This window comes from Erwinia sp. HR93 (genome assembly GCF_034555055.1).
Classification (GTDB): Bacteria; Pseudomonadota; Gammaproteobacteria; order Enterobacterales; family Enterobacteriaceae; genus Apirhabdus; species Apirhabdus apintestini.
Genome location: NZ_JAXUDP010000001.1, coordinates 1,375,483 through 1,490,825, shown reverse-complemented (window position 1 = coordinate 1,490,825; position 115,343 = coordinate 1,375,483). Strand labels below are relative to the sequence as shown.

The window sequence follows — 115,343 nt, the reverse complement described above, 5'->3', positions numbered from 1 at the left end:
TGAATATCACGCTAGGCCTGCCCTTCATTCGTACATCGGTTGACCACGGCACGGCGCTGGAACTGGCCGGCCGTGGCGTCGCCGATGTCGGCAGTTTCATTACGGCGCTTAATCTCGCCACCAAAATGATTGTTAATAGGCAATGAATAATCGAGTCCATCAGGGGCACCTGGCCCGCAAACGCTTCGGGCAAAACTTTCTCAACGATGCCTTCGTTATCGACAGTATCGTCAGCGCCATTCATCCCCAAAAAGGCGACGCCATGGTGGAAATTGGCCCGGGTCTTGGCGCCCTCACCGAGCCCGTCGGCGAGCGGCTGGATAAACTCACCGTTATCGAACTCGACCGCGATCTGGCTGCGCGTTTAAAAACCCACCCGTTCCTTGGCCCTAAACTCACGATTTATCAGCAAGATGCCATGACCATGGACTTTAGCGAACTGTCTCGTGAGCTTGGGCAGCCGCTGCGGGTGTTTGGCAATCTGCCGTATAACATTTCAACGCCGCTGATGTTTCACCTGTTTAGCTATACTAATGCTATTCAGGACATGCACTTTATGTTGCAAAAAGAGGTGGTCAATCGTCTGGTTGCAGGGCCGAACAGTAAAGCCTATGGCCGTTTAAGCGTTATGGCGCAATACTATTGCCAGATTATTCCGGTGCTGGAAGTGCCTCCCTCCGCGTTTACACCAGCGCCGAAAGTTGATTCGGCCGTCGTGCGTTTGGTTCCGCATGCTACGCTGCCGCATCCGGTTAAGGCGCTGCGGATATTGAGCCGGCTAACAACCGAAGCCTTCAATCAGCGGCGTAAAACTATCCGCAATAGCCTCGGCAACGCGTTCAGCGTTGAGGTGCTTAATAAACTGAATATCGATCCTACGCTGCGCGCTGAAAACCTTTCCGTTGCGCAATACTGTGAGATGGCCAACTACTTAGCTGACAATCCGCCGACACAGGAGAGCTGAAGAAATGATTAATTCGCCCCGCGTTTGCGTACAGGTGCAAAGCGCCTATATTGAGTCGCAGTCCCTCCCGGATGAGGAACGTTACGTCTTCGCATATACAGTCACCATCCGCAATCTGGGGCGTCAATCCGTTCAACTGCTCTCCCGTTACTGGTTAATTACCAACGGCAACGGCCGCGAAACCGAAGTTCAGGGCGAAGGCGTTGTCGGCGAGCAGCCGCACATTGAGCCCGGCGGCGAATACCAATATACCAGCGGCGCGATTATCGAAACGGCACTGGGAACCATGCAAGGCCGCTATGAAATGATTGATGAAACCGGGCGCACATTCAGCGTTGCTATTCCGGTTTTCCGCCTGGCCGTTCCCTCTCAAATTCACTGATTATTATGGCAACTTATCTCATTGGTGACGTTCACGGCTGCTTTGATGAACTGACGGCACTTTTAAAACAGGTCTCTTTTACGCCAGGGCAGGACACGCTGTGGCTGACCGGCGACTTAGTCGCGCGCGGCCCCGGCTCTCTGGATGTCCTGCGCTACGTGCGCGGCCTGGGCGACGCCGCGCGCATTGTTCTGGGCAATCACGATTTGCATCTACTCGCCGTCTATGCCGGCATCAGCCGTAATAAACCGAAAGATCGCGTTTCCGCCCTGCTCGATGCGCCCGATGCCGATACGCTGCTTAACTGGCTGCGGCGCCAGCCTTTGCTTCAGGTCGATGAAGAGAAAAAGCTCGTTATGGCCCATGCGGGCATCACACCGCAGTGGGATATCGATACGGCCATAGCCTGCGCGCGCGACGTTGAATCCGTTCTTGCAAGCGACAGCTATCCGCTGTTTCTTGATGCGATGTACGGCGATATGCCTAACCACTGGGATCCCCATTTAACCGGGCTGGCACGCTTGCGATTTACCACTAACGCGCTAACGCGAATGCGCTACTGCTTCCCGAACGGACAGCTAGAAATGTACTGCAAAGATACGCCGGAAAATGCCCCCGCGCCGCTTAAACCCTGGTTTGCGATTCCCGGGCCGGTATCTAACGCCTATAGCATCGCCTTCGGACACTGGGCTTCACTGGAAGGGAAAGGCACGCCGGAAGGAATATACGCACTGGATACGGGCTGCTGCTGGGGCGGGGTGCTAAGCTGCCTGCGCTGGGAAGATAAAACCTGGTTCACCCAAGTTTCCCTGCGTCACAATGAAGGCAGCGACAGCGCAATCGCCTCCTGAGGCGCCGCTCTGGCTCTGGTATCAATACCTGCCCCGCATTCGGCTGTTGCGCGCCAGCGGGGCAATCAAGCGCTTATTGGCGATATCGCCGCTGGATGAAACCGCGCCAGGCGCAACAGTATTCAGTATTCAGTATTCAGTATTCAGTATTCAGTATTCAGTATTCAGTATTCAGTATTCAGTATTCAGTATTCAGTATTCAGTATTCAGTATTCAGTATTCAGTATTCAGTATTATTTTGATATTCAGGCACGTAACCCTCTGAAATACCGCACGGTGCCTGAATGCGCGGGTTAATCCCGCCGCTCCAAAATTTCAAAGCAGTAACCGTGAGAGTTATTTTCATCAGGCTCATGAAACTCGCTAAAAACTGACTGCCAGGCGTCCGGCTGATAGTCAGGAAAATGAGTGTCACCTTCGATTTCCGCATCAATGTGTGTCAAATAGATACGCTGCGCCAGCGGCAAAAACTGGCGATAAATATTGCCACCGCCAATCACCATAATCTCCTCTGCGTTTTCACAGGCGGCAATGGCTTCGTCCGGCGATTTAACCCAGATAACGCGCTCGTCCTCACCCGGGTGGCGGCTTAATACAATATTTCGGCGCCCGGGCAGCGGGCGGCCTATCGATTCCCACGTCAGGCGCCCCATTATCACGGGTTTATGTAGCGTATTACGCTTAAACCAGGCGAGATCCGCAGGCAGGCTCCAGGGCATGGTATTGTCCATTCCAATCACGTTACCCGCCGCCATCGCGGCAATCAGACTGATCATACGTCGCACCTTTGCATGAGAAAATTCGCGGACACTATACGTAAAGCGGCGCTATCCGTCGACTCCTGCAAAACTCTCCTGATTAAGTTAGCTCCGCTTTGCGGGCGCTAAATATCAATAACCCGCGTCGTGCGCTTTTCCTTATGTCGAAAAAACACGCTTGCGGCGGGAAAGCCCTAAAAAAGCGCCGTCCGGCGCTTTTAGCTGTGAAAATGGCTGGGTTAACCGGTGGTGCAAACGGCTTAATACCGCATTCAGGCGCCGGTATTATCAGGATCGTCGCGGCTATCGCCGCTGTGCACGCCTTCTTCCGTACCCTGCCAGCCGTGGCGCTGGATTTGATTAAGCCGGGTGCGCTCCTCGCTAATCAGCTCCGTCAGCATAGTACTGGTCCGGCGATATACCGCGGCGCGGGAAGCGGTATCAGTCGCACCAGCAACCATCTCCTCAACCATTATCTGGTTAAAACGACGAAAATGATCGGCGCGTTCACGTGCTTCATAACGTCCAAGCCCCAGCAATTCCAGCGCCTGGCGCCCTATTTGCAGGGCACTCTCGAAGGTTTCTCGTTCTGGATGAGCAATCCCCGCCTGGCGAAGCTGGACGTAATGTTCCACATCCCGGGCGCGGGCGACGATTTGCAAATGGGGGAAATGTTCTTGCACCTGCTCCGTTAGCGCCATACTGGCCTGCGGGGAATCGATGGCATTAATCAGGATATCCGCCTTTTCTGCCCCAGCAGACGCCAGTAAGTCGATGCGCGTGGCGTCGCCGTAAAAAACCTTCATCCCAAACTTTCGCAGCGTTTCAATATGGTCGGGATCGTGGTCTAAAACCACCATTTTTACCCCGCTGGAAAGCAATAAACGGCCGGCGATTTGCCCAAACCGACCAAAGCCGGCAATAATAACGCGCGGCTGATCCTCATCGATTTCATCGGCTTCACGCGTTTGCTGCGAATTATTTTTCTCAAGTCGCGACAGTAATACCAGCAATAGCGGCGTCGCCGCCATTGAAAGCGCGACCGAGAGAGTCAGCGCCTTTGCCCAACCGTCATCCAGCACGCGCGCCGTTTGCGCTGCGCCAAAGATGACAAAAGCGAACTCGCTTCCCTGCCCCAGCAGGGCGGCAAAATTTTTCCACTGTCGGCGCGGTACTCTAAGCGGCCGGGCAATAAGCCACAGCATTAGCGCTTTTAGCAGCAAGAAACCCACCAGCAGAATAATCACGCGCAGAGGGTTATCTATCAGCGTGCCAAAATCGATAGACATCCCAACTCCGATAAAAAATAGCCCTAAGAGCAAGCCTTTAAAGGGCTCAATATCGCTCTCCAGCGCGTGCCGGTACTCTGAGCTGGCCAGTAATACGCCGGCCAGAAACGCGCCCATCGCCATCGACAGGCCGGCTTCTTCCAGCAATAGCCCAAAACCAAAGATCAGAAATAGCGCCACGGCGCTGAATACTTCCCGCAATCCTGAGCGCGCGACAAAGCGCAGCAGCGGGCGCGTGACGTAACGCCCGAGGATTATTACCAGCGCCAGTGCGCCGACGACTTTAAGCGCAGAGAGCGCAAACGCGCCCAGCGTCGTGGTCGCACCGCTACTGGCCAGCAGCGGTATCATCGCCACCAGCGGAATAGCGGCAATATCCTGAAACAGCAATACGGCAAACGCGCTGCGCCCCATTGGCGAGAGCGTTAAATTGCGTTCATTCATCGCCTGCATGGCAATCGCCGTGGACGATAGCGCCAGCGTCAGGCCAATTAGTACCGCCACCGGAACGCTCAACCCCAGTAGCGCGCAAAAAATACCTAGCGCCAGCCCACAGCCTGCCATTTGCAGCACGCCGCCACCAAATACCGAAGCGCGTAGCATCCAGAGCCGTTTTGGGTCCAGTTCCAGGCCAATAACAAATAGCATCAGCACCACGCCGATTTCAGCGAAGTGTAAAATGGCCTGCGCATCCGTTACAAGCCGCAGCCCCCAGGGGCCAATCACACAACCGGCAATGAGGTAGCCTAATACCGATCCCAGCCCGAGGCGTACCGCAATCGGCACTATCAGTGCCGCAGCGCCTAAATAAATTAGCGCCTGAATCAAACTATGACTATCCACGCTGTGTCTCCTGCCAGTCTCGTAACCGCTGTTGGTAGGCTGACGCCCGACGCGTCAGCGTCTCATCATCACACACAAAAGCGTTGTGGATGACGAAAGGCGGCAGCCAGTACATTCCACAATAGAGTGCCGTTGCCTGTAACGGCTGCGCCAACGTATCGAAACCTGGACGATCGCCCAGCGTGAAGTGGTGCTCGCCACCGCCCGTCGTTACGGCCCACATCAGGCTTTTTTTCTGTAACGCTGCTCCCCCTTTGCCATACGCCCAGCCGTGCGATAGCACTTTGTCTATCCAAAGCTTCAGGAGAGGCGGTACGCCGTACCACTGCATTGGGTGCTGCCAGATAACCAGGTCGGCGCGCGTTAACGCGGCCTGCTCAGCGGCAATATCGATATCAAAATCAGGATAAAGTTGATAAAGCGACCGAACTTCCACGCCGGGTAGCGTCATCGCCTGTTCAATCATGCACCTATTGGCGTGAGAATGATGCGGATAGGGATGAGCATAAATAATTAAAATCATGGGTTAGCCTGTTTTCACTACTCTGTTGTTATCAATCGCACAGCTTCAGCGAGTGTCATCAGTGTAGGCGGTGAACCAACGAGTTAACAGGTAAGAGAGAAAACAGGCGTACATTCAGAGGAATTAAAATGGGCAGCGAGGCAGCGAGGCAGCGAGGCAGCGAGGCAGCGAGGCAGCGAGGCAGCGAGGCAGCGAGGCAGCGAGGCAGCGAGGCAGCGAGGCAGCGAGGCAGCGAGGCAGCGAGGCAGCGAGGCAGGAAAGCCTGACCGCTGCCCCGGCGTAAGCAAGGATTAGTTGTCGAGTTCACTCATCGACTTCAGGCGATCGCGATTAATTTGTTCCGTTTGTCCGGTAGCTGCATTTTTGTAAGAGACCAGCCCGGTATCGTTATCTACCTGCGGCTTACCGTCGGTGACAATCGTTTTACCGTCGGTGGTTTCCAGCGTCTGGTTTGAAGAGCATCCTGCAATAAAAAGAAAAGCCGCTGCGGTCATTGAGGCGGTGAATAGTCGAGTTAAGCGCATATCTGATTCCTGTTTTCATTTCAGTATCAATTACCTTCCCCATAACTATAGTCAGATATTTATCAGTCTGCGCACAGCGGGGGGGAAATACAGAGCACTCCTGGCGCTGCATCGCAAAGTGTGCGCTGATTGCCGCGGCCCGCTATTTGTGACATTCGGGTCGTAAAACAGGCCGAATGAATTAAGCCGTGTATTTCGGAAAGGCGCTGGCAGCGCTTCAGCGCCAGCGGAATGAAGTACAGGCAGGCCTTTATTGTTCTCGATTAACTTTCCCCCGCCCTAAAGCCCGAGCGTAGAAAAAATGTCAGCGCACGCCGCGTTGCGGCACCCAGCACCCAGCACCCAGCACCCAGCACCCAGCATCCAGCATCCAGCATCCAGCATCCAGCATCCAGCCTCCAGCATCCAGCCTCCAGCCTCCAGCCTCCAGCCTCCAGCCTCCAGAATCCAGCCTCCAGCCTCCAGCCTCCAGAATCCAGCCTCCAGCCTCCAGCCTCCAGCCTCCAGAATCCAGCCTCCAGCCTCCAGAATCCAGAATCCAGCCTCCAGCCTCCAGAATCCAGAATCCAGAATCCAGAATCCAGAATCCAGAATCCAGAATCCAGAATCCAGAATCCAGAATCCAGAGTCCAGAGTCCAGAGTCCAGAAAAAGGTACCGTACTATCACACATATAATAAAGGGCGCATTCGCTGCGCCCTTTATAAATTACCCGGCTTGATTCACTATCCGCCGGCGCGGTTATCCACACCATGCGTGGATAATCCACCGCATTGATTACGCCAGCAACTGCGCATGCATCTCCTGTACCGAGATCACTTGCTCAGTGGCATCCGCGCTTAGCGCCATCGCTGTTGCAAACCCGCCGTTAAGCGTGGTGTCGTAATGGACCTTGTATTGCAGCGCGCTGCGGCGAATTAGCTTCGAATCTTCAATAGCCTGACGTCCGGCGGTGGTGTTGATGATATACGTATATTCGCCGTTTTTAATACGGTCCTGAATATGCGGGCGTCCTTCATGCACTTTGTTGACCAGCCGCGGGTTAATTCCTGCCTCGCCCAGCGCAATAGCGGTGCCGTGCGTGGCATCCAGCTCAAAACCCTGTTTAAGCAGGCGCGCTGCCAGGTCGACGACGCGGGCTTTATCTTCTTCCTTCACCGAAAGCAGCGCGCGCCCGGTTTTTTGCATTGTGGAGTGACTCCCTAGCTGCGCCTTAGCAAACGCTTCGGCAAAAGTACGCCCCACGCCCATAACTTCACCCGTAGAACGCATTTCCGGCCCCAGCAGCGGATCGACTCCCGGGAATTTGTTAAACGGCAGCACCACTTCTTTTACGGAATAGTAAGGCGGGATGACTTCGCGCACCTGCCCTTGTTGCACAAGCGTTTTACCCGCCATCACCCGCGCGGCAACTTTGGCCAGCGGCACGCCGGTCGCTTTAGAGACAAACGGTACGGTGCGCGCGGCGCGGGGATTCACCTCAATCAGATAAACTTCGCTGTCTTTCACGGCAAATTGCACATTCATCAAACCGCGCACTTGCAACTCTAACGCCAGTTTTTGCACCTGGCGGCGCATTTCATTCTGAATATCCTGATTTAAGGTATAGGCAGGCAGTGAACAGGCGGAATCGCCGGAGTGCACCCCCGCCTGCTCAATATGTTCCATGATACCGCCGATGAGTACCGTTTTTCCGTCGCATACGGCGTCAACGTCGACTTCAACCGCATCATCTAAAAAACGGTCCAGCAGCACCGGAGCGTCGTTAGAGACGCTGACCGCCGTCTGGAAATAGCGCCGTAGGTCCGCTTCATCATAAACGATTTCCATCGCCCGCCCGCCCAGCACATAAGAGGGGCGCACCACCAGCGGATAACCGATTTCCTGCGCTTTATCCACCGCCTGCTCAAGGGCTGTCACGGTCGCATTTGCAGGCTGTTTCAGTTTCAGGCGATCGACCGCCAATTGAAAACGCTCGCGATCTTCCGCACGGTCAATGGCATCCGGGCTGGTGCCGATAACCGGAACCCCGGCGGCTTCCAGCGCGCGCGCCAGTTTCAGCGGCGTTTGGCCACCGTATTGCACAATAACCCCCGTCGGCTGCTCAATGCGCACAATTTCAAGCACATCTTCCAGGGTGACTGGCTCAAAGTAGAGCCTGTCGGAGGTATCATAATCGGTAGAAACCGTCTCTGGGTTGCAGTTCACCATAATGGTTTCGTAGCCGTCTTCACGCAGCGCCAGCGACGCGTGTACGCAGCAGTAATCAAACTCGATGCCCTGCCCGATACGGTTTGGACCGCCGCCGAGTACTATAATCTTTTCCCGGTCGTGGTTCGGGTTCGCCTCGCACTCATCCTCATAGGTGGAGTACATATAGGCAGTATCGGTAGCAAATTCAGCGGCGCAGGTATCCACGCGTTTATATACCGGATGCAGGGCGTATTGCTCGCGCAGCCGCCGCACTTCACCTTCGCGTACGCCGGCGAGTTTCGCCAGGCGCGCGTCGGCAAATCCTTTGCGCTTAAGCTGGCGCAGAAACTCGCAATCCAGCCCGGTAATACCCACTTCCGCGACACGCTCTTCGAGCCTGACCAGTTCCTCAATTTGCACCAGGAACCAGCGGTCAATATTGGTCAGATTGAAGATGCCATCGACGGAAAGCCCGGCGCGAAAGGCATCAGCCACGTACCAAATGCGCTCAGCGCCCGCGTCTTTCAACTCACGACGGATTTTAGTCAGCGCCTCCGGGTCATCCAGGCTAACTTTCGGGTCGAACCCCGTGGCGCCGACTTCTAGCCCGCGCAGCGCCTTTTGCATCGACTCCTGCAGCGTGCGTCCAATCGCCATGACTTCCCCAACGGATTTCATCTGCGTAGTTAGTCGATCGTTCGCACCGGCGAATTTTTCAAAGTTAAAGCGGGGGATTTTAGTGACTACATAGTCGATGGACGGCTCAAATGACGCCGGCGTTCGCCCGCCGGTAATATCGTTCATCAACTCATCCAGCGTATAGCCGACCGCCAGCCTGGCGGCGATTTTGGCGATAGGGAAACCGGTGGCTTTCGACGCCAGCGCCGAAGAGCGAGAAACGCGCGGGTTCATTTCGATAACGATCAGCCGCCCGTTTTTCGGGTTTACGGCAAACTGTACGTTAGAGCCACCGGTTTCCACGCCGATTTCGCGCAATACCGCCATCGAGGCGTTACGCATGATTTGGTATTCTTTGTCCGTCAGCGTCTGCGCCGGTGCGACGGTAATGGAATCACCGGTGTGGATACCCATCGCATCAAAATTTTCGATGGCGCACACAATGATGCAGTTATCATTTTTGTCGCGCACCACCTCCATTTCGTACTCTTTCCAGCCAATAAGAGATTCATCGATCAGCAACTCATTGGTAGGCGACAGATCCAACCCGCGCTCGCAAATTTCTTCAAATTCTTCACGGTTATAGGCGATACCGCCGCCCGTGCCGCCCATAGTGAACGACGGGCGGATAATACACGGAAACCCTACGCTCTGAGCCACTTCCAGCGCTTCTTCCATAGTATGCGCAATGCCGGAACGCGCCGTTTCCAGGCCAATCTTTTTCATTGCTACGTCAAAACGACGGCGATCCTCGGCTTTGTCTATCGCATCCGCCGTCGCGCCAATCATGGTAACGCCAAACTCGGCCAGGATGCCTCTGCGCTCTAGCTCTAGCGCACAGTTGAGCGCAGTCTGCCCTCCCATCGTTGGTAAAACCGCATCCGGGCGCTCTTTTTCAATGATGTTGCGCACCACTTGCCAGTGGATCGGCTCGATATAAGTCGCATCCGCCATTTCCGGGTCAGTCATGATGGTCGCCGGGTTAGAATTGACAAGTATGACGCGGTAGCCCTCTTCGCGCAGCGCCTTACACGCCTGCGCGCCGGAGTAGTCAAATTCACAGGCCTGGCCGATAACAATCGGGCCAGCGCCGAGGATCAAAATACTTTTTATATCAGTACGTTTTGGCATGGATCTCTCTTCTCCGGAGAACCTGTCTGTACCAACTGCAGGCAAAATGCAGGCGAAAGGCGCGTAGTCAATAACGGCTAAAATCGTACGTTCGACGCGCGGCCTCGCTCAGCAATTAACCACAGTGAAACATAAGCAGGCCCTGATTATTTAGCGGTCTTACGGTATTGCTCAATGAGTTTGATAAAATATGCGAACAGCGGCGCAGCATCGTGCGGGCCAGGGCTGGCTTCCGGATGCCCCTGAAAACTAAAGGCCGGTTTATCCGTGCGATGAATACCCTGCAGCGTACCGTCAAATAAGGAAACGTGGGTTACACGCAGGCTGGGCGGCAGTGAGGCTGCGTCTACGGCAAACCCGTGATTCTGAGCGGTGATCATGACCTGATTATTTTCAAGGTTTTTAACCGGGTGATTACCGCCGTGATGACCAAATTTCATTTTGACGGTTTTAGCACCGCTGGCGAGCGCCAGCAGTTGATGCCCCAGGCAGATGCCAAAAATAGGGATGGACGTTTCCAGAAAGCGGCGGATCGCCGCTACCGCATACTCACATGGCTCAGGATCGCCGGGGCCATTAGAGAGGAAAATGCCATCCGGCGCCATAGCTAACACCTCTTCCGCCGGCGTTTGTGCGGGTACCACCGTTAACCGGCAACCCCGGTCCACCAGCATGCGCAGAATATTTCGCTTAGCGCCGAAGTCGTAAGCCACCACGTGGTATGGCAAATCCTGTTCCGATGCGGCTTCCGGCAAACCGCCCTGCAGCGTCCAGCTTCCCTGGGTCCAGGTATACGCCTCACGAGTGGTGACTTCTTTAGCGAGATCCATATCTTTCAGCCCGGGGAAGGCCTGCGCTTTTTCCAGCGCCAGGGTAGCATCCAGATTATCGCCTGCCAGAATGCAGCCGCTTAAAGCGCCCTTTTCACGCAGTAAACGCGTGAGCTTACGGGTATCAATGTCCGAAATGGCGACAATATTATGGCGTTTTAAATATTCGCTCAGCGTTTCCTGGCTACGATAGTTGCTGGCGATTATCGGTAAATCTCGAATAATCAGCCCCTGAGCATGAACGGCGCCCGACTCTTCATCTGAACTATTAGTACCTACATTGCCGATGTGTGGATAGGTAAGTGTGACAAGCTGACGTGAATAAGAGGGATCAGTGAGAATTTCTTGATATCCGGTCATGGAAGTATTGAAAACGACTTCGCCGATGGCCGCTCCCGCTGCGCCAATTGACCGACCGTGAAATTGAGTTCCGTCCTCCAGAACCAATAGCGCTGACTTAATCAAACTGCCCTCCAGAGAATAAACAATCAGTTTATTTGCATACTAATTCATACATTATGGATGAATCAACGCATAACCGCCAGGCTGGCGAATTTTTGACAAACGGCGGCATTCTAGAGACAAGTCTGGGTAAAGTCCAGATAATCGCGAAGATAATTGAAACTTTTAGATATCAGAACGGGTTTTTATTTTAAACCCCATAAAATCCATAATAACAAGAGGGGAAAAAGCCATTATTAGGCGAGAAAATTTAAAAAACCAGAGTAACATGATTTTAAAAGTGGACCAAATGGTCAAAATTATCTTTATGGATGTATATCTCACTAAAAAACATATTTTTCATCCATCTAGATAACGCATCTTAAGAAAGCCAACAAAAATAAAAAATGGGTGATAAAACACCCATAAAACATAACCATATATTTTTTAATAATTATAATTCATGCAGTGAAAGCACATCTTTCATATCATAAAGACCACTTTTTACTGATGATAGCCATTTAGCCGCCCTAACGGCTCCATTTGCAAAGGTCATACGACTCGATGCCTTGTGAGTAATTTCAATGCGTTCGCCTATATCAGCAAACATGGCCGTATGTTCGCCAACGATATCGCCCGCACGCACCGTTGCAAAGCCAATGGTGCCGGGCTTACGTTCGCCGGTATGCCCCTCGCGGGTATAAACCGCGCAGTCGCGTAGATTTTTATCAAGAGCTGCCGCAATCGCCTCTCCCATTGCCAGCGCCGTGCCGGAGGGGGCATCTACTTTATGTCGGTGGTGGGCTTCAATGATCTCAATGTCCGTATAGTGCCCCATAACCTGCGCCGTCTTTTCGAGCAGTTTGAGTAGCACATTCACGCCAACGCTGAAATTTGCGGCAAATACGATGGGAATGTCGGCGGCGGCTTCGCCGATCGTCAGTTTGCCCGCATCATCAAACCCCGTGGTGCCAATTACCATCCCTTTGCCTTGTTCATGGCAAAAAGCCAGATGGTTTAGCGTGCCCTCCGGGCGGGTAAAATCAATCAGGACATCAAATTTTTCGGCTACGGTATCCAGGCTGGCCTCAACGTTCACGCCGGTGTTACCTATACCGGCCAGTTCTCCAGCGTCACATCCCAGTAACGAAGATCCGTCACGTTCCAGCGCAGCGCCCAGCGTTATTCCCTCTGCCTGAGCGACGGCCTGAATTAATTGGCGCCCCATACGGCCGCCAGCGCCAGCGATTGCTACGCGGATCGGTGCATCATGCATATCTTTATTCTCTTCAATTATCATTACGAATCTCGTCTCAGAGTACCCAGGCTGCGATATCATCGCCACCCCCAGGCACCAGAGATAAGTATTTACGATGGAATAAACCGGGATATTAGTAAAAGAATTTACGGCTCAATAGCGCCGGTGCCCGCTCGGTATCGCCTTTTTCATGCGCTCTGGCCCGTAGCCTACCCGCATAGCTCTTTTCCCCAGCCAAAAGACAACACATATCATTCGGCCTGGGCGATTAAAAACGGCTATGAACGTCCTTAGAGGCGTGTCAAAACGCTTAAGGTGGAGTCGCTGTCGGCCCCGGGCGCTTTACATCCCAGGATAAGAAGGCAGCACCCAAAGTAAAAAGCCGCTTTCATAGAAGGCGGCTTTGCCCCCCTAAAAGGGGGCTTACTGCCCTTCCACACCGGGCTGGATTTGCCTTTCTTGTTCCCCTGCCGGATGGCCGGCGGCTGCGACCTCATGAAGCGGTGCGTGAATATGAAAAGACACTGCTGGACGAGTTGAATTTGCTGCGTGAGGCTGAAAATGCAATTTTCGCGACCTTGTCCTAGTACCGCACTTTCCGTCGGTATTTCTTCGTTTGCCCCCGCCGGGTCCACAAAATATCCTCTTTGCCAGATGGGATTCCCCCCTGGCTTGTGCTTCCTGAGATAAGGATTCTTCGCAAACGGCCTAATGGCCGTTCGCCCTTTCACTAATCCCATTAGCTCCGGGACACGCAAACCCGCCGGCGTTCTCACTACCAGAGGAACATGAGCAATCCGTACATTTAACGCCACGGCCGTGCATTTCTTCATGCTGCAGTAAAGGTAAATACCACGGTAAAGCGCTTTACCGGGATTGCCGTTGAGGATTTTGTATCCGTGCTTCGGGGTCGATACGGGATGATACTGACAGCGACAGAATACGTGGCAGGCGGATTGCCGTCTGCTCATGCTATTGACTCCCTGATTTGCGGGTAACAAATCGGGGCAGTATTTAGCATGCGCATGCCACGGGCAAAGCCCCACATAAACGATCGCCGCCTCCCCGGGAGGGGGTTTAATATTGACAATATAAATGCCGGGAGATTGGCCACCCGGCATATGAACCTCATGAATAATGCGAATTCAGGCAGTGAGTACACCTGAATGCTTTGTGCGGCGGTTAGCGAACTTCCCGAACGTCAAGTCGAAGCTCCCTGGGGACTTCAAAAACAATATTTTCTTCCCGCCCGGTAAGTTCCCGCACCGATACACCGCCAAGCGACTTCAGCCTGGTCAGTACATTTTGCACCAGAACATCAGGCGCGGAAGCGCCTGCGGTTACTCCAACGCAGTGTGCGCCTTTGAGCCATTCGGCCTGTATATCCGTCGCATCGTCAATCAGCCAGGCGGTTTTCCCCATCCGGCGCGCCAGCTCAGCCAGGCGGTTAGAATTTGACGAATTTTTAGAACCGACCACCAGCACAATATCCGCTTCTTCAGCCAGTGCGCGTACCGCTTCCTGGCGATTCGTAGTGGCATAACAAATATCGTCTTTGCGCGGTCCTATAATTTTCGGGAAACGCTGGCGCAAAGCATCAATAATCTCAGAGGTATCATCTACCGACAGGGTGGTTTGGGTCATAAACGACAGGTTGCTTTCGTTTTTCACCCTCAGCGTCCACACATCCTCTGGTGATTCAACCAAATACATGCCCCCTTCCGGGTTGCTGTATTGCCCCATCGTGCCTTCCACTTCCGGATGCCCCGCATGGCCGATTAATATCGACTCCTCGCCGCGGCGGCTGGCGCGCGCGACCTCCATATGCACTTTGGTCACCAGCGGGCAAGTGGCATCGAAAATTGTCAGGTCGCGATCTTTCGCCTCATTGCGTACAGCCTGAGACACACCGTGCGCCGAAAAAATCAGGATTGCGCCGTCCGGCACTTCCGCAATTTCTTCAATGAAGATAGCGCCCCGCTCGCGCAGGCTATCGACCACATAGCGGTTATGCACAACCTCATGCCGCACATAAATAGGCGCGCCGTATATAGCCAGCGCGTTTTCAACAATGCTGATAGCCCGATCGACCCCGGCGCAAAATCCCCGGGGGTTAGCCAGCAGAATCTGCATTTACTGCCTCCAGCGCCGGACTAATATCCAGCACTTCAATATCAAAATGGATAGTCTGCCCGGCCAGCGGATGATTGAAGTCCACGGTAATGGAGTCTCCCCTCACTTCGCGAATAATACCGGGCATTTCGCTGCCATCCATTGCAGTAAAGAGCATAATGGCGCCGGGTTCAGGTTCACCGGCCTGAACAAAATCGCGGCGCGAGAAATACTGAATAAGATCCGGGCTAACGGTGCCATAGGCATCTTCCGGCTGGAGCGTGAACGCCACGCGCGCGCCGGTTTTTAGCCCCAGTAGATGCTGCTCCAGCCCTTCAGATAAGCTGCCATCGCCGAGACGAAACAGCGCAGGTTTAGCGGACACACGCGTCGATTCGGCCACAGAGCCATCGTCAAGCTTTAGCGTAAAGTGCACCAACACCCCGCTATTACTCTGTACAGAAGCCGTCATTCGTTCCCCTTTTGCTTCGCGGTTTTCGCCGAAGGAGAGAAAAAGCTCTCCAGCACGATAAGCACGGCGCCAATACAGATACCTGCATCAGCAATATTAAAGGTCGCGAAGTGCCAGTCTCCGATATAAAAATCAATCATATCGACGACAAAGCCGTGAACCATACGGTCAAACAGATTGCCGAGCGCGCCGCCGATAATCAGCGCATAAGCGCTATTCACCACGTACTGCTGCGCCCGGTTACGGTACAATAAAATCAGCAATATGACGGCGATGCCGACGGCAATACCGGCGAAGAACCAGCGCTGCCAGCCGCCTTTATCCGCCAGGAAGCTAAACGCCGCCCCGGGGTTATGCGCATAGTGCAGGTTAATAAATGGAATCAACGGGCGCGTTTCAAACAGTTGAAAATTGCTCATAACCCACTGTTTGACGCCCAGATCAACAATCAGGACAAGGAGCGCCAGCCACAGCCAGCGCAATCCGGTCGATAATATCGGTTTACTCATCAGGCAAACTTACGCGTTTCGCCGTTACCGGCGACGTTACTGACACAGCGACCGCAGAGATCTGCGTGTTCCGCCACCTTGCCCACATCGCGAGTATAGTGCCAGCAGCGTGGGCACTTCTCTCCGTCAGCTTTGTGCAGTGCGACTTTCAGCCCCTTGAGCAGCTCACTCTGTTGGGCATCCGCGCTGGCAGCCGCATAATCAGCGACCTGCGCCTGTGAGGTCAACAGGACAAATCGCAGTTCTTCGCCAAGCGCCGTGAGTTTCGCCGCCAGACTCGGTTCTGCATAAAGCGTTACCGCCACCTCCAGCGAGCCGCCAACCGTTTTATCCGCCCGCGCCTGTTCGATGACTTTATTGACTTCACTGCGCACTTTCAGCAGCTCACTCCAGTAAGCATCATTCATGGTTTCGTTATCGGCAAGCCCAAACAGGCCATCGTACCATTCACCGGTAAATACGTATTTCTCGCGCGAGCCTGGCAGATAGCCCCAAACTTCATCTGCCGTAAACGACAGGATGGGCGCCATCCAGCGCACCAGCGCCTCAGCGATGTGATAAAGCGCGGTCTGGCAGCTACGGCGCGCAACGCTATCGGCTTTGGCCGTGTACTGCCTGTCTTTAATGATATCCAGGTAGAACGATCCCATTTCAACCGAGCAGAAACGCATGAGCCGCTGCACAACCTCATGGAAATCATAAGATTCATAGGCTTTCAGGATGTCTTCCTGTGCGGCTTTAGCGCAGCCTACGGCCCAGCGATCCAGCACTACCATGTCTTCCGGCGCGACGCAGTCTGTTTCCGGGTTAAAACCGTTCAGGTTCGCCAGTAAAAAACGCGCCGTGTTGCGGATGCGACGATAGCTGTCAGCCGCGCGCTTCAGGATTTCATCGGATACCGCCATTTCGCCGGTATAATCGGTAGATGCCACCCACAGACGCAGGATATCCGCGCCCAGCTTGTTCATCACGTCCTGCGGACTCACGGTATTGCCGATAGATTTGGACATTTTGCGTCCCTGGCCGTCTACCGTAAAGCCGTGCGTTAATACCTGGCGGTAAGGCGCTTTGTTTTTTATCGCCGTTGAAATCATCAGTGAGGACATAAACCAGCCGCGATGCTGATCGGAGCCTTCGAGATAGAGATCCGCCCCGTGCCCGCCAAATTCCGGGCGCACGTCCACCACTGACGCGTTTGTCGAGCCGGAGTCAAACCAAACGTCCAGCGTATCCGGCACTTTTTCGTAGTCGGCCACCTCTTCACCCATAATGTCGCTGAGAGACAGATCCCACCATGCCTGAATGCCGTCCTGCTCTACGCGTTTTGCCACCGCTTCCATCAGTTCCTGGGTACGCGGGTGCAACTCGCCGGTTTCTTTGTGTACGCACAGCGACATTGGGACCCCCCAAGTACGCTGGCGAGAGATACACCAGTCGGGGCGATTAGCAACCATTGACTCAATGCGCGCCTGGCCCCAGTCGGGGATCCACTGAACGCCTTTAATTTCTTGTAAAGATTGTGCACGTAGTCCTTTCTGATCCATGCTGATGAACCACTGCGGCGTCGCGCGAAAAATAATCGGCGTTTTATGGCGCCAGCAGCACGGGTAGCTATGCTGCAACTTCTCTACGTGTAATAGCGCGCCTGTTTCTCGCAGCATATCAATAACGATGTCGTTAGCTTTAAACACGTTAACGCCATCGAGTCGGGGAAACGTTCCGGGTAAATAAGCGCCGTCCGGACCAACCGGATTCGCGATTTCCAGCCCGTACTTCCTGCCAATTACATAGTCATCCGGGCCGTGGCCTGGTGCGGTATGTACTGCACCAGTACCCGCATCCAACGTCACGTGCTCACCGAGAATGGCGGGAACATCAAACGACATAAATGGATGCGCAAAACGCATCAGCTCAAGGTTCGCGCCTGTCTGCGTGCCCAGCAGCGTAAACGCGGTAATTCCCGCGCGCTGCATTACACTCTCGACCAAGTCTTTTGCGAGAATAAACGCCTGCCCATCAACCTGGACCAGCGCATATTCGAACTCTGGATGCAGTGAGATAGCCCGGTTTGCCGGCAGCGTCCACGGTGTGGTAGTCCAGATAACCAACGATATCGGCCCCTGAACGTCTTTTACACCGAATTTGGCCTTAATCGCATCCTGGTCGACCGCTTTAAAGGCAACGTCGATGGAAGGTGAAATTTTATCGTAGTACTCCACTTCGGCTTCAGCCAGCGCAGAGCGGCAATCTACACACCAGTGCACCGGCTTGGCGCCTTTATGGAGATGCCCATTGCCAATGATTTTACTCAGCGCACGAATGATATTCGCTTCGGTAGTAAAATCCATCGTCAGATAAGGCTTATCCCATTCGCCCAGAACGCCGAGACGAATAAAGTCTTTACGCTGGCCCTCAATCTGCTCCGCCGCGTATTCACGGCAGGCTTTACGAAATTCTGCGGGTGAGACCTTCTCGCCAGGCTTGCCGATAAGCTGTTCGACTTTAAGCTCGATAGGCAAACCGTGGCAATCCCAGCCAGGAATATACGGTGAGTCGAAACCGGAGAGTCCTTTCGACTTAACAATAATGTCTTTTAGAATCTTATTAACCGAGTGACCGATATGAATGCTGCCGTTCGCATAGGGAGGGCCATCGTGCAAGATAAAGGTTTTTTTGCCCTTCTTCGCTTCACGAATAGCGCTGTATAGCGCGTCATCATTCCAGCGAGCCAGCATTCCCGGTTCGCGCTTTGCAAGATCGCCGCGCATTGGGAACCCTGTTTCTGGCAAATTCAGGGTGGATTTATAATCACTCATCAGATTCTCGGTTCCGTATTTCGGTTTGGTTAAAGCCCGGTCAAATTATAGAAGCCGGCGGCGCCTGCTGCAGCCGTCGGAATCAGGCGGTCAATGTTGGCCCGAAAAAATCCCGGGCGGTCGCGACATCTTGCGCGATTTGCGTTTTAAGCGCGTCCAGCGAGGAAAACCTCTGCTCGCTGCGTATCTTTTTTCGCATAACGACGTCAATATGACGCCCATATAAATCCATCGTCACATCCAGTAAATGGACTTCCAACTGTTGCCGCAGACCAGAAACGGTTGGGCGCGTGCCGATATTAGCGACGCCCGGCAATGGTTCTGGCCCCAGCCCGCGCACTTCAACGGCATAGACACCGTTTACGGGCGATACCTGGCGACGCAGCGGGAGGTTCGCGGTTGGAAAACCGATGGTGCGGCCCAGCGCATCGCCGTGTACGACCCGCCCCTGGATAGCAAAAGGGTGCCCTAATAGCGTTTCTGCCAACCCCAGATCGTCCTGCGCCAGCGCCTGGCGTACCATAGTGCTGCTAATTCGCACCCCACTTTCACAAAATGTTCGCGCGCTGGTCACCGTGAAACCGTACTGCCCGCTGGCTTTCTGTAATAACAGGAAATCGCCTTCGCGACCAGCGCCGAAACGGAAATCATCACCCACGGCTAAAAACCGGACGCCAAGGCGCTCTACCAGCAGTTCAAATACAAATTCTTGCGCAGATAAAGCGGCAAAGCGCCGGTCAAAGCGTACACACAAAACATAATCCACGCCGCATTCTGCCAGGTAGTGCAGTTTTTCACGCAAACGCGTTAAACGCGCCGGCGCATTCTCGCCGGCAAAAAGTTCAAGCGGCTGCGGCTCAAAAATCATTACTATCACCGGTAGATTCAGGCAGCGTCCCTCTTCCACCAAACCTTTCAATAGCGCCTGATGGCCGCGATGTACGCCGTCGAAATTACCGATAGTCAACACGCAGCCGTGATGGCTGGCGTTAAGATTGTGTATGCCGCGTATCAGCTTCATGACTGGCTCTGAACAGTGGAGATCTGCGGATTATACCTTGTACAGCCGGTAAAATTAACCCGCGATTATGCCCGTTTATCACAAAGCAGGCAGCATAATTGCCAAGAGATGCACAGCATTTCGCCTGTGGGAACATAAGGATGTAATTTTGTCGCTGAAAGACTGTATTCACACGCCACAAACTGATAGAATCCTGCGCCATCAATACGTAACCGGTGCCGCAAATATTAACGGCGCTTATTTGCACAAATCCATTGACAAGAAAAGGCTAAACGGGCATATTCCTCGGCCTTTGAATTGTCCACATATGATTATTTGGGAGTTGGACCTTGGCTAATATCAAATCAGCTAAGAAACGCGCCGTACAGTCTGAGAAGCGCCGCAAGCATAACGCTAGCCGTCGCTCCATGATGCGTACCTATATCAAAAAGGTATACGCGGCAGTTGCAGCGGGCGATAAAGACGCTGCACAGAAAGCATTTAATGAGATGCAACCAATTGTGGACCGCCAGGCCAGCAAAGGTCTGATCCACAAAAACAAAGCTGCACGCCATAAGGCTAACCTGGCCGCGCAGATCGGTAAAATGGCTTAACGGTTACCGATTGCAGCTTGATAAAAAAACCGGCCTCAGGCCGGTTTTTTTATTGTTATTTAGCGAGATCGGGTTGTAACTTTGAACCTATTCGTTGGCAGATATAGTCAGTAAACGCGATTAAACAGCCCGTGAAGCATATAAGCCCCCTCTATCCCGCATTATCAGAACACAGTTATTCTTCTGCACATTCGTGCACCTCATTTCTAATACCTCTCGCGCTAAAGTATCGACAATGACATACTGCATCAGGATTAAACGCGGTCAAATAAATCTACGCCATTAAAATTTATAAGAGCCACGACCACAGGCAGCAAGCCTGCTGATAACCCGCTCCCCGATATATCAATGCTTTTCAGATGGAGTAACAAAATGCTATCTGCAAAAAGAGTGAATCTCAGATTGGCTCCTAATGCATGAGCAGAAAACCATAGCCAGCCTTGCCAGAAAAAATGGCCGGCGATGCTCGTAAACATTTATTATCCTGCCCCTGGGCGCGGTGTTCAGCTCCCATTAAAAAGCCCCTGCGCGCATAAACTGTACGCCGGGGCTTTTTCAATCGTTGATAACCTACAGGCTTAGCGCGTTAGATCGTCAAAGAATTTCTTCACGCCATCAAAGAAACTTTTTGAGCGCGGGCTGTTTTTCTCGCCGGTCGGCCCGCCAAAACTCTCCTGCAAATCGCGCAGCAGCTGTTTTTGCTTATCGTTCAGGCCTACCGGTGTTTCCACAACTACGCGACAAAGCAAATCACCCTGCGCACCGCCGCGAACCGATTTCACCCCTTTTCCACGCATGCGGAACAGTTTTCCGGTTTGCGTTTCACTGGGCACTTTAAGTTTTACGCGCCCGTCCAGCGTCGGAACTTCAATTTCCCCCCCGAGTGCTGCCATGGCAAAATTAATTGGCACCTCGCAGTACAGGTTGTTCCCTTCTCGCTCAAAAATAGGGTGCTGTTTAACCTGAACCTGAACATACAGATCGCCCGCCGGCGCCCCGTGTTCACCGGCTTCACCTTCACCAGAAAGACGGATACGGTCGCCGGTGTCAACGCCTGCCGGAATTTTCACGGACAGGGTTTTCGATTTTTCTACGCGACCGTGCCCATGGCATTTAGTACATGGGTCTTTGATAAGCGTACCGCGCCCCTGACAGTGTGGGCAGGTTTGCTGCACGGCAAAAAAGCCCTGACGCATCTGTACCTGACCTGAGCCGTGACAGGTAGGACAAGTTTGCGGTTGCGTTCCCGCTTTTGCGCCGCTGCCGTGACACACATCGCACTCTTCAAGCGTAGGGATTCGGATCTCTTTTGATACACCGCGCACCGCTTCTTCAAGCGTCAGCTCCATGTTATAGCGCAAATCCGCGCCGCGAGCTGCGCGCTGCCGCCCGCGCCCACCGCCAAAAATGTCGCCAAACACATCACCGAAAATGTCGCTGAAATCCGCGCCGCCGTTGAATCCGCCGCCAAAACCACCGCCGCCCATGCCACCTTGTTCAAAGGCAGCGTGGCCATACTGATCGTAAGCCGCACGTTTTTGCGCGTCGGTCAGAATTTCATAGGCTTCTTTGACTTCTTTAAATTTTGTCTCAGCTTCTTTATCACCGGGATTACGATCCGGGTGATATTTCATCGCCAGCTTTTTATAGGCGCGTTTAATTTCGCGCTCGTCCGCCGTTTTCGAAATACCCAGGACTTCGTAAAAATCTCTTTTTGCCATTCGCTTATTCTGCCTTTGAGGCTGTTTTCCAGGATTCTCCCACAGCTAACGCCGCGGTATCACAGCTTTCGGGCGGCGCCTTATGCTCACCGTAATAGAAGCCACCTGGAAAAACAGGCTCTGATATAGATACACGGGCGTTGAGTTACCCCGACGCCCGTGCTGGTTAGCGCGAATAGCTGTAGCTGCACCGCTACAGCTATTACATTCACCCCATCGGGCGATTATTTTTTATCTTTAACTTCTTCAAACTCTGCGTCGACAACATCATCGTCTTTCGCGCTGTCTGCAGAAGCATCGGCACCGCCGGCCTGCTGCTGAGCATGCTGCTGTTGAGCGATTTCCATCAATTTTGCGGAAACCTGAACCAGCGCCTGCATTTTAGCGTCGATATCCGCTTTATCTTCACCTTTTAGCGCGGTTTCCAGATCGCTCAGCGCAGACTCAATTGCGGTTTTATCATCGGCAGCAAGCTGATCGCCAGCCTCTTCAACCTGCTTGCGAGTGCTGTGAACCAGATGATCGGCCTGGTTACGCGTTTGCACCAGCTCTTCGAACTTGCGGTCAGACTCAGCGTTCGCTTCAGCGTCGTTCACCATCTTCTGAATTTCTTCTTCATTCAGGCCAGAAGAAGCTTTAATAGTGATTTTCTGTTCTTTACCGCTGTTTTTATCCTTCGCCGATACGTGCAAAATACCATCAGCATCGATATCAAAAGTCACTTCGATTTGTGGCATACCGCGCGGAGCCGGGTTAATACCATCGAGATTAAACTGCCCCAGCGATTTGTTATCCGACGCGCGCTTACGCTCACCCTGCAGCACATGGATGGTCACAGCAGACTGGTTATCTTCCGCCGTTGAGAACACCTGGCTATGCTTGGTCGGGATCGTGGTGTTCTTGTTAATCAGCGCCGTCATAACGCCGCCCATGGTTTCGATACCTAATGACAGCGGAGTAACATCCAGTAGCAGCACGTCTTTTACTTCGCCGGTTAACACGCCGCCCTGAACAGCTGCACCTACCGCAACGGCTTCATCCGGGTTCACGTCTTTACGCGGCTCTTTACCAAAGAACTCAGCGACTTTCTTTTGTACCATCGGCATACGCGTCTGGCCGCCGACCAGAATAACATCGTTGATATCAGAAACGGACAGACCCGCATCCTGTAATGCGACTTTCAGCGGTTCGATAGAGCGATTCACTAAATCTTCTACCAGGCTTTCCAGTTTCGCACGCGTCACTTTGATGTTCATGTGCTTAGGACCGGTTGCGTCTGCGGTGATGTACGGCAGGTTAACGTCGGTCTGCTGCGCAGAAGAAAGTTCGATTTTCGCTTTTTCCGCTGCTTCTTTCAGGCGCTGCATTGCCAGCGGATCGTTACGCAGATCGATGCCCTGATCTTTTTTGAACTCATCCACCAGGTAGTTGATCAGACGGGTATCGAAGTCCTCACCGCCCAGATGCGTATCGCCGTTGGTCGCCAATACTTCAAAAGTTTTTTCGCCATCTACTTCATCGATTTCGATGATTGAGATATCGAACGTACCGCCACCAAGGTCATAAACTGCGATAGTCCGGTTGCCAGTTTCTTTATCCAGACCGTAAGCCAGCGCAGCCGCCGTCGGTTCGTTGATAATACGCTTCACTTCCAGGCCCGCGATGCGACCGGCATCTTTCGTTGCCTGGCGCTGCGCATCATTAAAGTAAGCCGGTACGGTAATAACCGCTTCGGTAACCGGCTCACCCAGATAATCTTCCGCTGTTTTCTTCATTTTTTTCAGTACTTCAGCAGAGATCTGCGGCGGTGCCATTTTCTGGCCTTTCACATCCAGCCAGGCATCACCGTTATCAGCGGCAATGATTTTATAAGGCATAATAGACACGTCGCGCTGCACTTCTTCATCCTGAAAGCGACGGCCAATCAGGCGTTTAATAGCAAACAGGGTATTCTGCGGGTTAGTTACAGCCTGACGTTTAGCCGGCTGACCTACCAGGGTTTCACCATCCTGCGTATAGGCAATGATCGAAGGCGTAGTACGATCGCCCTCTGCGTTTTCAAGAACGCGCGCCTGAGTGCCATCCATAATTGCAATACAAGAGTTGGTTGTACCCAGGTCGATACCAATTATTTTACCCATCTAAACGTCTCCACTAAAAATTCGGTCATATGTGGTTGTGAACCTGTAATAAGGGCAAATCATCGCTTTTCAACTGCCCACGTTCTTTTTTTCAGGTTAACAACGGCGGTTGACTACAAGATGGGGTCACCCGACCCACCATCAAGGGGGAAAATAAAAAAAATTTTAAATTTTCCCCTGCATAGATCATAGACGCCACTCAGAACGCTGACTATGATGCCGCGCCCCGCACGGGTAATTCTCGTCGGCGGGAAAAATTTCACTATTCAATTCACGATGAGAACTGAAGAATTATGGGCAACACGACGTTGGCTAATCCGGCTCCGCTGGGCTTAATGGGTTTTGGTATGACCACCATTCTGCTCAATTTGCATAATATCGGTCTTTTTCCAATGGACGGCATTATTCTGGCGATGGGTATTTTTTATGGTGGTCTGGCACAAATTTTTGCCGGCTTACTGGAATATAAAAAAGGCAATACCTTCGGGCTGACGGCCTTCACCTCTTATGGCGCGTTTTGGCTCACGCTGGTGGCTATTTTGCTGATGCCAAAGGTGGGTCTGGCGGATGCGGCTAACGGGCACTTTTTGGGTGTTTATCTTGGGCTGTGGGGCGTTTTCACACTATTTATGTTCTTCGGCACCTTAACCAGCGCCCGGGCACTGCAATTCGTATTTTTGAGCCTGACAATACTGTTCGCTTTACTGGCAGTAGGCCATTTAACCGACAGTGAAAATATCGTCCACATTGCGGGATGGGTCGGCATTGTTTGCGGTGCCAGCGCGGTGTATCTGGCGATGGGTGAAGTGCTTAACGCACAGTTTGGCCGTACGGTTCTTCCTATCGGCGACAAACAGTAATTCACCGTTGTTTTTCAAAATAACGTCATGGCGAGTATCCATGATACCCGCCATTTTTATCGCTATTACCCTAAGCGGTTTGACATATTTTCCTGTGACTGCGGCTTTACCCAGCGTGGGCCAGCGTAATATGCCTTCGCCGTCTCACAGATAATCGCGCGCGTTATTCCTATTTAACCGGCCATATTTTGCGTTAACAACCTTATCAAACGATTGTGATTGATGCGCTTAGCGCTGGCACCGAATGCCCGGTTCCCATTAAACACTGCGATAGCGGGTGCCTTTCACACAGCACCAGCGTCCCGGCGCGCGCTTTTTGGGCGAAACGCAGCAATGACGTCAGCATTAGTTTCAATATATGGGCCTTCCAAAAGCTGAATACAGTAGGGAACGCTGGCAAAAATGCCGGCGACCGCAACGCTGCCATCCGCATTTTTTACCCCCTCCAGAGTTTCCTGAATCGCTTTCGGCTGGCCCGGCAGGTTAAGAATTAGCGCCTGCTTGCGTATCACACCCACCTGGCGCGAAAGAATCGCCGTTGGCACGAAATGCAGGCTTACCTGCCGCATTTGTTCGCCGAAGCCGGGCATTTCTCGTTCAGCAACCGCAAGCGTCGCATCCGGCGTGACGTCTCGGCGCGCCGGCCCGGTTCCCCCGGTCGTCAAGACTAAATGGCATCCCATTTCATCAACCAGTTCGCACAGGGTTTGCTCGATAATCGCGCGCTCATCCGGAATTAAGCGCGTTTGCACTTCAAAAGGCGTGGACAATGCCCGCGCCAGCCAATTCTCAAGCGCGGGTAATCCCTGGTCCTGGTAAACGCCACCGGACGCGCGGTCAGAAACGGAAACCAGACCAATTCGTAGCGTGTGCATCATTAATTTACTCAGTTAGTCAACATAGCGGGAATCATACAGACAGAAGGAGAGAGCAAACAGGCAAAATCCACATAAAAAAACGCGGCCAGGCTTGCCGACCGCGCTACGTTTGACGTAATTACAGTAAATCGCCGACCATTTTTTCCAGTTTTTCCTGGTCGATAGCAAATTTACGGATCCCTTCAGCCAGTTTATCGACCGCCATCGGATCCTGATTGTGTTCCCACAGAAACTCTGACTCACTTAAGCGCGCCGGACGCGCTTTCACTTCTCCGTTAAAGGCCAGTTTGCGCTCAACGACGCCCTCAGATTCAGCCAGTTCTTTCAGCAATGGCGGCGCAATGGTCAAGCGGTCACAGCCGGCCAGCGCCAGTATCTCGCCGACATTACGGAAACTTGCGCCCATAACGACTGTTTCATAGCCATGCTGTTTGTAATAGTTATAGATATCCGTTACAGAAACCACGCCCGGATCGTCTTCCGCCGAGTACTCTTTTTTATCCGTATTGGCTTTATACCAGTCCAGAATACGCCCGACGAAAGGCGAAATCAAAAACACACCCGCTTCCGCGCAGGCGCGCGCCTGTGCAAATGAAAACAGCAGCGTCAAGTTACAGTTAATGCCTTCTTTTTCGAGCTGCTCCGCCGCGCGGATTCCCTGCCAGGTTGAAGCCAGCTTAATAAGAATACGATCGTTACTGATACCCGCATCGTTATACATTTTAATCAGCCGCTTTGCCTTCGCCACGCTAGCCTCAGTATTGTATGAAAGGCGCGCATCGACTTCAGTTGAAATCCTTCCAGGTATCAACTTTAAAATTTCCAGGCCGATATTTACCGCAAGTCTGTCTGTGGCATCCACCACCTGCTGGTCGCGTGCGCTACTTTGGGCGCGTGACCAGGTAATCGCGTCATCAATCAGTTTTCGATATTCAGGAATCTGGGCCGCGTTGAGAATAAGAGAAGGGTTCGTGGTCGCGTCTTGCGGCTGATAAAGTTTCATCGCCGCGATATCCCCGGTATCGGCAACCACCGTGGTGAGCTGGCGCAGGGAAGTTAATTTATCCGTCATGATAGTTTTCTCGCTTGAAACTTCTTGTTAGAGAGTTGTAATCAGTGTCGTTTGATAATATCACGCCGCCCCTAAGGTGCAACCGTAAGCCTTATGAGAGGCACCCTGTGTTAAACTCTACGCACAAATCTCTTCGCATGGGAAAAGGATGACCCAACCTGAACGATGGCATGGGGCCGCGCCAGGAGCCGAATGAGGGAGAGCAATGCTTAATTTTCTGTTTTTTATAAATGACTTGTTGTGGGGTTCAGTTCTGATATATCTGATAGCCGGCGTCGGCATCTGGTTTACCTGGCGAACCAGATACATTCAGTTCCGCTATATCCGCAAAATAAAAGTCTGCTTCATGAAAACCCCGCAGCAATATGCAACTGGATTAACCTCTTTTCAGGCTCTGTGCATCGGTCTTGCTGCGCGCATCGGCAGCAGCAATCTTTCCGGTACAGCGCTGGCGATAGTCACCGGCGGCCCTGGTGCGGTTTTTTGGATGTGGGTCAGCGGATTGCTGGGAATGGGCATCTCTTTTGCCGAGTGCTCTCTGGCCCAACTTTATAAACGCAGGGATGATACCGGCGGCTTCTACGGCGGCCCTGCCTGGTATATAGAGCACGGGCTGGGTATGCGCTGGATGGGCGGCTTATTCGCCGTACTACTGATTATGGGCTTCGGGCTGTTCTTTAATATGCTACAGGCTGACGCTATTACCCGCGCGCTTAACCACTCTTTTAAAGGCGAGCTACCCGTTACAGCCATCGCCGCTGCGCTTTTTATTTTAACTACGTTGACTATTCGCCGTGGCGTACTGGGCATTGCGCGCATTCTGCAGTGGCTGGTGCCATTTATGCTTTTGATTTGGGTAATCCCGGGGCTGGGATTGCTGCTTTGGCATGTAGAGTCCCTGCCCGGCATCGCCGCACTTATTATACGCAGCGCGTTCGGCTGGCACGAAGTCGCCGCCGGCGTCATGGGTTATACCTTAAGCCAGGCGCTCTCAGGCGGGTTCCAGCACGGGCTTTTTTCTAGCGAAGCGGGTATGGGCTCTGCGCCAAACATTGCGGGTGCCGCCAGTTCCTGGCCGCGGCATCCCGCAGTGCAGGGTATCGTACAAATGTTCGGTATTTTTATCGATATTATAATTGTGGGCTCAATTACCGCCGGCGTTGTCTTACTCACAGATAATCTGGACGGTTTTATCACACAAACCGATGGCATTTTGGTGATACAAACCATGATTGATTCGCTGGTCGGTGGCTGGGGCGATCGATTAATTACGCTACTGATTATTCTGGTGGCATTCACTACCATTATCGCCAATGCGGTCTATGCAGAAAATAATTTGAGTTATCTGATGCGGCCAACGCCGGCGCATCGCCTGACGCTGCGCCTGGCTATATTAGCCATGGTGGTGCTCGGCTGTTTTGTTCACAATCCCGTGCTGTGGCAGTGCGCTAATATTCTTATGGCCCTGCTGGCTATCACTAATCTGACGGCAATTTTACTGCTTTCCCCAGTGGTAAAAATCATTGCAGCGGATTACATTCGCCAGTGCAGCCTGGGCATTCGCCCGCTATTTATCCCTTCGCGCTATCCGGACATGCGTGAACAGCTAGAGCCTGGCGTGTGGGAAAAAGCGCCTGCCTCCCGTCTGTCCAACAATGACAGCGATTGACGGTAAGTAGCAAATGTTTTGCTAAAGTAGGCCTTACTCTGTATTCAGGAAAAGGAAGAAGAGATGCTCATTCTGATATCCCCTGCGAAAACGCTGGATTATCAATCCCCCCTTGCTACGCAGCGTTACACCCAGCCTGCCCTGCTGGATCAAGCTCAAACGCTAATTAAAACGGCGCGTAAGCTGTCCGATGCGCAAATCGCCTCCCTAATGAGCATCAGCGATAAACTCGCTTCATTAAACGCCACGCGTTTTCACGACTGGCAGCCCAACTTCACGCCTGAAAACGCGCGCCAGGCAATCCTTGCGTTTAAGGGCGATGTGTATACGGGTTTACAAGCGGAAACCTTTAGCGACGAGGATTTTAGTTTCGCGCAGGCCCATTTGCGAATGCTTTCCGGCCTGTACGGCGTGCTACGCCCGCTGGATTTAATGCAGCCCTATCGTCTGGAAATGGGGACCAAACTGGAAAATCCTTGCGGTAAAAATCTGTATGAGTTTTGGGGCGATACTATTGCAAAAACGCTAAATGACGCGCTCGCCGGTCAGGGCGACGATATAGTGATTAACCTGGCCTCGGATGAATATTTTAAAGCGGTTGACCTAAAAACACTGCGCGCGCGCGTTATTAAGCCCGTGTTCCTCGATGAGAAAAATGGCGTCTATAAAGTCATTAGTTTCTATGCGAAAAAAGCGCGCGGTCTCATGAGCCGCTTTATTATCGAAAATCGCCTGACCAACGCCGAACAATTGCAGCGCTTTGATAGCGAAGGCTACCGCTATGACGCCGCCGCCTCTGATGACAATACGCTGGTATTTAAACGCGCCGAACATCACCGCTAGCGAATAAACCGCCCGCAGATTAAATGCCACCCTGGGGTTTACAGCGGTGAAATCAGGGTGATAGCTGCTGGGCGGTCCGTTAGCGCCGGGCGGTTTAGATAAAGTAAGCCTACATTCGCGTTTGTCTCATCGCACCCTGTGATGCCGCGGGGAGCAGCATTCAATCTAATTAAACAGGCAGGCCATGATTTATTTCCCACGGCCTAAAGCGATGCGCCGTAACAACCCGATAGAAGGAAATTACGGCGTTTCTCATAACAGTGAGCTGCGCCGTTTTTTCCGCCGTATCTATGCATAACGCTCAGCGCTTCCGGCTCAGCAGGCCGGTTATTCTCGCGCTGATCCTACACTGCCTGCGCCATCATCAGGCGGCGCAGCGCCGAAAAATTAGCGGGTAAAGTATGTGACAGCAGCGGCATATCTGCGCGCTCAGCCAGCGCGAAGGGTAACGGCAATGCCTGGCCCAAAACCTCTTCTACGCTTTCTTTAAATTTCGCCGGATGCGCGGTCCCTAAAAACAGACCAAATTCGCCGGGCTGCAAATTATCACGTAAAGCGCGCCAGGCGATGGCGGCATGGGGTTCAGAAATATAGCCAAGATCGCGCAGTTCGCGCAGCGTGTCTTTTACCGTAGTATCATCAACGGCCTGGTAAGCGAGATCGCTCAGGCGCCAGGTTTTGCGGCGAAAGAGTTCTTCAATACGAGGCCAGTTATTGGGCTGACTGACGTCCATTGCGTTAGACAGAGTGGCCACCGTAGCTTGCGGCGCCCATTCCCCGCAGGCCAGGTAGCGCGGCACCGTATCATTAACGTTGGTTGCGGCGATAAAGCGCTTAATCGGCAGCCCCATTGCCTTAGCCAGCAGCCCGGCGGTGAGATTACCAAAATTACCGCTTGGCACCGACACGACCAACTGGTTACGCGCATCCTGAGGCAACTGCGCCACGGCCTCAAAGTAATAACAGATTTGCGCCAGCAGCCGGCTAATATTGATAGAGTTTGCCGAATTCAGCCCCAAAGACAGTTTAAGCTCTTCGTCATCAAATGCCTGCTTGACCAGCGCCTGGCAGTCATCAAAATCGCCGTCAATGGCAATGGTTTCAATGTTATCGCCCAGAGTACAAAAAAGTTTTTCCTGTAGCGGGCTAATTTTCCCCTGGGGGTACAAAACTATTACGCGAACATTGTTTAGCCCATAGAACGCGTGTGCAACGGCCGCGCCGGTATCGCCGGAGGTCGCCGTCAAAATCGTCACGCGCTTATCGCCGCTAATATGCCCCAGCATTTGCGCCATAAAGCGCCCGCCAAAATCTTTAAACGCCAGCGTCGGGCCGTGAAACAGTTCCAGACAGGCGGTATCGGGCGTTACATTAACCACCGGGGCGGGAAAAGTGAATGCGCTACGAATACGCTCTTCCAGTAGCTCTGCGGGGATCTCATCGCCGATAAACGCCGCCAGAATTTTGCTGCTGCGGCTGGCAAAATCCATACGTAGCAGAGAATCCATATCCGATAGCTCTAATTCAGGCAGACAGTGAGGAAAAAACAGCCCCTGTTGCGATCCCAGCCCTTGCGCCACCGCCTGCGCAAAGCTTACCTGCTCATTATGATCTTTTAAGTTGTACAGTTTCATGTATTACCTCACCACCCTTGCGCCCGCCGTATCCAGCCGACAAATATGAATAAAGCCTTCATCATTTTGTAAATAACGCAGGCTTAACCAGTCGGCAACGCGCTGCGCGCGCTCCCGGTCGTCACACACAGCAAATAACGTTGGCCCCGAGCCTGATATTCCACAGGCCAGCGCGCCCAGTTCCATGGCAGCCTGGCGAGCCGTATCAAACCCTGGCAGCAGCGCGGTGCGATACGGCTCGGCAATCACATCGCGCATTAGCGTCGCGGCCAGGCCCGGCTGATGGGTATGACAGGCATGAATAAACCCAGCCAGATAGCGTCCGTGGCGAATAATATCCTGCCGACTGTAGCGTTCAGGAAGGATAGCCCTGGCCTGGGCGGTGGATACCGCAATGCCCGGATAGGCCATAACCCAAAACCATTCATCAAACCCTGGCACCGGCTGGCTAATAATTCCCTGTTCTTCCAGCATAAGCTGCATTCCCCCCAGAAAACAGGGCGCAACGTTATCGTAATGCACGCTCCCGGAAATGCGGCCTTCCAGTTCGCCCATCAGCGCCAGAAGCCGGGCGTCATCCAGCGGTCGCTGGAAAAATTCGTTAAGCGCCATCAGCGCTGCAACCACCGAGCAGGCGCTCGATCCCAGCCCCGAGCCCACCGGCATATTTTTCTCAAGCGTTATCGCAACCGGCCGAACCTCTCCCATAATTTCACAAAAACGGATCCAGCATTGATAAACAATATTGTCATGCGGATTGGTCGGCAGTTTCGCGACAAAACGACCTGTGCTCTTCAGGCTAAACTCTGCCGCTGCTTCTACCGTCACACAGTCTCCCAATAGCGAGCCATCCACGGGCGATACCGCAGCCCCGAGAACATCAAAGCCTACGCTTACATTCCCAATAGATGCCGGCGCATAAACAGTCACCATAATTAGTCTCCTGAATTCCATGACAGCGTGCGCAGTAAATCGGCAAATACGCCGGCTGCGGTAACATCGTTACCCGCCCCGTAACCGCGTAGCACAAGCGGGAGCGGCTGATAGTAGTGGCTGTAAAACGCCAGCGCGTTCTCACCGTTTTTCACCTTGTAAAGCGGATCGTCGCCGTCCACGGCGTCGATACGCACGCGGCATTTCCCGGCCTCATCAATCTGCCCAACGTATCGCAGAACTTTCCCGCAATCGCGCGCTTTAGCACATCGCGTCGCAAATGTGGCATCAAGTTCGGGCAAACGCGCCATAAAACTATCCACATCGCCGCGGCTATTGAACTCTGCTGGCAGGATTGGCTCTACGGTAATATCTTTTAGTTCCAGATGGTTACCAATTTCGCGGGCCAGAATCAGCAGCTTACGCGCAACATCCATGCCAGAGAGGTCGTCACGCGGGTCCGGCTCGGTATAGCCAAGCTCGCGCGCTGAACGCGTCGCTTCAGAAAGCGTCATTCCTTCATCCAGCTTACCGAAAATATAGGATAGAGAGCCGGAAAGTATCCCGGAGAAGCGGCGCAGCTCGTCGCCGGCGTTAAGAAGATTTTGCAAATTCTCAATCACCGGCAGCCCTGCCCCTACGTTCGTGTCGTAGAGAAACTTACGCCGGGAGCCGCTGGCCGCCGCGCGCAGTTGGTGGTAGTAATCCATCGACGACGTATTTGCCTTTTTATTCGGCGTCACGACGTGAAAGCCTTCACGCAGGAAGTCGGCGTACTGGTCCGCAACCGCCTGACTAGAGGTGCAGTCTACAATCACCGGGTTTAGCAAATGGTATTCTTTGACCAAACGGATAAGCCGCCCGAGGTTGAATGGCGCATCGGCTTCTGCCAGCGCCGGACGCCAGGCGCTCAGATCCAATCCGTGGACATCGGTCAACAGCGCTCGGGAATTCGCAACGCCGCACACGCGCAGATCGATACGCTTTTTCTTCAGCCAGCTTTGCTGGCGCTTAATCTGCTCCAGCAGCGCGGTTCCCACGCCCCCCACGCCGATGACGAAGACTTCCAGCACCTGGTCTGTGTTAAATAATATTTGATGCGCGACGCGCACGCCGGTGATCGCATCGTCGTTACTAACGACAGCGGAAATAGAGCGCTCAGACGACCCCTGTGCGATGGCAACGATATTGATATTGGCACGCGCTAACGCGGAAAAGAATTTGGCGGAGATGCCGCGCCGGGTGCGCATTCCATCGCCGACAACAGAAATAATGGCCAGCCGTTCATCAATCGATAAAGGCTCCAGCAGCCCGGCGTTCAATTCCAGCGCAAACGCCTCTTCCAACGCGCTGCGCGCGCGCGCACAATCGCTTTGCGGCACGCAAAAACTGATGCTGTATTCAGAAGAAGACTGTGTAATCAAAACCACGGAAATTCCGCGCTGAGACATAGTCGCAAAAACGCGGGCCGCCATGCCGACCATGCCTTTCATTCCCGGCCCGGACACGCTGAACATCGCCATATTGTTCAAATTAGAAATGCCTTTTACCGGCATCTCATCGTCATGATTTTGCGCACCGATCCGCGTGCCTGGCGCCTGAGGATTGCCGGTATTTTTAATCAGACAGGGAATTTGAAACTGCGCAATAGGGGCGATTGTGCGCGGGTGCAGAACTTTCGCACCAAAGTACGACAGTTCCATCGCTTCCTGGTAAGACATGCTTTTCAGCAGATGCGCATCCGGCACCTGGCGTGGATCACAGGTGTATACACCGTCCACATCCGTCCAGATTTCACAGCATTCCGCGCGCAGACAGGCTGCCAGAATAGCCGCTGAATAATCGGAACCGTTACGCCCCAAAGCAACTAACTCTCCGCGATCGTTGCCTGCGGTAAACCCCGCCATTAGCGTAAGCGCATCGGTGGGAATGCGGCTGGCGGCAATACGCCGCGTGGATTCAGTAATATCAACGGATGACTCCAGGTAACCGCCGCGTGCAAGCAGTTTTTCCACCGGATCGATAACAAAAACGCTACGCCCCCGGGCCTGCAGAAGACCAGCCATAATCGCTACTGAGAGTTTCTCGCCCCGACAAATAATACCGGCGTTGACGTTATCCGGACACTGGGCAAGGAGCTGAATACCGTGCAGCAGGTGTTTAATTTGTGCAAACTCCTGCCCCAACCGCTCTTCAAGCTGAGTTAGCGGAAAGCCAGACTGCGCCTGTGCAAGCCCCTGCAGTAAATCTGTAAAGATTTGTGCGGCGTCGTTGAGATTCGGGAGTACATCCTGACCAGCGATGGTTTTCTCAATCATCGCGACCAGGTGATTGGTTATTTTTGCCGGTGCAGACAGTACTGTTGCAACTGCGCCGCGCTGAGCGTGCTGCTCGATAATATCAGCGACATTTAAAAAACGCTGCGCGTTAGCAACCGACGTCCCCCCAAATTTCAGCACTCGCATAAATTGTTACCCCGTTGATTTTTAGCCAAAAAAAAGCCCGCACCTGATTGGGTGCGGGCTTTTTTCGTATTTCCTGTACGCGTCAGCCCGCCCCGTTACCGGTGGTAATGGTTGTAGTGGTAATTGTGGTGAGCGAACCGCAGCGCAATGTCATTTTGTTTTATTCCTGATATCTGTCGTAACGCTTATATTGGTTAAAGTATTGCGTGTGGTAAGTCAATGAATTTTTCCAAAAGCCCTTAAATCGACGGTGTTTTTCAATGAGTAATCACCAGCGTTATCAACATTATTAAACCCGTCTTACGGGAAATATCTTTAGAATTGATAAGCAAAAATATCTTTCTCGCTATTTTACTCCGCAATTTTTTTCTCGATGTCATGTAGTAAACGATGCAACATCGCAACATCGCGCTGTTCCAGTAACCCAAGCCTTTGCTGGATCCAGTCCGACATTTTTTCGTCATTCACCACTCCCAGATACCCCAAAAGTGCAATGCTTCGCGCTCGCAGCGCGCGAAGTTGCCCGTCATGCGCCGATGCAGAGTCCTTTTGGTTCTCTATCATTAGTGAGGAAAGTTGGTAGCAATACACCATTACCGCCTGACCAAGGTTAAGCGACGGATAATCCGCTATCATCGGCACGCCGGTAAGAACATCAGCCAGCGCCAATTCTTCATTGGTTAATCCGGAATCCTCACGGCCAAATACCAGCGCAGCGGTTGTTAACCAGCGGCTTTTTTCCGCCAGTAGGGGCAGCAGCTCATCCGGGGTTGCATAATAGTGGTATTTAGCCCGGCTACGCGCCGTCGTTGCGACAGTAAAATCAACGTCATGCAGCGCGGAGGTTAAATCAGAATAATACTGCGCATTCTCAATAATCTCTGAAGAACCATGGGCAACATAACGCGCGGCAGGCTGTAAATGCGCCTCACTATCAACAACGCGCAATACAGAAAATCCCATTGTTTTCATTGCCCTTGCCGCCGCACCCACATTTTCCGGGCGAGCCGGGCCTACTAAAACAATCACTAAACGCATTTTCTTGTTCCCGATTAGTTTTTAATTGCGCGAGGTAATCATTTCTCTTTATAGCTTTTTCGTGCAATTAATTTACATTAAAGCAACAAAGTGACTTCAGGCATCGCATGTCGATTACATAAGAATTTTTTATATAAAATAATGTTAAATATCTATATATAACAGTTAATAACATTAAAACTTATGTTTTTAATAGGGATTTCAAATGACGTGAAATTTATTAAGTATGCCTTTAAGTTATTGATTACCAGAAACAACTCTTGTAAAAAAGAACAAACTGTGAACAAAATAACCTATTAATCATGAAGATTTCATCACTCTGTTAACGTGCTACAATTGAAATTGATATATGTCAACGAAGCGTAGTTTTATTGGGTGCCAGAAACCTCCTGACCTGTTATGTTGCTGTTAAAATGGTTAGGATATCAGCCGTTTTTGACACCGTCGGGTCTTGAGGGATATAGAACCCACGACCAAGCTAATGATGTTGTTGACGTTGATGGAAGTGCATCAAGAACGCAATTACGTACTTTAGTCACGTTTTCGCCGGGCATGTTAATTCGTAGTATGCACCAGGCAGGTCAGGGACTTCTGTACTCCTGTTTCGATTTAGTTGGCAATTTTAGGTAGCAAACATGCAGACCCCTCATATTCTTATCGTTGAAGACGAGTTGGTAACACGCAACACGTTGAAAAGTATCTTCGAGGCGGAAGGTTACGATGTATTCGAAGCGACTGATGGCGCCGAAATGCATCAAATACTTTCCGATAATGATATCAACCTGGTAATTATGGATATTAACCTGCCAGGTAAAAACGGCCTGCTGCTGGCGCGAGAATTGCGCGAACAGGCGAGCGTCGCGTTAATGTTTTTAACCGGCCGCGACAACGAAGTCGACAAAATTTTAGGTCTTGAAATCGGCGCAGACGATTACATCACTAAACCGTTTAACCCACGGGAACTAACCATCCGCGCCCGTAATTTATTGTCGCGCACAATGAATTTAGGTGCGATTGGGGAAGAGCGCCGCAGCGTTGAAAGCTATAAATTCAACGGCTGGGAACTGGATATTAATAGCCGCTCTCTGATTAGCCCTAACGGTGAACAGTACAAGCTCCCGCGCAGCGAGTTCCGTGCAATGCTGCATTTTTGTGAGAATCCCGGGAAGATACAGTCCCGCGCCGAGCTGCTGAAGAAAATGACCGGCCGCGAACTTAAGCCCCACGATCGTACCGTGGATGTCACTATCCGCCGTATTCGTAAACATTTTGAATCGGTACCTGATACGCCAGAAATTATCGCTACCATTCACGGTGAAGGCTATCGCTTCTGCGGAGACCTGCAGGAGTAATACCTCCTCAGCGAATGGTCAACCCCAGCGCCGGGCAAGATGTATTGCCCGGCGTTTTTGTCTTTACATCTTTAAAAAGCTCACTTTTACACGGGAGCGCTCCACGGTGACCAACGCTGCAGCGTGCCCGGCGCTGCTCATTAGGCAATTTTTATTCGACATACCGTTTCACCAACAAAAACGCCACTCTCGTACGTATAAAAATGCATTCTTACAGGCGGATAGTTTTTTTATTATTAAGATCTTTTCTCACTTATTCACCGCGCCGCTTCGCCTAAGCGCGCGACGAGCTTGTAAACAACAGCTATCCAACAAAGCTCTCGGCGACGCGCGCCGCTGCGCCGAGAGGTGAATTTTGTACGCTATCGGCGATGTTGCCGTCTCCTCTTTATTCCACCGATATGATTTATTTCCATGGCCTTATCGGTACGGCGCTTAAAGCATTTTTAGGCGAGCCATCGACAACTTTATCTGAATAACTCATATAAACTAGCGAATTACGCTTCACGTCATAAAAACGCACTACCTGTAGTTTCTTAAATACCAGAGAAGTGCGTTTTTTGAATACAACATCGCCCTGCCGTTCGCCCTTTTTTATCTTCTCATCTAAAACAATGGGGCCTACCTGCTGGCAGGAAATCGCGGCATCTGCCGTATCCTCAGCTAATCCTAATCCGCCTTTAATTCCTCCCGTTTTAGCGCGGCTGATATAACAGGTTACATTATTTACTTCAGGATCATCGAAAGCCTCTACCACTATTTTATGATCCGGCCCAAATATCTTAAATACTGTATCTACAGAGCCTATTTGCTCAGCTTCAGCTTGATTCATAAATAATACCAATACTGAGAAAAACATTAATTTTTTATTTTTCATAAGCTTACCAATTATAGATAATAGTTTATGTGATTATTTATCACGTCCTGAAAAAATGTCTAATATCACGTTATTAAAACTTTCAGAGATTAATAAGGATATTTAAGCACAGGATGTTAAAAAAAACTCTGAATGATTAGCCAGTAAATAATGATATTATCCGCAGCCTTTAGTGCAGAGACCTTCGCTCGTCAGGATGAGGACAAAATATGGATCAGGCTGGGATCATTCGCGATCTGCTAATTTGGCTGGAAAGCCATCTCGACCACCCCCTTTCTCTCGACCACGTAGCAGCAAAAGCCGGCTATTCTAAATGGCATTTACAGCGCATGTTTAAGGAAGTCACAGGGCACGCTATCGGCGCCTATATACGCGCGCGTCGATTATCAAAATCAGCGGTCGCGCTAAGATTAACCGCGCGCCCAATCCTCGACATCGCATTACAGTACCGCTTCGATTCACAGCAGACCTTTACCCGGGCGTTTAAAAAGCAATTTGCTCAAACGCCCGCGCTGTATCGCCGCTCTCCAGACTGGCACGCATTTGGGATGCGCCCGCCTATTAGGCTCGGGGCATTTAATCCGCCGGTACCGCAGTTTGTCACTCTGCCGGAGATGAAATTAATAGGTACCACTCAAAGTTACAGTTGCACACTGGAGCAAGTCAGCCAGTTTCGTAGTGAAATGCGCATACAGTTTTGGCGTCATTTTCTGAACAGTGCACCTGTCATCCCGCCGGTGCTGTATGGTCTTCACGTTGCGCGCGCCAACGTGGAAAAAGACGACGAGCAAGAAGTGCTATACACAACCGCGCTGCCACCCGAGCTGGCTAACGGCAATCTGCCGGACGCGCATCCGGTCTACCTGGAAGGCGGCGAATACGTCCAGTTTAATTATGAAGGGCCCGCTGACGGGATTCAGAAATTTATCCTAATGGTCTATGGTACCTGCATGCCAACGCTAGAGCTTACTCGCCGTCAGGGCCAGGATATTGAGCGTTTTATCCCGTCCACAAAGAAAATCTTAAACAGCCGCCCCAAGATCTGCGCTGTGAATATTTGATTCCGGTACGGCGTTAGCGCTGCAACTCATCCAACGCGGGAGCATCCAGATGCGATATGTCTCCCGCGGTTTCCACCACCCAGCCCGGTGCTAGCCAGGGGCTTTCCTGATAATCCACCCGCGACAAAGAGCAGTTGCGTAACCGCAGCCGACGCTCGGCATGAGCGGGTAATCCCAGAATTGTACTCACCAGACAGCCCAGAGCCATCCCGTGGCTGACTAATAACGGCCGGCTATGTTGCGGCAATGCCAGACAACTATTCAGAGCATCATGCATGCGCTCGCTCATCTCACGCATTGATTCCCCATCGGGAATTCGCCCGTCTGGGGTACCGTCAACCAGGCGTCGCCGCCAGGATTCCTCTTCCGCGGTTAGCGTATCAATACGTCGCCGCTCCAGCATCCCCATATTTAATTCTCGCAGGCGTGGGTCCAGCGTGACGCTGCAATCACACATTTCAGCGATTAATTCAGCGGTGCGCCGAGTACGGCCTAAATCGCTGGTGATAATATGCGTTATCCCCAGTAAACGCGCCCGCTGCGCTACCTGCCTCGCCTGCGCTTCTCCCATCTGCGTCAGCGGACTGTCAGATTGTCCCTGGATACGTCGCTGCGCGTTCCATTCCGTTTCTCCGTGGCGGACGAGATATACCTGTAACATAGCTTTACCCGTATACTGCTTTTCACAATTTAACAACAGAGTTCCATATATTATGAATCATGTCATCTGCGCGACGCACAATCCGGCAAAAACGCAGGCTATTCGTGAGGCTTTTGAGCAGATTTTTGGCCGCAAAAGCTGTCGGCTAGAAGCCGTTAGCGTCGAAAGCGGCGTGCCGGAACAGCCAATGGGAGATGAAGAAACGCGCAACGGCGCGCTAATTCGCGTCGCTAACGCAAAAAAACTACATCCCAACGCCGACTATTGGGTCGCCATCGAGGCCGGGATTGATAAGGACAGTACCTTCAGCTGGGTAATTATCGATAACGGCCAATGGCGCGGAGAAGCCCGCTCAGCCACGCTGCCTCTACCAAAATTGATTTTGGAACGCGTTCAGCAGGGAGAGTCACTGGGGGATGTGATGTCAGCCTGGAGCGGAATTGATGAAATAGGCCGCAAAGAAGGCGCTATTGGTATTTTTACCGCCGGGCACCTGTCGCGTAGCAGCGTGTATTCTCAGGCGCTCATCCTGGCCCTCAGCCCGTTCCACAATGATATTTATACGCGTTCCTGATTCAGCAAAACCTGTTCCAGCCAGGCCCGCAGCTCTGGCGGCGCTGATTTCAGACTATTAGAGCCGCGGGTAATCGTGGCAATCCCCGCCCCTAGCTCATTCTTCAGTTCACGCTGGCTCATTTTGCCGCGCAGCAGCTCTTCGACAATCCTTACCCGAGTACCCAGCGCGTCGCGCTCGTCCGGAGTAAGCATTAACGCCAGAAGCGGTAAATGAAGCTGCCGCTCATAGGCCGCCTGCAGCAGCGCCACAAAGCGCAGCCACTCCTCATCACTCTGTTCGCCAGAAAATGGAGATAATACAGTCATGTTATGCCGCCATACTATTAAACGAGTACGGCAGCATAGCATAACCGACGGGGATCAGTAACGGCTGTGCCACTCTGCATCCGTTAACAGCGCCGGGTGCCCCTTCCCCATAAAGTGGCGGTAGTAGGCATCGTAGGCCAGCACATTTTTTACATAGCCGCGCGTTTCCGAAAACGGAATACTTTCGATAAATGCCACTGAATCTAACCGACCCCCGCTGCTTCCCAGCCAGCGCCTGACGCGCCCCGGCCCCGCATTATACGCAGCAGATGCCAAAATGCGGTTTTGGCCAAACTGCTGATACACCGAATCCAGGTAGCGCGTCCCGATATTAATATTCATATCGGGATCTAAAAGCTGCTGTGCACTGCTATAGCCTGATACCCCAAATTTTGACACCGTATGCGCGGCGGTCGCCGGCATTATCTGCATTAACCCGGTCGCGCCAACCGGAGAGCGCACTTTGGGATTCCACGCGCTCTCCTGGCGTGAAATAGCCATTGCATAGCTGGCGTCAATCGATTTGTCACGGGTATAGCGATCGAAATAAGACTGATACGCCAGCGGGAAGCGCTCTTTCAAATGATCCCATAATTTGCCGGCAATGGTCGCCTGCACGCTAAGATCCCACCAGTCTTGCTCAAACGCGTAGCGCGCCAGGCCAGCCTGTTCCGATTTTGAACGACTGGACACCAGGTTTGCCCACTCACCGCGGGCGGTATTGTCCAGCCCCCAATACATTAACTCGCGAACCCGAGCCATTTCCGGCCCATTGGTCAGCGTCGAATTAACCTGCGGTGCATTTTCCACCTTCAGCGTGTAATCCTCCCCCAGGCGCTGCGCTGCTACCATCGGATAAAAGCCGCGTTTACCCACCAGGCTCTGGAGTAGAGTTTTTGCCTCATCTTCGCGGCCACGCTCCAGCAGGAGATCCGCCTGCCAGTATTTCCACTCTTCTTTTTCTTTGGCTTCCATCGGCAAGCGAGCAAGCCAGGTATTTAATCCTTTGCGATCGCCAGCGCCCAGCGCCATGCGCACGCGCCTTTCCAGCAAAGATGTCTCTCCTGAACGCATAATCGCGTCATCGCGCCAGTCGGCCTGCGCTGACGTAATATCATTTCCCATTAACCGCCATGCGACTATATCGCGCAGCGCCTGAATTTGCGCCTCAGATAGCTGCTGCTCCTGAGCCAGCGCCGGGATCATCAGACGCGCATTTTCAGCGTCCTGCCTTGCAACGCTTGCAAACGCCTGCTCGGCTAACTGACGCGTAAACGGGGTAGCGCCTACGCTGCGGGCAAACGTCAATACGCTGTTCGGATCGTTCGCCAGCGCCGCCACCGCGCTGGCTATCGTGCGATAATCATCCGGCATTTCTGACGCCAGCCTCGATGCCAGCGCGGTATTTCCCGCCTTCATCGCCAGCCGAATACGCTCAAGATACTCCTCCGGCGTCTGGGTTCCTGAAGCACGCCAGGCCGAGAACAGCCGCCCGCAGGCGGACGGAAGATTTTTTCCGCTCTGCCAGAGTTCACGCGCGCCCTGCCAGGCCGACTGCGCCTGACCGGTATTCCAGCGCGCATAGTAATAATTACATTTAGCTTCAATTGATGCCGGCACCTGTGGGCTAAACGCCAGCAGGCCGCGCCAATCTTCCCGGCGCGCCAGTTCATTGACAAAGCGCGATGTCAGGCTGCGCGATAGCGGCAGCGTCGGATTAGCGCGCACGAACTGCGTCACCACAATCGCCGGCTCATTTTTGAGATCGTCGGTAATCTGTCGATACTGCAAATAAGGATAAAGCGGATAATCACGCAGGCCAGGCATAAGCTGCGCCACCACATCCATTTGTTTACTGTCCCACGCCTGTTTAATTTGCGCATACCGCGCACGCTGTGCTTCCAGCGAATCGGCTCGCGCCGACTGGCTTATAACCAGCGCGGCGATACCAAGCGCAAGGGCGCGCCAGACGGTCCGTTTGGCTTTTCCCACAAGAAGTCCTCACGTTATAACTAAAAGATGTCCCACACGGCGTCATGCCGTTCGTTACGCATGCCATTCATGCTAACCAAGCCATGCCGGTTATGCCACGTTCATGTCACATTTTTCCGCCATCGCGGGCCGAGCGGCGAAAAAAACGCACGTTAGGCACACAGCCCGGTAAGTATTACGAGACACTATCGGCTGGGCTTAAGACGCGAAAAAGGCTAAACTTCGCCACTGAATGACCCCATTTACCATGATAAAAGAGGCGAAGTCGCAACGTGGCTCAATTCGTTTATACCATGCATCGTGTCGGCAAAGTGGTGCCGCCTAAACGCCATATCCTAAAGAATATCTCGCTGAGTTTTTTCCCCGGCGCCAAAATTGGCGTACTGGGTCTTAACGGCGCTGGTAAATCCACCCTGCTGCGCATCATGGCCGGAATTGATACCGACATTGAAGGCGAAGCCCGCGCTCAGCCCGGTATTAAAATCGGCTATTTGCCGCAGGAACCGCAGCTTAACCCCGAGCACACCGTTCGGGAATCTATCGAAGAATCCGTTTCTGAGGTTGTAGGCGCCCTGAAGCGCCTGGATGAAGTCTACGCACTGTACGCCGATGCGGACGCTGATTTTGACAAGCTGGCTGCAGAACAGGGCAAGCTGGAAGAAATTATTCAGGCGCACGACGGCCACAATCTTAATATCCAGCTTGAGCGCGCGGCCGACGCGCTGCGGTTACCGGACTGGGATGCCAAAATCGCCAATCTCTCCGGCGGTGAACGCCGTCGCGTCGCTCTGTGCCGCCTGCTGCTGGAAAAACCGGACATGCTGCTGCTTGACGAACCGACCAACCACCTGGACGCCGAATCCGTCGCCTGGCTGGAACGCTTCCTGCACGACTTCGAAGGTACCGTGGTAGCGATTACCCACGATCGCTACTTCCTCGATAATGTCGCCGGCTGGATTTTGGAACTGGACCGCGGCGAGGGGATCCCATGGGAAGGCAATTACTCTTCCTGGCTTGAGCAGAAGGATCAGCGCCTGGCTCAGGAAGCGTCTCAGGAAGCCGCGCGCCGCAAATCCATTGAGAAAGAGCTGGAATGGGTGCGCCAGGGAGCCAAAGGCCGCCAGTCCAAAGGGAAAGCGCGCCTGGCCCGTTTCGAAGAGCTGAATAGTACGGAATATCAGAAACGTAACGAGACCAATGAGCTGTTTATTCCGCCTGGACCGCGCCTTGGTGATAAAGTCGTGGAAGTCAGTAATCTATGTAAATCCTATGGTGACCGGCAGTTGATTGACAATCTGTCATTCTCGGTGCCCAAAGGCGCCATCGTCGGTATTATTGGGCCTAACGGCGCCGGTAAATCTACCCTATTCCGCATGCTTTCGGGGCAGGAACAGCCGGACAGTGGAACGATTGAACTGGGCGAAACCGTGAAACTGGCCTCCGTAGATCAGTTCCGCGATGCGATGGATAACGGCAAAACGGTATGGGAAGAAGTTTCCGGCGGTCTGGATATTATGCGTATCGGCACCACCGAAATGCCGAGCCGCGCGTATGTCGGGCGCTTTAACTTCAAAGGCACTGACCAGGGCAAGCGCGTCGGTGAGCTATCCGGCGGCGAGCGCGGGCGCCTGCATCTGGCAAAGCTACTTCAGGTGGGCGGCAACATGCTGCTGCTCGATGAACCGACTAACGATCTGGACATTGAAACCCTGCGCGCGCTGGAAAACGCCCTGTTAGAGTTCCCAGGCTGCGCGATGGTCATCTCGCATGACCGCTGGTTCCTGGACCGTATCGCTACCCATATTCTGGATTATCAGGATGAAGGGAAAGTAGAGTTCTTTGAAGGCAACTTCACCGAGTACGAAGAGTATAAAAAGCGGACGCTTGGCGCTGAGGCACTTGAGCCTAAACGCATTAAATACAAACGTATCACTAAGTAAACGCTAATTAACGCTTCCTCCTAAGCCAGCCTGGCAGGCTGGCTTTTTTATTGCCAACTGAAAAGCACGTCCTATGGGCGTGGTCATCAACAGGTTTTGGTTTTGGTTTTGGTTTTGGTTTTGGTTTTGGTTTTGGTTTTGGTTTTGGCTCTGCCTTGTTGTTTTGGGATTTAAATCTCACAAGACTGGCAGCGACTTTTTTTAAAGAATTTGGTATGCCCCTCTGGGGCATCAAAGCAATGCCGCCTTCTATGAAGGCAGATTTTTACTTCTGAATTAACGCAATGCTGCCACACGGGAAAATGGCTGCCTGATTCAGTGTAATTTGAACACAAAGATAAATTTAGCCCCTGCCGCTGGCGCGATTGCTGAAGCAAGAAGGCCAATATCCAGTGTACAGAATTCAGGACCACAGGCTATACGTGAGAACGTTGGGGCTGCCTGAGGCCAAAATGGCGAATAAAATAGTCACCGCCCCCCCTCTCAACGTTAAAACTAATAGTTAAGCGCAGATACAATAAACGCATCGCTAATAAAATTTTCAACGCTCACCTTGAGCGCCCCAAAATTAAGGAGGGATGACTTATTTCCAGTTAGAAGCTACGTCCTGTATACAGTGAGCGCGGTATTATTTTTTTTGGCTTCACATTGTTTAAATTTAACCGATTCGCAGTAAATAACTTTACGGATTCCAGGATACGCCTAATGGGGAGATTAATACTGTCTTTTATGAAAACTTATTTCTACTAATCTCACAGATTGATTAGAGTTTATCCTGATCAGAAGCTCCGCATTTAAACTATGCCTGGCAAGTTAGCAGTGTCCACCTGCTTACCGCTACGACATACAAATACAGGCCTATTTCAGGTAAATGATGTTTGCAGGCATTTACATCCGTATTCTGGTGTTTTCCATCACGTGTAGCTAGTTCCCAGCTAATTAAATAATTCGGCACATCAAAAAACGACAGAATCATTTATTTCCCATTAGCTCCGATGCTCATAATCTATACTTACATCAAATATAATAAAGAGTATTCGTGATGATACTTATTATTAGATTATTTACCGGAAATGATACACCTTTATTCTATACGCCCCTATTTTTATCAGCATCACAGGCCAGCTCAATTATCAATTGATATAAAAATGAGTCACCGTCGCTATCCTTCCAAATAAACATTCTATTTAATCATTCCATGAATGGCATGAAGAAAAAAGCGTAGCCATTTACTATAGAAAATAATTAATATTTTTTACTACACCCTCTTATATAAGATTAAGAAAAAGGAGAAATAGAAAAATAACATCTCAATTTAGATAGTGAACGTTAAACCTCTACCTAACCCACCTGCACTTATCCATTCGCAGGCAATTTACATAGTAATAGGTCTACAACATGAAAAAGTCACCACTTTATTAACATGTCTGAGTATGATGCTGGTCTCATCTTCTACGCTCGCCCAAAGCGATATCAAACCAAGCGGCAAGCATATCATCAACGGTACACCCGCCAGCCCCGGAGAATTCCCTCAATTTGTCGCCTTTAGCGACGGCGGAGATTATAAAGGCCATATTTGCGGCGGTGTTCTCATCACTCCACGCTGGGCGCTGACGGCCGCACACTGCACCACCCGTTTCGATATCCACAAAACCAAGGTGATGGTGGCACTTGAAAGCTATTCTCCACTGGTAGTTAAAGACCAGGTTTCCATTGAAAAATTTATCCCGGAACCCAGGTTTGATATCTCAAACGCGAAGATCAGCGGTATGTATGATATCGCACTGGTGAAGCTATCCCGTGATGCCAAAGGCGGCCAGCTAGCCAACATCGACGGCGTAACGGACAATAATGGTCCCGATCCCTCCTTAAAAGATATCCCACTAACCGCTATTGGTTTCGGGCTTACTGAAAATAATGACCGACCGTATATTCTCTATAAAGTGCAGGAATCTGTATACCCGGATGAAGATTGTATTAATGTACCGCCGGGATATCCGAAAACAAACTACAATCCGGCTATGAATATTTGTGCCGGCTACGGCGTCGCGGGCGGCGATTCCGGCGGTCCGCTGTTTGCCGAAGCTAACGGTAAAAAATATGTTGTCGGTCTGGTTTCTCGCAGTCTAATAAAACCAGCAGAAGAATTTACGCGCGTGCGCTATTACGCCAATTGGTTAAAAGAGACGATGGAAAAAGAGTAATAACTCCACTCTTCCTTGTGTTTGATATCACGCCCCGCTTTAACGGGGCGTTGTATATTAACCCGCGCGCTTTTCATCCCGGCTCTCGGTTATTAGGCACACGCAGCGATATTCTTTGCACCCTTAGCTATTAATATTTTCGTTTATGGTTACGGAGCCTATCCCATAATTTCTTCCAAATCCTTATAAAAAAGATACTTATAATTCACATACCCTTTTTGTATATCGCTAACGCTTGCCTGCTGATAACCCAAACAGGGGTATACGCCAAGCCAGTTATCCTCAAGCATTAGCGGCAGCCACGTCATATCGACAGAGTGTAACTGCTCGCCCGTGCTTTCCAGCCGGGCTATACACTGCGCCATATTTTTAATTAATGTCGGATAATAGTGCTGCCTGACCATATACGCACAGGCGCAGGTTGCGCTACGAATTCTCATTATTGACGCCTGCTGTGAAAAAGGCGCGAAATCAGAATTGCCAGCACCGGGCTGGACTCGGAAATAATTCGCCGCCAAAAATGTCACATCCCACTGCAGCCGGCAGAGCTGGCTAAAAATATAATTCAGCCGAATTTTATCCGTAATGGCGTGGGGAAATGCCATATCGTCTTCGAGTATTAACACCGCGCCCCACTTTTCATCGCGCGCCATCTCCAGCACGGCCAAATGAGATTTTGCGCAGCCCACAAACCCACAATCGCTTTCAACCGCCGCAAAGCGCTGTACTTTATTCTGTGGCACATTCAGCGCGCTAAGCTGAGCGCGTATACTCTCGTTCCTGTCCTGCCGTCTATCAAGATTGATATAGACGATTTTGTCTACCAGCGACCAATCCACCGGTCCACTTCCCCGCTGCCATTCCATACCGCTCCCTTCCCCTGAATTATCACCCTGATTAACGGACGCTATGATAATCAGGATATTTCTCCAGGGGTAGAATGCCCTTCTGCGAGGCGCGTTCTGCGCAGAGGGGCAAAAAGATGGCTGGCTACAGTATTTATTCGACCGCGGGATATGTTATTTTTATCAATTAATACAAATAGTTAACCAATTTCAATGATACTCAACGCGCCCCCCACCATAAAAATATCGAGGCTTTATGGCATTCGCTGCGCAGTCTTAAGCACCCAAAAGCATGATTAAATCAGACTGTCGGCCACGGGATTCGGAGCAGCGGCCCACGTTTAGCACCTCAGTTTTACCGGGGTTGGCGCTCATAGGATTTACGTCGCGGTGCAGTACACTGACACTGAGCGCGCGCACGCTATTCGATTCACAGCGGATCGCCCATTAGCTGCTTCACCAGCTCAACGCAGCGCAGAAAACGCGCGTCATAATCGGCCTCGCCTACGTATTCATAACCAATGCCGTTCTCTTCCAGCATGGAGACCAGAAGCTGCTGAAAAGATTTGCGCGCGGCACCGCTGCCGAGGCTTCGCAGCCCGTCAGCCACCCACGGCGTATTATTCTCCAGCAAAATGACCAGGTCGAACCGATACTTGTCGATCATGGCCTGCACAAAAGGATGCTCCCGGCCTTCATACTGGCGACAAAATGCCTGAGTGGTCACGAAATCAGTATCGATAAACGCCACTTTATTGGCGTACTTAACTGCGAAATCAATATATTGCGCATGCCCGAGCGCAATTTTGTCGTAATCTGAGTACTGGAGCGCCATCTCATCGCCGCCCAAGTGTGAAAAAACGTAGTCGCGGCCGTATTCCCAGGCGCTGGTCGTATTGAAAATATTGGCAAGCTTATTCACCAGCGTTGATTTACCGCTGGACTCACCGCCCAGAATCGCCACCGTGCGCACGAAAAACGGCTTCACCTCCGTTGGGATATATTCCCAATAACGGAATGGATTCGCGCGTATTTGCCCGCCGCTGATATTCATAAACGTACGCTGAGGGTCGACTAACACCGCAGGAATACCCAGGTAGACGGGAAACTGAGGCGCATCCGTGGCCTCCGAGGTATAGACTCGGTCGGGATGAATATTCTTTTCATCCATAAATGTGCGAATGCCTTCACTCCAGACATCCCATCCGTGCGGATACGGCTCCATATCCTCTTCATTGAATGCATGAATGCGGATATTTTTCTGATATTTAAACGTCTGGAGTAGCCAGCGCAGCCTGTCGCTGACGGTAGGCTGCTGCGACATCGCGCTGGCCTCAAATAGCGCCTTATCCCGCGTATCGTCATAGCCCATGATAATGTGCAGCTCATCCACCTGGCTGCAGGCGCGCTGGACGAGATAAATATGTCCGGTGTGGAGGGGATAAAATTTACCAAAGACTACGCCAACGCTTTTTTGCCGCAGCGGGTATTCCAGCCCGAGAAAGCCGTGCAATGCTTCCAGTTTACGCGCGCCCGGGCTTTGAATATGTCCGTTTAGTAGCTGGCTAAGGTAGCCTTTGGTCATGCCGCTGGCTTGTGCCACCTGCTGTAATGTGCACCCTTTCTGGCGAATCGCCGCTTTCAGATAATCAAATGTCGCCACGATAAACTCCACAAACGCACAGATATACTGCCGCAGCCTGGCCGTCAGGATATCGAGTTATCACAGTCCCGTTTAAACGGCATCATCAGAGCAACAGGGCGGCGGAGATTTATAAATCATCGAACACGCTTAACGCATCTGACAGTTTTTTCACGCCGAATATCTGCATTCCCTCCGGCGGCTTCTTCGGCATATTGGCATGCGGCACGATGGCACGGCGAAAACCGTGCCTTGCGGCTTCGGCAATACGCTCTTGCCCGCTGGGCACCGGGCGAATCTCTCCTGCCAGACCCACCTCACCGAAAACCACTAAATCCTGGGGCAGCGGCCGGTCGCGCAGACTGGAAACCATGGCCAGCAATAGCGCCAGATCGGCGCTGGTTTCCATAATTTTAACCCCGCCGACCACATTAACGAAGACATCCTGATCGGCCATTTGCAGGCCGCCGTGGCGATGCAGCACCGCCAGCAGTATCGCCAGCCGGTTCTGCTCCAGCCCCACGGCGACGCGGCGCGGATTCGCCATCATGGACTGATCCACCAGCGCCTGAATCTCAAGCAATAGCGGACGCGTCCCTTCCCATACCACCATCACGGAACTGCCGGGCGTTAACTCATCGCTACGGCTCAGAAAGATAGCCGAGGGATTGCTCACTTCGCGCATCCCCTGCTCTGTCATAGCAAATACGCCCAATTCATTCACCGCACCAAAGCGATTTTTATGGCTGCGCAGCGTGCGAAATCGCGAATCCGCATCGCCATCCAGCAATACCGAGCAATCGATACAGTGCTCCAGCACTTTCGGCCCGGCCAGCGAGCCATCTTTCGTAACGTGGCCGACCATCACGATAGCCACATCGCGGGTTTTCGCAAAGCGTGTTAAATAAGCGGCAGTTTCACGCACCTGCGCTACGCTCCCGGGTGAAGACTGGATATCCGCCATATGCATCACCTGGATAGAGTCAATTACCATCAGCTTTGGCGCTTCCTGCTCGGCGATCAGGCAGATTTGCTCGATACTGGTTTCCGACAGCATATTTAGATTATCCGTCGGCAGCCCCAGCCGATGCGCGCGCATCGCGACCTGCTGCAGCGACTCCTCACCGGTGACATACAGCGTTTTCATCTGCTCCGAGAGTTTACACAGCGTCTGCAGCAATAGCGTCGACTTCCCGGCGCCGGGGTTCCCGCCAATCAGGATAGCGCTACCGGGCACCACGCCGCCGCCTAAAACGCGATCGAACTCTTTAAACCCGGTAGAAAAGCGCGGCAGCGCCTCCAGGCTAATTTCAGAAAGTTTCTGAACCTTACTAATTCCCGCGCTGCCGGCATACCCGGAAAGGCGCTCATTGCGCGCCGCCTGCGGCGAGGCCGCCAGGCGCACTTCCGTAATTGTATTCCAGGCATGGCAGGCGCTACACTGCCCCTGCCAGCGCGGATAATCCGCACCGCATTCATTACAGACAAATGCGCGTTTCGCCGCTTTCGCCACCCTGAGACCTCACTTACCTTATTCCTGATTCAAACTGCCCGACAGGATGCAAAACACGCCCATCAGGTCGGCATGCCGAATAGTGACTTTCGCCCGCTCGTTTACTTTCGGCTTAGCATGCCAGGCAACGCCCAGCGCGGCGCGCTTCAGCATCAGCAGATCATTCGCGCCGTCGCCTATTGCCACGGTCTGCTCAGGCGCAATATCAAACTGTTCGGCCAGCCCCAGCAGCGTTTTCGCCTTATAGCGCGCATCCACAATAGGACCGACCACTTTCCCCGTTAACCGCCCTTTCACAACTTCAAGCTCATTGGCGACCGCCGCGCAGAGGTGCAACTTATCACGCAGATAATCGGAAAAGAAGGTAAAGCCGCCGGAGGCGATAGCCACTTTCCAGCCCAAAGACTCTAGTTTCAGCACCAGCGAAATTAACCCGGGGGATAGCGGCAGGTTTTCACGCACCTTGTGCAAAATATCCGCATCTGCGCCTTTCAGCGTCGCTACGCGCTCGCGCAGACTGGCGGAAAAATCCAGCTCGCCGCGCATCGCCCGTTCCGTAACGGCAGCAACCGCGTCACCGCATCCGGCAAGCCTGGCGATTTCATCAATACATTCGATCTGGATAGCCGTGGAGTCCATATCCATCACCAGCAGCCCCGGCGTGCGTAAATGCGGGATATTGCCCAGCGGCGCGACGTCTAGCATGCGCCAACCGCGTTGCTCGCAGCGTCAGCGACCCCGCCAGGCGAATGACCTGATAATCATCCACGCACCAGGCGCTGACGATAACCATCGCCGCCCCCAGCTTGCGCTGAAAGCGCGTCAGGCGGGCTTTATCCAGCTCGCGCCCGTATAATAGCCAGCCGGTGCGACCGGCGCTGTAATCGAGAGGCATAACTTCATCGCCGCTGAGCGACAGCGGCAGCCCAGGCCAAAGCGATACGTCGTTGGGTAAATCGCACCAGGTCAAACTATTTGGCATTACAGCTCCTGTAAAAAATTAGCGGGCCGGTACAAAACACCGCATGAGGCTACCCTGCCGGTAAGGCTTCTGGCAACATGCAGGCTGTAAAATTTTAACGGGTGAAATATGGGCAGGACCAAACTCAAATTTCGGCTACATCGCTCTGTCATTGTACTGATTTGTCTGGCGCTACTGGTAGCGTTAATGCAAGGCGCCTCCTGGTTTAGTCAAAGCTACCAGCGTTCGCGTAATTTGCAGATGGAGGAGCTGGCACAAACCCTGGCACGCCAGGTAGCCTATGCGCTGGTGCCGCTCATGAAAAGCGAAACGCCGGATGAAAAACATATTCTGAGGCAGCTAAAACTGTTAACCACCGAGAGCCGCGTACTTGACGCCGCCGTTTATGATGAAAACGGCGCCCGCATAACGCACGCCGGCGAGAGCGTCGATGTGCGCGACAGACTGGCGCTGGACGGCAAAAAAGCCGGCAGTTATTTTAACCGACAGGTTATCCATGAGATCCCAGGTAAAAGCGGGCCGCTGGGCTATTTACGCCTAACGCTGGATACGCATACGCTACCAACCGAAGCGCGACAGGTCGATAATACAACAAATATTCTGCGCCTAATGCTGCTGCTGGCGCTGGCCATTGGCATCGTGATTACCCGCACTTTGCTGCAGGGCAGGCGGACTCGCTGGCAGCAGTCGCCTTTTCTGCTGACTGCCAGCCGCTCTCTTCCTGAAGAGCCGCCGGAACAACAGCCACCGGAAAAATAGCGCCAACGATTTGCGCCACGGTAGCCGCCTATCGCCCGGCCATTTTTCGGTACTGTCGCACCCGGGCGGCCATGACTAACTAAAGGCCTGACTCGCAGACGTGGTTTTATCTGCGCACAGGATAGTTAACCCCCGACGGTGGGGCATTTCCGAAACAGCAGCGTCATTAAATCCTGCCAGGATCCGCCCTTCTCTGACTCGTGCCTTCTTTTCTCATGCTGCTCGCAAGGAGAGGCGGGGCCTGTGCAAAAATGGCAACTCCACCCCCTTTTGTTTCTGCCGGTACAAAGGGAATACAATTTGACTCGCCAGAATTTATATTCGTGCGCATAACAGCGAATTTTCTATCTGAGGTGGCAAAAAGCCTTTCATATAATAGTCCTTGTCCCTTTTGAGTAGCTATGGGTTGGCGCTTTATCTGAAGTTGCTTTTCTGTTTAGGGGAAGTATCCACTGAATAGGGGCAGGAATTATTCTTTTAACGGTTCCGTCCTGAACTAAGGCTGAAAACCTCTGCTAGACATTCCGATGCTAGCCATGCATACCCGTCAGAATCTCCGTATGCGTTTCTGATGGGTTTTTACTAGGTAAGCTGTAATTTAGGCCGGAGTACGTTCTGGCGGTGCTGATAACGGATGTTACGTTAAATCGGCTGGGATCCCTTTATGATGGTGACCGCCGCTGTCCGTTCTTCCTGTAACATATCGCGGTATTTAGGGAAATTTTGGTTAAGTTCCGCAAGGTGTATGATGGACACTCTTTAACCATTTTATTCATGAGGGATTATGACAACGGGATTCTTTTTGTATCACTTGGACAAAACCACCTGCGGCGGGCGCATTCTGTCGGGCGCGGAGGATGAGACCTATGAAATCGGCGGTATTGAGCGCCAGCAGGTCAGGGAGGGCGACCCGGTGACCTGCGGGAAGCATCCCGGACGATTCCGGGTTTGTGGTGGCATGGGCGACACCTATGAAGTTGGTGGCGTGATGAGAGAGTGGGCGGGTTCACTCGACAGCTATAGTTCCTGTCCATGTCGGGCGAAGTTTATCCCATTCGTTGAGACGCATACCTACGAAAGTAACTGTAACGCCGGACGAGTGGCTGAAAGGGAGCAGGCAGTCAAAAGAACGAATCCTCCGACTTATCAGACAGGTGAAAAAACTAAATCAGGTTTTGTGCCTGATTATCCGGTTTTACGGAATACGCAGGACTTTCCGGATGAAAAGCTGCGGGGTACGCTGGCGCAGAATAATCAAGACGTCATGCTACTCACACTTCCGGAAGCTTTTGAAGTGCTCCAGTCGTGGGGCTGGAATGATACAAAAACAGTATGGGTAGAAGCTACACAGTCAGATGTGGGGCAGGTTCTGGTTAATTATGGCGTGAACGGGAAGGATGTTGTTACCACATCAATGATAGTTTCGAAACTCGGGAGTTTTGGAATAAAAGCGACGGTTTATATTAATCATAAAGGAACTGAGTTAATTAAGCTTACGGGCTACCCCGGAATTAGAAAAGTATTAAACGCCCCTGTTTTTGCATTGAAAAATCCAAAAGTAGTCGATCTGGGTATAGGTAAATATGGTCTTGGGAAATCAATTATTGAAGGTGCCCGTTTAACTTTTTATTTCGCCGCTGCATATAGGACGATTGATTTTATATTGAATGATGAGACACATCTTGCTCAGTTTATAGGTTCGCTGGCAACAGATGTTGCGAAAATAGGGATTGCTTCCGCTATTAGTTGGGGGATCGGTGTTGCTGCTGTTGCTTATGTCCCTTTCATTGCAGTCCCATTAGTAGTTGTTGTTGGTATAGGTTTGTTTACTGCGTGGGGGTTAAATGAACTCGATAATAAATTTGGAATTACTGATAAAGTCGTTGCATACATCGAAGCTTCGCAGCAAGAGTTTGTCGAGAAAGCGCGAGGAATAGAACAAGGACTCTGGGATCTGGGCGCGATGTATGCGGAAAAGATGCTTGATAAAGGCAAGGAAGTTATTGAGTCTGAAGTTAGGCGTTACATTCGAGAATCATTAAAAGATATAATACCGAGGATTAATTGATGTTGATAACAAGGCTCAAGGCCATTGCGGCGTTTTTTATTTTTTTTATAGTTGGGTTGGGTGGGATTTATTTTTCAATTAAAAATCTGAGTGAGTATTTTGAATTTCACACAATGATAGTGTATTCTTGGATGGATTGTTTCGCCTTATTATTTTCTTTTGTTTTTTTTCTTTTTTCAATGTATCCAGCTCATGTTGCTCTTTGTGGTTTTCCTATGCCACCTAATAAAGCAAAGAGTGTTTATAAGTTGCTTTTTTCTTTTTTTGTTATTTCATTAGCAACTCCCGTTTTGTTTTCTTTTATTTATATAAATAAAATAGAGTCTAAAGGGTATATTAAGTGCAAAGGTATTCCATCAGGGTGGATGCCGGGTATGGCGACTAAATATGCTACAAGTGAACTGCTCTGTTCAAAAAAGGATCGCTGAGATGCTTTTGCTCAGCGAGTAATCTGCTGCCTGTAAATGAAAAAACTACTTTGCCGGGTGGTTTTTTCGAAGGTTTGCAAGAGTTGAAGTTCTTTTGAACCACGGTAACTGGTCTGGAGGAGCACAGTCACCAAAACCGTCCTTTCAGTGTAGCCTTATCGCATCCGAAACTTTAAGACTCTCCTCCTCCAGGCCTGTTACCAGTGGCGATTCTTCGTGTCTGTTAGGGGTGGAATCAAGAGAATATTTACCTGAACAGGCGCGGTAGTCGGACTAAAAGGGGAGTTCGTGCATATAGTCCAGCCTGGAGCAGACCACCTACGAGGAACCCAGTTGCAAGGCCAGGAATGAGAAAATGCCACCTTACGGGATCCTGTACATAAATTTGTGTAATCGCCTGATTTAAATATGTTCAATCCTGCATCAAAAGTAGGCTAATTTATTGGCCGCAGCCGCCCGCGAGCCCAATTTGTATGAACCCCAGATTTACAAGCTGTCGCAGTAAACACCGGGAAGCAGGCCATATCTCTTTATGCAGAAAACCGCACACCGCTGCCTCCTCATAGCGCAACGTGGTAAACTGCGGCGGTGATTTACGTCAAGGACCGCACCATGTCAACGCTGCGTTTACTGATTTCAACCTCCCACGATCCCTGGTTTAACCTGGCCGTCGAAGACACGATTTTCCGCCATCTTCCCGCGCAGCAGCGCGTACTGTTTCTGTGGCGCAATGCCGATACGGTGGTCATTGGCCGGGCGCAGAATCCCTGGAAAGAGTGCAATACTCGCCGTATGGAGCTGGATAAGGTGCGCCTGGCGCGTCGTAGCAGCGGCGGGGGCGCGGTATTTCACGATCTTGGAAACACCTGTTTTACGTTTATGGCGGCTAAACCGGAATACGATAAAAGCATTTCTACCGGGATAGTCATTAATGCCCTGCGCCAGTTAACTATTCAGGCTACCGCCTCCGGGCGCAACGATCTGGTGGTGGAAACCGCAGCGGGTCCACGCAAGATTTCCGGGTCCGCCTATCGTGAAACGCCGGATCGCGGGTTTCACCACGGAACGCTACTGCTGAATGCCGATCTGGATCGGCTGGCCCATTATCTAAACCCTGATAAGAAAAAGTTACAGGCGAAGGGGATTACATCGGTACGCGGCCGCGTCGCCAATCTTCAGGATCTCATACCGGATATCACCCATGAACGGATATGTGAAGCTATCGAGCGCGCATTCTTCACGCACTATGGCGAAAGCGTGGCGCCCGAATATATTTCGCCGCAGGCGCTGCCGGATCTGCCGGGATTTGGCGAGACCTTTGCGCACCAAAGTAGCTGGGAATGGAACTTTGGCCATGCGCCAGCCTTTAGCCACCAGCTTGATGAACGCTTTGTATGGGGCGGTGTCGAACTACACTGTGACGTAGAAAAAGGCATCATCACCCGCACCCAGCTTTTTACCGATAGCCTCAATCCCGCGCCGCTGGAAATACTGGCCGAACGGCTGCGCGGCGCGCCTTACCGCAGCGCCGCGCTGCTGGCTGAGTGCGAAACGCTGAGCCAGGAATACCCTGAACGCGCCGCTGAGCTACATGAACTGGGCGCCTGGCTGGCGCAGGCCATAAGTTAACGCAATGAAAAGTTAGTGCGTCCGGCGCAATCAGCGCCGGGCCGCCTGAAGATTATTCCACACCGTCGCCTAACAGTACGGATTCCAACGCAATATGCACCATGTCATTGAATGTGGTCTGCCGGTCGGCGGCGCTAACGTTATCACCGCTGCGCAAATGATCGGAAACGGTGCAAATCGCCAGCGCCTGCGCGCCGAATTCAGCGGCTACGCCGTAAATTCCGGCCGCTTCCATCTCAATTCCCAGAATGCCGTACTTTTCCATTACGTCGAACATCTGCGGGTCCGGCGAATAGAAGAGGTCAGCGGAGAACAGATTACCGACGCGCGCGTCAATGCCCAGCGTTTTCGCCGCATCTACCGCATTGCGCACCATATCAAAATCAGCGATAGCCGCGAAGTCGTGATCCTTAAAGCGTAAACGGTTCACCTTAGAATCAGTACACGCGCCCATGCCAATCACTACGTCACGGATTTTCACATCCGGGCGCACGGCGCCGCAGGAGCCAACCCGAACGATCTTTTTAACGCCAAAATCGGTAATTAGCTCTTTCGTATAAATCGAACAGGAAGGAATGCCCATCCCGTGCCCCATCACGGAGACTGCGCGCCCTTTATAAACGCCGGTATAACCCAGCATACCGCGCACGTTATTCACTTCGCGCGGATTTTCCAGGAAGGTTTCCGCGATATGCTTTGCGCGCAGGGGGTCGCCCGGCATCAATACCACGTCCGCGAAATCGCCCATCTCTGCGTTAATGTGTGGCGTAGCCATAATTCAGGATCCTTTTTTCTGACTCAATAAAAAGACGGCCCGGCAAACAGCCGGGCCAATTCGATTAGAATAGCGCTTTACCGTAGTCCATCGGCGACAGCCCGAAATAGCGGGCAAGGGTTTGCCCAATGTCGGCAAAGGTTTCGCGGTGCCCCAGCGAGCCGGGCTTCACTTTATCGCCATAGACCAATACCGGAATATGCTCGCGCGTGTGGTCAGTGCCGGCCCAGGTAGGATCGCAGCCGTGATCGGCGGTCAGGATAAGGATATCGTCCTCATTCATCAGTGCCATAAGCTCAGGCAGGCGGCGATCGAACAATTCGAGACCGGCCGCGTATCCCGCCACATCGCGGCGATGCCCCCAGGAAGAGTCGAAATCAACAAAGTTGGTGAACACAATCGTGTTATCACCCGCCGTCTTAATTTCAGCCAGCGTGGCATCAAACAGCGCGTCCAGCCCGGTTGCTTTCACTTTTTTCGTGATACCGACGTTGGCATAAATATCGGCAATTTTCCCCACGGAAACGACCTGCCCGCGTTTCTCGTCCACCAGCTTTTTTAACACCGTCGGCGCAGGTGGCTCCACGGCCAGGTCGTGACGATTACCGGTGCGCTGAAAATGCCCGGCTTTATCGCCAATAAACGGGCGAGCGATGACGCGCCCGATGTTATAGCCGCCTTCAGTGAGCGCCGCGCGGGCAATTTCACACAGGGCGTACAGGCGCTCCAGGCCAAACGTCTCTTCGTGGCAGGCAATCTGAAATACGGAATCGGCAGATGTATAAAAAATCGGTTTTCCGGTTTTCATATGTTCTTCGCCGAGTTCATCCAGGATAACCGTGCCCGAAGAGTGGCAATTACCAAGATAGCCGGGCAGATCCGCACGCTGAACCAGTTCGTCTAACAGCGCCTGCGGGAAGCTATTTTCCCGCTCGGGAAAATAACCCCAGTCAAACAGCACCGGAACGCCGGCGATTTCCCAGTGCCCGGACGGCGTATCCTTCCCGGAAGACATTTCGTGCGCCCAGCCCCAGGCACCCGTCACCTGCGCATTCTCATCCATGCCGGCGGGGATGCGCCCCGTAGAACCTTGCGCTGCCTTCGCCAGACCAAGACGCGTCAGATTCGGCAAATTAAGCGGCCCGCTGCGCCCCGTATTCGCCCGCCCTTCCGCACAGGCCTGCGCAATGTGGCCCAGCGTATCTGAACCCACGTCGCCAAAACGATCGGCGTCTTCCGTTGCACCGATGCCAAAAGAGTCCAGCACCATAATAAATGCACGTTTCATAATCTCTCCGTACGTTATGCGCTATGCATACTCTTCATGCCCAGGCCGACGCTCCACAGGAGGCCGCCGGGACTGACGGGTATCACGCCAGGTTGCCTATAAAAAAGCGATCTGATCAGTATATCCCTCGCGCCTCCTCCCGGAAAGCTTAGCCTGCGGCGGGTTCGACTTTGCGATAGACCACATCGCACGGCTGAGGCGGGGTGTCGCTCAGCGTAATAGCGGCATTCACCGCGCGCGCGGCCGCCTGCCAGCTCGCTTCATCCTGCGCGTGGATCGTGGCTAACGGACGATGCGCGTCCACCCGTTCTCCCAGCGCGGTGAGTTCATCCAGCCCCACGCTATAGTTAATGGTATCGGACGCCCGGCGGCGCCCACCGCCCATTTCGACCACCGCCATGCCCAGCGCGCGCGTATCAATCGCGCTGACAAAACCCTCCTGCGCGGCATACACCGCTTTACTCAGCGGCGCGGATGGAAGGTGACGCGCGTAATGCTCTACAAAATCGACGGGGCCGCCCTGCGCCGTTACCATGTGCCCAAAGGTCTCCGCCGCCCGTCCGCTTTCCAGAGCCGCCTGAAGCTGCGATCGAGCCTCTGCCTCGCCCTTCGCCAGCCCGCCGGAAATCAGCATTTCACTGCCCAGCGCCAGCGTAACCTCAAGAAGACGCGGGTTGCGATATTCACCATTAAGGAAACGCACCGCCTCCCGCACTTCCAGCGCATTCCCCGCACTTGAAGCCAGCGGCTGATTCATATCCGTCAGCAGCGCGGTAGTACGTACCCCGGCGCCGTTCGCTACGTCGACGATCGCCTGCGCTAAATGTAGGGACAGGTCAAAGGTCGGCATAAACGCACCGCTGCCGACTTTCACGTCCATAACCAGCGCATCAAGACCTTCAGCCAGTTTTTTGGCCAGAATCGAGGCGGTAATCAGCGGGATAGAATCGACGGTTGCGGTAATATCACGCGTGGCGTAGAAGCGTTTATCGGCGGGCGCCAGCGACTGCGTCTGCCCGATAATCGCTACCCCGACGCGGCGAATGATGTCACGAAAACGCGCATCGTCGGGGAAAATATCAAAACCCGGGATCGACTCCAGTTTATCAAGCGTGCCGCCGGTGTGCCCCAGCCCCCGCCCGGAATTCATTGGCACATAGCCGCCGCACGCCGCCACCATCGGCCCCAGCATCAGTGAGGTAACATCGCCTACGCCGCCGGTAGAGTGCTTATCCACAAGCGGACCGTTCAGGCCAGCTTCACGCCAGTCCAGCACCGAACCAGAATCACGCATCGCCAGGGTTAATGAGACCCGCTCCGCCATTGACATATCCTGGAAGAACACGGCCATCGCCAGCGCCGCAATCTGGCCTTCTGATACGGTATTGTCGCGAATACCGTTAATGAAAAATCGAATTTCTTCATCACTGAGTGGATGTCCATCGCGCTTTTTGCGCACGATTTCTTGCGCCAGGAACACAGGCACCTCCTGAAGACATATGCCGCGGCGAATGGATTATTCGCCGCACGCTGAGTTAGTAACCGCCCGCGCTTTTCCCGTCGCCGTGCCCGAGGGCGTTCAATAAGCTGGCAAGAAGGCTGGAGGCGCCAAAGCGGTAGTGGCGGGCATCGGCCCAGCCGCTACCAAACAGTTCGTCGGCAATCGCCAGATACTGCGCGGCATCTTCCGCGCTGCGCACGCCGCCGGCGGGCTTAAAGCCGACGCGCTGCTCAACGCCCATATCCCGAATCACTTCCAGCATGATGCGCGCGCTTTCCGGCGTCGCATTTACCGGCACTTTACCGGTAGACGTTTTGATAAAATCTGCGCCAGCGTTAATCGCGATTTCAGACGCTTTACGGATGAGGCGCTCTTCTTTCAGTTCACCGGTTTCAATAATCACCTTCAGCAGCACATTCGCCTGCTCACACGCCGCTTTACAGGCTTTCACTAGCTCAAAACCCACTTTTTCATCACCTGCCATTAGTGCACGGTAAGGAAAAACAACATCCACCTCATCGGCGCCGTAAGCGATAGCCGCGCGGGTTTCCGCCAGCGCTATCTCAATATCGTCGTTGCCGTGTGGAAAGTTGGTCACCGTCGCAATACGAATATCTGGCGAGCCCTGCTGTTTCAGCGTCTTACGGGCAACGGGTATAAAGCGCGGATAGATACAGATTGCCGCCGTATTCCCTACCGGCGTCTTCGCCTGGCGGCATAGCGCAATGACTTTTTCATCGGTATCGTCATCGTTTAAGGTGGTTAAATCCATCAGCTTCAGCGCGCGCAGGCTGCTGGCAGTTAAATCGGTCATAGTCGTTCTCCAGTCGTAAGCATAGAGCCGGGAGGTAATATCGCCGGACAGAGAGGCACTGTCATTTCGGATTGCTTTAAAGATTGCCTCAGGGAGATGTTAAAATAGTAACATTGTGAGCTGGCATTATTTTGCGGGCCTTCTCACAAAGGAAAGAAACATATCGGTTGTTTCACCTATTTCCCTGCGGGCATTCTAACAAAGCCCGCTGAGTTATCACGGGATTATCCCACAATAAGGCCTTTTCATTGGCAAAATGTTAGAATCGTAACATTTCGCCTGCGCCAGATTAATAACACCCTGGACGGCGCAGCGGCACTCGCACGACACGATAAGAAGCCGAGCCAGAAGATCGGTAAAAAAAGCGCGCGCCTAAGCGGGCAGGTGGAACAGCCGGCAGCTATTTTCCCACAGCGCCTGCGCGATGGCCTCCGGTGCTTCAGGCCGCAGTTCACACAGGGTATTAAAGATTTCAACAAGGTATTCTGGCCGGTTAGGCTGCCCCTGTCGGCCACAAAGCGGCATATCGGGAGCGTCGGTTTCCAGTAGCAGCGCCGTCAGCGGCAGGCGGGCGATAACGTCGCGCGTTTTCCGGGCGCGCGGCCACGTAATGACACCGCCGACGCCGATATAAAACCCTAACCCGATAAACCGCTCAGCCTGCTGCAAACTGCCTGAAAACCCGTGAACTACGCCGGTGCGCGGCAGCGCCGCGCGTTTAAGGTGCCAGGCCAGCTTATCGTGCGTGCGCCGTGAATGCAGCAATACCGGGAGATCATAGCGTTTGGCGAGGCCTAGCTGCGCGTCCAGGATAGCCTGCTGGCGCGTAAAGCGCGGATTATCGATATAAAGATCCAGCCCAATCTCCCCCACGGCGATCAGCTTGTTCGAGCGCTGTGCCAGACAGGCGTCAAGCTGCGCAAGCGCCTCATCATCGTGGTGTTCAATCTCAATGGGATGCAGACCAAGAGCGGCAAAGAGCGCAGGCCAGCGCTGCGCGAGCGCGATAACGCGCGCAAAATAGATTGCCGCCGTAGCGGGCACCAGAATGCGCCGCACGCCGGCCTGTTCAGCCAGCGCCAGGCCCTGCGCTTCATTCTCCGCAAAGGGGGGAAAATCGTAGTGGCAGTGCGTATCCATAAAACCGGGGATCACGCGGTGTCCTCATTGCCAAAAGCGGGATCATTAGCCTCAACCAGCGGCGGAGCCGCACTGTCGTTCGCGACAGGAACCGGCGGCGCAACTATTTGCGCTTCCGGCGCTGCGGCAACCTCAGCCAGCGGCTCGTTCACTGCCGCAACCGGCACGACGATCGGCGAGGCGACGCGTTTTAACGGCGGCTTATTCGTCAGCTTTTGCCCGACGGTCGCCAGGAAGTAGCGCCCGCACTGCCGCCCCAGATTGTAATCCATGCGCAGAGCGGCCATGCGGCTGCCGAGGGCGATACTGCTCAGCGGTTTTGGCGGGTAGATTTCAAATATGCGTAAATCTCCCGGCGGTTTTTCAATAAAGCGCTGAATTGTGGAATAGCTTTCTTCATGATGCTGTACCAGGTTGATAAGCGGCTGCAAACTACTGGTTCCCAGCCAGCGTTCCATCCGTTTAAACCACTGGGGCGTATAATACATTTGAGAAGGCACCGTGCGGATAACTACGAGCGTGGTGGCTCCCAGTCGCGCGGCCTCGCGCACCGGTATAGCGTCGCTTATACCACCGTCCTGATAGCTTTTGTCGCCAATCATGACGCCGGTGCGGTAAAAACCGGGAATGGCGCTGGAAGCGCGAATCAGGTTCAGCCAGCTATCGGGCCGTGGAGCAAAATACTCTGCCGTGTAATCATCGCTACGGCAGGCGCACATAAAAAACGATTTACCGTGGTCGAACAGGCGCTGTGCGTTATCCATCGCCAGCGGCATTTTGCGCGACGTCGTTTCAATCAGCCAGTCCAGGTCGATAAGATTACCGCCGCGCACAAAGCGCAGAGGATTAAAAAATTCGCGGGAGGTGGTATAGCGCATGATAACGCGCCGCGCATAGCCGGGCTGCTGACATACAAATGCCGATAGATTCTGCGCGCCAGCCGAGGTGCCGAGATAAAAATCAAACGGATCGAACCGCGCCTGCATAAACTCATCCAGCACGCCCGCGGTGAAAATCCCACGCTGCCCTCCCCCTTCGCATACCAGCGCGATGCGTCCGGGCTGAAACGGTTTGATCGCCAATGGTGCAATGTTACCAAGCGTAACGGGAATTCTCTGGCCCACCGCTGCCTTCCTGTATCAACGCCCCTCTCCGGAATGGAGCTTCGGGCATGAGAGTATTCATTCTTATCTCACCAGGTTGTGTGGTGACAGGCGTATTGTGTACACAGAACGCTTTGATATCAGTGCCATTGCGACATGGCGCACCGCCGCCTGATGAAACAGGTGGCTTACTATAATAATAAAAGCCAGCCGATGCATCGGCTGGCCTGTAAATGTTGCGCTGTTAAGTGCTAAAAAATTTGTCTACGGACGTTTACGGCCCATAAACAGACTTACCAGGAACAGGATCACGCCGACAACGAAAACCACTTTCGCCGCGCCCGCAGCCGCTCCTGCCAGTCCGCCAAAACCTAACGCTGCAGCAATAAGCGCCACGACCAGAAAAATAATGCCCCATCGAAACATAAGACTCTCCTTTACTCAGGATAAATACCCAGGATAAAACTAGCCTGAACCGGCTCTTTTAGTATATAGCTCAAAACCTTGCCATACTTCACACCTGCGAATTCCGCCTCCACGGTCTGGCTGCCAAAGGCGGATGCGTCAGGATTTAAGGTTTAATCTGCAGATCGTTTTTTACGCTTTTAACGCCATCAATGGCCTTGGCCACACTTTCAGCGCGCGTTGATTGCGCCTGATTTTCAACCTCGCCTGAAAGCTGAACCACGCCGTCGGTGGTAGTCACTTTAACGTGGCGCGAAGGAACTATGTCATCCGCCAGCAGCTTGGCTTTTACTTCACTGGTGGTCGCAGTATCGCCTGCATAGTTGCTCATAGACTGAGAACTGCTGTCCTTAACGTGCAGTTTATCGCTCACCGAAGAGACGCCTTCTACGCCTTTCGCCAGCGTAACCGCTTTTTCAGCCTGCGCCTGGCTGGCAACAAATCCGCTTAGCGTCACCACTTTTTGCTCAGTTTTTACAGAAATATCAGTGCTTTTAATGGAATCATCGTCTACCAGAGCCGCCTTCACTTTTGCCGTGATGGCACTGTCGTCCATGAAATTACCGACTTTATGCATAGAGCCATCGACTTTTTGCCCCGCGCTTTCCGCCGTAGAATGACCCGAATTGGCAGACTCGCCTTGCGCCAGAACAGAACCGCTCATCAGAGAAGTGCCCAGAGCGACGGCCAACAGCGTTTTTGAAAACTTACGTGTATTCATCGATTTATTCCTGTCAGTCAGTATGACCAGTCATTGGGCCAACTGCCTTTAGGGCGATGGGATTACGCAAAGACAGTCGCCTTAACGCTTACACCGCCCCAATGAGGCAATCGCCTCAGTGCCCTAAAATGGTTTAGCTATTGAAACCAGTATCCTATTTTAGTGCTGCAAAACAGGTTTCAAATAGTGTTTCAAACCAGCACTTTGCAGCACTATGGAGGTAACTATAGACGGTAATGACAAAAACACCTGGGAAAGTGCGCGAAAATTACGCGATGAGGAAAAAATAGCGGGTATTTAAGAAAGTTCCGTAACAGACTAATATAGAAGAGAAAAAAGGGGCGCTGGCGCCAGCGCCCTCTTAGAAGAGATATTAATGTTCACGCGTTTTACGGAAGCGAACATCCGGATAGCGCTCCTGCGCCAGATTCAGGTTCACCATGGTCGGCGCGATGTACGTGAGATTATCGCCACCGTCCAGCGCCAGTTGGGTTTCATTCTTGCGCTTAAACTCTTCGAATTTTTTCACGTCGTCGCTCTCTACCCAGCGCGCCGTCGCTACGTTGACCGACTCATAAATCGCCTCAACGTTATATTCGCTTTTCAGACGCGTAACCACCACGTCGAACTGCAGCACGCCCACCGCACCGACGATCAGATCGTTATTGGAGACAGGACGGAATACCTGAACCGCCCCCTCTTCCGAAAGCTGTACCAGCCCTTTTAGCAACTGCTTTTGCTTTAAGGGATCTTTCAGACGAATGCGTCGGAACAGTTCAGGAGCGAAGTTTGGAATGCCGGTGAACTTCATCATTTCGCCCTGGGTGAACGTGTCGCCAATCTGGATAGTACCGTGATTGTGCAAACCGATAATATCGCCCGGATAGGCTTCTTCTACGTGAGCACGATCGCCTGCCATAAAGGTCAGCGCGTCGGAAATCACGACGTCTTTATTGATACGCACCTGGCGCAGCTTCATGCCTTTTTCATATTTCCCGGACACCACGCGCATAAACGCCACGCGGTCGCGGTGTTTCGGATCCATGTTCGCCTGAATTTTAAACACGAAGCCGGAAAATTTCTCTTCGCTGGATGCTACCGTGCGCGTATCCGTTTGACGCGGCATCGGCGTCGGCGCCCAGGAAACAAGACCGTCCAGCATATGATCCACGCCAAAGTTGCCAAGCGCGGTACCAAAAAAGACAGGCGTAAGCTCGCCGCTCAGGAATAGCGCCTCATCAAATTCATTCGAGGCGCCCTGTACCAGCTCTAGCTCATCACGAAGCTGCGCCGCCAGCTCCTCGCCGACGGCGGCGTCCAGATCCGGGTTATTTAACCCTTTAACAATTCGCACTTCCTGAATCGTATGCCCCTGACCACTTTGATAAAGGTAGGTCTCATCTTTATATAAATGATAAACCCCTTTAAACAGCTTACCGCAGCCGATAGGCCAGGTGATGGGCGCACAGCCGATTTTCAGCTCGTTTTCCACCTCATCCAGTAGTTCCATAGGGTCGCGAATATCGCGATCCAGCTTATTCATGAAGGTTAAAATCGGCGTGTCGCGCAGGCGGGTAACTTCCATCAGTTTGCGCGTTCTGTCTTCTACGCCTTTTGCGGCATCGATAACCATTAGACAGCAGTCAACGGCGGTTAACGTACGGTAAGTATCTTCCGAGAAGTCTTCGTGCCCCGGAGTATCCAGAAGATTCACCAGGCTGTCGCGATACGGGAACTGCATCACGGAGGTAGTAATCGAGATCCCGCGCTGCTTTTCCATTTCCATCCAGTCAGATTTGGCATGCTGGCTGGAGCCGCGGCCTTTTACCGTCCCTGCCGTTTGAATCGCCTGTCCGAACAGCAGCACTTTTTCAGTAATCGTGGTTTTACCGGCGTCCGGGTGAGAAATAATGGCAAAAGTGCGGCGCCTGGCCACCTCCTGCAAAAAAGGAGACAACGTCATAATTCCATCTTCTGTTGTAATGCGCGGCGGAGCGCCGCGCTGCGTGTTATCGAAAGTGGGGCAATTTTACCCTCCGAAACGTCAATCCCCAACATAATTTGCTGTCAGGAAAATGCCAGCCAGCGTTCGAGTTCGCTTAACGAGCGCACCTGATGCAGCGGTACAATACCCGCCGGCGCTTCGCGCCCGTGCGCATTAAGCCATACGGTATCAAGCCCGGCGTTAATACCGCCCAGAATATCGGACTCAGGCGTATCGCCGACCATTAACACGCGCTCGCGCGCCGGGCTGCCCATTTGCGCCAGCGCATAGTCAAAAATACGCCTGTCCGGCTTCGCAACGCCGACCTGCTCAGAAATTATCAATAAATCAAAGCAATCCTGCAGCCCGGTGCGCGCCAGGCGCCGCTGCTGAAGCGCGGTAAACCCGTTGGTAATGATCCCAAGGCGCGCGCGCCCGCGCAGAAAACGCAGCAGCGATTCTGCGCCCGGCAGCGGCGTGCAAATCTCCGCCATCGCATTCAAAAATGCATCGTTCAGCGTGCCGGCGGGCACGCTTAAACGGTCCGCCCACCGCTGAAAACGCTGATGCTGCAGCTGTAGTGCGGTAATGATGCCGTTTTGATAATCCACCCACAGCGGTTTATTCACCGCCTGATAAGTTTGGTAATCTTCCGCGGTGAAGGTGACGCTATAATCCAGAAACATACGCTGTAACCCGCTGAAAGCATCAAACGTAAACAGCGTTTCGTCCGCATCAAAAAGTATCCAGTCCCACTTCATGGCTTCACCTTCTATCGGTTGATTTTAGCGCTGGCTCTTCGCTCGCAATAATGGCGTCAGGCGCCGGCGATAAAAGAGCAAGCCGCCGCGGTTTAGCCCAGAGGCAGCGCCATGACTATCGCGTCTTCGTGCCCGGTGGCCGTTGGATAGTAGCGCTGGCGCACGGTAACTTCGTTAAAGCCGAGGTCTTCGTACAGCGCAATCGCGGGCGTATTCGATGCGCGAACCTCCAGCCATAACGTCAGGATGTCGCGGCTTTCCAGTTCGCCAATCAAGTGCGTCAATAATTCCCGGCCAAGCCCCTGCCGCTGATAGCGCGGATCGACGGCGATATTAAACAGGCTCGCTTCATCCAGAACAATTTGTGTAATCGCAAATGCCGCCATTTCATCATCAACGTCCAGCCGCAGATTCAGATAGCGTTCTCCCTGATTGCTCGCAAGCGTTGCCTCACTCCAGGGAAATGCGTGACTGCGCCGCTCAATGGCTAACGCATCCACCAGCCCGTCGTTATTAAGAGAAGAAATCCTGTTCATGTTCACAAATTTGGCGCCAGAGGGCGCTTCGGGCCTCTGCGCTATTGAGTAGTTCGGGCAGCCCTGGAGAATGTAGCTGCGCTCCCGATAGCGCCGCACCGGGCTGCACGCCCAGATACCAACTGTTGCAGTGGCTGCCCGCAGGCAGCATCGCAACCCGATCGGGCGTCAGTGAAAAGACCTCATGCTCAGCAACTCGCAGCGCTCTAAGGACATCCTGCAAAAAAGGCTCGTCCAGCGCCGCTGGGGTATCCGTCACAATGGTCAGGCGAATATGTTCAGGGAGGGTCAACGCGATTTCGCCCTTTAGCGCCGCCGGGCGACGCAGCGCCCATTGGGTAATTCCCAGTTGCTGTAGCTGCCAGTCACGTCGGGAAGTCATAGCGAAACCTGTTTCAGTCACCAGAAGGGCGCAAATATAGCAAATTAGGGAAACGCGCGCCAATAACCGCCATCGCACTCGCACCTGCGTCGGAAATCCCCCGGCGCGTTGAACCTGGTATATAATCGCCGCCTGCATCTGATGAGGAGTAAATTATGTCTGTCTGGACCCCGGCAAGCGAGGTTTTGCTGCGTCACTCTGACGACTTTGAACGTTGCCGCATTCTGTTCGCCGGCGATTTACAGGATAACCTTCCGGCCCAGCTTGAAACGGCGGAAAGCCGCGTCTGGACGCAGCAATATCACCACTGGCAGCGTCTGAGCGCAGCGCTCGGCGCGCGCGCGCAATTCAGTTTCCTCGCCGATGCAGACTGCATCACCGGCTGCGATACGCTGGTATATTACTGGCCGAAAAATAAACCTGAGGCGCTGTTTCAGCTTACAAACCTGCTGTCCTTGCTACCTGTCGGCACCGATATTTTCATCGTCGGGGAGAATCGCAGCGGCGTGCGTAGCGCGGAACAAATGCTCGCTCTCTACGCGCCGCTTACTAAAATAGATAGCGCCCGCCGCTGTACGCTTTGGCACAGTCAACTGGAAACCAGCCCGCAATTCCACCCGCAAGACGCCTTAAAAACCTATCAGGTCGGCGATCTAACGGTGAAAACGCTGCCCGGCGTGTTCAGCCGCGACGGTCTGGATAGCGGAAGCCAATTGCTGCTCTCTACGCTGTCTCCTCATACCAAAGGAAAAGTACTGGATGTCGGCTGCGGCGCTGGGGTGCTGGCTACGGCGCTTGCCAGCCACTCACCGAAAGTACGTTTGACGCTGTGTGACGTTTCCGCACCCGCGCTGGAAGCCAGCCGGGCGACGCTTATCGCCAACGGTATTGAAGGCGAGGTTATCGCGAGTAATGTCTACTCCGATGTGGCAGGCCGCTTCGATATGATTATCTCTAACCCACCGTTCCACGAAGGGCGAGATACCAGTCTTGATGCTACGCGCGATCTGATTTGCGGCGCCACGCGTCATTTAAATATTGGCGGTGAACTGCGCATCGTCGCTAATGCCTTCCTGCCGTATCCCCAGCTTCTGGATGAAATATTCGGCTCACATGAAACGATAGCGCAAACCGGGCGATTTAAGGTTTATCGCGCCGTGCATCAGCGCAGCGGACGGCGTTAGGGCATCTGAAGGAAACGCGTTTCCCGGCGCAAAAAGTGGCGCTTACTGCGGTAGCGCCACGCCCGCATAGCTGACGCAAAGTAAAGCACGGCGCGGGTGGCAACGTTTATCGCGCAGGGTAAGAATACAATCTGATGTGGTGCCGAACGGCGCCTCTTTTTCCATCATTTAGTGAAACGCCGCTAAATTAAGTATTGACGTCCCCCAGAAAACATCTAGAATTCGCCCCCGTGGTTGCGATACTTACGGGTATCAACGGTATGCGAAGGTGGCGGAATTGGTAGACGCGCTAGCTTCAGGTGTTAGTGTCCTTTCGGACGTGGGGGTTCAAGTCCCCCCCCTCGCACCAATAACCATGTAGCATTATGTTTGTAGTACCCTGCGAAGGTGGCGGAATTGGTAGACGCGCTAGCTTCAGGTGTTAGTGTCCTTACGGACGTGGGGGTTCAAGTCCCCCCCCTCGCACCACTACAAACGCACACGATAACGGCTGTAAACAGTAAGAAGACTGGGCGAAGGTGGCGGAATTGGTAGACGCGCTAGCTTCAGGTGTTAGTGTCCTTTCGGACGTGGGGGTTCAAGTCCCCCCCCTCGCACCAATTTACTTACTTATGCCGTTGCCATATCTCTTCGAAAGCCTTTCTTTTGTCACTCTCCGCTAAGTCCAGCATCAAAAATTTGCCCCGATATTTTTCATTATCACAGCCGTAGCGCCTGCCAGCACGCCGCAGGAAGCAAGTAGCAAATAAGCCCGCAATCGCGGATGGTACATCATGGCCGCCGTTGTCAGCAGTGCCACCGCCGTTGCCCCTCGCCACACATCAAGAGAAACATCCAGCATGATAAAACTGACTATCAGCCCGTAGCACATCAGCGCGCCCCAGCCTGTCTTCAAGTACGTTAAGCGCATATTGCCCCTCACTTGTCATGAGAACGAGCAGCATTATATGATAATGATTATCATTTATTAAAATAAATTCATTCGTCTTTACAAGGCCCGGACCGACGCTTGTTTTCAAATCACCCAAAAGATAATATTACTAATTATTCTCATTTAGATTATCGGTTATCAGTCCATGCCATTTTTTCCAGGGATTACTTTTCATCCAGACAATTTTACAGACGCCGATTTTGCCCATGATGCGGCTCTCGCGTGTAAAATTCGCCATGATTTTAGCCAATCGCGCCCCTGGTTTAATGACGCAGTTTTACTGGATGACGCCGGCCCCAACGCTGAAGCAGCGCTGCCTTTCTCGGCCTGGACGCAGCCTGCCAGACTTGCCGCGCTGCTTGATCTCTGGCAGCAGCATATCTATCGCCAGCAGCCAGGAGCAGCGCGGCTGGAAAAACCGTTAATCTCACTGTGGGCGCAGTGGTATCTCGGCCTATTAGTCCCCCCTCTTATGCAGGCGCTATTAACTCAGCCTGCCGCGCTGCATATTGCGCCTGAATACACGCGCGTAGAGTTTCACGCAACCGGGCGCGCCGCCCGTTTTTTTATCAGCGTTTATACCCATCCGAATTTGAGCGAGCAACCCGCCCGCCAGCGCCTGGAGCTTCTGTGTCAAACTGGAATTGCCCCGGTCATCAATGCGCTGACGGCAGGCACAGAACGCGCCCACGCCAGGTTAATCTGGAGTAATACCGGTTATTTGATGCACTAGTTTCTGGGCGAACTACGCCCACAGTTAGGCGATGAGGCGTGGCAGGCGCTGCGCCACGCACTTTTTTTGGAACCGCACTTCAGCGATAGCACCGATAATCCGCTGTTTCGCAGCGTTATCCCACGCAACGGTTTGCTGATGCGCAGAACCTGCTGCCAGCGAAATCGCCTGCCGGGCGTACAGCAGTGCGGTGACTGCACGCTTAAATAGCGACGGCCGACGTTTTTTTATTCATCAATCCTGATTCCTCCTGTCGCAGGGCATTCCGGCAGTTTACGAAGACGCCGCGTTATGACAGATTATTGCCTGCCCGAATTTGGAGAAACTCATGAGTCTGCAATCTGTACGGCAATTTTTCGCCGACCATGCCCCTGATATTGACATTATCGAACTGGACCAAAGCACCGCAACGGTCCCGCTTGCAGCCGAAGCCCACGGCGTTGAGCCGGGACAAATAGCCAAAACCCTCTCATTAAAGATAAAAAATGCCGTGGTGCTGGTAGTCGCCAGCGGGGATGCGCGCCTTGATAATAAAAAACTTAAAACCGCGTTTGGCGCTAAGGCGCGCATGCTGAGCAGCGATGAAGTTGTGAATTGGACAGGCCACCCCGTTGGCGGCGTTTGCCCGTTTGGGCTGGAAAATCCGCTGAAGGTGTATTGTGATATTTCACTCAAACGCTATAGTGAGGTACTACCGGCAGCAGGCGCCACGTATAGCGCCGTGCGGATCTCCCCTGAGCGTATGGCCGACCTCACCGCCGCTACGTGGATAGATGTATGTCAGTGATCGGAAGTTTGCGATGCGCCGTCGGGTGCGCGTGACGCGTTCGGCCGCTTTTTATCACCGGCAATAACGGTGCCCTGGGTTTCTCTACCGATAGCAACAAAGAGGCAAATCAGTATAGCGACGCTCCCGGCAACGATAGCCATGGCCAACCCATAATTACCTCCGTGCCGCTCTGCAATAGTTGACTGCAACATAGCATTTACCGAAGCGATAAGATTACCGAGTTGGTAAACAAACCCGGGTAACACGGCGCGCACCTTCGCAGGCACCAGTTCATTGAGCCAGGTGGGCACTACCCCCCAGGCTCCCTGTACCATAAACTGCATGAAAAACGCGCCAATACCAATGGCGAGCGAGCCAGAGGAGAAAGCCCACAGCGGCAATACCGGCAGCGCCAAAAACGCAGCGATCATCATCGCTTTTTTACGACCGATACGCTCCGAAAGCGCGCCAAAAAAAATCCCTCCCAGCATCGCGGCGATGTTATAGAAAATCGCAATAGTACTAACCACATGGGGCGCAAAGCCATGCTGCACCTTCAGGAAAGTGGGATAGAGATCCTGAGTGCCGTGACTGAAGAAATTAAAACAGGCCATGATAAGCACCAGATACAAACAAAGTTTCCAGTTATCACGCACGCTGGGCCACAGCGCCGCATTTTCCTTGCTCGCGCGAGCCGCCAGCCACACCGGAGATTCAGGTACTTTGTAGGCGATATAGGGCAACAGGATAATAGGCAGCGCGCCTATCAAAAACATTCCGCGCCAGCCCACCCAGGCGTAACACAGCCCAAATACGACCGAGGCCAGCAAATACCCGCAGGGATAACCCGCCTGGAAAATACCCGACATCAACCCGCGAGAGCGATCGGGTATGGTTTCCATCGCCAGCGAAGACGCCACTCCCCAAATCCCCCCCATCGCTACGCCATACACGACGCGAAACAGTAAAAACGCCTCAAAGCTGGGCGACCAGGCGGACAAAAGCTCAAAAATAGAAAAGCAGGTGATATTGAGCATTAAAATGGGTTTACGGCCAAATTTCTCAGCCAGGCGCCCAAAAATTAACGCGCCAATCGGACGGACCGCCAGCGTCAGCATAATCGCGAGTGAGACGCTGGAAACGGAATCATGAAAGTAGGCGGCGAGATCGCTTAATACAAACACTAAAATAAAAAAATCAAACGCATCCAGTGTCCATGCCGAAAAGCATGCCATCGCAACGTGACGCTGCGCCGGCGTCCAGCTAAATGGAGTAAACATAAGCGCCTTCCTGTCCTTTAAGTTCGTAATATGCGCTAAGGAACCTGCTCTCAGGCGAGTGGAAATAGCTATCTTCAGGTGATATCCCTTGATTTGCAGTAAATTCACCAAAAAGACATAGCAGCAGGCATTCTCTCTCACGCATGCTGCGTTTCCCCGCCATCAATATACCGCCTGAAGTGCATCACATTGTTTATTCAATGTTAATTATATGTTTATATCAAAGTTTACTGCGCGGGGATTCCGCCATGACGTTTCATAGTGCAATAATATCTTGCTAAATATTTCCCACGTGATTTTGTGGTTATTTCCATATGGTGAAGGCATGCCATCGTTTCGCATTCATACTCAAAACGGCCCCGATATAACTCGTTGTAAATATCACGCGTACACCGGCAGTTTGGCAGTTTGGCAGTTTGGCAGTTTGGCAGTTTGGCAGTTTGGCAGTTTGGCAGTTTGGCAGTTTGGCAGGTCGGCAGGTCGGCAGGTCGGCAGGTCGGCAGGTCGGCAGGTCGGCAGGTCGGCAGGTCGGCAGGTCGGCAGGTCGGCAGGTCGGCAGGTCGGCAGGTCGGCAGGTCGGCAGGTCGGCAGGTCGGCAGGTCGGCAGGTCGGCAGGAAAATAGCGGCTCGCCACACAAATACCAATAATATTAACCTCAGAGGCTTTACACACGGGTTACCACGCATCATTCACTCGAATGATAACGTTATCTTTTAAACGAGCACGCTCCTTACTTGCCGCAAAAACAGCGTTTTGCGCTGACATAAAAAGCAGGGTTCTTGACTCAAAATATGCAGCCCAAATAGCATTGGCTGGATGCGCTCGATTCGAATAGCGCATCCCAATATTGCCGCCGCAGCCTGATACGGAAAAATACTGCTTCCATTACAGATTAAGTTCACGCATGCCGCACGGGCTGTTAATCCAGGCATACATCTCTGCATTACTGCGTAACGCCAGGCGTCGCATCGCGCTATTTTTCTGAGCACTTACCGTTTTATTGCTCTTTTTAAGCAATCCTGATATTTGGTTGATGCTCCAGCCTTTAGCCATTAGGCGCAATACCTGGCGTTCTGAAAGCGTAAGCACCAGCGCTGCCGGGGCTTCGGTCACAGCCGTTTGCGCACCGCCTAAATGGCTGGTTCCGCCCTCCCAGTGCAGAATATTCTGCTTAATCTCATCCAGCGTTGCAGTATTAGGCAACAGCACGCTATCTGAACGCAGTAATACCTGTAGCGCGGTGAAACGCGCAAACTCAGGAATCAGGAAGACCCAATTAATATGCTGAGATAATCCATAAAATGGCTGTAATAGCCGCAAATCTCGCTCAACGTCCTCCGCGCTACCGGTTAAATCAATAATAGCCAACGTGACTTGCTGTAATAAAAGAGGGGTAAACGATTCATAACCACGGACTGGCAGCACCATCATCTGGGGTTCCAGAGCATGCGCGCACAGCTCCAGTCCCGCAACCATTGCGGGGTAATGGCTAAAAATAATCGCCTTTTGATGACGTCCTTGTTGCATCCTGTCTCCTGTCTTATTCTAAATAAGATTTTATTTATCCTTAATTACAAATGGCTATATCTTTACCTGTATTAATAGGAAATAACGGACAAGCGTTATCTCCAGACAGGCGTTGCCACCTGAAGCTTTTCTAACAATACAGGTATTGCCATAATGATTAATAGGTAAAGTAATGCTTACCTATAGAGCTGTCAATGTCATGAAAAATTTTAAGAATATATCGCTATATTTATGACCTTTTCCTAGAAGCATTGCTTTAATATATGTTTATAAGCCTTAAAAATTCATGAAGTTTATATTTTTAACCTATCTAGCAAAAACAACGTAACTCATTATTTTTAAATGATTTTAATGGCAACACTTCATTTCATAAAGGGAAATAAATATGCTAAGCTTTTTCTTAATAATAAATAACGAGTCCACTAATATGGTTTGTTGTTTGCTATCAACCGTTAGGCCACATTTGCGTAAATTTACGCTATTTTCATGATTCGCATCAGTTTAACAGAGATAAATTAAGCACTAGCAGCACTTTCTTCACATAAAAAATAGAGTTGTTAGTTATGTATTTTTAATGGTTCTACGAAAAGGCTCAGCTGATGATAACGCCTTATTTACTTTTAAATGGTATTTTTTCTGCTTTAAAAGCTTCCTTAAAACATTAATGCTTTTCGGAGCGCGAAATAAAGCCAAAAACTTCCTCCGCAGCCTGCGCTGCCACCCAAATGCAGATGTGTTATTATGGAGAAAGGTTTCACCCCGTGTTGGGGTATCTTTCTAACGGCCTTCTGAGATAGCGTTATGTCTGCCAAAATTCTAACCACCAGCGTTGTCGGTATAGCGTCTTTTTACCGCGATCCCGGTGCGGCGCTCACCGCCAGCGAACAAGGCGCAGTCGCCGTATTGGATAATAATGCTCCGGCCTTTTACGCCCTCACGCCACAGCGGCTTGCGGCACTGCTGGCACTTGAGGCCCGGATTCAATGTCAACCGTCAGACATTACCCTTGCCCCTGAATTATATAATGACGCTGACTCGGCCCCGGTCGAGACGCCGATGGGCAAATTTGCTATGTATCCGGGATGGCTGCCAGATACTGATTTTCTACGCATGTCGGCGCTTTGGGGCATCTTTTTAAAAGAAGACGTCACGCCAGAAGAGCTCGCCGCATTTATTGCCTACTGGCAGGCGGAAGGAAAAGTATTTCACCACGTGCAGTGGCAGCAAAAGCTGGCGCGCCACGTACAAATTGCTCGTGCGGCCAACGGCGGCGCACCCCGCCGCGATATCAATTCTCTCTCGCAACCGGGCGACGCCATTCCTGAAGGATTTCGAGGCTAAGCATGAAAAATGTCACTGAATTAATGCTGCGGCTAAAGAAAATCATGCCAGCCCGCGTAAAACCGGCATTTACCAGCGGTGAAGAACTTCTCCAGTGGCAGCATGAACAGGGGCGGCTGCGCTCTGCGGCCATCGCCCGGGAAAATCAGGCGATGAAAATGCAGCGCACTTTCAATCGCTCCGGCATCCGCGAACTGCATATGAATTGCTCTTTTGATAACTATAAAGTTGAGTGCGAAGGGCAAATGAAAGCGCTAGAGCGAGCGCGTCAGTACGCTAATGATTTCGATGGAAATATCGCCAGCTTTATCTTTTCAGGTAAGCCAGGTACCGGGAAAAACCATCTGGCCGCCGCGATTTGCAATGCACTGCTTGTGCACGGAAAATCGGTCCTTATTATCACCGTCGCCGATATCATGTCAGCCATGCGCGGCACTTTTGGCAGCGGAGGGGCAACGACCGAAGAGCGCCTGATTAACGATCTCAGTAACGTAGATCTGCTGGTAATAGATGAAATCGGTATGCAAACCGAATCTCGATATGAGAAAGTTATTATTAATCAAATAGTTGATAGAAGATCGTCTTCCAGGCGCCCTACAGGGATGCTATCCAACCTGAACATCACGGAAATGAACGCCCTGTTAGGCGAACGCGTCATGGATCGCATGCGGCTCGGCAATAGCCTGTGGGTTAACTTTAACTGGGATAGTTATCGTAGTCGCGTCACCGGTAAAGAGTTTTAATTCGAGGCGCCCATGCGCCTTGCCCACCGCATCACATTTCAGCCAGGAATGTTCTCAAACCCAACCTGCTCACGCTGAAATACCGATTCGCGCCGCATAAGGTCATTTTTTATCTGTACTGCAGCGCTATAATTTTCCTCTCAGTAATAAACCTAAGAGAGTAACCGTGATGAAAAAAACTAAGGCCGCCCTGGGGGCAAGTCTTCTCATTACCACCGCATTATGGAGCACCGCAAATGCCGCCAGCTGGCAGGATAATCTCTCCAGCGCGGCCAACCAGCTGAGCCAGAACAGCGCGCAAAGCGGTTCGGGGCTCTCCCTTTCCTCGTTGACGCATCTTCTCAACGGCGGCAACCAGGCGCTGAACGCAAACAATATGAATAACGCAGCCGGCATACTGCAGTACTGTACGCAGCAAAAACTGGTTTCCTCCAGCGGCACGGCGGGCATTAAAGAGAAGCTATTTGACAAACTCGGGCTCAGTAATGCTCAGCAACAAAAACAGCCTGCCGAGTTCCAGCAGGGCCTGTCCGGCTTACTCAATACAGGTAAAGGTGAACAGCTAAATCTCGGCGCCCTTGGCCAGTCGCCACTGGCCGAAAAAGTAAAAACTAAGGCCTGCGATTTAGTGCTAAAACAAGGCGCTAAATTTATCTCCGGTTGATTATTATTTTCCGCCCGTCACAGAAACGGGCGGTATATCTTCCCGTAAGGGAAATATTGACGCCCAATGACAGCATATTTAAACCAGTGAAGCTGACTCTCCCCATTATTCCGTATCGAAGCCCTACAATCTTTCTAACCTGTGCTCCCAGGCTAATGACATAATTCTTCGCCCCAAATCCAAATACCCATCTGGAGGTATGACGTCTTCTAATCGTTTATTTTATAAGGCTATTTCAAGCATCACTATAAATCACTGCAGCCAATTTTTTAAAATACCTGGGCACCAGACAGAGAAAAATGCAGGGGAATTGCGGTAAACGCATTGAATTGATTTTCTCAATAAAAATAAAGCGTAGAAAAAATAAATTTAAAATAACGGGGTAATTAAACGGACTATTCTTTGTGGGTATCAGGCAGGGCAAGTATAAACTCAAACAGAAATAACCCATCTGATTGTTACGGATAAAATCATCCCAAATGGCGTTTTAACAGTCTCCCCGTCTAAAAAACCTTCTTTTATCGCCTACTTTACCTACCACTTACAGAGATTTCTAAACCAAATCTGAATAACACTCGCATTGTTTTAACAGTAGAATTGCAGGTACACATGAACACCGCTAAATTGTTGCGCCTACGCGCGCGTTAACCGTCGCAATACACTCGACTACATTAAGAGGGCCAGCCGTTGCCAGAGCTGCTTTCATCCGGACTCTTTCTCGCCTCAATCGCGATTTACACCCTAAAAGCCGGGCGTAATAAATGGTGGTTTGGCGCCATACTCATTGTACTGGGGCTGTTTGTCATCCTGAATTTAACCCTGTTCGCGAGTAACTACTTTACCGGCGAGGGGATTAACGACGCGGTGCTATATACGCTAACCAATAGCCTTACCGGTGCCGGCGTAAGTAAATATATTTTACCCGGGCTGGGGATAATTCTGGCGCTTACCGCTATTTTTGGACTGCTGGCCTGGATATTACGCCGGCGCTGGCATCGCCCTCATCACGTTGGATATAGCCTGTTGGCTCTGATTTTGGCGCTGGGATCCGTCGATGCCAGCCCTGCGTTCCGCCAGATAACCGACCTGATTAAATCCCAGACCCGCGACGGCGACCCCGACTTCGGTGCCTATTACAAAGAACCCGGCAAATCTATCGCACATCCTAAACTCAACCTGGTTTATATTTACGGTGAGAGCCTGGAACGCACCTACTTCAACGACAAAGCTTTCCCCAAACTGACGCCGGAACTGGGTGCGATAAAAAATCAGAGTATTGATTTCAGCCAAACTATTCAGCTTCCCGGCACCGACTACACCATTGCCGGTATGGTCGCGTCCCAATGCGGTATCCCGCTATTTGCGCCGTTCGAAGGGAATTCAGCCTCTTCAGTATCCAGCTTCTTCCCGCAAAATACGTGCCTTGGCGACATCCTAAAAAACTCCGGCTATGAAAACTATTTCATTCAGGGCGCTAACCTGCGCTTTGCCGGTAAAGACGTATTTCTGAAATCTCATGGATTCGATAATCTTTACGGCTCTGAAGAGCTGAAAAGCCGGGTTGACGACCCGGACTACCGTAATGACTGGGGCTTTTACGACGATACCGTATTAAACGAAGTATGGAAGCAATACCAGCAACTGTCCCAACAGGGAAAACGATTCTCTCTGTTTACACTAACCGTGGACACCCACCACCCGGATGGATTTGTATCACGCACCTGCCAGAGAAAACGCTATGAATTTGACGGTAAGCTCAACCAGTCTTTTAGCGCCGTAACCTGTAGCCAGCAGCATATCGCCACACTGATAGAAAAAATTAAGGCCTCGCCGTGGTTTAAAAACACGATCATCGTGGTTTCATCAGACCATCTGGCAATGAATAACACCGCCTGGAAGTACCTTAATCAGCAGGACAGAAAAGATCTGTTTTTTGTCATTCGTGGCGATCGCCCGGAGCAAAAGGTTGTCAGCGTTAAACGCAGCACGCTGGATAACGGCGCCACCGTACTGGATATCCTGGGCGGCGATAATTTCCTCGGCCTGGGGCGCAGCAGTTTGTCAGGCGTTCCACTGGCGCAGATGTTCACCAATTTCAAGGATAAAATTATTGGCTGGAAGCCGGAAATCGTCAGCCTGTGGAACTTCCCGAAAAAAATCGATGCATTTAGCGTTGATACCGCCAAAAATACAATACGCTTTTCCGGCTCCCAGTTCCGACTGCCGCTGTTGTTGCGCATTCACAGCGATCGCGTAGAACCGTTGCCGGAAAGCGAATATTCAGCGCCTTTACGCTACCAATTAGCCGGTTTCGCCCCGGACGACAAGTTTATGTGGATAGACCGCTGTTACAAAATTGGCAGGCTGTGGGCACAAGAGTACGCCCTTTCAACCAACTGGTGTATCGCTCAGGGTCAGCCCGGCGGCCAGCCTCAGGTCATCCAGATTGAAGGCGCCGCATGGGAAGGCAAAGCCGCTATCAAAGAGAGCAACATTGATACCGCGCGCTACCAGCACAACCTCGATATGCTGAAAATGCCCGAAAATGATATTCGCTACAAAGCCGACAGCTTTATCTTCCCGATTGCCGGCGCCCCTGAAGCGGTAAAATCATTTAACGGTATTTCACGCCCGGAACAGTGGGGGCGCTGGTCAAATGCCAATTTAGATCCTCAGGTGAAGATAGAGTATCGCGATCCGTTACCTGAAAAATTCGATTTAACGATTATCGCCCGTGCTTTTGGCCCTAATGCCGGCAAGCCGGTTCCGGTGCGTATTGGTAATAGCGAGCAAACCCTAACGCTGAGCCACGATATGCAAACGACCACGCTGCGTTTCACAAACCCTGACCACAGTCATTTACTGACCATTACCCCGCCCGAACCGCAGTTATCCAATGAGGGAAATATTCTCGGCCATGCGCCGCGTAAGCTCGGGATTGGAATTGAAAAAATTACGGTTACGCCGGTTCAGGATTGATCCTCTCCCCCTCTTAACGAGGGGGAGCGCGCATCCACTCAGCCAGACAATGAATAGCGGGGGGTAACATTGCTGCGCCCCTCTTCAACACCCGGCAAGATAGCCCGGTAAATCAGTCATAGGCCACATTCACTACCGCAGTGGTATTCACCTCCCCTGCGCTTAGCGCCGACGCATCGTAAACATAGTACCAGGCCGCCATATCTACATAAAAATTCGCCTTCGTTTTCTGCTGTTTTGCCAGCGTAAACAGTGAAGTCGCGCTGCCCTGCGCGGTGGCGGATGAACCTATAACCAGCGGCGCGTGTTCACCGGCTTTCATCAACCGAACGCCAACGCCATGCGCGCTATCGCTTTGCGGGGAAATGAGCGTTGAATCGTCTCCCGATCGCAAATTATTACTGCTTATCCACGCGGTTACACCGCGTGTGCTGGCACCATTCTGTAAATGAGCGCAGGAAAAACCCAGCCGGAATGCCGTTCGTCCATCGCCATGGCCATTTGCCAAACTTGCCCGATCGATATCGTTCAATACCACGGTCTTGTTTGCATCCGAAAAAGAGCAGGTGGTTTCGCGCTTAGTGAAATAAATAATCAAAGGCTGATAATAAATATCGTAATCATGTACCGGCCACGACCAGTGAAAAACAAAGTAAGCAAAGTCGGAAATCATCCGCGCAATATTCTGAATAACCGTCAGGCCGGTGCTGTCCTGCTCGATCATGACGGGACTCACGGTGGCCATATTCCCCGTCACCGTCATTACATTCTTATCTGGGGCGCTATCCAGCAGCGTTAAATTCACAAGGAAAGTAGAATTAATGGAACTGCCATTGTTATTCCCCGTCCCGGGATTGAATTGCGCAGGCGCTATTCCGGTAACGCTAAGCTTTACATACGCATCGCCGGGGAATTTCAAATAAAAATCATTATTACTGTACGGCGAACTATTCGTAACGGTATTTTTTCCGCCAATAACCCACCACGCCGGCAGCGAGCAGGAAAAATTACCGGGATAATTTGTAGAAAGCGGATAGGATGCACCGCCCGACGAATTTAATGCATCGGTGGCATCAATAGACAGCATCGGCGCATTTTGCATGATCCCGGGCTGGCACTGGGCTAAAGCCGACGCCGTCTGCAGCAATAATAGCGCTGCACACACTATGCGTAATAACAGCATGTTGACTCCCTAAAAACAGCGGTTGATACCGGCCTTCAGCGTGATAACCGGGCGGTCTATCGCACAGGCATGGTTAGAATTCCCGGCAATATGCACCAGCACGCGACTGGGCGCGCTATTGCTGCGGACAAACACCAGGCTCCCTTGCCCCACATAGCCCAGCGTGCGCGCACGGCTATCGGTGACTTCAGTCCCAAATGGCAGCGGCCGACCGTTTGCCAGCGCGGCGCGGAAAATAAAGCTGTGTCGCCTGTCGACGGTAAAGCGCGTCAGCGTAATCGCGCCCGCCCAGGGCACGACCTCTTTACGATTGCTATCGAGGGCAATATCGCCTTCAAGGGTCGAGGTATCTAATACAATGGCGTTTTTGCGGTAGGGCGACAGGGAAGATACCAGCCCTTTTCCATCGGCATTCGTCCTATCCGTTCCATCATTATTAATCGCAGCATATGAGGCGCCCGGCGCATCCACGATATTGAACGTATCGCCGGCCTGATTCGCTAAAAGCACGCCGTCGCGCCAGGCAACCAGGCTGCCGCTCAGCCCAATTCCGGCCTGTTGATACTCGGATGACTGGCTCCACGATCCGCTAAATGTAGAGGCGGAAGCCTTGTAGCTAGTATTCAGGCTGGCCGTGGCGTGGCCCTGCCGCCGGTGAGTGAAATTCGCGTTATAGCTCCAGCGGTTACTGTCACCCGCAGTGCCGCTCACGCCGATATTGCTATCGCTATAGCGCCGTTTCTCAAACGCCGCGTTCGCAGTAAGCCATGCAGGCATATTCCCCACCGACAGCGGAATAGAAAGCCCGACGCTCAGGCGCGTCTCGTGCTCCCCCCATCCATCGCGCGTTCTGCTCAGCGCCAGCGAATAGTTAACTCGCCCCAAACTGTTGGAGTAGCCCATTTGATATTCGCGCGCCTGGCGGGTACTTCCCCAGTAATCGCGCAGCGTTCCTGTAACGTATAACGCCCCTGCGTCTGCACCTAACCGTTGGCTAAAATTAAGATTAAAACTGTTTTTCTGGTGCCCGCGCTCTGGCGACCAGGGCATATTTTTCGCATCATAACGCTGTATCGCTTCTTCAAAGGTGTAATAACCCTGCGTCGAGTAGCGATATGCAGCCAGCGAAAAGCTGGTACCAGACTGCTGAACATATTTACTGTAACCGAGCTTAACGCTCTCTCCTTCGCTACGCCGCCCATTACGCTGGCGCGTGCTGGCATGCGTAACGTCCAGAGATAGCACGCCCAGCGCCAAATTGAGGCCCGCTCCGGCCAGCATCGACTGATAATGCGGGCTAAGGATAGTCCCACTATAACCGGTGATAAGGTTCGAAAACCCATATTGCAGCGTACCCTGAGCAAAGCCAGGATGCTGCCCTAACCCGGTCACCTGCGCTTCGCCGGCGGTTACATCATATTGCCAAACCCCGGCCTTAAGCATGTTCGGCACCGAAGAGAAAGGAACGATAAAACGCTGGCTGCGTCCGTCCGCCTCTGCGATCTCCACCTGTAAGTCGCCCCCTGAGCCGGTAGGTAAAATATCATCAATGGCAAAAGCGCCCGGAGCCACATTTTGCTGCCAGATAATGACCTCATTTTGGCGCACGGTGACCAGCGCATTAGTTTGCGCCATTCCACGCACGATAGGGGCAAACCCCTGCATCGCATCCGGCAGCATACGTATATCACTGGCTAAGCTCATGCCGCGAAAACGAATGGAATCAAACAGCCCGGAACGCGTGTAACTCTCGCCAACACGCAGCAGGCCATCCACCCGGGCCAGCCCCCGCTGGATATAGCGCGTATTATTATTCCAGTGCGCCTGCCCGCGTCGAGAATAGCTATAAGATGAGCTATCGCGCAGCTGCCAGCCAAAAAGATTAATTCCGCTATTGAATGAGGCATACCCGTTACCCTCACTCTGCCCGTGACGCAGCGCGGAGCGATAATAGTTAGCCTGCCAGGAAAGCATGGCGCCATTCACACCGCGATCCCAAAAGGCCGGATCGACATAATCCCGCCATTTACTGTCCAGCGTAGCCTGTGGCACCGTCATATTGAGCGCCAGGCGCCCGGCGTCAAGGTGCGCCCTAATCATAGGGTTCAATGTCGCCAGGTTAATCTTCCCCGCCCGCGATTTAGAAAGCACCTGCGGTTTAATACCCAACCGCAAAAAATCCTTTTTCTTCAGGCGCAAATCACGCTCGCTATCCCGAACGTCTACGGCAAAGCGCCCCTTCCATTCCTCATTCACATAAATATCCAGTGAATAATCTCCCGGCAGCAGAGAATTCCCCTGATAAACGCGGGAAAGATCGCTCTGCGCCGCGCTGCCTGCCAAAAACTGCGTATTGAAAGTTTCTGCTTTAGCGCAGCAAGAAAGACATAGCAGTGAAGAAATAGCGCAGGACAAAAAGGTGCGTGGCGGCATGCAAGCAATTCTGAGCATATTATTGCATCACAGTATGCGTTTGGATTCGGGCGCCGAAATCATTAATCTGCGTCACCGCCAAAGAAGTTCCTGGAGCGGGCAGAGATGATGCAGCCACGTTCAACGTAGAATAAGGCGCGACCATAATACCTTCCCCCAGAATATTACTTTTAGACGTACCATCCGAAATACCGACTAACGTAATAAAAAATGGGCCACTGTTAGTTAACGTCAATGTTCCCTTATTCCGTTTCAGAACAAGATGCTGAATACTCTCATCGGCGTGATTCTGAATGTGAGAAGGGCGCAAGAATAATTTTATTCTCGACCGCACGGCTAACTGCATAATATTTTTTCCCTGCATATTTTCAGGCACCGGTGGGATATCCAGTACATTCAAATAAAACACGGATTCACGATCGGCCTGCAACGCATGTCGATTAAGAAATGAAATACGTAATTGCTGCCCACTATGGGCAGGAACCTTTACTACCGGCGGCTGCAATAAAAAAGGCACATTCGCGGTTTCAGGCGTTGACCTTATATCCCCATCATCAATCCACGCCTGAACCAATGAAGGCTCGCTACCATTATTAAGTAGCTGAACACTAATTTCTTTCTGATTATCAGGGTATACAACGCGCGTAGTACCAATGACCACATTTGCACTGGCAAAAAATGGCAGAATAACACCCAAAGAAAATAATAATTTCTTCATAGTAAATCCATTTATAAAAATAAAAAGGCGACGCGAAGCCGCCCGGAAAAAATTACAAATAAGAAATACTATAGGTGACCATCGTTTTTACCTGACCAGGTTCTGCCGCATCAGAACCAACTTTATAATACTTTGCATAGAAATTAAGTGATTCAGGCGTAGAGGTACTGCCATTAACACCGCTATCCAAAGGCTGATTTAATAGAATTGGCTGAGTTTCTGCACTTTGCTTAACAATGGCCACACCAACATTTTGCGGATTACCTTGCGCATTCATTTGTTGGTTAATTAAGTATTTGCCGTCATCAGATATTGTATTAGCCGATGAAAATTGTAATTTAAGAGATGACGTAATTTTTCCACTATCATCCTTTTCTGCAGAGGCAGAACTACAGTTAGAAAAAGTTAACGAAAAGGCTTTTTTACCAGCATCAATTAAGCCCTCATTTTTACCTGCCTGCTCAGTATTAATAGGGTCCAGTGCCACTGTGAAACTCTCAGCGTTATTTCCATTAATGGTACAGGTTGCATCCGTTACGGTACCCATAAAATGAATAGTTCCCCCTGAAACATTTTCCGCCGCGAAAGTTAGGGGGCTACCCAGCAGCATACTTGCAGCAATAACCGGAAAAATGACTTTCATATTCATCTTCATTTCCTATATTTGTCTTACTTAATAACGCCGACTCAATATTGCCAGCAACTAACGCCTTCCAGGCTAAAACCCATTAGTAAAGCTTGAAATTAATGGCGTATGGACACAGGAGTAAAACTTTATCTTTCCCGTTAGGACGGAATATTATTCCACGTTAAGAAAAATCTGTAGTGAATAAACCTGCAGTTATATTATTTTTGCGTCCAGATCAAGAAACCGCAATTTATAACCAAAATCAAATATAACTATTTGATTTTTAATGGTTTAAAAAAAGATAAGATCGCACATTTTGTTATATCTAATCTCTTTCAAATCGTGCTTAATATAAACGAAACTATCCATATCTAATCTGAAGTAACAATAAAAAACATATTAAAATCAAAAAGTTTACATAGGTTAAGATTTTTGCATCAGTGCTTTTAATTGTTGTTAATAGATAGTGGAGTATTATGCAAATCAATTTACTTTAGGACTTTTCCTGCATAATATTGGTCTACCATTCGGTTTTCTAATCGTTTTAAATGGATTCCTTCAAAAGGATGTGGCACTGTATGCATAACCACTACATAATAAATGGCAGAGTAGAATTTCACCCTGCCACAAGTTCATTAAAAGTCCTGGACAATCCAGAATTGGTCGTTGAATTAAATTCTCCGGCAGGACGTTGTTTATTATTGTTGATAAAAAAACAAGGAGAAATAGTCGCTCAGCAAGAGTTCATGGATGAGGTATGGAAAAAAAATGGTGTACAGGTCACTCCAAATACTTACTATCAAAATATATCGATATTGCGTAAAGGATTAAAAAAAACGGGTTTCGAAGAAGATATTATTGTCACCATTCCTCGTATGGGCCTGACGCTGGCAAGCGGCACCAATATTGAACAGAAATCATTACAACACGATTCTGGTCATGAAATATCATCAGGCGCTCAGGATAATGCAACTATCGTAGAGGCTGCTCCCATAGAGCAAAACGCGAGGTTATATACCTCACAAATACCAGAGCAAACCAGCGAGAGTGGGATAGCCCCTTTTGGAGGTATTAATCAAAACTCACCTCCTCCGCGTGTATTAGTTAACGGAAAAGCTTCACCGCTCATGGGGTTTATTAAGTGTAAAAAAACCGCTGCTTTTCTGGCGGGAATGTTAACAGTAGCAGTAGCCATTTTGTTGTATAACAGTTTAACTTCATGGAAGAAAGTAGACTACTTTGCAAATCACCGGCTGATATATCAAAAAGAAGGCTGTTCGATCTACGCAAATGATAATATCCCGGCGAACGGCTTAAGAAAACGCGTTATCGCATATGGACTGCGTTTTGAAAATGAATGCAAAACGTACCCCTTTATTTATCTTGATTACTACGATATTACGCCAAGAGTCTCAGTAATTCGCTGTACAAAAGAAATACATCAAAGTAACGACTGTGTGTCGGACTATTTTAAAGAGGAATAAAAATCATGAGGGTCATTAAGGCGATCGTCCCGATCGTTTTTTCCATCGCTATTACGATATTATTTATTTCACTCTATAATAAATCTCAGCATCAACAATTTTCATGCACTGCAAGTCATGTTCTCCATGCTAAAGACGCAAGTATTAATATGCTAATAAACTACACTTTCGATAAAAAACAGGGCGTGGTCAATATAACGGGCAATGTCAACTATATTAATGGTGAAGAAAAGGCGCTTAACCGGAAAATCATTTTCAACTATCACCATGAAGGCAACAGTTATTTTCTAAAATCAGAAACGAATATTGTTTTTCCTGAAGATAAAATTGATGATAAAGAGCTCGCACAATACCTGCCGGCCTTTCTCATGAATAAAAATACCAGTCTTTATCTAAAAATATTACGACTAGGAAACGGAAATTATCTATTTTTCTATGATCCCATTCCGACCTATATTTGCAAAAAATCGGTCTAAGTTCGTATCTGGCATATCGCTCGCACCTCGTCATTTTTCCGGGTCACTGCTGGGTAAAGCAACAGCCAGTTTTTTTGGTGAACTACATTAACAATAATTACCCCAGCGCCGTATAAAGCGCCTGTCGTTTTGTGTCTGTTCATGCACCATTTTCTCTCGCAAGCGCGATAAATGCGGGCGTAATACCTAAATGCACTATTAAGCTCAGGCTCGGGTGAGGTTTTCACCCCCAGCCGGGGTTAACATGATAAATAAATAGGTGATGGAATAAACATTGAGCGTCGGAGCGCTATACCGCCGCGACGGTTACTCCCCAATAATCGCAATATTTTCCTGCCAGGAAGTGTCGCTGCAACTTAAAAATCCGCCTCACATCCTTTGTTAAGCAAGTTACAATAGCGACCATACCATTAAACCGCGTCGCGAAAGGTTTTTCGCCTCATCGTAACTCAACGCCGAGGACGTCATGGACAAGCTAAAAATGCACTCCCTAAACGGACAACAGCAGGCGCTCAAACAGCTTCAGGCGCTGTTTCCTGCCTGTGTCACCGAACAGCAAACTGCAGCAGGGGAAGCGCAGCTAGCCGTCGATTTCGATCTGCTGCGCCAGGCGCTCGGCGATAGCCTCATCGAAGGGCCAGCGGAGCGCTATCAGCTAAACTGGCCGGGAAAGCGCCAGGCATTACTGACCGCTAACAGTCCTATCGCCAAAACGCTGCGCCCGGTGCGCGAAGACAGCGTCGATTTCGACCGCGCGGAACATCTATTTATCGAAGGTGATAACCTCGATGCGCTAAAGTTGCTGCAGGAAAGTTACCTTGGCAGCGTCAAACTTATCTATATCGATCCGCCCTATAACACCGGCAGCGATTTCATCTATAAAGATAATTTCACCGCCTCGGCCCAGGAATTTTTGGAGCGCTCATTACAGAAAGATGAATACGGCAATGCGCTGGTATCAAATACCGACACCAACGGGCGCTTCCACTCCGACTGGCTCTCCATGATGTACCCGCGTTTGCGCATCGCCCGCACGCTGCTCAAGGACGACGGCGTGATTTGCATCAGTATTGACGACGACGAGCTGGCGAACCTGAAGCTGCTGTGTGATGAAGTATTTGGCGCGCAGTGCTTCCTGAATTTAATCGCCGTCAAATCGAGTGAATCCTCCGGCGTAAAAATGTCCCACGTAGATAAACGGTTGCCGAAAATAAAAGAATATATCTTGGTCTATACGCGCAACATCGGCGCGGCGCGCCTCAACCCAATAAAAATTAAAAAAGAGCAGAACCCGGAAAAGCTCGATGGCTACCTGAATTATTATTCCAGTTTTGTGCGTAATCTTGACGACGATCCGCAGAACTACGTCATTGTGAAGGTGACAGAGGAAATGGCTCAGCGCGGCCTGCCGCTCGACGACGCCAGCGTGCGCGCCTTTAAACTGGCGCACGCCGAAAACGTGGTTTATCGCACCAACAACGCCACGCTCGCCGGTATGACTTTCCCCACTAAAACCGCAGCCGTCATCTCACCCACCGGGATTCGCTACGTCTGGTGGGAAGGTAAACAGATGCTATTCCTGTCTGACTATCTTGATGAATATTTGTGCGATTTATGGAACGACATTTCCACTATCAACCTGAATAAAGAGATGCACGGGCTGCCCGCCTTCCTTAACGGCCAGAAACCCACGGCGTTAATATACCGGCTGCTGGCGCTCTTTTGCGGCAGCTGCGACGGCGATGCGCCGGAAATCGTAATGGATTTTTTCGCCGGCTCCGGCAGTACCGCCAGTGCGGTCATGCAATATAACCACGACCGCGGCGCGCGCCTGCGCTTCGTGCTCGTGCAATTACCGGAAGAGATCCGCGCCAGCGCCGGAATGGATGCCAAAAGTAAAAAAAGCGTCAAAGAAACCCTGCAGTATCTGAAAACGCTTGGCAAACCGCCTTACATTAGCGAAATCACCAAAGCGCGCATTCAGCGCGCGGCTCAGGCATTTAGCGACCAGGCCGGACTGCGCGTATTACGTATCGACACCAGCAATATGAATGACGTGTGGTACAGCGCGGATGCGCTAACCCAGACGCAGCTCGATTTTCTGGTCGACAATATCCGCCCGGACCGCACCCCGGACGATCTCCTGTTTCAGGTATTGATTGACTGCGGCCTGCCGCTCACGCTACCGCTGCGCCAGATAGCGCTGCTCGGAGTACCGGTGTGGGAAGTGGATAATGGCGCGCTGCTTGCCTGCTTTAGCCCCGGCATTAGTGAAGCGCTAATCCGTGAAATGGCGGCGCTGCAGCCGGAACGCGTGGTATTCCGGGATGACGGATTCGAAAACGACGCCGTTAAAAACAACGCTGCCCAGCTTTTTCTCCAGCTCTCGCCGGCGACGGAACTCAACGTACTCTAAGGAGTGGCCATGAAACTTAAATTCAAGCTACAGCCGCACCAAACGGCCGCCGTCGACGCCGTTATCGACTGTTTCGCCGGCCAGCCCTGGCATAACCCACTGGCGATACAGACGCAAACCGCGCCTGACCGTGCGCCAGCGCTGGATCTGGCCGACGGCGATATCTTCGGCAATGCGCCGCTGTCGCTCTCCCCCACACAATTACTGTCCAATATCCAGCGGGTACAGCGGCGGCAAAACCTGCCCGTCTCCGCTTCTCTTGCAGGCGACGAGGTCTGCCCGGTTAACCTGGATATTGAAATGGAAACCGGAACCGGAAAGACCTATTGCTACATCAAAACACTGTTCGAACTCAATCAGCGCTACGGCTGGAGTAAATTTATCGTGGTGGTCCCCGGTATTGCCATACGCGAAGGCGTGGATAAATCACTGCGCATCACCGCCGCCCATTTTGCAGAAATCTACGGCAAAAAAGCGCGCTGTTTTATTTATAACTCCCGCCAGCCGCAGGCACTGGAACAATTCGCCTCGGACGCGGGCATACACGTAATGATTATCAACACCCAGGCGTTTAACGCCGCCGGCAAAGATAATCGCCGTATTTATGAAGCGCTGGACGCATTTCGCTCGCGCCGCCCCATCGATGTGCTGAGCGCCTGTCGCCCCATTCTCATCCTGGACGAACCGCAGCGCATGGAAGGCAAAAAAACCCTTAGCGCGCTTGCCCATTTCACCCCACTGGCAGTTCTGCGCTATTCGGCCACCCATAAAACTAACCACAATAAAATTCATCGTCTGGACGCGCTGGACGCCTATAACCAAAAACTGGTTAAAAAAATCGCCGTGCGCGGCATTGCCGTTAAAGGCGCGGAAGGGTTAAACGCGTGGCTTTGGCTGGAATCCATTGAACTATCCCAAAAGGCGCCGCTGGCGCGTATCGAAATGGAAATCAAAACCCGTTCCGGCATCCGCCGCGCCCTGCGCAGGCTACAGGCAGGGAATAATCTTTACGCTGAAAGCAACCAACTAGAGCAATATCGCGGCTATATCGTTGAACATATCGACGCAATCAGCGACAGCGTCAGCTTCACCAACGGTCAGATTCTGCGCGCCGGAGAGGCGGTTGGCGATGTCAGCGACGCCGATATTCGCCGCCTGCAAATCCGGGAAACCGTGCGCGCGCACCTGGAAAAAGAGCGCCAGCTTTATCCGCAGGGTATCAAAGTCCTGTCGCTTTTTTTTATCGACGAAGTTGCTAAATACCGTGATTACGCGCGGGACGATGAAAAGGGCGACTACGCACGCCTGTTCGAACAAGAGTATCAGGCGCAGGTAGACGCCCTGCTGGCGGAGCTGCCGCCGGGCCGCGGCGACTGGCGCGATTACCTGGCGTCTATTCGCGTCGACTGCACGCATAAAGGCTACTTCTCGGTTGATAAAAAATCGCAGCGCCTGCGCGATCCAGACGTTAAAACGCGCGGGGAAGACGCGGGGCTATCGGACGACGTGGACGCCTATGATCTCATTCTCAAAGATAAAGAACGCTTGCTGTCATTTCAGGAACCTACGCGCTTTATTTTCTCCCATTCTGCGCTGCGGGAAGGCTGGGATAACCCTAACGTTTTCGTTATGTGTATGCTAAAACGCAGTAACAGCGGCATTTCACGCCGCCAGGAGGTAGGGCGCGGGCTGCGGCTTGCGGTCAATCAGCGCGGAGAACGCCAGGACAATCCCGCTACCGTACACGACATCAATGTACTCTGCGTCGTCGCCAGCGAAAGTTACCGCGATTTTGTCTGCGGGCTACAGCAGGAGCTGGGCAGCGCGCTGTCCGCGCGTCCACGCAAAGCGAACGAAGCCTGGCTCACCGGTAAATTACTCATCGGCCCACATGAAGAAACACCCGTCACGCCAGAAATGGCGAAACGTCTGTACAAGTATCTGGTGAAGCACGATTACATCAACGAGCTGGACGATACTTTGACGCTGTCATGGCATACGGCCGTCACACAGAATACCCTGGCGCCGCTGCCGGACGCTCTTGCGCCCTGGCGAGAAGCGATTATCGCCCTACTCAATACGCTATTTAGCGAAGCTCAACTACCGGCGATTGAAGACGATCGCCGCCTCAAAATAAATCCGCTAAACGCCCTATTTGACTCTGCGGAATTTCAGGCGCTATGGGCACAAATTCATCACAAAAGCGTCTGGCGCGTTGAGTTTGATACCCCAGCGCTCATTCGCCAGGCAGTGCAGGCTATTGATACGCAGCTTCGCGTTACGCCGCTGCAATATACGCTAAGCGGCGGTGAACAAACCGAAATGCTTACCGATGAATTACTGCATAGCGGCGGTGGATTCCGCCAGACGCCGCACGGTACGGTGCGTTTAGAAGGGCAGGCAATAGCGCGCACGGTGCGCTACGACTTACCCGGCAAACTGGCGGCGGCAACCGCCCTGACCCGGCGCACGCTCGTCGCTATTCTGCGTCAAATTTCCCCACACGTTTTTGCGCTTTATCAGCAGAATCCCGAAGCCTTTATTGCCGGCGCAGCACGTCTTATTAATGAACAGAAGGCCGCCCTTTCGGTTGAAAACCTCACCTACACCTTACTTGATGAATGCTACGATCGTAGCCTGTTCATCGCGGGCCAGCGCGGCCAGGATCTCAGCCGCGCCGCCGTACGTCTGCAAAAACATATATACGATTATGCAGTGCTGGACTCCGGCGTCGAACGGCGCTTTGCCGAAGCGCTGGAAAGCTGTGATAACGTGGCGGTTTATGCCAAATTACCTCACGGGTTCGCCATTCCAACCCCGCTCGGCGACTACATTCCAGACTGGGCCATCGCTTTTCGCGAAGGCAGCGTTCGCCACCTTTGGTTCGTTGCAGAGACTAAAGGCAGCGACACAGCGCTCAGCCTGCGCGCCAGCGAAGCATACAAAATCGCCTGCGCCCGGCGCTTCTTCGCCGCGCTGAATAAAGAAAGCGCGGATGTTCACTACACCGTCGTCAGCGACTTTCAGCAATTGCTGGATACCGCGCTGTAACCCCCGGCGCGGCGGCGTCGTCGCGTTCGGCGCAAGTTTTCACTCACCCGCGCCGGCGATGCTTTAACATCGCCTGCGCCCGGCGCTTCTTCGCCGCGCTGAATAAAGAAAGCGCGGATGTTCACTACGCCTGCGGGTACTCAAGCTGCTCCGGGCGGCGGCGCATAATCACCTGCCCGTGGCGAATGGATATCCGCGCTTTCGCCTGGTGGCACACCGCGTCATAGTCGTTTTCCGCATCCAGAATTACCACATTAGCCGGACGCCCCGGCGCCAGGCCGTAGCGCTCGCCCAGATTCAGCGCCCGAGCGCTATTATCTGTGACAAAGTCCAGGCTGCGCTGCAGGGTATCATAGCCCATCATGTGGCAGATATGCAGGCCAGCGTCCAGCACGCGTAAAATATTGCCATTCCCCAGCGGATACCACGGATCTTTAATCGAATCCTGGCCAAAACAGACATTCATACCCGCCTGATCCAACTCCGCCACGCGTGTCACGCCGCGTCGCTTCGGCCAGCTATCAAAGCGCCCCTGCAAATGAATGCTTTCCGTCGGGCAGGAAACAAAATTAATTCCGGACTGGCGCAGCAGGCGAAACAGCTTATAGCAGTAGGCGTTATCGTATGATCCCATCGCCACGGTGTGGCTGGCGGTAACGCGCGCGCCCATATCTCGCACTCGCGCCTCTTCGGCCAGCACCTCCAGGAAACGCGACTGGGGATCGTCGGTTTCATCACAGTGCACATCCACCAGGCAACCGGTACGCTCCGCCAGTTCCATTAAGAACTTGACTGAACTGACGCCCTGATCGCGGGTGTTTTCAAAATGCGGAATACCGCCAACGACATCGGCACCCAGCTCAATCGCCTGCGTCATCAGCGCACGGCCATTCGGGAAAGATTCAATGCCTTCCTGAGGGAACGCCACAATCTGCAAATCTAGCAGATGACGGCTTTCCTGTTTCACTTCCAGTAACGCCCGCAGCGCTGCCAGCGAAGGATCGGTAACATCAACGTGAGTACGCACATGCTGGATGCCGTGGTCGCGCAGCATCCCAATCGTCGCCAGCGCGCGCCGTTTAGTATCCTCATGCGTGATAGTCGCTTTACGCTGGCCCCAGCGCTCTATGCCTTCAAACAGCGTGCCGCTCATATTCCAGGCCGGTTCACCCGCCGTCAGCGTCGCGTCCAAATGGATATGTGGCTCAACCAGCGGCGCTATCGCCAGACCGCCTTCGGCGTCCAGCTCATCCGGTCCGGCCTTCCGGCTGGCGGCCTGTCCAGTTATCTGGTTGATTTTCCCATCCTGTAAAACGAGGGTGAACAAACCTTCACGCTTACGTAAACGTGCGTTAATAATATTCATCCTGACTCCTTATCAGTTGCGCGTTTCAGGCGTCCTGTCCGCTGCATAAACCCGGCACCTGCGACAAAACGGTATTGCACTATGCTACCACGCACGGGGTCCAGTCCGGGGAAGGGAAATACATTATCTCCGGCGCATCGGGTAAGACTGATCGTATCAACCGGCCACCAGCACCGAATTCAGCCTTCTCTAACTGACGAAAAGCCACTGCGCTGAAATCGCTAAAGTTAGTTCCCTTTATGGCTGGCTAACGCCGCCGCGCCATACCAAACTGGGCGACAATATTGATGAAAAGACGGACAACATAAGGTGGGTCTGATGCGCTAATAATAAGGTGCAGGCAAGTGTGCCGGGCGCCAGGCGTTATGGTCAGCAAGTACGAGGGGAACCGCGTTCCCCTCTATTGTTTTCATGCGCAGCGTCCGTGGCCGCATATCGCTTTATGACGGCACGCCGTTACGCCAAAACAATTTCCTGCGATCAGCCAAAATCAACGTCAAGCGCCTGATAGAACGCGTTACCGGTGTCCGCCACCAGCCACAGCAGAACTATCACATGATGGCCACGTTTATTTTTTGGCAGCACCAGATCGTGCTCGGTTTTGGCAACCAGTTTGTCCGGGTACTGTGAGAACGGCACATACGGGTAGATATCTTCAAAGAACGGCGCTTCTTCAAGCTGCGCGCGGCTGATACGCTGCGTTGCGTCCCAACCGTCTTTGGTGATAAACGCGCGATAGCCGCGAGTGGTATGCGCCGCCGTATATGCCCAGTGGATCTTCAGCGTCTCACCCGCCGTCACGCTCACGCACGGCCACTCGAACGCTTTACCCAGTTGCTCTGCCATTTCGCTATCGGTGAAGTTAACGCATTCACGGGCATCGGTTTTACCGCCGCTCAGGATCAGGCCGTCAGCAGGTGGAGTGGTGCTCGGCGCATCACTTTCAAACGGCGCTGGCATCGAACCAGACGTGGTCGCCGGGAAATTTTTCCCGCCTTCCATTTCATTGTTCTGCCATTCGCCAATCAGCCCTAATTCGGTCGCTACCAGGCCGCGCGTTTTTGGGGACGTTACCCGGCCATGCTTAAGATCGATACTCATTGCATTTTCCCTTATTCGATTAGTTATCTCTGTATTCATAACGAATGCCGATGTTCGGCGGAAAAATCCTACGAACAAAAGCGAACGGAAAATGTGTGGCAGGTATGAACATGATTTTGCGTGGCGTAAATTGATTTCAATAAATACAGCATGACATCGCACGCCCGCGCCTGTGCTGAACGCGCGTCGCCGCTTACCGGGCATCATCCGCTGTCACCGGTTAATCACTGCGCCTCACGCGGGAATCGTGATTATCATCGCTCGTCAATACGCCGGCCCGATCGCACAATCGGGCGAGCGTAGAATGAAAAACGGCTCTGCCATCGCTTCACGTTTCAACGTGAAACAAACGGGCAAAGCCGTACCGGCGCCTTTATCGCCACGCTAACACCTAAGCTTTGCCCACCACAGCCGCAGCAGCATGCCAGGATAGCTGGTCCAGCCGATGGTCGCTGACGTCACTTTCCCCCGGTAGATGATAAGCAGCGTGGGCGTTGCGCTAACCCCCCAGCGCCGCACTAGCGCACCGTTTGCATCATTCACGGTCGGCACCGGCAGGCGCTTCGCCGCCAGCGTGCGGCGCAGCCGTTCATCATCCCCTGAGCGCAGCGCCACGCTCGCCACATTAGCGCCGCTTTGCGCCAGGCGCCGTACGCCGGGCGTCGTATACCGGCACACGGCGCACCAGGATGCCCACACGTAAACCAGCAGCGGTCGCTCTGCGCTCATTGCGGCGAGCGAGAGCATTTCACCGTCCACGGTTTTCAGCGGCGCAGTGGCGATACTCGCCGGCAGCGACGGCCCGCGCAGTGCGTCCATAGCCACCGTTACGCCCACAGCCAGCGCCAGCGTAACCAATAACTCACGTGCCCAACGGCGCCACTTAACCACGCGGCGCCTGCGCCAGCTTCTGCTTCACCAGCGACTCCAGCGTTTCATAAGGCACAGCGCCCGCCAGCATTTCATCGCCAACCAGCGTGGCGGGCGTTCCCTGTACGCCAAGCTGCTCTGCAAGCTGTAAATTAGCGCGCAGGGTGTCCATACTGGTCTTATCGGCGGTTATCGAGGCGGTATCGCTCTTTTGCTGAGCGGCGCGAATGCTTGCCGTATCGTGAAACCCTTTTTTTGCCATTAAACGCTGATGCAGCGCCATAAAACGCTGCGGCACAGCGCGCCAGGCGGTTAACGCAACGCGCGCAGCTTCCACTGAGGTGGCACCTTTAAACGGCAGCGGCTTATAGATGAGTGCTACCTGCGGATAATCGCGCACAATCTTCTCCAGCATCGGATCGAGCTGTTTGCAGTAAGGGCAGTTGTAGTCAGTAAACAGCACCAGCGTAAGGCGTGGATTTTGTGACCCAATGCGCGGGCTGTTGGGATCGTGGAACAACAGTTCACTCTGCGCCGCGATTGTCTCACTCACCTGCTGCTGGCCATTCTGTTGCTGCCAGGCATCCATCGCCTGCGCCAAAATATCCGGATGCGAAACCAGGGTTTCACGCACCATTTCCTGGATGCGCGCCTCCTGCTGCGGGGTAAACGGTGCCGCTGCGCTTAGCGACGTTACACACAGTAATAATAGAAAAACGGCAAATCTCATTGAGCGACTCCTTTCGAGGCATTCAGGGTATCGAGGACGGCGTCACGGCTTAATAGCGCGGGCAAAACGCGCCCTTCTGGCAAGCCCGGACCATAGATTTGGTTGAAGGGAACGGCCGCGCTGCCGCGCCGGTTCAAAAAAGCGGTAATCTTCGTCGATGGCCGGGTCCAGTCGCCGCGCAGCGCAACTACGTCCGGCGCACTGAGCGCCGCCTGCACCTCATCGCGCAGTAGTACGTTGTATTTATTCGCTTTACAGGTTACGCACCACTCGGCCGTGACATCCACGAACACGCGTTTACGCTCGGCCAGCGCCTGCTGAATCGCTGCCTCGCTCAGAGGCTGCCAGACAATACGATCGCGTAAGGTCTGTTTTCCTGCCGTTAGCGAAGTGCCCAGCAATACCCCACCGCACAGCACAATCAATAGCGATACGGTAATCCCAGCCCTGCGCCAGCCGTAGCGTATCCCGATGGCGATAATCAGCCCCGCGATAATCAGCGCGGCCAGCATCAGAGTGAGAGGACGCCCAATATGTAACGCCAGCAGGCTTAACAGCCAGAGCGCCGAGCCGAACATCAGCAACCCAAGGACCACGCGCAGGCGATTCATCCAGCGCCCGGGGCGCGGCAGGCGTAATGCTATCGCGGGCCATGCTGCAATCAGCAGCCACGGCAGGCTCATGCCTATTCCCAGCGCGAGGAAGATCCCCCACAGCACGGGAAGCGGCGCCGCCAGCGCGACCGCCAGCGCGGTTCCCAGGAAGGGCGCCGTGCACGGCGTTGCTAAAAGCGTTGCAAACGCACCCTGCCAAAAATGCCCGCCAACACCCTGCCCACCGTGGGTGGCAAGGCGCGTAGCCAGCCCCGACGGCAATCGAATCTCAAATAACCCGAACAGGCTAGCGCTAAACAGCACCATCACCAGCGCCATGATGCCGATAAACCACGGGCTCTGAAACTGAATACCCCAGCCCAGCGCCTGGTTCCCGGCCCGCAGCGCGGTCATCATCAGCGCCAGCGCGAGAAAAGAGACAATCACCCCCGCAGCGGATGCCAGGAACTGGCGTCGTACCTGCAGGCGATCGCGCCCGTGGGATTGCAATACGCTGCCCAGCTTCATTCCCAGCACCGGCAATACGCACGGCATCAAATTCAGAGTGAAGCCGCCGGCCAGGGCCATCAAAATCGCCTGCCATAAGGCCACCGGCGGCGGTGGCGTGATGCCCGGGGCGCTTTGCCCAACCGTCACCCGGCTTTCCTGCGCAATGCCTGAATCAGCCAGCACCAGTGACAGCATTCGCCCGCGCAGGTCCGGCGCGCGTTCGCCCCACGCATCGCTCACCGGCACCGTTGCCGTTAGCGTCTCACCCGCGACGCGCAGCGCGGGTTTAGCAAAACTGGCGTCCTGCGCGTCATCCAGATACAGCGCGGGGTTATCCCAGCCCGCTTTGCGCACCGCCGTGAGCTGCAGCTCACCGGCGCGGTAGCCTGCGGTCAGCGCATCCGTCAAGCCCTGCCGTAAAGGGAGTGTTCCCTGCGCTTTCGCATAATCATGGGCAAAACCGGGTGCCGCCGGCGCGCTCAAATCCAGCGAAAAAGGGTAATCGGTGAGAATACAAACGTTGCTGCAGGTTGGTAGCGTCAGAACGCCCGACAGGGTGCCTGACGCAGGAGCGCGGATTTGTAGCGGAAAGCTGACATCACCGCGGTAACCCTGCGTGGTTATCCCGGCGACGTCAAAGCGCTGAGGCGTTGGCCACTGCCAGTTCACCGTCGGCTCAGCGCCGCGCCAGGCTATTGACGGCGCTACGCCGCCTTCACCGGGGGAACGCCAGTACGTTTTCCATCCCTTTTCCAGAGCGACATCCAGCAATAAATGGACATCCCCGTTATCCTGCGGCGCAGTGCGAAAGCGCACCCCCGCATGCGGGTTATCCGGCACTCGCAGCCAGCCGCCGTCGGCTGCCCCTGCGAAGGGTAGCCACAGCCATAACAGGCACAGCAGCGCCTGTTTGAAAATAGTCATAATTTTTCTCCGTAAATGATTATCAGACCTGGAAATGCAGGCCGTTAATCACTCACGGAAGACGCATAATCGCAAATGGACCCGGAGAGTATGAGGGGAGATAACCCGAGGGGGAGGTGGCACCCGACGCCGCTGCGGCCGCGGTGCCAGAAGCGCCAGCAGCAGCATTAACGTAATTACCGCGCCTTCAAACAGCAGCGGCGGCACGGAGAGCAGCGATTTCGCGCTAAGTTCGCACGGCGTTACCGGCGCATCCGCACCGTCGCCCTGCGGCGAAACCTGAGCGATAACGGCGCCAGGCTGCGAACCAAACGCATGCAGAGCGGCCATACGCTGCGCGGTGCATACCAGCACCACCAGGCAAGCCAGCCCTAAAAACCATGTCGCTATTCGCCGCTGCTTCATCGCCGCTCCCGTATTTACCAATGACCATCTTATCGGTTGGATTTTTTTTAGCAACCGCGGCGAAAAATAAACGTATCGGGCCGTTAGCGGAATGCATCCTGGCATTCACCAACGCCCGCGAGTAAAATGAGAGGCTTACCTGAACAGGACATATATTCATATTCACCCGTAAATTAACACCTCATATTCACATACTTATTAGTGGGTTTTTATATTTCTTGCACAGAAAATTAAATAGCACTGACCAGGTTAAATAAAGCAAATGGAATAACCCGCAAAAAATAATCCTGATAATTTAGCGGGGTAATGGAATTTATCCAAAGATGATTTATTCAAAATAAAAGAATCGGCGAGTATTAACCATCCTCGAACAGATTAATGCCCGCCGAAATAAAAAGGCATCACAAATAAAAATAAACCTATCGCAGTCGCTGCTCCGGCCCCTGATACCCCTCATAACTGCGCTGAATCGTTATCTGATCGGCGATATATTTCGCATCGTGCCACACGCCCCAAATAAACGAGGAGCCTCGGCGCGAAAGCCAGGGCAGTCCGAGGAAATAAACGCCCGGCTCCTGGGAAACGCCGCGCTGGTGCCGCGGCCTGCCCGCCGCATCAAAGGTATCCACCTCCAGCCAGCGGTAATCCACCGCATAGCCGGTGGCCCAGATTATCGAGGTAATCCCCGCCTGCGCCAGATTCAGGCTCAGCGTCGGCTGCGTCATGCAGGAAGGGTCCGCCAGCATCTGTCGCGCCTGCGGCTCAGGCGGTAAATCCATCCCGTTGCGGTCGATCCACGCATCGGCCGCATCCAGCAGCGACAGATAGTTTTCATCGCCGCGCCGGATATTCTCTGTCAGGTCTTCCTCAAAGGTCACTTCACCCGCGTTAAATGTACGGGTGCGCCCAACCAAATTAACCCCCTCCTGCGCGAGGCGGCGAAAATCGACGGTATGTCCGCCGCGCGCACCGCTCACCGCGATAGTCACATGCTCTTTACCCGGTTCGCTGGCGGCTTTATCCCACAGGCCCAATACCCCCAGCCACCAGCAGAAATCGCGCTGTCGGTAAGAGCGCGGAGGTCTATCATGCGGCCCGACGGATAGCCAAACCGATTTACCGGCCCGGTTAAGTTCATCCGCTATCTGCACTCCGGAAGAACCGGCGCCGACCACTAAAACTCCGCCCTCCGGTAACTGCTGCGGGTTGCGATAGTGCGCGGAGTGTAGCTGCACCAGCGAGGTTTCCGCCGCGGCTATCGGCGGAATAATCGGTTTCTGAAACGGCCCGGTGGCAGCGACTACCCGTCGCGCTTCAATCAAGCCATCCGAGGTATCGATAATGAACCCGGGTTTGCCCGTATTGCGACGCACGCTTTTCACCTCGACGCCGCAGCGCACAGGCGCATTAAAGCGCTGCGCATATTCTGCAAAATAGTCGGCGACGCGCTCTTTTGGCACAAAGCCATCCGGGCCGGTATCGGCGAAAGTTTGTCCGGGGAAGCGATCGTGCCAGGCCGGCCCGTTCGCCACCAGCGAATCCCAGCGCCCGGTGCGCCACGCCTGCGCAATCCCCTGCTTTTCCAGCACCAGGTGAGGAATATCCAGCCGGGTGAGATGCTCACTCATCGCGATGCCCGCCTGGCCAGCGCCTACCACCAACGTATCGACTTTCGTTATTTCTGGCGTCATACCTATTTCCTTCATTGGCTTAAGAGCCTGGGCTTCTTAGCATTTAAATTGCCTCATGCTATTCAGGCGGCTCGCCTGCCGGGCGTAATACGCGCCGGCGTGAACCATGAGGCAACAAAACGCTGCTAACACAGGCGCTAAATCCTCACGCAGTGCGGGAGAGTATTCGGGTTTTCTATAACGTTAATCCTGGGGAGTGAATGGCGTACGGTAAAATAGTATTAATCTAATGACTAAATATAAATTAATGATGCAAAGGCTTCAGAAAATAATCCCAATAATAGTGAGGTCTAATTTAATAAAATAAACATTGCGTATGAGATAAAAAAGATTTACAGAATCTGTACGCTATTTTTTTTATTTCCCTTAAAAACAAACTTACTAATTTACCCATCGCTCAGGCGGTGCGCATTATCACGTCAATAATAAAAGGCGTACGTAAAGATACGCTCGCATCATAATCCGGAGCCTGCAATGTCTACTCAAGCACGCGATACATCGCCGCCGCTGGTTGAACAACACACCATCGGTTATATCCCGCCAGAAGCGCGCCATGGAAAAGTGCGCGATCTTTTCACGCTATGGTTTGGCGGCAATATTGCACCGTTACCTATCGTTACAGGGGCGCTGGGCGTTCAGCTTTTCCACCTCAACCTGGCATGGGGGATATGCGCTATTATTATCGGCCACCTGCTAGGCGGCGCGCTGATGGCTCTGCATTCAGCCCAGGGGCCGCAAATGGGGATACCGCAAATGATCCAGAGCCGCGCTCAGTTCGGCTCGCTGGGTTCTCTGCTGGTGGTGGTTATCGCTGGCATCATGTATGTGGGCTTTTTTTCTTCGAATATCGTGCTAGCGGGCCAGTCTCTGCACGGCATCGCGGGGGGGATTCCGCTGCCGGTGGGAATTATCATCGGCGCGATAGGCTCCTGCATTATCGGGATAATCGGCTACCGGTTTATTCACATTCTTAACCGCATCGGCACCTGGGTGCTGGGTCTCGGCATTTTATTCGGCTTTGGCTATATCTTTACGCACATTCATACCGCTGATTTTCTGACGCGCGGCGGGTTTAGCCTTTCCGGCTGGCTGGCTACCGTGTCGCTGGCGGCTTTGTGGCAAATCGCCTTCGCGCCGTATGTGTCCGACTACTCCCGCTATCTGCCGAAGGATGTTTCAGTTCCCGCCACATTCTGGGCGACTTATCTCGGCTCTACGCTCGGCTCTGCACTGGCGTTTATTTTCGGCGCCGTCGCCGCGCTGGCCACGCCGCCGGGCCTGGAAACGATGGAGGCGGTTAAGCTTGCCACCGGCGCCATCGGTCCTTTTATGCTGATCCTATTTTTACTCAGCGTTATTAGTCACAACGCACTCAACCTGTACGGCGCGGTCATGGCGCTGATTACGCTAGTCCAGACTTTCTTCTGGCGCTGGATCCCCGGCAGCCGCAGCCGCACCGTCCTGTCGATAATATTGCTGATCGCCTGCTGCTTTGCCGCCGTTTTCGCCTCAGCGGACTTTATCAGCCACTTCGTCGATTTGGTACTGGCGCTACTGGTAGTGCTGGTTCCGTGGACCGCAATAAATTTGATTGATTTCTATGCCATTCATCAAGGCCGCTATGATATCGCCTCAATTTTCCAGGTCGACGGCGGAATTTACGGCCGCTATAACCCACAGGCCTTGCTGGCCTACGCTGTCGGCATCGCCGTACAAATTCCGTTTATGAACACGCCGCTGTACGTCGGTCCTATAGCAAAACACATTAACGGCGCTGACCTGTCATGGCTGGTAGGTCTTATCGTCACCTCGCCGCTCTACTACTGGCTGGCGACGCGAGAGGCCGTCCTGCAGCGCCGACAGGCCGCATCACCCGTTTCGAACCGATAAACTACACAGGAGTTAGCGATGAGCCAGCCTACCCATACGCGTATACGCATGTTTAATACTAAAGCGACCTACCCTAATCAGACGCTGGATAACGATCTTTGCCAGGCGGTCCGCGCTGGCAATACCGTCTATGTTCGCGGCCAGGTCGGCACCGATTTTGAAGGGAAACTCGTCGGGCTTGGCTGCCCGCGCGCCCAGGCCGAACAGGCGATGAAAAATGTTAAGCAGCTACTGGAAGAAGCAGGTAGCGATCTATCGCATATTGTAAAAACCACTACCTACATCACCGATCCACGCTTTCGCGAAGCGGTTTATCAGGAAGTTGGAAAATGGCTGAAAGGCGTATTCCCTATATCTACCGGGCTGGTGGTAGCCGGGCTGGCCCAGCCGGAATGGCTGATGGAAATTGACGTTATCGCCGTTATCCCGGAATAAAAGGAGGCCTTATGACATTTTCAATCGCCGCGCGCTGCCAGGCCTCTGGGCAACTGGGCGTAGCCGTGAGCTCATCCAGCATCGCCGTCGGCGCACGCTGCCCGTGGTTACTTCCCGGCACGGGCGCCGCGTCAAGCCAGAATGTTACGCTGCCGAGCCTTGGTCAGCAGGCGCTGGCGCAGTTAGCGCAGGGAGCCAGCGCGGAACAGGCGCTTCGTCGAGCGTTAGCCGACGACGATTTTAGCGCCTGGCGCCGGCAACATGCTGGCCTCACCGGGGGCGATCGATGCCATGACCGAGGCGTTCACCTGCGCCACGGGTGCGCTGGCGGACAGACTGCTGGCTGCAATGCAGGCCGCTATGGATGCCGGCGGTGAGGCAGGGCCGGTACATTCAGCGGCGCTTAAAATCGTCGGCAATCACGCGTGGCCAATCGTTGATTTACGCATTGACTGGACAGACGCCTGTCCAATCCAGGCGCTGCAAACGCTGTGGCGTGATTATGCGCCGCAAATGCAGGATTACCTGACGCGCGCCGACGATCCGCGCCGGGCGCCCAGCTATGGGGTTCCCGGAGATGAGTAATTCCGTTCGCGACATTCTGGAAAACCTGCTGGCGTTCGACACCACTAGCCGGGAATCCAATCTGGCGCTGATTGACTATATCCAGGCGCACTTAGCGGAACGGGGCATCGTGGCGCAGCGTTTCCTCAGTGAAGATGGCCGTAAGGCCAATCTCTATGCGCGCCTGGGGCCAGAGGGAGACGGCGGCGTCATGCTATCTGGGCATACTGACGTCGTCCCCGTGGACGGGCAACCCTGGAGCGTACCGCCCTTTGCGCTAACGGAAAAAGATAAGCGTTATTACGGACGCGGTAGCGCGGATATGAAAGGCTTTCTCGCCTGCGTTCTCGCCGCCATTCCGCTGTTTCAGGCTCAGCGGCTACGCCTGCCGCTGCATCTGGCATTTTCTTATGATGAAGAGGTCGGGTGCCTCGGCGTGCGCAGCCTGGTCTCGCATCTGAAGGCGGCGCGCGATAAACCGGCCATGTGTATCATCGGTGAGCCCACCGATATGCAGCCGGTGTACGGCCATAAGGGGAAGGTGGCGATGCGCTGCCGGGTACGCGGACACGCCTGCCATTCGGCCTATGCGCCGCAGGGCGTGAATGCCATTAGCTATGCGGCGCGCCTGATTAACCGGCTGGAATCGCTGGGTGACGCGCTGGCTAAAATGCGCGACGTCCGCTTCGATCCTCCTTACAGCACGCTGCAGGTCGGCACCATTCGCGGCGGCGCCGCGCTCAATATTGTGCCCCAGCGCTGCGAGTTCGACTTTGAGATCCGCCATTTGCCCGGTCAGCCTGTAGAAGATACCGTCAGCGCACTGCGTGACTACGCGGCTAAAGAGCTGCTTCCCGCCATGCGGGATATCGCTCAGGAGAGCGAGATTTCCTTTATCCCGCTCAGCCAATACCCCGGCTTGCTCACCGATGCGCAGAGCGATTTTGCCCGCTGGCTGGCGCAATGGTGCGGCAGCGACGCGTTCAGCACCGTGGCATTTGGCACCGAAGGCGGGCTATTCGACGAAGCGGGTATCGCCACGCTTATCTGCGGCCCCGGCAGCATGGCGCAGGGGCATAAACCCGACGAATATGTCGCTATCGATCAGTTAGCGCGCTGCACCGCCATGCTCGAAAACCTGTGCGCATGGCTGCGCGCCTGAGTACCGGTGTGGCTGCGCCATCCTTCAGTTAGCGCACCGTGGCGCCACGTTTGAAAACCTGTGCGCGTGGCGGCGCGCCTGAGTACCGGTGTGGCTGCGCCATCCTTCAGTTAGCGCACCGTGGCGCCACGTTTGGAAACCTGTGCGCGTGGCTGCGCGCCTGAGTACCGGTGTGGCTACGCCATCCTTCAGTTAGCGCACCGTGGCGCCACGTTTGGAAACCTGTGCGCGTGGCTGCGCGCCTGAGCCCCGGCGTATCTGCGCCATCCCTCAGTTAGCGCACCGTGGCGCCACGTTTGGAAACCTGCGCGCGTGGCGGCGCGCCTGAGTACCGGTGTGGCTGCGCCATCCTTCAGTTAGCGCACCGTGGCGCCACGTTTGGAAACCTGCGCGCGTCTGCAATTTGGCGCCGCAGCTAAAGCGTTTTTCCGGGGTCAGCCTTACAAAATGTGCACCAGTTCGGTTTTACAAAACTCAACGAAAAGCTGCGCCGGGCGCGTCAGGCGGTTTCGGCCCAGCCACGCCGCCGCAAGGCCGGAGCCTTCCACGTCATCCGCCAGCCTGATGGCCGCCAGCCGCTGGCCGTCATAACTGTATTCGCCAAACGGCCGCGTCACCAGAACCGCAAACCCAAAACCCTGCCCTACCATGCCACGCACCATTTCAATCGAAGGCGAGCTGAAAACGATATTGGGGACAATCCCCGCTTCTGTAAACAGATTGACGAAATAGCTGGCGCTAGGCTGTACATCCAGCAGGATCATCGGTTCGTCCGCCAGCGCCCGCAGGGAAACTGACTGATTACCGGCCAGAGGATGATCGACGGGCAGTAAAATATAAGGCATGCGCGGCTCAACCAGCGGCTCTACGCAAATACTGGCGTCCAGATCGTGATGATACAGCAGCGCCAAATCGAAGCTTCCGGCAATTAGCCCCTGCACCAGCTCATGCTGTTCGCCGTCGCGAATTACAATTTCCACGCCCGGATAGCGAGTTTTAAAGCCGCGAATCAGGCGCGGCAGCACCAGCGGTGCCACCGCTTCAAAACACCCGATATCAATTCGCCCCGATACGGTATCGTTATCCGCCAGCGCGTTTTGTTCAAATTCATGCGCCATGCGCAGCAGCTTTTGCGCCTTGCGGTGAAAACGCGTACCAGCGGGCGTGAGAGAAACGCCCTGAGCATGGTGGCGAATAAAAAGCTGTACATCAAAACTCTCCTCCAGCCCTTTAATCGCGCTCGAAATAGAAGGCTGGGCAATAAACAGTTTGCGGGATGCTTCAGCGACGCTGCCGCACTCAACGGTGGCGACAAAATACTTGAGTTGGCGCAGGGTATAATTCGCCATGACGCGGCTCCTTTATGCAGGTGAAAGCTTTAATAACGCGGTGAGCTAAGCCTCATTAGGCTTTTTTATGCTTTTTATTCAGTGTAGCTATCTCATAAAAGCGCTCAAAGAGTTCCGTCGCGCAAAAGCCCAAATATAGCGGGACTTTCATTCTATTCTGTGGACCAGACGGTTATTTCTCGCTTTGTCCCTGTAATAAGTAAGCGTTATTTAGAGCCGAAATCCTATAAAACTAAATCTTTTCCTAAAATCCGATAATATTTTGTGATTAAAAATAAAGGCAGCAATTGGATCACAAATACTCGCCAAAATGTTATAAGAAAAATCCTTAGGAATAATACCAAAATGCCCTTCTTTGCATTGAGAAAGGCATGACTGTCCTATTGCAATAAAACCTGAAAAGTGAGATGGAAAAATGGATTCAGCCTGGGATATAGCGTCGCATACCAAAGTGTATAGCGATGAACTATGGGCACTTGAGGAAATAGATACTTCAGGCTATGTCTGCTGGGGATGCGGTATTCCCGTTTACCCGGCAGCGTATGCCAAAAGGAACGCACAGCGCCCGCATTTTAGACTCTACCGAAATACCGCCCATCGCTATGGATGCCACGCAAATACAGAGATGGGCATCATCGAACATGGACGCCGAAGTAGCGTGCGTGAGCACTTGGAAAAATCTTCAGATTTATCTCCAGCCGGCCTGGCGCTGACGCCTGCTAATACCGGGAAGGACAGGGGCGAAGCCAGGCTACGCAACGGCTCAGCGGCTATAACCACATCGCGGGAATACGCTGCCACACTGCGCCCAATTTGCCGGGCGTTCATTCATTTCCCCCATGACAGAGATATGTCGTTACGGGTGCCAAACGCCGTAGGTAATACCTATGCGACAATATTTAAAAAGCTGCCAGCCGAATTGCCCAGAATATTTCCTGAAAACAAAATATTCTACTCAAAACTTTCCAATAGCCGCCTAATACCTGAAGCGGATTCACTGTTATTACATCTGGCCCCCTATGCCTGGGAAGGCCGTAAACCTACCGGAGAATATTTACTGAATCTGGGCTGGTCGCGCTGGAACGCACGCCAAAAATACGGCATTGAACACGGTCTGGAGGCTGCACGACTTGGGGCAATAGAGGCTAAAAAAGCGCGGAAAAAAGACGAGGCATGGGTATTCTTTTTAGGCCAACAGGATCGCGCCCGGCCTGAACTCTTTCACGTAAGCGATCCTCGCCTTGTTTATGTGATGATTGGAGATATCAGCGTCCCCGTTTAAAAAAATAATCTGATTAAAGACATCTTTTTGATTTACACAGCAGATAATTATTTCTGGCAATAGCCCCTTTTCCCGGGGCTGTTGAGATTCTACTTATCTAAATTTCATTATTTATAAATGTAATGAAATTGTTATAAATAGCTGATATCTTCTTTTTACATCATACATAAATAACAACACCAATCTGCATAAATATATTTATATGATGAATATCAATTTTTATTCTTATTATAATTATTAATAACTAATTTCTTTGAAATACATCTTATTTTCAAAAATATTTGTAACTATGCAAAATACGTTGAACGACATTCACTTAATCGCCGTATTCATTATTTAGCTTTATGATTATCACTTAAATTTAAAATCACTATTAATAACCAAATATTCCCGCAGACATGCCAAAGGACTGATTTATCGCCGGCCCCGCCTGTAACGCATATTATTCTGCAATACAGTCGGAGCCTGGCATAAGACGCTGTCATCAGCGGCCTAAGCGCCGGTAATTTCACCATACACCGGTCGACCGCGATGAAACGTCGCCAGCACGGGAGAAATGCGCGCAACGGCTTCAGCCGAACAATGGGCTTTCACCAACATAAAATCCGCGGCGTGCCGCGGCGCTGGCCATTGCCGCTCGCCGGTATCACTTAAAGGCAGGATACCGCCGGTACCGACCCCTAGCGCGCGACTGAGCGAAAACTCATCGGGGGTATGATAAACCTGTGCATACAGATTAGCCTTTTCAAGCATACTTCCGGTACCGAATGGCTGCCAGTGATCCTGAAGGCTATCCGTGCCGGTCATTACTGGCACGCCGGCCGCCCGCAGCTGCGGCAGCGGCATCACCAACCTGCCGATAGGCACCGTTGTTGCGATACTAAAGCGCTGCTGCGCCAGATCCGCAATAACCTCATCCCGTTTTTCACCCTCAATAGTCGCGAGAGCGAAGGCATGGCTAAGGGTCACTTTGCCTTTTAGCTCCGGGTTTTGGCGCACCGTTTCTATCATATAACGGATGGCAGCCAGACCGGATGGTGCGGTCTCATGAATGTGGATATCGACACCCGCACGGTTATCCAGAGCGATACTGAACAGGGTATCCAGGGATTTCTCCATTGCCCCATCGACAGCGGTAGGGTCTAAACCCCCCACGTATTTCGCCCCCATCTGCATCGCTTCGCGCATTAATTTTTCAGAGTGAGAGCGCAGTAAACCGTGCTGGGGAAACGCCACAATTTCACAGGCAAAGTCCTGTCGATGTTTCTCAAGCGCCGTTTGTAAATGCTCCAGGCTTTTCAGGCCGCTGACAGGCTCAATATTGCAGTGGCTGCGCGCGAAAGTCGTCCCTTTTGACTGCAGAAGCGCAATCAGTTTTTCCGCACGCTCAGCCGATCTGGGCAGCAGTTTGGGAATTAGCTTTTTCTCAAGCTCAATCATCTCCAGCACGCTGTTACGCGGACGCGGTGCCTGCCAGGGATCGCCGTAAAAGGTTTTATCAAGATGAATGTGCATATCCCGCGTCGCTGGCAGCATTAGCGCGCCCTTTGCGTCTATGCCAGGCCGAGCCCTCTCGCCGCCTGCCGGGCGAATCGCGGCTATCACATCGCCGTCAATATCCACATCATATAAACCAGTATGGGTGGCGATCACCTGTTCCTGCTCTTTTTCAAATCCTTCTTCAAGGCGGACATTACGCAGCGTGTAGCGCGCTGCCGTACTCCCGCCCCCTCCAGGTATTGGCCCCGGATTTGCGGCAGATCCCGCAGCCTGTACTCCCGCGCCCATTCCCGCTGCCAGCAGCGTTCCCGCCGCGGTAAGTTTAACGCCAGCGCTTAAAAAATCGCGCCGACTGCCGGAAAGAAATGTGGTCATTAACGTTCTCCAGTCTGCAGTTTTCTTCATCCTGGAGCAGCGACTGGCTCCGTGCTGCGATATTTCCCACTGCCGACAAGTGGCAAACGTAATAAACAAAACCGCAGCCCTATCCGGCGGTATCAGTGAACGTAATACGCCTACCGGCCTCACATTATTTATCGCCAGCTGCCGCTGCACCGGCGTCGCCGTATCCCGGCAAAAGAACGCCAGTTCGATATTGCAGTAATGGCAAACCCGCGGCCAATACTGCCGGCGTTGATAGCCCCAGCGCGGTGGTTCACTGCCCTGGGTTCGTCCGGGCAGCGCTATGCGCGCCGGGCCAGCCCGCAGAAATCAATTAACGCCTGCGCCAGTTGCCGCTGCACCGGCGTCGCCGTATCCCGGCAAAAGAGCGCCAGTTCGATATTATCGATATTCGGCAGCCCTTGCTCCCCCCCAAGCACCCGATGCTCAGCCAGCCGACAGCTTGCTGGCAACAGCGACACCCCCAGGCCGGCCGCGCTGGCGGCCACCAGTGCCTGCAAACTGGCGCTGCTGTAGCTGATACGCCAGCTACGCCCCGACTCATCCATTGCCTGACACATCTCTTCGCGATATAGCCCCTGCACAGGAAACGCCACCAGCGGCACCGGCGTTTGCTCAAAGGCGGGATTATGCAGGCTATCCAGCCACAGTAGCGGTTCCGGGCGCGCTGCCAGCGGCATCTCTCCGCACGGCTGCTTAATGAGCATGATATCCAGCTCATCCCTGAGCCACGCCTGTTTAAGCGCCACATGCATCCCACTGGTGATATCCAGGCGCAGATGCGGATGCTGACGGCTAAATATCGCCAGCAAACCGGCCGTCGAGGCCGCGTAGTCTTCCGGCACGCCAAGACGCACCACGCCTTCGCGCCATTGCTCGCTTAGCGCGTCTCGCGCCTCGCCGTGAAGGGCAATAATACGCCGCGCATAGCCAAGCAGTTTTTCGCCCTCTTCGGTGAGCGCAACCTGATGCGAAGAACGAGCCAGCAGCGCTTTACCCAGCATCTCTTCCAGCCTGCGCACCTGCTGACTGACCGTAGACTGGGACAGACAAACGCGATCCGCCGCCCGGGTAAAACTCGCCGTCTCGCATACGGCGATGAAACTCACCAGCTGCTGCGGGTTAAACAGAGGGTAACGATTCATTTTCTCAATTCTCAATATGCTAATATTTAATTTCCAAATACTACTCATTAACGCCACATTAACAACCCCGCATTTCGCACTGGTTTATTCACCGGATGAAAAAGGCTTTCCTCACTTTCAGCGCTCTACGGATAGCGCCGCTTAAGCCCGAAAACTCACCGATGCAAAGCACTAACCACCGTGGCAGGTATGATTTATGAAAAGAGACGCGACTTTCCTCACCCTGGCCGCACTGGTTACGGCCGGCCTGACGATGCGCCCGCTACTCACCTCCGTAAGTACTCAGCTTCCCTATCTGCAGCACGCGCTGGCGCTGGATGCAACGGCAAGTTCGCTGCTGGCAGCGCTGCCGATGCTGATGATGGGGATCTCCGCCTGCGCGGGAAGCGCCCTGCTGCGTCGCTACAGCGCCCGCTCACTACTCTTGCCGGGCCTGCTGCTTCTGCTAACGGGAACCGCACTACGCCAGTGGATGAGTTCCGGCGAACTGCTGCTGGCCACTGCCGCGCTGGGCGGGGTTGGCATTGGGCTGGTGCAAATGGCGATGCCCGGCGCGCTGCGCCAGCGCTTTGGGCAGCGAACGCCCGCCGTCACCGGGCTGTGGTCAGGTGCGCTGATGGGCGGCGGCGGGCTGGGCGCGGCGCTGACGCCGTGGCTGAGCTCACATGTCGGCTGGCGCATCGCGCTCTCTGGCTGGAGCCTGCTGATACTGCTGGCGCTGGCGCTGTGGACAATGGTCAGGCTGCCCGCACCTCGCGCCGTGGCCCACACGACCGCAGGCTCCCCCGTGCGCGAAACTCCGCTATATCGCATCCCACGCGCCTGGGCGCTGGCGCTGAGCTTTGGTCTGGTAAACGGCACTTACGCCTCGCTCATCGCCTGGCTACCCGACGCGCTAATCGCTATAGGATGGACAGCGCAGAGGAGTGGAACGCTGCTGGCGCTGATGATAGCCGCTCAGGTCGGCGGCGCGCTGGGGTTACCCCTGCTGGCGCGCGGCCAGGATCGGCGCCCGCTGTTACTACTGTGTCTGGCCTGCCAGGCCATTGGGCTTAGCGGCTTTCTGTTCGCACCGCTCGCCGCGCCGTGGCTGTGGGCCAGCGTGGCAGGGGTTGGACTCGGCGGCGCGTTCCCTCTGACGCTGGTTCTGGCACTCGATCATCTTTCCCTGCCAGCGCGCGCTGCGCGCCTCGTCGCCTTTGTGCAGGGCATCGGTTTTTGCGCCGCCGGCGCAATGCCGTTCATAGCCGGGCAGCTACGTATTATCACCGGCTCGCTGAATGCCGCCTGGGGGCTACATCTTGTCATCGTTTGCCTGTTAATGGCGCTCAACCTGCGCTTTCATCCCAAAAGCTACGCGCAGGCGTTCGCATCGCCCACGCAGCGGCAATCGTAAGAGATGGAATTAATGCGCTATGCTAGTAAGTTGTGTGGGAAGAGCAGAGACATGTAGCGCGGTGGCACGGTAGTTTTAACCACACCAGGCTGCATTTGGCTGAAAAGTATCAACTCTGCCGATCCGCTACGAATAAGTTATTTGTCATCGCAGCAGGATCTCAGGGTTCCTAATACCATTGGCCGGGAATCAGCGCGCGTATTTAGCCCGACGGCCATTGAATAAATCAGGCGGTTAACCTGGCATGATGAAGAATCGCTTCTACTATAGGCCGATATTTTTATACGGTTATAGGGCGCTCAATAGCTTTGCAGGGAAAATTTGTCATCAATGATGCGGATTACTCACCACGCCGATCCTGCACGCCGCCGCGTGCTTCAGGTCGACTACGCCGCGCACGCGCTCGCCGCACCCTCCTTAGCTTTCCCGGCGTGGGCACTTGCTTAGCTTTTTCTGAAGGCGGCGCTTAGCGCAAGCGCTGTTGTGTGAACAAACTCTAAAAAGGGCCGGTACCAGCGGGAAATACCGAATTGTCGCTCGGGCTGAAGGAGGGATTAAATTTCAGCTTAATACGGGTGTGAAGGATATTAACAGCCGCTTAGCAAAAGAGGCCACATTCAGGCACCGCAAATAGCTTGCCCTATGGCGCGGCGATTGGGGAATTGACGATTACGCTGGATTGAAGACATAAAATGCGGCAATTTCCGCCTGCACCACGGCAACGTATCAGAAGGTGAGCTCATTCTTCCCCATGATTCTGATTTTGCCATGTTGCGCAATGCGCTTCTCAGCCCCCAGCGGATAGATGCCCCCTGCGTGAGAAAATTAACAGCATATTGCACGATTGGGGCAATCGCTAATGGTAAAACAAGCCCTTATTTATTCATCAAGATAGCGCTGTTCACTGCGGCTATGCTTATTGTTGCCAGGGGAGTTTCGTATGATGGATTGGTTAATTCTATTACGGGCCTTTTCGGTTCCCAGAGTGCCAGCAAATTCATCCGTTTCATTTCGGGTGCGCCAGATGTGGATGTGTGGGAATCGTGAGCCAGCTATTTTAATTTTAGTACCCTGATTAATATGCTGATCGGCGTACTTATAATGAGTATTGTAATTACGGTGTACTGAGAGCAGTGAGACGTAGAGTTAGCCTGCCAAATATTCTCAGTGATTGGGCCTGTTCTACACTGCGGCGTTTTGTCAAAATCTTCGGGTTTGCCTTCTGGTTTTGGGCGCCGTTTCGCTTACTGCTTTACCGCTCCGTTTTCCCCGATAAAACATCTTCATATTTTACTATGCCGGCGGTGGCAGGCTTTCAGTTGCTATTAACGATTGCCTGCTACTGATTCATCGCAAAGAAAATCATAATCAAGATGAGTTTGTAACATGCCTTATTCGATAACCCTCGGGTTTCGGCAATGTATAGCTATTAACCTGGCACGAACCGGGTTATGTAGTAAAATACGCCGGGCGTGCAACCAGGGGCGGTAAAATCTAAATTCCTTCGCCGCTCAATGCGTACCTGAAGCGCCTAAAGGCGCCTTTGATTCTCCCCATTAATAATTCTGTATATTAATGAGCCTTCCCCTGTAAGGAATGAGTACGTGTATATTCAGGTTTCAGGGATTTTAACTCTCCACCACCAAGGTCATTGCTATGGTTCTGTCTGGGAGGACAGCATGCTTACAGTTTATAATACGACCAAGGCAGCGGTAGTTGATACGCATGTAGACCAGGCCAACGCAAAGAATGGGCCTGCTGCCGTAACCTCGGCACCTTCAGTGAAAAGCGCATTAGCAAACGCGTTAAGGCCAAATAATTCTTCACAATGCGCTGTGTTAAATAATCTACATATCCCACAGGGTACATCAGCTACTGATATTGAACGCTACTGCACAGGCTTACAGACGCGTATTAACCTCGAATATAAGCCCCAGGGAAGCACCGTGTTTCTGCTCGGCACCCCTGAAATCGTTGAGACTAATGAGTCACTATCGTTACCTATTTCCCCACATATTCTTACCCAAAAACTATTGAGCCTTAGCAATCAAAAAACATGTAAATTCGTAATAAAATCAAACGGGTATGTCTAGAATATAAAGACCGTATTCAATCTGGCGTAACAGAACACGACAGCCGCTTTGAAGCGCTCCCTGTTTCGGTATTCTCGCGCCCCGAACCTGAGCAACCGTATGCTGCTATTCAGCGATGCTGCGCTGTCGTTTGATACTCGAAGTTTCATCCCATTAAGCACTCCATAAAGCCGTTTACGCAATGCGCTGACCGATTGCCCACTGCATTTGCCATCCATTCCTGCTACAGACGCCTGCGGTGTTCACCGTAGCGACGGTGCCAAAACCCACGGGCAAGTTCTTTCATTGCCCCTGTACCGGCTGTTTTCCGAAAGGATCTACCGAGCCGCCTTAAACCTTTCCTCTCTCTGACCGCAACGATTTCTGCAGCTATATAGCCACAGTTAGCGGGAGCGATGCGCCTGTTTTCTGGCCGGTAGCGGAATACCTTTCATCTCTCCCTGCCAGGTTTTATCGACACTGGAGCAGAGTATTTGGCAGTATGAAAACGGCCGAAGGCAATTTCCCCCACTGCGTTCGGCAGATATACTCGGGCCGCGCTGACATAGACGGAATACATATCCACGGGCAGCGTTTTGACGGCATTCAGCTAGTATTCACTCACGCTTTTCAGGTGCTCCGCCAGGGCTTACTCTGAATATCTGATATAGCGGTGACGTACTGATAACCCTTTTGAGGGCCGCTTCGTTCACCCACAGAGAGCGCGCTGACTGCGGTCTTTTGCGGCGGCCAAGCCCACGCTTAACCGCCCGCTGCGTAATATTGTCGGCGCCATTCCAGCTAAGCTTAAGCGGCCTGCGTACGGCACCGATCGCGCTGATTTTTAGCCATGGAATAACGACGTCTGTGAACAGCAAAATATAGCGAGCCGGGGGCAACCCGGGGAACCGTCAGCGCCAGGCGGCCGTGTCCGAGGCTATAATACGGGGAACACCGGCTTCACCGGCGCGGCAAACCGTCAGGTAACAGAATGGCGCCATTTACGGTGCCAATGGTGGTATACCGTGCAGGTTTTTCCGCATTTCGGGCAGGCTGGACATCCCCAATGAGGCCGATAAATACAGTGGCAGAGCCATATCTTTCACCAAGGAAAAGTCGTTTGACCGACCATGGCGCAGACAAATTGAGGATATGAGCATAGAGAATTTTTCACCCATGATGATGGCCGCTGGCGATAAAATCCTGGTTTATTCATACCCTCTGCCGCCGCAACAAGGAACACCATATTTAATGCAGTATTATTGAGTAGCAGTGTTACGCAGCAATTTACCCATCGAGTATTACGAACTTTTCTTATTGCTGCAGGGTTTATTGAGCGCGCCCGGTTCTTCGGTGTGGTTCGCCCCTTTTTACACCCTGTCACAGGAACGTCTATGTACCGTTATCCCGACCATCTGACCGATATCGCCGCCGGCCTGCCACAGACCTGCGGTGTTTACGTTTTCCATGGTGATAGCGACGGTTATCCGCTGTATATCGGCAAAAGCATTAATATACGCCGCCGCGTTCAGTCACATCTGCGTAATCAGCGGGAGGCGAGGCTTCTGGCAGCCACCCGGCGTATTACCTGTATCGAAACCGTAGGGGAAATTGGCGCTTTGCTGCTTGAGTCCACCCTCGTTAAGCAGCAGCGTCCGCTCCATAATAA

The 115,343-nt window shown here is 52.7% G+C and carries 95 protein-coding genes, 3 tRNA genes, 8 pseudogenes and 1 other annotated feature (2 of these 107 only partly in view); of the genes and pseudogenes, 42 read left to right on the top strand and 64 right to left on the bottom strand.

The features are described from left to right. The 4 genes in view from pdxA to apaH are tightly spaced (at most 5 nt apart) and all read left to right on the top strand, a layout consistent with a single transcriptional unit that may run on beyond the window. Positions 1–146: the end of a 4-hydroxythreonine-4-phosphate dehydrogenase PdxA gene (gene pdxA / locus SFA31_RS06940; protein ID WP_322837320.1), read on the top strand. The gene continues 844 nt to the left of window position 1, outside the view; the window shows 146 of its 990 coding nt (coding positions 845–990); the start codon falls outside the window, past its left edge; its stop codon occupies positions 144–146. Continuing rightward, the gene (rsmA, locus tag SFA31_RS06935; RefSeq protein WP_322837319.1) at positions 143–964 is read left to right on the top strand and encodes a 16S rRNA (adenine(1518)-N(6)/adenine(1519)-N(6))-dimethyltransferase RsmA; all 822 of its coding nucleotides are present in this window, start codon (positions 143–145) and stop codon (positions 962–964) included. The genes pdxA and rsmA overlap by 4 nt, the downstream gene beginning before the upstream one ends. Positions 965–968: 4 nt before the next feature. Continuing rightward, positions 969–1,346, top strand: a complete 378-nt coding sequence (apaG, locus tag SFA31_RS06930; protein ID WP_322837318.1) for a Co2+/Mg2+ efflux protein ApaG — start codon at positions 969–971, stop codon at positions 1,344–1,346. Between the two features lie 5 nt (positions 1,347–1,351). Further along, a complete protein-coding gene (gene apaH, locus SFA31_RS06925) occupies positions 1,352–2,197 on the top strand; it encodes a bis(5'-nucleosyl)-tetraphosphatase (symmetrical) ApaH (RefSeq protein ID WP_322837317.1) in 846 nt (281 codons plus the stop codon). Between the two features lie 293 nt (positions 2,198–2,490). Here apaH and folA read toward each other — a convergent pair whose 3' ends face one another. From folA to ribF, 14 genes and pseudogenes are all read right to left on the bottom strand, one after another. Next, positions 2,491–2,973 carry a type 3 dihydrofolate reductase gene (gene folA / locus SFA31_RS06920; protein WP_322837316.1) on the bottom strand — a complete coding sequence of 161 codons (483 nt, stop codon included), beginning with the start codon at positions 2,971–2,973 and terminating at the stop codon, positions 2,491–2,493. 254 nt (positions 2,974–3,227) lie between these two features. Beyond that, positions 3,228–5,087, bottom strand: a complete 1,860-nt coding sequence (kefC, locus tag SFA31_RS06915; protein ID WP_322837315.1) for a glutathione-regulated potassium-efflux system protein KefC — start codon at positions 5,085–5,087, stop codon at positions 3,228–3,230. Further along, positions 5,080–5,610 carry a glutathione-regulated potassium-efflux system oxidoreductase KefF gene (kefF, locus tag SFA31_RS06910; RefSeq protein ID WP_322837314.1) on the bottom strand — a complete coding sequence of 177 codons (531 nt, stop codon included), beginning with the start codon at positions 5,608–5,610 and terminating at the stop codon, positions 5,080–5,082. The genes kefC and kefF overlap by 8 nt, the downstream gene beginning before the upstream one ends. A 290-nt stretch (positions 5,611–5,900) precedes the next feature. Beyond that, positions 5,901–6,134: a YgdI/YgdR family lipoprotein gene (locus SFA31_RS06905; RefSeq protein ID WP_322837313.1), complete on the bottom strand. Its 234-nt coding sequence runs from the start codon at positions 6,132–6,134 to the stop codon at positions 5,901–5,903. 279 nt (positions 6,135–6,413) lie between these two features. Continuing rightward, a complete protein-coding gene (locus SFA31_RS06900; protein WP_322837312.1) occupies positions 6,414–6,887 on the bottom strand; it encodes a hypothetical protein in 474 nt (157 codons plus the stop codon). 23 nt (positions 6,888–6,910) lie between these two features. Beyond that, positions 6,911–10,135 (bottom strand): carbamoyl-phosphate synthase large subunit, encoded by a 3,225-nt coding sequence (carB, locus tag SFA31_RS06895; protein WP_322837311.1) that lies wholly within the window; start codon positions 10,133–10,135, stop codon positions 6,911–6,913. Between the two features lie 146 nt (positions 10,136–10,281). Continuing rightward, entirely contained in the window at positions 10,282–11,430 is a 1,149-nt protein-coding gene (gene carA / locus SFA31_RS06890; protein ID WP_322837310.1) for a glutamine-hydrolyzing carbamoyl-phosphate synthase small subunit, read from the bottom strand. A 430-nt stretch (positions 11,431–11,860) separates the two neighbouring features. After that, positions 11,861–12,682, bottom strand: a complete 822-nt coding sequence (gene dapB, locus SFA31_RS06885) for a 4-hydroxy-tetrahydrodipicolinate reductase (protein WP_322839319.1) — start codon at positions 12,680–12,682, stop codon at positions 11,861–11,863. A 587-nt stretch (positions 12,683–13,269) separates the two neighbouring features. Next, positions 13,270–13,635, bottom strand: a pseudogene (tnpA, locus tag SFA31_RS06880) (IS200/IS605 family transposase); the annotation flags it as partial. A gap of 211 nt (positions 13,636–13,846) precedes the next feature. Further along, entirely contained in the window at positions 13,847–14,797 is a 951-nt protein-coding gene (ispH, locus tag SFA31_RS06875) for a 4-hydroxy-3-methylbut-2-enyl diphosphate reductase (RefSeq protein ID WP_322837309.1), read from the bottom strand. Beyond that, entirely contained in the window at positions 14,778–15,248 is a 471-nt protein-coding gene (gene fkpB / locus SFA31_RS06870) for an FKBP-type peptidyl-prolyl cis-trans isomerase (RefSeq protein WP_322837308.1), read from the bottom strand. The genes ispH and fkpB overlap by 20 nt, the downstream gene beginning before the upstream one ends. Beyond that, a complete protein-coding gene (lspA, locus tag SFA31_RS06865) occupies positions 15,245–15,757 on the bottom strand; it encodes a signal peptidase II (protein ID WP_322837307.1) in 513 nt (170 codons plus the stop codon). The genes fkpB and lspA overlap by 4 nt, the downstream gene beginning before the upstream one ends. After that, positions 15,757–18,573, bottom strand: coding sequence for an isoleucine--tRNA ligase (gene ileS, locus SFA31_RS06860; protein WP_322837306.1), 2,817 nt, complete (start codon positions 18,571–18,573; stop codon positions 15,757–15,759). The genes lspA and ileS overlap by 1 nt, the downstream gene beginning before the upstream one ends. An 82-nt stretch (positions 18,574–18,655) precedes the next feature. Further along, positions 18,656–19,594, bottom strand: coding sequence for a bifunctional riboflavin kinase/FAD synthetase (gene ribF / locus SFA31_RS06855; RefSeq protein WP_322837305.1), 939 nt, complete (start codon positions 19,592–19,594; stop codon positions 18,656–18,658). A 329-nt stretch (positions 19,595–19,923) separates the two neighbouring features. Between ribF and rpsT the strand changes: the two genes are divergently transcribed. Continuing rightward, on the top strand, positions 19,924–20,187 hold the full coding sequence (gene rpsT / locus SFA31_RS06850; RefSeq protein ID WP_322837304.1) for a 30S ribosomal protein S20: 264 nt from the start codon (positions 19,924–19,926) through the stop codon (positions 20,185–20,187). Positions 20,188–20,441: 254 nt separating this feature from the next. Here rpsT and SFA31_RS06845 read toward each other — a convergent pair whose 3' ends face one another. The 3 genes from SFA31_RS06845 to dnaK form a co-directional block, all read right to left on the bottom strand. Next, a complete protein-coding gene (locus SFA31_RS06845) occupies positions 20,442–20,663 on the bottom strand; it encodes a hypothetical protein (RefSeq protein ID WP_322837303.1) in 222 nt (73 codons plus the stop codon). 102 nt (positions 20,664–20,765) lie between these two features. After that, the gene (gene dnaJ, locus SFA31_RS06840; RefSeq protein WP_322837302.1) at positions 20,766–21,908 is read right to left on the bottom strand and encodes a molecular chaperone DnaJ; all 1,143 of its coding nucleotides are present in this window, start codon (positions 21,906–21,908) and stop codon (positions 20,766–20,768) included. A gap of 224 nt (positions 21,909–22,132) precedes the next feature. Continuing rightward, the gene (dnaK, locus tag SFA31_RS06835) at positions 22,133–24,049 is read right to left on the bottom strand and encodes a molecular chaperone DnaK (protein ID WP_322837301.1); all 1,917 of its coding nucleotides are present in this window, start codon (positions 24,047–24,049) and stop codon (positions 22,133–22,135) included. A gap of 293 nt (positions 24,050–24,342) precedes the next feature. Between dnaK and satP the strand changes: the two genes are divergently transcribed. Beyond that, on the top strand, positions 24,343–24,909 hold the full coding sequence (satP, locus tag SFA31_RS06830) for an acetate uptake transporter (RefSeq protein ID WP_322837300.1): 567 nt from the start codon (positions 24,343–24,345) through the stop codon (positions 24,907–24,909). Positions 24,910–25,193: 284 nt separating this feature from the next. Here the strand turns inward: satP and mog are convergent, their stop codons facing one another. Continuing rightward, a complete protein-coding gene (mog, locus tag SFA31_RS06825) occupies positions 25,194–25,784 on the bottom strand; it encodes a molybdopterin adenylyltransferase (RefSeq protein WP_322839318.1) in 591 nt (196 codons plus the stop codon). 121 nt (positions 25,785–25,905) lie between these two features. Then, entirely contained in the window at positions 25,906–26,859 is a 954-nt protein-coding gene (gene tal, locus SFA31_RS06820; RefSeq protein WP_322837299.1) for a transaldolase, read from the bottom strand. A gap of 205 nt (positions 26,860–27,064) precedes the next feature. Here tal and SFA31_RS06815 point away from each other — a divergent pair, with 205 nt between their 5' ends. Together SFA31_RS06815 and yaaA are read left to right on the top strand one after the other, a co-directional pair. Next, positions 27,065–28,528: a sodium:alanine symporter family protein gene (locus tag SFA31_RS06815; RefSeq protein ID WP_322837298.1), complete on the top strand. Its 1,464-nt coding sequence runs from the start codon at positions 27,065–27,067 to the stop codon at positions 28,526–28,528. A gap of 63 nt (positions 28,529–28,591) precedes the next feature. After that, positions 28,592–29,371: a peroxide stress protein YaaA gene (yaaA, locus tag SFA31_RS06810; protein ID WP_322837297.1), complete on the top strand. Its 780-nt coding sequence runs from the start codon at positions 28,592–28,594 to the stop codon at positions 29,369–29,371. 344 nt (positions 29,372–29,715) lie between these two features. On the opposite strand, the gene thrC is transcribed toward yaaA, so the two are convergent. The 6 genes and pseudogenes from thrC to yjjY all read right to left on the bottom strand — a co-directional run bounded on the left by thrC (position 29,716) and on the right by yjjY (position 35,980). After that, complete coding sequence (gene thrC, locus SFA31_RS06805) at positions 29,716–31,005, bottom strand: threonine synthase (RefSeq protein ID WP_322837296.1); 1,290 nt, start codon at positions 31,003–31,005, stop codon at positions 29,716–29,718. A gap of 3 nt (positions 31,006–31,008) precedes the next feature. Then, on the bottom strand, positions 31,009–31,938 hold the full coding sequence (gene thrB / locus SFA31_RS06800) for a homoserine kinase (protein ID WP_322837295.1): 930 nt from the start codon (positions 31,936–31,938) through the stop codon (positions 31,009–31,011). A gap of 2 nt (positions 31,939–31,940) precedes the next feature. Further along, positions 31,941–34,403: a bifunctional aspartate kinase/homoserine dehydrogenase I gene (thrA, locus tag SFA31_RS06795; RefSeq protein WP_322837294.1), complete on the bottom strand. Its 2,463-nt coding sequence runs from the start codon at positions 34,401–34,403 to the stop codon at positions 31,941–31,943. 26 nt (positions 34,404–34,429) lie between these two features. Then, positions 34,430–34,543: a sequence feature (Thr leader region), on the bottom strand. After that, on the bottom strand, positions 34,486–34,557 hold the full coding sequence (thrL, locus tag SFA31_RS06790; RefSeq protein ID WP_322839317.1) for a thr operon leader peptide: 72 nt from the start codon (positions 34,555–34,557) through the stop codon (positions 34,486–34,488). (Overlaps the previous feature by 58 nt.) A gap of 197 nt (positions 34,558–34,754) precedes the next feature. Next, on the bottom strand, positions 34,755–35,441 hold the full coding sequence (locus SFA31_RS06785) for a tRNA/rRNA methyltransferase (protein WP_322837293.1): 687 nt from the start codon (positions 35,439–35,441) through the stop codon (positions 34,755–34,757). A 397-nt stretch (positions 35,442–35,838) separates the two neighbouring features. Further along, positions 35,839–35,980, bottom strand: a pseudogene (gene yjjY / locus SFA31_RS06780) (protein YjjY). Positions 35,981–36,076: 96 nt separating this feature from the next. Between yjjY and arcA the strand changes: the two are divergent. Then, on the top strand, positions 36,077–36,793 hold the full coding sequence (gene arcA / locus SFA31_RS06775; protein WP_322837292.1) for a two-component system response regulator ArcA: 717 nt from the start codon (positions 36,077–36,079) through the stop codon (positions 36,791–36,793). Positions 36,794–37,199: 406 nt separating this feature from the next. Here arcA and creA read toward each other — a convergent pair whose 3' ends face one another. Beyond that, the gene (gene creA, locus SFA31_RS06770; RefSeq protein ID WP_322837291.1) at positions 37,200–37,670 is read right to left on the bottom strand and encodes a protein CreA; all 471 of its coding nucleotides are present in this window, start codon (positions 37,668–37,670) and stop codon (positions 37,200–37,202) included. A 209-nt stretch (positions 37,671–37,879) separates the two neighbouring features. On the opposite strand from creA, the pseudogene robA reads away from it, so the two are divergent. Then, a pseudogene (gene robA / locus SFA31_RS06765) lies at positions 37,880–38,748 on the top strand (MDR efflux pump AcrAB transcriptional activator RobA). On the opposite strand, the gene gpmB reads toward robA, so the two are convergent. Then, positions 38,745–39,392, bottom strand: coding sequence for a 2,3-diphosphoglycerate-dependent phosphoglycerate mutase GpmB (gene gpmB / locus SFA31_RS06760; RefSeq protein ID WP_322837290.1), 648 nt, complete (start codon positions 39,390–39,392; stop codon positions 38,745–38,747). The pseudogene robA and the gene gpmB sit on opposite strands and share 4 nt — an antisense overlap. 52 nt (positions 39,393–39,444) lie before the next feature. Here gpmB and yjjX point away from each other — a divergent pair, with 52 nt between their 5' ends. After that, a complete protein-coding gene (gene yjjX / locus SFA31_RS06755; protein ID WP_322837289.1) occupies positions 39,445–39,966 on the top strand; it encodes an inosine/xanthosine triphosphatase in 522 nt (173 codons plus the stop codon). Here the strand turns inward: yjjX and trpR are convergent. Together trpR and sltY are read right to left on the bottom strand one after the other, a co-directional pair. Then, entirely contained in the window at positions 39,951–40,274 is a 324-nt protein-coding gene (trpR, locus tag SFA31_RS06750; RefSeq protein ID WP_322837288.1) for a trp operon repressor, read from the bottom strand. The two genes, yjjX and trpR, sit on opposite strands and share 16 nt — an antisense overlap. 54 nt (positions 40,275–40,328) lie before the next feature. Then, the gene (sltY, locus tag SFA31_RS06745; protein ID WP_322837287.1) at positions 40,329–42,266 is read right to left on the bottom strand and encodes a murein transglycosylase; all 1,938 of its coding nucleotides are present in this window, start codon (positions 42,264–42,266) and stop codon (positions 40,329–40,331) included. 272 nt (positions 42,267–42,538) lie between these two features. Between sltY and ettA the strand changes: the two genes are divergently transcribed. The 3 genes from ettA to SFA31_RS06730 all read left to right on the top strand — a co-directional run bounded on the left by ettA (position 42,539) and on the right by SFA31_RS06730 (position 46,410). Next, the gene (gene ettA, locus SFA31_RS06740; RefSeq protein ID WP_322837286.1) at positions 42,539–44,206 is read left to right on the top strand and encodes an energy-dependent translational throttle protein EttA; all 1,668 of its coding nucleotides are present in this window, start codon (positions 42,539–42,541) and stop codon (positions 44,204–44,206) included. Between the two features lie 50 nt (positions 44,207–44,256). Beyond that, positions 44,257–44,481 (top strand): hypothetical protein, encoded by a 225-nt coding sequence (locus SFA31_RS06735; RefSeq protein ID WP_322837285.1) that lies wholly within the window; start codon positions 44,257–44,259, stop codon positions 44,479–44,481. A gap of 1,158 nt (positions 44,482–45,639) precedes the next feature. Then, positions 45,640–46,410: a serine protease gene (locus SFA31_RS06730; protein WP_322837284.1), complete on the top strand. Its 771-nt coding sequence runs from the start codon at positions 45,640–45,642 to the stop codon at positions 46,408–46,410. Positions 46,411–46,568: 158 nt separating this feature from the next. Here the strand turns inward: SFA31_RS06730 and SFA31_RS06725 are convergent, their stop codons facing one another. From SFA31_RS06725 to serB, 4 genes and pseudogenes are all read right to left on the bottom strand, one after another. After that, entirely contained in the window at positions 46,569–47,276 is a 708-nt protein-coding gene (locus SFA31_RS06725; protein ID WP_322837283.1) for a glycosyltransferase family 25 protein, read from the bottom strand. Between the two features lie 409 nt (positions 47,277–47,685). Further along, positions 47,686–48,918, bottom strand: a complete 1,233-nt coding sequence (gene nadR, locus SFA31_RS06720; protein ID WP_322837282.1) for a multifunctional transcriptional regulator/nicotinamide-nucleotide adenylyltransferase/ribosylnicotinamide kinase NadR — start codon at positions 48,916–48,918, stop codon at positions 47,686–47,688. Positions 48,919–49,027: 109 nt separating this feature from the next. After that, positions 49,028–50,410, bottom strand: coding sequence for a DNA repair protein RadA (gene radA, locus SFA31_RS06715; RefSeq protein WP_322837281.1), 1,383 nt, complete (start codon positions 50,408–50,410; stop codon positions 49,028–49,030). Between the two features lie 18 nt (positions 50,411–50,428). Beyond that, positions 50,429–51,392, bottom strand: a pseudogene (serB, locus tag SFA31_RS06710) (phosphoserine phosphatase). Between the two features lie 108 nt (positions 51,393–51,500). Between serB and SFA31_RS06705 the strand changes: the two are divergent. The 4 genes from SFA31_RS06705 (at position 51,501) to SFA31_RS06690 (ending at position 56,276) form a co-directional block, all read left to right on the top strand. Next, the gene (locus SFA31_RS06705; RefSeq protein ID WP_322837280.1) at positions 51,501–52,151 is read left to right on the top strand and encodes a YtjB family periplasmic protein; all 651 of its coding nucleotides are present in this window, start codon (positions 51,501–51,503) and stop codon (positions 52,149–52,151) included. A 784-nt stretch (positions 52,152–52,935) separates the two neighbouring features. Then, entirely contained in the window at positions 52,936–54,219 is a 1,284-nt protein-coding gene (locus SFA31_RS06700; RefSeq protein ID WP_322837279.1) for a PAAR domain-containing protein, read from the top strand. Beyond that, complete coding sequence (locus SFA31_RS06695) at positions 54,219–54,647, top strand: hypothetical protein (protein ID WP_322837278.1); 429 nt, start codon at positions 54,219–54,221, stop codon at positions 54,645–54,647. Before SFA31_RS06700 ends, SFA31_RS06695 begins: the two co-directional genes overlap by 1 nt. A 612-nt stretch (positions 54,648–55,259) precedes the next feature. Continuing rightward, the gene (locus SFA31_RS06690; protein WP_322837277.1) at positions 55,260–56,276 is read left to right on the top strand and encodes a lipoate--protein ligase A; all 1,017 of its coding nucleotides are present in this window, start codon (positions 55,260–55,262) and stop codon (positions 56,274–56,276) included. Positions 56,277–56,328: 52 nt separating this feature from the next. On the opposite strand, the gene deoD is transcribed toward SFA31_RS06690, so the two are convergent. The 12 genes from deoD to SFA31_RS06630 form a co-directional block, all read right to left on the bottom strand. Further along, on the bottom strand, positions 56,329–57,051 hold the full coding sequence (gene deoD / locus SFA31_RS06685; RefSeq protein WP_322837276.1) for a purine-nucleoside phosphorylase: 723 nt from the start codon (positions 57,049–57,051) through the stop codon (positions 56,329–56,331). 64 nt (positions 57,052–57,115) lie between these two features. Further along, positions 57,116–58,339: a phosphopentomutase gene (deoB, locus tag SFA31_RS06680; protein ID WP_322837275.1), complete on the bottom strand. Its 1,224-nt coding sequence runs from the start codon at positions 58,337–58,339 to the stop codon at positions 57,116–57,118. Positions 58,340–58,487: 148 nt separating this feature from the next. Then, the gene (gene deoA, locus SFA31_RS06675; protein WP_322837274.1) at positions 58,488–59,819 is read right to left on the bottom strand and encodes a thymidine phosphorylase; all 1,332 of its coding nucleotides are present in this window, start codon (positions 59,817–59,819) and stop codon (positions 58,488–58,490) included. A 55-nt stretch (positions 59,820–59,874) separates the two neighbouring features. Beyond that, on the bottom strand, positions 59,875–60,654 hold the full coding sequence (gene deoC / locus SFA31_RS06670; RefSeq protein WP_322837273.1) for a deoxyribose-phosphate aldolase: 780 nt from the start codon (positions 60,652–60,654) through the stop codon (positions 59,875–59,877). 372 nt (positions 60,655–61,026) lie between these two features. Then, entirely contained in the window at positions 61,027–61,794 is a 768-nt protein-coding gene (locus SFA31_RS06665) for a TatD family hydrolase (RefSeq protein ID WP_416208324.1), read from the bottom strand. 11 nt (positions 61,795–61,805) lie between these two features. Continuing rightward, positions 61,806–62,918: a patatin family protein gene (locus SFA31_RS06660; RefSeq protein ID WP_322837271.1), complete on the bottom strand. Its 1,113-nt coding sequence runs from the start codon at positions 62,916–62,918 to the stop codon at positions 61,806–61,808. 243 nt (positions 62,919–63,161) lie between these two features. After that, positions 63,162–63,323 carry a DUF1328 family protein gene (locus SFA31_RS06655; RefSeq protein ID WP_322837270.1) on the bottom strand — a complete coding sequence of 54 codons (162 nt, stop codon included), beginning with the start codon at positions 63,321–63,323 and terminating at the stop codon, positions 63,162–63,164. A gap of 145 nt (positions 63,324–63,468) precedes the next feature. Beyond that, positions 63,469–64,083 (bottom strand): molecular chaperone OsmY, encoded by a 615-nt coding sequence (gene osmY, locus SFA31_RS06650; RefSeq protein ID WP_322837269.1) that lies wholly within the window; start codon positions 64,081–64,083, stop codon positions 63,469–63,471. 373 nt (positions 64,084–64,456) lie between these two features. After that, positions 64,457–66,046: a peptide chain release factor 3 gene (prfC, locus tag SFA31_RS06645; RefSeq protein WP_322837268.1), complete on the bottom strand. Its 1,590-nt coding sequence runs from the start codon at positions 66,044–66,046 to the stop codon at positions 64,457–64,459. A 104-nt stretch (positions 66,047–66,150) separates the two neighbouring features. Then, the gene (gene yjjG / locus SFA31_RS06640; RefSeq protein WP_322837267.1) at positions 66,151–66,828 is read right to left on the bottom strand and encodes a pyrimidine 5'-nucleotidase; all 678 of its coding nucleotides are present in this window, start codon (positions 66,826–66,828) and stop codon (positions 66,151–66,153) included. A 92-nt stretch (positions 66,829–66,920) separates the two neighbouring features. After that, positions 66,921–67,364: a ribosomal protein S18-alanine N-acetyltransferase gene (rimI, locus tag SFA31_RS06635; protein ID WP_322839316.1), complete on the bottom strand. Its 444-nt coding sequence runs from the start codon at positions 67,362–67,364 to the stop codon at positions 66,921–66,923. After that, entirely contained in the window at positions 67,342–67,746 is a 405-nt protein-coding gene (locus SFA31_RS06630; RefSeq protein ID WP_322837266.1) for a DNA polymerase III subunit psi, read from the bottom strand. Before SFA31_RS06630 ends, rimI begins: the two co-directional genes overlap by 23 nt. A 155-nt stretch (positions 67,747–67,901) precedes the next feature. On the opposite strand from SFA31_RS06630, the gene rsmC reads away from it, so the two are divergent. Beyond that, positions 67,902–68,930 (top strand): 16S rRNA (guanine(1207)-N(2))-methyltransferase RsmC, encoded by a 1,029-nt coding sequence (gene rsmC / locus SFA31_RS06625; protein WP_322837265.1) that lies wholly within the window; start codon positions 67,902–67,904, stop codon positions 68,928–68,930. Positions 68,931–68,972: 42 nt separating this feature from the next. Here rsmC and SFA31_RS06620 read toward each other — a convergent pair whose 3' ends face one another. Next, positions 68,973–69,098, bottom strand: a complete 126-nt coding sequence (locus SFA31_RS06620; protein WP_322837264.1) for a hypothetical protein — start codon at positions 69,096–69,098, stop codon at positions 68,973–68,975. 94 nt (positions 69,099–69,192) lie between these two features. On the opposite strand from SFA31_RS06620, the gene SFA31_RS06615 reads away from it, so the two are divergent. The 3 genes from SFA31_RS06615 to SFA31_RS06605 all read left to right on the top strand — a co-directional run bounded on the left by SFA31_RS06615 (position 69,193) and on the right by SFA31_RS06605 (position 69,529). After that, positions 69,193–69,279 (top strand) — tRNA-Leu (locus tag SFA31_RS06615). A gap of 32 nt (positions 69,280–69,311) precedes the next feature. Continuing rightward, positions 69,312–69,398 (top strand) — tRNA-Leu (locus SFA31_RS06610). Between the two features lie 44 nt (positions 69,399–69,442). Beyond that, a tRNA-Leu gene (locus tag SFA31_RS06605) sits at positions 69,443–69,529 on the top strand. A 71-nt stretch (positions 69,530–69,600) separates the two neighbouring features. Here the strand turns inward: SFA31_RS06605 and SFA31_RS06600 are convergent. Next, positions 69,601–69,840, bottom strand: a complete 240-nt coding sequence (locus tag SFA31_RS06600; RefSeq protein WP_322837263.1) for a DUF1435 family protein — start codon at positions 69,838–69,840, stop codon at positions 69,601–69,603. Positions 69,841–70,006: 166 nt separating this feature from the next. On the opposite strand from SFA31_RS06600, the pseudogene fhuF reads away from it, so the two are divergent. From fhuF to SFA31_RS06590, 3 genes and pseudogenes are all read left to right on the top strand, one after another. After that, positions 70,007–70,741, top strand: a pseudogene (fhuF, locus tag SFA31_RS06595) (siderophore-iron reductase FhuF); the annotation flags it as partial. Next, positions 70,733–70,804 (top strand): (2Fe-2S)-binding protein, encoded by a 72-nt coding sequence (locus SFA31_RS19065; RefSeq protein ID WP_416208348.1) that lies wholly within the window; start codon positions 70,733–70,735, stop codon positions 70,802–70,804. The pseudogene fhuF and the gene SFA31_RS19065, both read left to right, overlap by 9 nt. A gap of 118 nt (positions 70,805–70,922) precedes the next feature. Next, entirely contained in the window at positions 70,923–71,381 is a 459-nt protein-coding gene (locus SFA31_RS06590) for a YbaK/EbsC family protein (protein ID WP_322837262.1), read from the top strand. On the opposite strand, the gene SFA31_RS06585 is transcribed toward SFA31_RS06590, so the two are convergent. Continuing rightward, positions 71,375–72,643: an MFS transporter gene (locus SFA31_RS06585; RefSeq protein WP_322837261.1), complete on the bottom strand. Its 1,269-nt coding sequence runs from the start codon at positions 72,641–72,643 to the stop codon at positions 71,375–71,377. The genes SFA31_RS06590 and SFA31_RS06585 overlap by 7 nt on opposite strands. An 889-nt stretch (positions 72,644–73,532) precedes the next feature. Beyond that, positions 73,533–73,733 (bottom strand): annotated as a pseudogene (locus SFA31_RS19060) (helix-turn-helix domain-containing protein); the annotation flags it as partial. A gap of 1,239 nt (positions 73,734–74,972) precedes the next feature. Here SFA31_RS19060 and dnaT point away from each other — a divergent pair. From dnaT to opgB, 4 genes are all read left to right on the top strand, one after another. Beyond that, positions 74,973–75,512 carry a primosomal protein DnaT gene (dnaT, locus tag SFA31_RS06575; RefSeq protein WP_322837259.1) on the top strand — a complete coding sequence of 180 codons (540 nt, stop codon included), beginning with the start codon at positions 74,973–74,975 and terminating at the stop codon, positions 75,510–75,512. A gap of 2 nt (positions 75,513–75,514) precedes the next feature. Next, positions 75,515–76,255, top strand: coding sequence for a DNA replication protein DnaC (dnaC, locus tag SFA31_RS06570; protein ID WP_322837258.1), 741 nt, complete (start codon positions 75,515–75,517; stop codon positions 76,253–76,255). 169 nt (positions 76,256–76,424) lie between these two features. Further along, positions 76,425–76,919, top strand: coding sequence for a DUF2501 domain-containing protein (locus SFA31_RS06565; protein WP_322837257.1), 495 nt, complete (start codon positions 76,425–76,427; stop codon positions 76,917–76,919). A gap of 687 nt (positions 76,920–77,606) precedes the next feature. Continuing rightward, entirely contained in the window at positions 77,607–79,898 is a 2,292-nt protein-coding gene (gene opgB, locus SFA31_RS06560; protein WP_322837256.1) for a phosphatidylglycerol--membrane-oligosaccharide glycerophosphotransferase, read from the top strand. A 112-nt stretch (positions 79,899–80,010) separates the two neighbouring features. On the opposite strand, the gene SFA31_RS06555 is transcribed toward opgB, so the two are convergent. From SFA31_RS06555 to SFA31_RS06540, 4 genes are read right to left on the bottom strand one after another with little or no spacing between them, the layout of a single operon-like run. Next, positions 80,011–81,081, bottom strand: a complete 1,071-nt coding sequence (locus SFA31_RS06555; RefSeq protein ID WP_322837255.1) for a fimbrial protein — start codon at positions 81,079–81,081, stop codon at positions 80,011–80,013. 9 nt (positions 81,082–81,090) lie between these two features. Continuing rightward, on the bottom strand, positions 81,091–83,514 hold the full coding sequence (locus tag SFA31_RS06550) for a fimbria/pilus outer membrane usher protein (protein WP_322837254.1): 2,424 nt from the start codon (positions 83,512–83,514) through the stop codon (positions 81,091–81,093). Positions 83,515–83,533: 19 nt separating this feature from the next. After that, positions 83,534–84,232 (bottom strand): molecular chaperone, encoded by a 699-nt coding sequence (locus SFA31_RS06545; protein WP_322837253.1) that lies wholly within the window; start codon positions 84,230–84,232, stop codon positions 83,534–83,536. Between the two features lie 52 nt (positions 84,233–84,284). Then, the gene (locus tag SFA31_RS06540; RefSeq protein ID WP_322837252.1) at positions 84,285–84,881 is read right to left on the bottom strand and encodes a fimbrial protein; all 597 of its coding nucleotides are present in this window, start codon (positions 84,879–84,881) and stop codon (positions 84,285–84,287) included. Positions 84,882–85,438: 557 nt separating this feature from the next. On the opposite strand from SFA31_RS06540, the gene SFA31_RS06535 reads away from it, so the two are divergent. The 4 genes from SFA31_RS06535 (at position 85,439) to SFA31_RS06520 (ending at position 92,287) form a co-directional block, all read left to right on the top strand. Beyond that, positions 85,439–86,344 (top strand): transcriptional regulator, encoded by a 906-nt coding sequence (locus SFA31_RS06535; RefSeq protein WP_322837251.1) that lies wholly within the window; start codon positions 85,439–85,441, stop codon positions 86,342–86,344. Positions 86,345–86,349: 5 nt separating this feature from the next. Then, on the top strand, positions 86,350–86,820 hold the full coding sequence (locus SFA31_RS06530) for a hypothetical protein (protein WP_322837250.1): 471 nt from the start codon (positions 86,350–86,352) through the stop codon (positions 86,818–86,820). Between the two features lie 466 nt (positions 86,821–87,286). Further along, positions 87,287–89,236, top strand: coding sequence for a site-specific DNA-methyltransferase (locus SFA31_RS06525; protein WP_322837249.1), 1,950 nt, complete (start codon positions 87,287–87,289; stop codon positions 89,234–89,236). A gap of 9 nt (positions 89,237–89,245) precedes the next feature. Next, positions 89,246–92,287 carry a type III restriction-modification system endonuclease gene (locus tag SFA31_RS06520; protein WP_322837248.1) on the top strand — a complete coding sequence of 1,014 codons (3,042 nt, stop codon included), beginning with the start codon at positions 89,246–89,248 and terminating at the stop codon, positions 92,285–92,287. 124 nt (positions 92,288–92,411) lie between these two features. On the opposite strand, the gene codA is transcribed toward SFA31_RS06520, so the two are convergent. The 7 genes from codA to SFA31_RS06485 all read right to left on the bottom strand — a co-directional run bounded on the left by codA (position 92,412) and on the right by SFA31_RS06485 (position 100,477). Next, positions 92,412–93,653, bottom strand: a complete 1,242-nt coding sequence (gene codA, locus SFA31_RS06515) for a cytosine deaminase (protein WP_322837247.1) — start codon at positions 93,651–93,653, stop codon at positions 92,412–92,414. 480 nt (positions 93,654–94,133) lie between these two features. Next, positions 94,134–94,754 (bottom strand): lytic polysaccharide monooxygenase auxiliary activity family 9 protein, encoded by a 621-nt coding sequence (locus tag SFA31_RS06510; protein WP_322837246.1) that lies wholly within the window; start codon positions 94,752–94,754, stop codon positions 94,134–94,136. Positions 94,755–95,138: 384 nt separating this feature from the next. Then, positions 95,139–95,645, bottom strand: coding sequence for a protein disulfide oxidoreductase (locus tag SFA31_RS06505; RefSeq protein WP_322837245.1), 507 nt, complete (start codon positions 95,643–95,645; stop codon positions 95,139–95,141). Continuing rightward, on the bottom strand, positions 95,638–96,354 hold the full coding sequence (locus tag SFA31_RS06500; protein ID WP_322837244.1) for a DsbA family protein: 717 nt from the start codon (positions 96,352–96,354) through the stop codon (positions 95,638–95,640). Before SFA31_RS06500 ends, SFA31_RS06505 begins: the two co-directional genes overlap by 8 nt. After that, positions 96,351–98,384 carry a protein-disulfide reductase DsbD family protein gene (locus SFA31_RS06495; protein WP_322839315.1) on the bottom strand — a complete coding sequence of 678 codons (2,034 nt, stop codon included), beginning with the start codon at positions 98,382–98,384 and terminating at the stop codon, positions 96,351–96,353. The genes SFA31_RS06500 and SFA31_RS06495 overlap by 4 nt, the downstream gene beginning before the upstream one ends. A 45-nt stretch (positions 98,385–98,429) precedes the next feature. After that, a complete protein-coding gene (locus SFA31_RS06490) occupies positions 98,430–98,786 on the bottom strand; it encodes a copper resistance protein (protein WP_322837243.1) in 357 nt (118 codons plus the stop codon). Between the two features lie 419 nt (positions 98,787–99,205). Beyond that, positions 99,206–100,477, bottom strand: a complete 1,272-nt coding sequence (locus tag SFA31_RS06485) for an NAD(P)/FAD-dependent oxidoreductase (RefSeq protein ID WP_322837242.1) — start codon at positions 100,475–100,477, stop codon at positions 99,206–99,208. Between the two features lie 474 nt (positions 100,478–100,951). Here SFA31_RS06485 and SFA31_RS06480 point away from each other — a divergent pair, with 474 nt between their 5' ends. The 4 genes and pseudogenes from SFA31_RS06480 to argE all read left to right on the top strand — a co-directional run bounded on the left by SFA31_RS06480 (position 100,952) and on the right by argE (position 104,528). Further along, positions 100,952–102,367, top strand: a complete 1,416-nt coding sequence (locus SFA31_RS06480; protein ID WP_322837241.1) for a cytosine permease — start codon at positions 100,952–100,954, stop codon at positions 102,365–102,367. 18 nt (positions 102,368–102,385) lie between these two features. Then, positions 102,386–102,802, top strand: coding sequence for a RidA family protein (locus tag SFA31_RS06475; protein WP_322837240.1), 417 nt, complete (start codon positions 102,386–102,388; stop codon positions 102,800–102,802). Positions 102,803–102,813: 11 nt separating this feature from the next. Beyond that, positions 102,814–103,387, top strand: a pseudogene (locus SFA31_RS06470) (DUF1028 domain-containing protein). Further along, positions 103,380–104,528 carry an acetylornithine deacetylase gene (gene argE, locus SFA31_RS06465; protein WP_322837239.1) on the top strand — a complete coding sequence of 383 codons (1,149 nt, stop codon included), beginning with the start codon at positions 103,380–103,382 and terminating at the stop codon, positions 104,526–104,528. The pseudogene SFA31_RS06470 and the gene argE overlap by 8 nt, the downstream one beginning before the upstream one ends. Before the next feature lie 440 nt (positions 104,529–104,968). On the opposite strand, the gene SFA31_RS06460 is transcribed toward argE, so the two are convergent. Next, on the bottom strand, positions 104,969–105,877 hold the full coding sequence (locus tag SFA31_RS06460) for a LysR family transcriptional regulator (RefSeq protein WP_322837238.1): 909 nt from the start codon (positions 105,875–105,877) through the stop codon (positions 104,969–104,971). A gap of 415 nt (positions 105,878–106,292) precedes the next feature. Here SFA31_RS06460 and SFA31_RS06455 point away from each other — a divergent pair, with 415 nt between their 5' ends. Then, on the top strand, positions 106,293–107,159 hold the full coding sequence (locus SFA31_RS06455; protein WP_322837237.1) for a hypothetical protein: 867 nt from the start codon (positions 106,293–106,295) through the stop codon (positions 107,157–107,159). Between the two features lie 492 nt (positions 107,160–107,651). Here the strand turns inward: SFA31_RS06455 and SFA31_RS06450 are convergent, their stop codons facing one another. After that, positions 107,652–109,034 carry an amidohydrolase gene (locus SFA31_RS06450; RefSeq protein ID WP_322837236.1) on the bottom strand — a complete coding sequence of 461 codons (1,383 nt, stop codon included), beginning with the start codon at positions 109,032–109,034 and terminating at the stop codon, positions 107,652–107,654. On the opposite strand from SFA31_RS06450, the gene SFA31_RS06445 reads away from it, so the two are divergent. Continuing rightward, entirely contained in the window at positions 109,027–109,263 is a 237-nt protein-coding gene (locus SFA31_RS06445; protein ID WP_322837235.1) for a hypothetical protein, read from the top strand. The genes SFA31_RS06450 and SFA31_RS06445 overlap by 8 nt on opposite strands. Before the next feature lie 79 nt (positions 109,264–109,342). Here the strand turns inward: SFA31_RS06445 and SFA31_RS06440 are convergent, their stop codons facing one another. Beyond that, positions 109,343–110,206, bottom strand: coding sequence for a LysR family transcriptional regulator (locus tag SFA31_RS06440; RefSeq protein WP_322837234.1), 864 nt, complete (start codon positions 110,204–110,206; stop codon positions 109,343–109,345). A 196-nt stretch (positions 110,207–110,402) separates the two neighbouring features. On the opposite strand from SFA31_RS06440, the gene SFA31_RS06435 reads away from it, so the two are divergent. Both SFA31_RS06435 and SFA31_RS06430 read left to right on the top strand, forming a co-directional pair. Next, on the top strand, positions 110,403–111,602 hold the full coding sequence (locus tag SFA31_RS06435; RefSeq protein WP_322837233.1) for a cyanate transporter: 1,200 nt from the start codon (positions 110,403–110,405) through the stop codon (positions 111,600–111,602). A gap of 1,604 nt (positions 111,603–113,206) precedes the next feature. Beyond that, a complete protein-coding gene (locus tag SFA31_RS06430; RefSeq protein WP_322837232.1) occupies positions 113,207–113,695 on the top strand; it encodes a hypothetical protein in 489 nt (162 codons plus the stop codon). Here SFA31_RS06430 and SFA31_RS06425 read toward each other — a convergent pair. Beyond that, a pseudogene (locus SFA31_RS06425) lies at positions 113,692–114,841 on the bottom strand (transposase). The gene SFA31_RS06430 and the pseudogene SFA31_RS06425 overlap by 4 nt on opposite strands. 227 nt (positions 114,842–115,068) lie before the next feature. On the opposite strand from SFA31_RS06425, the gene SFA31_RS06420 reads away from it, so the two are divergent. Continuing rightward, positions 115,069–115,343, top strand: partial view of an endonuclease gene (locus SFA31_RS06420; RefSeq protein WP_322837231.1) — the 5' portion only. Its footprint extends 586 nt past the window's final position; 275 of the gene's 861 nt are visible here — the first part of the coding sequence; the start codon lies at positions 115,069–115,071; its stop codon lies beyond the right edge, outside the window.

Bases quoted from the DNA above. Each gene is read 5' to 3' on its own strand.
- rsmA (WP_322837319.1), top strand. From the start codon at position 143: ATGAATAATCGAGTCCATCAGGGGCACCTGGCCCGCAAACGCTTCGGG.
- apaG (WP_322837318.1), top strand. From the start codon at position 969: ATGATTAATTCGCCCCGCGTTTGCGTACAGGTGCAAAGCGCCTATATT.
- apaH (WP_322837317.1), top strand. From the start codon at position 1,352: ATGGCAACTTATCTCATTGGTGACGTTCACGGCTGCTTTGATGAACTG.
- folA (WP_322837316.1), bottom strand. From the start codon at position 2,973: ATGATCAGTCTGATTGCCGCGATGGCGGCGGGTAACGTGATTGGAATG.
- kefF (WP_322837314.1), bottom strand. From the start codon at position 5,610: ATGATTTTAATTATTTATGCTCATCCCTATCCGCATCATTCTCACGCC.
- SFA31_RS06905 (WP_322837313.1), bottom strand. From the start codon at position 6,134: ATGCGCTTAACTCGACTATTCACCGCCTCAATGACCGCAGCGGCTTTT.
- SFA31_RS06900 (WP_322837312.1), bottom strand. From the start codon at position 6,887: ATGGTGTGGATAACCGCGCCGGCGGATAGTGAATCAAGCCGGGTAATT.
- carB (WP_322837311.1), bottom strand. From the start codon at position 10,135: ATGCCAAAACGTACTGATATAAAAAGTATTTTGATCCTCGGCGCTGGC.
- dapB (WP_322839319.1), bottom strand. From the start codon at position 12,682: ATGCATGATGCACCGATCCGCGTAGCAATCGCTGGCGCTGGCGGCCGT.
- ispH (WP_322837309.1), bottom strand. From the start codon at position 14,797: ATGCAGATTCTGCTGGCTAACCCCCGGGGATTTTGCGCCGGGGTCGAT.
- fkpB (WP_322837308.1), bottom strand. From the start codon at position 15,248: ATGACGGCTTCTGTACAGAGTAATAGCGGGGTGTTGGTGCACTTTACG.
- lspA (WP_322837307.1), bottom strand. From the start codon at position 15,757: ATGAGTAAACCGATATTATCGACCGGATTGCGCTGGCTGTGGCTGGCG.
- ileS (WP_322837306.1), bottom strand. From the start codon at position 18,573: ATGAGTGATTATAAATCCACCCTGAATTTGCCAGAAACAGGGTTCCCA.
- ribF (WP_322837305.1), bottom strand. From the start codon at position 19,594: ATGAAGCTGATACGCGGCATACACAATCTTAACGCCAGCCATCACGGC.
- SFA31_RS06845 (WP_322837303.1), bottom strand. From the start codon at position 20,663: ATGTTTACGAGCATCGCCGGCCATTTTTTCTGGCAAGGCTGGCTATGG.
- dnaJ (WP_322837302.1), bottom strand. From the start codon at position 21,908: ATGGCAAAAAGAGATTTTTACGAAGTCCTGGGTATTTCGAAAACGGCG.
- dnaK (WP_322837301.1), bottom strand. From the start codon at position 24,049: ATGGGTAAAATAATTGGTATCGACCTGGGTACAACCAACTCTTGTATT.
- satP (WP_322837300.1), top strand. From the start codon at position 24,343: ATGGGCAACACGACGTTGGCTAATCCGGCTCCGCTGGGCTTAATGGGT.
- mog (WP_322839318.1), bottom strand. From the start codon at position 25,784: ATGCACACGCTACGAATTGGTCTGGTTTCCGTTTCTGACCGCGCGTCC.
- tal (WP_322837299.1), bottom strand. From the start codon at position 26,859: ATGACGGATAAATTAACTTCCCTGCGCCAGCTCACCACGGTGGTTGCC.
- SFA31_RS06815 (WP_322837298.1), top strand. From the start codon at position 27,065: ATGCTTAATTTTCTGTTTTTTATAAATGACTTGTTGTGGGGTTCAGTT.
- yaaA (WP_322837297.1), top strand. From the start codon at position 28,592: ATGCTCATTCTGATATCCCCTGCGAAAACGCTGGATTATCAATCCCCC.
- thrC (WP_322837296.1), bottom strand. From the start codon at position 31,005: ATGAAACTGTACAACTTAAAAGATCATAATGAGCAGGTAAGCTTTGCG.
- thrB (WP_322837295.1), bottom strand. From the start codon at position 31,938: ATGGTGACTGTTTATGCGCCGGCATCTATTGGGAATGTAAGCGTAGGC.
- thrA (WP_322837294.1), bottom strand. From the start codon at position 34,403: ATGCGAGTGCTGAAATTTGGGGGGACGTCGGTTGCTAACGCGCAGCGT.
- SFA31_RS06785 (WP_322837293.1), bottom strand. From the start codon at position 35,441: ATGCGTTTAGTGATTGTTTTAGTAGGCCCGGCTCGCCCGGAAAATGTG.
- arcA (WP_322837292.1), top strand. From the start codon at position 36,077: ATGCAGACCCCTCATATTCTTATCGTTGAAGACGAGTTGGTAACACGC.
- creA (WP_322837291.1), bottom strand. From the start codon at position 37,670: ATGAAAAATAAAAAATTAATGTTTTTCTCAGTATTGGTATTATTTATG.
- gpmB (WP_322837290.1), bottom strand. From the start codon at position 39,392: ATGTTACAGGTATATCTCGTCCGCCACGGAGAAACGGAATGGAACGCG.
- yjjX (WP_322837289.1), top strand. From the start codon at position 39,445: ATGAATCATGTCATCTGCGCGACGCACAATCCGGCAAAAACGCAGGCT.
- trpR (WP_322837288.1), bottom strand. From the start codon at position 40,274: ATGACTGTATTATCTCCATTTTCTGGCGAACAGAGTGATGAGGAGTGG.
- SFA31_RS06730 (WP_322837284.1), top strand. From the start codon at position 45,640: ATGATGCTGGTCTCATCTTCTACGCTCGCCCAAAGCGATATCAAACCA.
- SFA31_RS06725 (WP_322837283.1), bottom strand. From the start codon at position 47,276: ATGGAATGGCAGCGGGGAAGTGGACCGGTGGATTGGTCGCTGGTAGAC.
- SFA31_RS06705 (WP_322837280.1), top strand. From the start codon at position 51,501: ATGGGCAGGACCAAACTCAAATTTCGGCTACATCGCTCTGTCATTGTA.
- SFA31_RS06700 (WP_322837279.1), top strand. From the start codon at position 52,936: ATGACAACGGGATTCTTTTTGTATCACTTGGACAAAACCACCTGCGGC.
- SFA31_RS06695 (WP_322837278.1), top strand. From the start codon at position 54,219: ATGTTGATAACAAGGCTCAAGGCCATTGCGGCGTTTTTTATTTTTTTT.
- SFA31_RS06690 (WP_322837277.1), top strand. From the start codon at position 55,260: ATGTCAACGCTGCGTTTACTGATTTCAACCTCCCACGATCCCTGGTTT.
- deoD (WP_322837276.1), bottom strand. From the start codon at position 57,051: ATGGCTACGCCACACATTAACGCAGAGATGGGCGATTTCGCGGACGTG.
- deoB (WP_322837275.1), bottom strand. From the start codon at position 58,339: ATGAAACGTGCATTTATTATGGTGCTGGACTCTTTTGGCATCGGTGCA.
- deoC (WP_322837273.1), bottom strand. From the start codon at position 60,654: ATGACCGATTTAACTGCCAGCAGCCTGCGCGCGCTGAAGCTGATGGAT.
- SFA31_RS06665 (WP_416208324.1), bottom strand. From the start codon at position 61,794: ATGGATACGCACTGCCACTACGATTTTCCCCCCTTTGCGGAGAATGAA.
- SFA31_RS06655 (WP_322837270.1), bottom strand. From the start codon at position 63,323: ATGTTTCGATGGGGCATTATTTTTCTGGTCGTGGCGCTTATTGCTGCA.
- osmY (WP_322837269.1), bottom strand. From the start codon at position 64,083: ATGAATACACGTAAGTTTTCAAAAACGCTGTTGGCCGTCGCTCTGGGC.
- prfC (WP_322837268.1), bottom strand. From the start codon at position 66,046: ATGACGTTGTCTCCTTTTTTGCAGGAGGTGGCCAGGCGCCGCACTTTT.
- yjjG (WP_322837267.1), bottom strand. From the start codon at position 66,828: ATGAAGTGGGACTGGATACTTTTTGATGCGGACGAAACGCTGTTTACG.
- rimI (WP_322839316.1), bottom strand. From the start codon at position 67,364: ATGAACAGGATTTCTTCTCTTAATAACGACGGGCTGGTGGATGCGTTA.
- SFA31_RS06630 (WP_322837266.1), bottom strand. From the start codon at position 67,746: ATGACTTCCCGACGTGACTGGCAGCTACAGCAACTGGGAATTACCCAA.
- rsmC (WP_322837265.1), top strand. From the start codon at position 67,902: ATGTCTGTCTGGACCCCGGCAAGCGAGGTTTTGCTGCGTCACTCTGAC.
- SFA31_RS06620 (WP_322837264.1), bottom strand. From the start codon at position 69,098: ATGATGGAAAAAGAGGCGCCGTTCGGCACCACATCAGATTGTATTCTT.
- SFA31_RS06600 (WP_322837263.1), bottom strand. From the start codon at position 69,840: ATGCGCTTAACGTACTTGAAGACAGGCTGGGGCGCGCTGATGTGCTAC.
- SFA31_RS06590 (WP_322837262.1), top strand. From the start codon at position 70,923: ATGAGTCTGCAATCTGTACGGCAATTTTTCGCCGACCATGCCCCTGAT.
- SFA31_RS06585 (WP_322837261.1), bottom strand. From the start codon at position 72,643: ATGTTTACTCCATTTAGCTGGACGCCGGCGCAGCGTCACGTTGCGATG.
- dnaT (WP_322837259.1), top strand. From the start codon at position 74,973: ATGTCTGCCAAAATTCTAACCACCAGCGTTGTCGGTATAGCGTCTTTT.
- dnaC (WP_322837258.1), top strand. From the start codon at position 75,515: ATGAAAAATGTCACTGAATTAATGCTGCGGCTAAAGAAAATCATGCCA.
- SFA31_RS06565 (WP_322837257.1), top strand. From the start codon at position 76,425: ATGAAAAAAACTAAGGCCGCCCTGGGGGCAAGTCTTCTCATTACCACC.
- SFA31_RS06555 (WP_322837255.1), bottom strand. From the start codon at position 81,081: ATGCTGTTATTACGCATAGTGTGTGCAGCGCTATTATTGCTGCAGACG.
- SFA31_RS06550 (WP_322837254.1), bottom strand. From the start codon at position 83,514: ATGCCGCCACGCACCTTTTTGTCCTGCGCTATTTCTTCACTGCTATGT.
- SFA31_RS06545 (WP_322837253.1), bottom strand. From the start codon at position 84,232: ATGAAGAAATTATTATTTTCTTTGGGTGTTATTCTGCCATTTTTTGCC.
- SFA31_RS06540 (WP_322837252.1), bottom strand. From the start codon at position 84,881: ATGAATATGAAAGTCATTTTTCCGGTTATTGCTGCAAGTATGCTGCTG.
- SFA31_RS06535 (WP_322837251.1), top strand. From the start codon at position 85,439: ATGCATAACCACTACATAATAAATGGCAGAGTAGAATTTCACCCTGCC.
- SFA31_RS06530 (WP_322837250.1), top strand. From the start codon at position 86,350: ATGAGGGTCATTAAGGCGATCGTCCCGATCGTTTTTTCCATCGCTATT.
- SFA31_RS06525 (WP_322837249.1), top strand. From the start codon at position 87,287: ATGGACAAGCTAAAAATGCACTCCCTAAACGGACAACAGCAGGCGCTC.
- SFA31_RS06520 (WP_322837248.1), top strand. From the start codon at position 89,246: ATGAAACTTAAATTCAAGCTACAGCCGCACCAAACGGCCGCCGTCGAC.
- codA (WP_322837247.1), bottom strand. From the start codon at position 93,653: ATGAATATTATTAACGCACGTTTACGTAAGCGTGAAGGTTTGTTCACC.
- SFA31_RS06510 (WP_322837246.1), bottom strand. From the start codon at position 94,754: ATGAGTATCGATCTTAAGCATGGCCGGGTAACGTCCCCAAAAACGCGC.
- SFA31_RS06500 (WP_322837244.1), bottom strand. From the start codon at position 96,354: ATGAGATTTGCCGTTTTTCTATTATTACTGTGTGTAACGTCGCTAAGC.
- SFA31_RS06490 (WP_322837243.1), bottom strand. From the start codon at position 98,786: ATGAAGCAGCGGCGAATAGCGACATGGTTTTTAGGGCTGGCTTGCCTG.
- SFA31_RS06485 (WP_322837242.1), bottom strand. From the start codon at position 100,477: ATGACGCCAGAAATAACGAAAGTCGATACGTTGGTGGTAGGCGCTGGC.
- SFA31_RS06480 (WP_322837241.1), top strand. From the start codon at position 100,952: ATGTCTACTCAAGCACGCGATACATCGCCGCCGCTGGTTGAACAACAC.
- SFA31_RS06475 (WP_322837240.1), top strand. From the start codon at position 102,386: ATGAGCCAGCCTACCCATACGCGTATACGCATGTTTAATACTAAAGCG.
- argE (WP_322837239.1), top strand. From the start codon at position 103,380: ATGAGTAATTCCGTTCGCGACATTCTGGAAAACCTGCTGGCGTTCGAC.
- SFA31_RS06460 (WP_322837238.1), bottom strand. From the start codon at position 105,877: ATGGCGAATTATACCCTGCGCCAACTCAAGTATTTTGTCGCCACCGTT.
- SFA31_RS06455 (WP_322837237.1), top strand. From the start codon at position 106,293: ATGGATTCAGCCTGGGATATAGCGTCGCATACCAAAGTGTATAGCGAT.
- SFA31_RS06450 (WP_322837236.1), bottom strand. From the start codon at position 109,034: ATGACCACATTTCTTTCCGGCAGTCGGCGCGATTTTTTAAGCGCTGGC.
- SFA31_RS06440 (WP_322837234.1), bottom strand. From the start codon at position 110,206: ATGAATCGTTACCCTCTGTTTAACCCGCAGCAGCTGGTGAGTTTCATC.
- SFA31_RS06435 (WP_322837233.1), top strand. From the start codon at position 110,403: ATGAAAAGAGACGCGACTTTCCTCACCCTGGCCGCACTGGTTACGGCC.